The organism is Micromonospora sp. NPDC048909 (assembly GCF_040649635.1).
Lineage (GTDB): Bacteria > Actinomycetota > Actinomycetes > Mycobacteriales > Micromonosporaceae > Micromonospora.
This window is the reverse complement of the sequence record NZ_JBEZFU010000007.1, coordinates 173,015-288,357: the sequence shown is the minus strand read 5'-3', so window position 1 is coordinate 288,357 and position 115,343 is coordinate 173,015. Positions and strand designations below refer to the sequence as shown.

The window sequence follows — 115,343 nt, the reverse complement described above, 5'->3', positions numbered from 1 at the left end:
AGTGCGGCGGGACTTCTGGACGCGAAGCGACGAGCTACTGGAGACTGGCGGCAGACTGACCCGAGAGTACGATCAGATCCAGCTTGCCCGCACCCGGCACGCGTCAAGCGGCATAACTGCTACTCAGCCTCTGGTCGCCGCGCGGCCGTCATCCGTCCTAACGGTGGAGGCGCTAGCGCTCACACCTGAGACCGACTACCTGATGGGTGAGTGGAACAGCTTCTCCACCCTCACCAGCATGCTAGCCCAGCAGCGTCAGGCCGTATCACCCAGCGCGCTACTCGGGCTTATCGAGGCGCACCGCGATTGCTTGTCGACGCTCTACCGTAAGGCCGGCCACGCACCCATCCGTGCGGATATCGGAGCCATGCTTGCAGAGGCCTCAATCGTCGCCAGCCGGCTCTGGAGCGCACAGGGCAAGCGCGCCCTCGCACTCGCTCACTGCGCCTCCGCCCGCCACTTGGGCGACCGGCTCGGCAATCGCAGGATTAGCGCGACTGCACGGATCTTTGAGAGCAACCTCCACTCGGAAGCCGCCACACTGATCGAAGCAGACGGTGACATCATGATTGGCCTGCGGCTACTCGACGAGGCCGCCCGCGCTTCCGCACATCTCAACGCCGCAGCACGAGCCCGAATAGCCGCCGAACAAGCCCAAGCCTATGCCGCCCTGCGGCTTCCACGCGAGGCTGCTGCGGCCCTGGAGCGCGCAGAAAATGCGGTCAACGATTTGTCACCAGCCGACTGTGTCGGCCTCTATAGCGACTGGAGCAACGCCCGGCTCCATGTCTACGAGGGCACATGCCACCTACTTCTCGGCCAGCTCCACCAGGCTATAAAGGTGCTCGAAAACGCAGTACAAATGCTGGAACCCGACCAGAGCAACATCAACGTCGCCCTCGCCGCAGCAGTAGACCTGGCCAGCGCCTACGCCGAGGCCGGCGAACTTGAACAAGGCTGCGCCCTGCTCGGCAACACCTACGATCAGCTTAAAGCCGGTGGAAACCATCGAGGCATCGCTCGAGCTCAAAGAGCCCGAGAGCGACTGGCCCGATGGCGCGCCGAGCCGGCTGTCCTCGAACTTGAGGAGCAGATGGCCGCCTAACAGGTGGCCGGCGAGCTGCCCGAGCTCAACAGAGAACTGACGGCGGCAACCACCATCGTTGGGTCGAGACTGTCGAGTACCAGGTCAGGTTCGTACGAGGCCAACTCCTGACGCCCAATCCGGTGAGCGACGACGGCGACACGAAAGTCGGCGTGACGTGCGCAAGCGATGTCGTTGGGCGCATCCCCTATGACGACGACTCGATCAGGTTCCAGCTGGTGACCGTAGATCGCGGAGTAGCGCTGAGCAACGATTACCGGAAGCTGAAACCGGTCTCGAGCGTCCGACCCGAATCCGCCGATGCGAAGGTCGAGAAACTCATTCAAGCCCGCCACGTGCAGCTTCACCTCGGCGGCCGAACGTAGATTGCCGGTCAGCACGGTCTGGGTGAAACCACGATCGTGCAACTCCGCGATGCTCGCCACCGCACCTGGATACGGCGCTTGGATCTCAGCCAACTCCCGCTGACCCTCTTGCATGACTGTGACGATGGCCCGACGGAAGGCGGGTATGCCCGCCTCCGCAGCTGACGGGTCGACGCCCGAGGCGATCGCCGTGTCGACGGCAATCGACTCGTCCGTATACCCATGCACTCTCTTCTCAGGAAACACAACCTCGGACTCCGCGATGCCGTAGGCACGAGCGACCGCTCGCGTCAGCCAGCGCAAGTCCGCAGGGATGAGCGTCCCGTCAACGTCCCAGATAACCAAGCCTGCGCTGCCGTGGTTCATAGCAGCATCGTCGCACGCGTACGGGCAGTTGACTCTGTCGAGCGTCGCGGGGGTTCGCGGCCGGGCTGAATGGCCAGACACCGGAGCGTCCCCTCTGAAACGCCACCTCAGCCACGCTTCGGAAGAAGGAGTTCACGGCTGCCGCTGGTACAGACCATCGCGGATCCGCGCTTGCTGATGGTGCGGGGACTTGTCCATGCCGTGTCGGTGGATTGTCAAAGCTCGAGGGCGTGTCTGTCCGACAACGTCCGACGGCGGCGATCGTAGTGGAGCCTGCTTCGAACGGCCGAAGAACTCCGCACCGTCCGAAAGGTCACACCCAAGGGCGCCCCCCTTTGTTGCCCTACCTGGCGGCGGTCATCGCGCTAGCAATAGCTGTCGACGGCGTGCTGTGCCAACGTCACCGGGCGGCGCCAGCAGACACCCCCGTCCCCGGCCGCCGGCTCATCCTGGACCCGATAGCACTGCTGGCCGCACCGTCGATGCTGGCTCGCCCGTTGCGAGCGAGAACAGTGTCCCGAGCCGACTGAGGAAGAGGAAGTAGCGAGTGAGCCAGACAACGGACATAGAATCCGCTTCCGATCGCGCCGTCGAGCTGCGTGCCGCTCTCGTCAGCGACTTGCGCGCCCAGCAAAAGATCACCTCGGAGGTGGTGGAGGCGGCGGTGCGTCGGGTGCCGCGCGAGCGGTTCATGCCCGACGGCACCGACCTGGGCGTCGCCTACGGCTTCGACAACTCGGTGGTGACCAAGCGCGACGAGCACGGTGCGCCGATCTCGTCGGTGTCTGCGGCTTACATCCAGGCGCGGATGTTGGAGCAGGCCGAGCTCGCGCCGGGCATGACGGTGTTGGAGGTCGGCTCGGGTGGTCTGAACGCCGCGTACCTTGCGGAGATCGTCGGCCCGGAGGGTCGGGTTGTCAGTGTGGACATCGACCCGGAGGTCGTCGACCGGGCCGCGACGTTGCTCGAAGAGAACGGTTACGGCAGCCGTGTCCGCGTTCTCGTCGCCGACGCAGAGAACGGTGTGCCCGACGAGGGGCCGTTCGACGCGATTATCGTCACCGTTGGCGCGTGGGATATCGCTCCCGCCCTGCTCGATCAGCTGCGCGAGGGCGGCGTGATCGTTCTGCCGCTGATCATGAATGCGGTCACGAGGACGATCGGCTTCCGTCGCGTCGGCGATCACCTGGTCAGCAGGTCGGTGGAGGTCGCTGGATTCGTACCGATGCAGGGCGACGGCGCGCACCCCGATCGGGTGTTCCTGCTGCCTGACGCGAATGGCCGGCACGTACGGCTCCTGTTCGACTCCGGCGTGCCTGATCGCCTGGACCGTCTCGACGGTGTCCTTACCGCCAAGCGGACCGAGCTGTGGTCTGGCGTGACCATCGGCAATGGGGTGTCGTTCGCCGACCTGCAGCTGTGGTTCGCGTGGTTCCTGCCTGGCTTCTGCCGCGTCGCTGCCGACGAGGGCACCGACCTGGATGCCGAGCGCCTCTGGTTCCCCTTCGGTGTCGTCGACGGCGCGGGCTTCGCCTACCTGGCGTTGCGATCCGCGTCCCGGGGGGAGGGGTTCGAGTTCGGGGCCCGCGCCTTCGGTCCCGACGGCGAGCAGGCCGCCGCCGCGATGGTCGAGCAGATTCGGGCCTGGGATCGCGACGGGCGCGACGTCCAGCCCCGCTTCGGCTACTGGCCCACCGACAGCGACCACACCCCCATCCCCGCTGACGCTGCCGTCATAGACAAGACCCACGGCGTGGTCTCGATCTCCTGGTCCTGACGACCAGGTGGCACCACCCCACAACCCCTCTAGGAAAGGAGAGTGATGTCGATGGCTTCGCCGACCGCGATCCTCGACGACCCGCCGAGCGATGCCGAGGTCGTCACCGACGACGACTTCGTGCTCGACATGCGGGTGGTCGAGGCCACCACGCCGCTGGTGACCATGGCGTGCAGCACGAGCGACGGCTGCGGAAGCAGCTGCGGCACCAGCGCCTGCGCCACGTCGTCTTACGACCCGGCCTGACCCCTCAGGCTCCGCAAAGCAGTAGTGCCGTCGGAGCCCGCGCCGCGCGGGCTCCGACGGGCCCTTACCCCTTCTTCGCGGCAGGAGGCGAAAGATGCCGCCCCAGCGCAATTTTCAGCCGATCGGCCCGGTGCTGGTCCGGGCCAACACCGACCCGGGCGACCTCGCCCCCGAGCCGGCAGGAAACCTGGTCGGCACCGCGGCCAGCGCCGAGGCTGGCCTCGCATGGCTGGCCAAGCAGTGGGGTCGGCCAGAAGTCCGGGACGCCATCTCACTGGCGAGCGCGGACCTGGCTCGTAAGGTCGATCAGCTCATCTCGTGCGACGCGACACGCGTAACGGCCGGTGCTGTCCGCCGCGCCGTGCTCGCGACGTGCGGCTACCTGCTGCGGTGGAGGCGGCGGACCACTCCCTTCGGGGTCTTCGCCGGGATCACGACCGCTGCCGTCGGTCCGGCCGCCGCGACATTCGGAGAGCGGCATCGTGCGATGGCCCGCGTAGATGGCGATTGGCTCAACCGGGTCGTTGACCGCCTGGAGGCGCATCGCGCTCTGCGGCGACGGCTGATCGTCGTGGCCGACAGCGCCGCTGTCGTGCGTGACGGCCGCGTCGTCGTCGCCGCCCAGTCATCGCTGGGGCAGCGGACGCCCGGAATGCTGCGGGAGACGTCCACCAAAAACACGGCAGCTGTCGGGCTGGTCCTCCGGCTCGCGGCGTGGCCGATTCTTCTCGATCGGCTCCTCGCACGGGTCGCGCACGAGGTGCCTCAGGTGCCGGTTTCCACCGTCGAGGCGATGCTGCACGGCCTGATCGACGGTGGTTTCCTCATCACCAACCTTCGCCCGCCGATGACCGCCGTGGACGGCTTGACTCACGTCATCGACGTCCTCAGTAGCGCCTGTGCGGCCGAATTGCCCGAGGTGGCGAGCAGCTTCGAGCAGCTCCGCGCGATCCGGCAACTGCTGACGCGCCACAACGTGCAGGTAGACGGCTCGAAGGCGATGCTCGTCCGGGCTGAGGTGGTTGAGCCGATGAGTGTTCTGGCGCCCGACGCAGAGCATCAACTCGCGGTCGACATGCGCCTTGATGCCCAGATCAATATCCCGCCGCCGGTACTAAACGAGGCGGCGCGCGCCGCCGACGTGCTGATGCGCTTGAGCACACAGCCGTTCGGGACGGTGGCGTGGCTGGACTACCACGCCCGCTTCCGCGACCGCTACGGCCCCGGTGCACTGGTGCCCGTCCGGGAGCTGCTCGCTGACTCCGGCCTCGGCTACCCGACCGGGTTCCTCGGTGCGCCCCGCGCCCGTCCCGCCTGGCGTGTCATCACGGAACGTGACAACCACCTGCAGGCCCTCATCCAGCAAGCGATCCTGGACGGCGCCGACGAGATCCATCTCACCGAGTCTGACGTCGAGGCGCTCACCGTTGGCGATCACCGCACCGCCGTCCCGCCGCCCCGGGTCGAGGTTGCCTTCGCCGTTCACGCCGCCACCGCCGACGCCGTCGACCGAGGTGAGTTCAGGGTGCAGATCACCGGCGCGCCCCGTACTCCGTCGAGCATGGCCGGCCGATTCGCCTACCTCCTCCACCCATCTGAGCAGAAGCAGATCGCCGCCTCCTTCACCACCGAATCTGACAAGGCGCTAACGGTGCAGCTGTCGTTCCCGCCCCGCCTGCCGCGAAACCAGAACGTCACCCGCGTCGGCCGCATCCTGCCCTTCGTGCTCCCGCTGTCCGAGCAGCCCGACTGGCCGGACATCAGCGTGGACGAGGTAGCCGTGACGGCCGACGGCGAGCAGATGTACCTCGTCCACCGGCCCACCGGCCGGCGGATCGTTGCGTACATCCCGCACGCCCTGGACACCATCGTGCAGAGCCCACCGCTAGCCAGGTTCCTCGCCGAGGTCGCCGACGCCCGCAGCATCGCCTTCGGCCCGTTCGATCACGGCGCCGCCGCCCGCAACCTGCCCTACGTGCCGCGCATCCGCTATGGCCGGATCATCCTCGCCCCGGCGCGCTGGCTACTGACCTCTCTTGACCTGCCGCCCCGCACCGCAGGGGACACCGAGGACCCGTGGGATGTGGCCCTCGCCGAGTGGCGGCGGCGGTGGCGCGTTCCCGCCCGCGTGGTGGCCTGCCACAGCGAGCTCCGGCTTCCTCTCAACCTCGACCACGCGCTGGACCGCACCCTCCTACGAACCCGGCTGAGCGGCGCGGACAGACTCGAACTCCGCGAAGACGCCCCTGTCGAGGGCCACGGTTGGACCGCGGGTCGACGCGTCGAATTCCTTACCGCGATGGCACCAACCGCGCCGCGGGTCCGTCGCCTCCCCGTCACTGCACCCCCAGGTGAGACGCTGCGGCCCGGTACTTCCACCGTCCTGCACGCCCAGCTCATCGGCACGCCGGCCCGATTCGACGAACTACTTACCACCCACCTACCACGATTGGCTGACCAGCTCGCCGGCCTCGGCCTCCAGCGTTGGTGGATCAGACGACACCGCGACACCATCCGCGTCGAAGCCGACCAGCACCTGTCCCTGTACCTCCGGCTCACCGAACCCGCCGTACACGCCGCCGCCTACGCAGCCCTGGCTGAGTTCGCCGCCGACCTCGCCGCCCGCGCCCTGCCCGCCCAACTCATTCTCGCCCCGTACCACCAACACCCTGCCCGCTACGGTCACGGCCCCGCCCTGCAAGCCGCCGAGCAGGTCTTCGCTGCCGACACCACCGCCGCCATCGCACAACTCCGCACCGCCGAGAAGACCGGCATACCCGCTCAGGCGCTCGCCGCAGCCTCCATGGCGCGACTCGCCGCCGCCTTCGCTCCCGACCCTCGCACCGGCTACCGCAACCTGCTGTCCTGCCTCCAGCAGGCCACGGCACCAGCCGAGCGCGCCATCACCGACCTGGCCCGCCGGCTAGCCGACCCCACCAGCGATTACCACGACCTACGGGCGCTGCCCAGCGGGGACACCACCGCAGCCGCCTGGCAGGCCCACGACCGCGCCCTGTCGGCCTACTACGCGTGCCTGATGCCGCAGCGCGGTCCCACCAGCGTGCTGCGGACTCTCTTGCATGAGCACCACATGCGCGCGGTCGGCGTGGACCCCGACTTCGAGCGCGCCACTAACCATGCCGCGCGAGCCGCAGCGATGCGTTGCCTAGCGGCGGCAGGCACTCGATGACCGCCACCAGCGAGCAGCCCAATTCCGCGACGGGCGAAGCCGACGGGCAGTCGCTTGCTACCGGCAGCGTCGGGCCTGCCCTGCTGGCGATCGAACAGGCTCTTCGCGGGACCGGAACTTGGGCGACGGCGCACCTCCTCGTCACGCAGGCCACGAGCGGCCCCGTCGATGCCGGACGTCATGCGGGCCTGTACTACGGCGGACCCGCCATCCTGTTCACCCTCAACGCCGCCACCGCCGACGGCCACGAGCGGTACGCCGCCGCCCGGCAACACCTCACCCTGCACGTCCGGCGGCTCGTCCGGGAACGCCTCACCGACGCGGACAACCGCCTGCGACGCGGCCAGGCCGCCGCATTTGGCGAGTACGACCTGTTTTACGGACTCAATGGGCTCGGCGCACTCCTGCTCCGGGACCTACCCGACAGCGACGAACTCGCCGACCTACTGACCTACGTCACGCGACTCACCGAACCTCACACCGACGACGCGCAGCAACTGCCCGGCTGGTGGGTCGACCACGACCCCGACCCCACGCTGCCTACCCCTGGCGGCCACGCCAACCTCGGAATGGCCCACGGCGCCGCTGGCCTGCTCGCCCTACTCGCCCTCGCCCTACGCGGCGGCAGGCAAGTCGACCGGCAGACAGAGGCGATCGAGCGCCTGTGCGCCTGGTTCGAACGGTGGCAGCAGTACAGCGCCCACGGACCGTGGTGGCCACAGTGGCTCACCCGCGACGATTTCCGAACCGGCCGCCCAACACAGGAACGCCCCGGCAGGCCCTCGTGGTGCTACGGCACGCCCGGCATCGCCCGAGCCCTCCAACTCGCCGCCATCGCCACCAACCAACCCGCCCGCCAGGCAGCAGCCGAAACGGCGCTCGCGGCTAGCCTGACCAGCACTCAACTCGACCAGCTGACCGACCCCGGCATCTGCCACGGCCTCGCCGGGCTCCACGCGACCACCTATCGGGCGTCCCAAGACGCCCTCACATCGGACATCGCCGCGCAGCTTCCCGCGCTGACTCAACGCCTCCGACGCGTCCCCCGCACCGACCACACCGGATTCCTCACGGGCGGCTCCGGCTGCCTCCTCGCGTCGGAAACCGCGCGCACGAGCACACCTCCTCTTACCAGGTGGGACGCATGCCTACTGATCGCCTGACCCTCAACCCATATCGGATGACCGCTGCCGTGGAGGCGGTCCTCGCGGGCGCTCCGATGGTCACCGCGGCTGCCGAGGCCGACATGGACGCCGACGACCTTGACCTCGCCGTGCAGGCCTACCGCGCTGCCGGACTCACCGCTCTGCAACGCCGCCACGATGCCGCCTGGCTACATGCTCTAATCAGGCCGGTCGACTGGAACACCGCCGAGACCGCAATCCGGACGCAAGTCGCTTCGCACCTCAACCAACTCGACGGGCAGACCGGCTGGTGGTTCCTGCGCAAACACCCGGACTGGCGGATCCGAATCCGCGGTGTCCATTCCGAGGCCGTACGCGCACTGCTCGATGACTTCACCAAGAGCGGCGTCATCGCCGGCTGGAAACCAGGGATTTACGAACCCGAGACGGGAGCGTTCGGCGGAGACACCGCCATGGCCATCGTGCACGAGCTGTTCTGCGCCGACAGCCGGGGCGTCCTCGACTACAGCGGGAATCCCGCACCCCCGATCGGCCGCCGCGAGCTGTCACTGCTGCTCATCCGAACCCTGCAGCACCACGCGGGACTCGACTGGTTCGAGACAGCGGACGTTTTCGACCAGGTAGCCCAGATGCGCCCCGCCCCCGCAGCCGCCGACACCAACCGCGTCGACCAGCTTGCCGCCCAGATGCGGCCCCTCCTCGCGCTCCCGGCCGCCGCGATGTTCGCCCCCGGTGAACCCTGTGGCGACGCCAACACCTGGCACGCAGCCTTCGCCACCGCCGGCCGCCAGCTCGCCGACGCCGGGCACACCGGACGACTTCGCCGAGGCATCCGCGCCGTTCTCGCCCAGATCGTGATTTTCCACTGGAACCGGCTCGACCTACCGGCCCACGCACAAGGAATCCTCGCCCACGCCGCGACCGCCGCCATCCTGTCCAGGAGCTGACCATGTACCACGCCAGCGTCGCCGCCGCCCTGCGCTACTTCCCGCTCCTCGGTCGCCCCCGCCCCGCCTGCCCAGCCCTACCGCTGCGTCTCCAAGAGATCGCCGACTCCGCCGAAACCGCGATCCAGAAGCGTGAGCACGGGATGCCCGACGCGGCACACACCCTGAACAAGGCGGCGCTCATCGCCAGTGACGCCGGCATGACTGACCTCGCCCGAAAGCTGTGCTGGCGACACATCAACGCCTACCGCCGCAAGGGCCGGCCGCTGTCGATCATCGAAGCCCGCTACATGCTCGAACCCGTCCTCAACCTGGCCCGTCTCCAGATCCGCGCCGATCACGGCGCGCCAGCACTGCGCCTCCTGGAGTCCATGTACGACGCCGTCACCCACCGCACCGACCTGATCGTGGATGACCACGCCCTGCCCACCGCCACCCTCGACGGCGAAGCCGGCGAACGTCGCAAGCTGCGCGAGTGGGTTTGGTTGCAACTGCTTGGAGAAGGCGTCCGCATTCTCGCCCTCAGTAACCGCTGGGCCGACGCCGCTGCCTTGGCCCAGAAGCACAACGGCATCGGCCGTCATCTGATGGAAGGACGGCAGGCGGCCATTATCGCCGCCTGCATCCAGGACAAGCCCGCACAGGGACGGAAGATCCTCGCCGACAGCACGCTAACCGAGCCATGGGAGCAGCAGGTAGCCTCCCGTCTCAACGTCATCTGCGCAGGACCGACGAGCCCGGGCGTCAGCCACCACCACGCGACCGCCACCGAGCAGCTCGCAGGGCCGATTTCCGCGCCCAACTACGCGTCTTACCGGGCGCGACTGGGACTCACTACCGCGATCCTCGCCAGCCCTACTCGCCTCGAACTCGCGGAACGCCTCTTGCACCGGACTGCCCAACAGGCCATCGACACTACCGATGGCTACGCCGCTCGGGACATCCTCAGCTTCCGCGAGCCCTTGGCCGGCATCACGGCTGACCAGTACGCCGATCTGCGCCGTGCCACCGCCGAAGCGGGCCTCACGCCGGGCGGGCTGACGGGACCGGCCTTAGAGGCAATCTGTCAAGTATCAGAGCTGGCGGAAAAAGCCTTAAGAGCCGCCCTCTCAATGAGTGAGCCCTTTCCAACCTGATCTTGCAGGTCAGGGTGGTAGGCCGGGGCCGCGGGTCGATGAGGGCGACGCTCCAGCTAAGACAGCAGACCGACCAAAACCCACGAGGACGAGGACGAGTGAAGAACTGCACGCCGGCTCTGCCGTGCGCCGGCCCTCCAAATCATCGGGACGAGTGGTGACCGGTGTGAAGAAACGCCTCGCGCCGACCGACGTGGCCGCGCTCGCTCTCGCCGCAAGCAAGGCGGCGGCGCGCAAGATAGCCAGTCGGGGGCAAGCTCACCCGACACGGCAGGAAGCAGCGGGCCCGGTACGACCTCGACGAGCTGCTGAATCTGGTCGATCGGCGCGCCGAAGCGCAGCCCGCTTGACGATCACCGTCATGTCGTGCCCCGCTTGATCACGGTGGGGCATCGTCACCGCTAGATAAGCCCGCCAGTGCGCGGGCCTTCTGTGAACCCGGGGTTCAAGCTACCGCCGCTTGAACCTATCCAGCTCCGCCTGCGCCTTGAGCCTCCGCCGTTGACGGTCGTTGCCCTTACGGATGTCGTGATCGGTCCACATGAACAACAGCCAGATGGCAACGCCGAAGCACGCAAGGAATTGCAGGTAGGGGTTGGTCTTCAGGTAGCCGCCAAATGTGGCCAGGAGGTAGAGCACTGCGGCGGCGACGAGATTCGCGAGCACGTTCACCCCGCCGTCACGTATGAACTTTCGGCGCCGAGCCCGCGCTTCCTCGACAGCGTTGGTTCCACGACCAGCAGGGTATGGCCATCGGTCAATAGGCACTGAGCAACGGAGCGAAAGGCCACCGCTACTTCGACTGGGCATTCGTCACCCTGCCCCTGGCCGCCGACCACCATCACGGTCACCACTGGCTGCTGCTTCGCCGTAACCGCACCACTGGTGAACTCGCGTTCTACCACTGCTGGTCACGCCAACTCGTCCCGCCGCACCACCTGGTCGCCGTCGCCGGCCGACGCTGGAGCATCGAGGAATCGTTCCAGGCAGCAAAAACGGGCCTCGGCCTGGACCAGCACCGCCGCTGGCGAGCCTGGCATCGCTGCCGGACCGCACGATCCGTCGCCTGCTGCGCCATGGGCCGAGCCCGGTCTCGGCGAGCAGGGCCACGAACTGGCTCTCGGGGTGGATGGCCAGATGAGCGGCCTACTCGGCCGATGACAGCGCCGACGGTGCGATCACCAAGGCCGCGCCGGTGGTGAGTGGGCGGGCCGGTTTTGGCAAGGTTGTCAGGTGAGGGGCGTAAATGTCACGAACTGGACTCTTCTACACGTATAAGGAAAATCTGGCTGACTGTGCGGCTGCGGGAAGTGTCGCACACCCCTGGTAAGCCGATGTCCGGGCGTGGCTGGGCACCCTGATCTGGCTCGCGCCTAGGATTCGGGCACGATGGGGTGCTGCAGCGCCCCGAGGACGTGACGCGGCACGTGGAACGAGAGGGCTGAGCGTAGAACGATGACGGACGACACGGACGTGGGTACCGAGCTGACTGCCGCCGATATCGATGAGGTTGACGAGGTGGAGGCCAATTCAACAGCCACGGGCGGGTCGCTGGCCGAAGACGAGATTATCGACTACATCACCGACCGGCCGGTCAAGCTGCGCGGCAACGAGGATGTCCGGCAACGGATCGCCCGCGCGCTGTTCCTGGAGTACGGAATCTCTGTCGACGACATGGAGCGGGACTTTCCCATCCCGGTGTCGATCGACGGCCGCCGTCGGGGTACCAAGCGGGCGGATATCGCGGTGTTCGCTCCTGGACGCGAGCACACCCTGGGCAACCTGCAGCGGGTGGTGGTGTGCAAGCCGGAACCGAAGGGCGGCCGAGCGGTCACCAAGATCCGGACCCACGACCAGGCGCAGAAAGACCTCGAAGCGCTGCAGGACCTGCTCGGGCAGGACCAGACCCCGCAGGCTCAGTACGGCATGTGGACCAATGGGCTGGACTTCTTCTTCCTGTACCGTGAGTCCACCCGGTTCGGAGTGAGCTTCGAGCCGCGCGCCGACTGGCCGATCGCCACCGACAGCGTCAGCGGCACGTTCGGCACGGCGGTACGCCTACGGCGTGGCGAGGCCGCCATGCTCAAGACGGTATTCCGGCGCTGCCACAACTACGTGCACGGCAACGAGGGGCTCCCTAAGGACGCCGCCTTCTGGCAGTTCCTCTACGTCATCTTTGCCAAGGTGCACGACGAGCGGGAGAGCCGTCGCCTGGGTATCCCGAGGCGCTTCTACGCGCTGCCGCAGGAGCCGTTCAGTAACGAAGGACGGCAGGCGATTCACGATCGCATACTCGCCTTATTCGCGGACGTGAAGCGCCGGTACGAGACCTTCACCGAGCGAGACGAGATCACGCTCTCACCCCGGGCGCTTGCGTTCATCGTGGGTGAGCTTTCGTCCTACGACCTCGGCGGCACGGACATTGACGTCAAGGGCATCGCTTACCAGGAGTTGGTGGGCACCAACCTGCGGGGCGACCGCGGCCAGTACTTCACGCCCCGAGGCGCGGTCGAGCTCATGGTGGAGATCCTCGACCCACAGGAGGGCGACACCGTGTTCGACCCTGCCTGCGGGACCGGCGGGTTCCTGCGGGCTACCCTGCGGCACTTGCTCAAGAAGTGGCAGGCCGAGGAGGGCACTGCCGGGCTGCCCGACACCGAGGAGCAGTTGGAGACCCACCAGGAGCGGCTGGCGGCGTACGTCGCGGGCCACCTGTACGGGGCAGACTTCGATCCGTTCCTGGTACGTGCCACGAGCATGAGCATCATGCTGCTCACCGGGGTGACGGGCAACGTGTTCCACATGGACTCACTGGCCTTCCCCAAGGGGCACCTGCCCGGTCTGGCCGAGGCCCGCAGGCGCCTGCCGCTCGACGAGCCTGTCGTCGACATCCTGATGACCAACCCGCCTTTCGGGACCGATATCAAGATCGAGGACGGGGATATCCTCGACCAGTACCGCGGCGGTGTGGCCCAGCCGTGGTCGCGCAACCGTGAGACTGGCGCGGTCGAGGCGGCTCCTGGCAGTCGGGTCTCGGCGATGTCGCCGGAGCAGCTGTTCATCCAGCGGGCCGTCGAGTGGGTCCGACCCGGTGGCAAGGTTGGCATCGTCCTCCCCAACGGGATCCTGTCCAACCCCGGCCCGTCCGACGAGGGCATCCGGCGCTGGATCCTTGACAACTGCTGGGTGCTTGCCAGCGTCGAGCTGCCCGTAGAGACGTTCGTGGTCGACGCGAACGTCAACATCCTCACCTCGCTGCTGTTCCTGAAAAGGAAGACCGATCGCGAGCGGCTGGCCGCCGACCTGGGCCAGCAGGTGGACTATCCGGTCTTCATGGCTGTAGCCGAGAAGGTCGGCTTCGACCGGCGAGGTAACGCGGTGTACAAGCGCCGCCCCGATGGCGAGGTCGTCACCGAGCCGACGGAGGAGGTTGAGAACGTTCGCCGCAACGGGGTCGAGACGATCCGGCGGATCGTCCGCCGACGCAAGGCCGTCGACAACGATCTTCCGGAGATCGCGAAGGCGTACCGGCGGTTCCGCGAGCGTCATCCCGAGCCCGGGGCGCTGCGATGAACGGCCGGATCGACTGGTTCCCCGAGGAGACTCCGTGAAGCTCGCCGAAATCGAGAATCCGGTCCGTGCCGCCTGGCTCGCGGACCAGGGCTTCCGCCTCGACCCCGGCCCATACGTCTCCGAGGGGTACGCGGCACGAACGCTGCTCCAGCGTTTCCCTCGGACTGAGCCGCTCCAAGATGTCACCACCCGCATCTTCCATGCCGGCCGTTTCCGCCGACAATGGACCACCCATCAGCAGCACGGAGTTCCCTTTCTCGGAAGTGCCGACATCTTTCAGGCGGATCTGTCCAATCTGCAGATGATCACGAAGAGATCCTTCGCCGAAACCCCGAATCTCCCGCTGGAGCCGGGGTGGACGCTGATCACCTGTTCCGGCATGACATCTGGACGTGTCACCTACGCCAGGCTCAGCATGAACGGGTCCGCATGTAGCCAAGATGTGATGCGAGCCGTTCCTGACCAAACGAGAATTTCGCCGGGATACCTCTACACGTTCCTTGCTGGGCCGCTTGGCGCTTCAATGATCAAGGGAGGTATCTATGGCACCAGTGTACGTCATATCGAACCAAGCCATATCGCCGACATTCCGGTCCCTCGGCTCGACGAGGAGACAGAACTGAAGATCGACGGCCTCATCCAGGAGGCTATGCAACTTCGGCAGCGGTTCGAAGACGGCATTCAGGCTGCTACACAAGATCTATTCAAATCCGCTGGACTTCCTGAGCTTCTCGACCTTCTCTGGCACGATCAGTCTCGCGACCTCGAATTTAGTGCCGAGCCAACGTCGACGACCATCAGGGCATTGAATCATTCCCCCCGAGCGCAGCGCCTCCTTTCAACTCTGAGGAGCGTTCCTTACCGGACCCTCGGAAGTATTTGCGGCGGCGGGCAACTCAGCTCGGGAGTTCGCTTTAAGAGAGTTGATAGCAATCCCGATTTTGGCGCAAGGCTAATCGGTCAGCGACAAGGCTTTTGGCTCCGCCCGGAAGGGCGATGGATTGATCCTGGACAGGCGCCTCCCGGCATCTACGCTAAAGATGAGACTGTCCTCATTGCGGCACAAGGGACGCTGGGTGAGAGTGAGGTCTATTGCCGCCCTGTCTTCGTAACTGGAACTTGGCTGGAGCATGTGTACAGCCAGCACTTTCTTCGCGTGGTGTCTGGCGATCCGGAGTTCCCTGGCGCGTACTTGTTCGCTTTCCTCCGGTCGGAGGCGGCGTTCAGAATGTTGCGCTCCATGAGCGTCGGCGGTAAGCAGCAAGACATCCATCCAGAGCTACGGGTTGAGTTGCCCGTGCCGGTGTGTACAGCATCCGACAGGGAGCGTATCGCTGAGACGGTCCGGCAGGCCTACCAAGATCGCGACCAGGCTGATAGGAAAGAGGATCTAGCGTTTGCCCTGTTGGACGAGGCGGTGCGAGAGGCGGCGCGGTAGGCATGGCGGAGATCGTCGACGGGGGTCCTCCGGCCAACGATGCGGAACGCTTGGTCCTCAAGCACCTGGCCGAGCACGGTCCCGCCGACTGGGTCATTCTGCACAACGTCGAGGTCCCGGTGCGTGGGGACTGCTACGAGATCGACCTGGTCGTGATCAATGGTCGGGGCGTCTGCCTGGTCGACGTCAAGGGGACCCGGGGGCGTATCGATGTCGCCGGGACCCGGTGGTATCCGGCGAGGCGGGCGCCGTTCTACTCGCCGGTGCGTAAGTTGCGCGGGCACACCCGGGCGGTCAAGAGCCTGCTGACCAGTCATCAGCCCGGGCTGTCGCGGGTATATGTCGACCAGTTGGTGGTGCTGCCCTGGCCGGACGCCCGGCTGGTCGACCCGAACGACCGTGAGGACGCCGATGCGCTGCACGTAACCGATCTGGATGGGCTGATTCCGGCGCTGGGGGATGTCTCCCGGGTCCGCTCCGGGATGCTGCGTGACGTCCGGCAGCATCGAAACGCCATCCTCACGGCGCTGCGTCGCAAGGTACGCCAACCAACCGGTCCCAAAAAGTTTGGCGACTGGGTGGTGCGCGAGCGGCTCGGCGGGGACGACGAGGTCACCGAGTACCGGGCGCGGAACGCGATGGCTGGCACGTCCGAGACGGTTCTGCTGCGGGTATACCGCGCGGACCCGTTCCTGCCGGAGCTCGAACGCGCCACTCAGCGGCACATGATCGCCAACGCGTACGAGGTGCTGGCAAAGTTGCCGCCGAGCCCGTTCATCGTCGGGCGGCGGACCTTCTTCGCAATCGAGGACGAGAGCCAGTTCGTGCTGGTTCTCGACGACACCCGTGGCCAGGCGTTGACCGTGCACCTGACAGATCCGCGGCAGGCGTTGGGCGCCGACGCGAAGCTGCGGGTCTTCGGTGACCTCCTGCGCGGGTTGGCGCACGCGCACGCCTACGGGGTGCTGCACCGGGCGTTGACGCCGGCCGCCGTACTCGTCTCGGACGTCAACGGCCGGGCGCTGCTCACTGGGTTCGACTACGCCCGTCCCGAGGGGCCGCGGGATTACACGGTGGCCGGCCGGCTCGTCGAGGTGCTTGACCCGGTGTACGTGGCGCCGGAGTGTCAGGGGCACGCCCCGGCGATGAGCCAGGCATCGGACGTCTATGCGGCAGGTGTGGTCGGCTTCCAGCTGCTGACCGGTGAGGTGCCGTTCGCGTCGTCGGCCGAGCAGTTCCAGAAGGGCAGCGAGCTGCCGTCGGCGGTGTTGGCCGCCGCTGGTGTCGGTACGGCTCTGCAGGCGCTGCTGCGGCGGATGTGTGCCCGGGCGCCGTCCGGGCGGCCGTCGGCTACTCAGGCGTTGCGGGAGCTGCAGCGCCTGGCCCGCACCGGTGCCGTCGGCTCCGAGGACAGCGGGCCCAAGCCGAAGCCGACGGTCGGCGTCGACTACGCGAGCCTGCCTGCCGGCTACCAGCTGACCCCCAAGTACCAGGTCCGGGACAAGCTCGGGTCGGGGCACTTCGGCACGGTCTACCGGGTGTATGACAATCTGGCCGATGAGGATCGGGTCGTTAAGATTGTCCACAAAGGCTCTGACTCGGTAGTCGAGCGGCTGAAGCGGGAGTTCCAGCTCCTGCTCAACCTGCCACGGCACCGCTGTGTCGTTGAGGTACGCGACGCTGACTATCTCGATTTGGGCCGGGTGCCCTATCTGGTGTTCGAGTTCATTGACGGCCGCGACGCGAAGGTGCTGGTGGCCGAGCGGGCGTTGGGGCCGGCCGACGTCGTACGGTTCGGTATCGACGTCGCCGAGGGACTCGTCCACTTGCATGGTGAAGGGATCTCGCACTGCGACATCAAGCCCGCAAACCTGCTGCGGACGGATGCTGGCTGCAAGATCCTGGACTTCAACGTGGCGACCAGGGCAGACGACAGCCTGTCCCAGGTGGGCGGGACTCCGCAGTACGCCCCGCCCGACTTCGCCAGCGGCCCGCTGACCCGGGCGGATCTGGCTGACCGGGACCTGTACGGGCTTGGGCTGACGCTCTACGAGTTGCTTACCGGGGGGTGGCCCTTCCAGGGCAAGCACCAGGCCACGGGTGAGAGGGCGGCCGATCCGCGGACCTACACCGGCCTGGGAAGTCTGTCCGATGGGCTGGTGGATGTCGTGCTGCGGGCCGTCGCGCCGTTCCGAAGCGAGCGATATGCCGACGCGGCCGAGTTCCTGGCCGCCCTGCGGTCGATCAGTGGCCGGGTCCACCAAGCGGTGGATGTCCCAGCAGAGTTGGCGGTGCCGGCCCCGGCAGCGCAGGCCGATCGCAACCTGTTCGTCGAGCACCTGCGGTCGCTCTATAGCCAGAGTGCAGGCAGCAACGCTGGTACCCGCAGCGGTAGCACGGGCGGCACCGGCGAGCGGATCGACCTCTATGTGGCGACGGCGCTCGACGCGAAGCTGACGCCGGCGGTCCTCGCAGGGCGGTACCGGTTGGTCATCATCACGGGCAATGCTGGCGACGGGAAGACGGCCTACCTTGACCGGCTGCTGCACGCCGCTCGCGCCGACGGCCCGCGCGCGCCGGTATATCGCGACAATGGCGCGGACTTCCAGTTGCTGGATGGGCGCTGGCTGCGAACCAACCACGACGGCAGCCAGGACGAGGGCGACCGGGCCAACGACGATGTCCTGCTGGACTTCTTCGCCCCGTTCGCCGGGGCCAAGCCGACCGGTGACCCGCAGGAGACCAGGCTGATCGCGATCAACGAGGGCCGGCTGGTCGACTTCGTAAGCACCCACGAGCAGCGGTTCCCGACGCTTGCCAAGCGGGTCCGGACCGGGCTGGCCGGCACCGCCGAGGACGGCCCGATCGCGGTGATCAACCTCAACCGGCGAAGCTTGCTGACCGAGGTGGACGACCTCGATGCACCGGTCTTCGACCGCCTGCTGGCGCGGATGACCGATCCCCGCCGCTGGGAGGACTGCGCGGGATGCTCGCTCGCGGCGACCTGCTACGCCCGGCACAACGCCCAGACACTCGCCAACGACGGGGTCGGACCGAAGATCGTGACGCGGCTACGGACGATGTTCACCATGACAGCGCTACGGGGCGTGCAGCACCTGACCATGCGGGACATCGGATCGGCGCTGGCCTACCTGCTGACCAGTGGACGCAGCTGCGAAGAGATCCACCAGCTGTACGCCGACGACGACAGCGCTTCGGTCCTCGACGGGTTCTATTTCAACAGCTGGGCCGGGCCGGCCGGCGGCCGTGACCGGCTGCTGTCCCTACTGTCGCAGGTGGACGTCGCGGCCGTCGCTGACCCGGCACTCGACCGACGGCTGGACTACGTCGGCCCCGACGCCGGCCGGGCACTCATGGTCGTCGACCAGCGTGGCGACTACGACCTGCAGCTACTCGCCGGGCTATTCGCGCGGCTGCCGCGTGGCGGTGCCGGCACTGCCGCCGACGCTGACCTGCACCGCCGCTACCTGGCTGCGGCCCGCCGCCGGTTCTACTTCGAATGCGTCGACGAGGAGCGCTCGGCCGTGATGCTGCCCTACCGGTCGGCTCGGGCATTTATGGATCTGCTTGCCTCCCCCGACCGGGTGCCTCGTTACTTGACCACGCTCATCGCTGGGATCAACCGCGGGGAAGGGTTGCCAGGCGCGGCGGTCCCCGATGGAGCGCTGGCGCTGCAGGTCAGGGCAGTGCCGGGCGGCACAATCCGCAGCTACCGGTTGTTTCCCGCCAGCAGCCTCCGGCTTTGGCCCGCTGGCGACGCCGCCTCGACGTACCTGGAGGGCGGGTACCAGGAGTTGGTGCTCAGCCACCGGGGGGTCGCCGGTCACGAGGCGCAGCTGCGGATCCGGCTGGACCTATTCGAGCTGCTGTCGCGGCTCGGCGACGGGTACCTGCCCAGCGCCGCCGAGCAGCAGGGCCTGTACTTAGGATTGAGCATCTTCAAGCACGAGCTGTCGGCAACGCCGTACCGGGAATTGCTGCTCACCGTGACGGGCAGGGACGTGCACCGGATCCACATCGCCGACGGCGGTGTGTTGGTGATGGATGGCGGCGTGACGGTCACGGACGGCGGGGAGGCGTGATGGGGCTGCACCGCGACGACCGTGAGTTCCGCCATCCCGGGGTGAGCTTCCTCGACTACAAGCAGCTCGACATGGATCGAGTGCTGACCGGGCTGCTGCCGCGGCTGTGGTGGCGGGGTTCGTCGAGCGTCGTGATCGGCTCGCCCAACGACGTACCGGTCGGTGAGTACGCGGCCACCATCCTGGAGAGCACGGCCTGGTTCCAGGGGTTCGATCCGGAGATCACCCACCGCTGGGTCGAAACATGCCTGCTTGACCTGATCAACCGGGGCAGGCAGGGGCAGGCGGTCGCCGGGCTGCGCCCCCTGCACGGCTTCGCCTACAGGTATCGGGTGGCCAAGCGTTCCCGCCCGTACGGCGCGGACGAGCAGCTTTATTGGATGATCTACCACGAGCCGGGCGGGCGGGGACCACGAATCCTGGGCAGCCTCAAGCAGTTCTTCTTCGCCGGCATCGACGCCCGCACAGGGACGCCCACGCCGACGGCCGGTAACGGGGTCGACGTGGAGACTCAGGCGCTGATCAACCTTTCCCAGGTAATCCACCGCAAGGTCACTGACCGGGAGGCCAAGGCGGCCCAGGGGTATCCGCCGATGGACCCGGAATCGGCGCGGCTGCTTGTCGACGACGTGATCCGGCTGCTGTACCACCAGGAGCTCATCCCGCGGTCGGTGCTCGTCGACCACCTGAAGATCCTGTTCGCGTTCCACCTCGCCCGCTACCACCTGAGGCTGATGCGGCTGCTGCCGGTGCGGATCGCCGGTGGGGCCGCCGCCGACCCGCCGTGCGGATTCTTCCTCGACGTTGCCGGGGTGCCCGGCACTCCGCCGGCCGCCCTGGCCGAACGCAGCGCGCGGCACTGGTACGCGCGGATGCCCGAGTTCATCCAGGCCACCTTCACGGTCAAGAAACTCGACGACCTAGCCTCGCACCTGGTGAAGATCGGCAAGCTGCACCGGCCACCCACAGGCGTGTTCGCGGTGCCCGAGCTACTGCGCCTGATCGGCCCGTCTTACCGGGCCGACCGAGACCGGTTTGCCGAGTCCCGGCTGCCGAGGGTCCTCGAAGCGCTCCAGGAACCTGGACAGGATCTGGATCCGGCGATCGCCGATCTACTCGACCTGGGCCTGGACCCGTTCACCACCTACATCGAGATCATCGCAAGTTGTCGGGTGGCGTTCCACCGCAAGTACCTCACCGGTTGCCTGGACGCGCTACTCCTGAAGAACCGCCCAGGGGCAATGATCGCCCAGCCGCGGCGCGGCGAACGCCGGTTCGTTCTCGACAGCCGCCTGCTGGAGGTCCTTCTGCAGCTGGCGTTGCTGCGCCCGGACGCCGCTGGCGGGCTACACACCGAGCCCATCCGGGTCGACGAGTTCCTCGCCCTGCTCCGCGAACGTTATGGCCTGTACATAGACCAGCTGCCGCCCGGTGACGGGTTCAGCGTGACCAACCTTGCTGACCAGTCCGCGCTGCGTGCTAATCGGGAAGCGTTCGTCGCGAAGCTGCGCCAGATCGGCTTCTACAACGATCTTTCCGACGCGTACCTCACCCAGACCATCACGCCCCGGTACCGCCTCACCTCGGCTGGAACATCGCGATGAGTACAAGCACAGGGCTGCGGGAGATCACCGACGCGGACTTCGACGAGGCCCTGGAACGGATTCTCGTGCCCCGGTTGTCCGGCCTGATCTCGGGCCGCGGGCCGGGCCACTGTGCCCGGATCACCGACATCCCAGCCCCGCTGGCCGAGCGCCTGTGCCGGCGGCTGCGCGACGCCTCGGGCAGCCGCGCCCAGATCCACGTCCTCGGCCAGCCGCCAGTGGTGGCCGAGGACGTGGCCGTGACGAGTACCAAGCTGGTAGAGCTGCGCAACCCGGACGCCCAGGGCCGGCAGCGTCCGGTCCTGCTGGTGTTCATCCTGCCGGGCGTGCAGGTCAGTGCCGAGGACTCCTTCGACGTGGCCACCTTCGAAGACGTTGCTCTTGGTTCCGTCTACCCGGAGCTCGTCGAGCGGCTGCTTGCCAGCGTGCCGGTCGAGCTGCGCCACGACATCGACGAGGTGTTCGCCGTCCTCGACGACGGCACGGCCGTGGGGCGGCCGGGCGTCGGCGCAGCAAGGCCGGCCGGGGCTGCCGAGCGGGCACGGTACCTGCTGACCGTGACCGCCAACGACCACGACCGGCAGGCGGCCGGCGCGGCGTTGTTCGAGCTCGGTCTGGTCCCCGACTTCGAAGTCTTCACCGATCCGGCCAACCTCCGAAACAAGGTAGAGCGCAACGCCAGCCGGGTCCGCACCCTGAGCACACCGGACCGCTCGGTTCGGCAACGAGTGCTCGCCCTGCGGCTAACCGACCGGGCCTTCCGAGCAAGGCTTGCGGACTTCCTCGTCCATACTGGCCTAGAGGATCCAAGGACGTGGACTCGACGAATCGTCGTTGACCACGCGAACTGGCCGCTGGCCTTCCACCGCTGGCCCCTGCCCGACGAGCAGCCCGCACCCACCGTCACGATTGAAGTCGGCGAACTGAATTTGCCGCTGGCCGGCAGCAGCCAGGAGCACGCCAAACACCCGGTGCTCGACAACATCACCGGGCAGCCGTACCTCCTCGCCGGCCCAACCGGACCAGCACAGCTCCCCGTTGCCTTCCGGGTCGAACCCGACCCGCGAGGGGTCACCGGCCTGGCCAGGTTCGCCGTGCGTCTGGTCTCGGAGGATGCCGGACCGACCGGCATTCAGTCCACCGTCAAGGTCTCCACCGCGGCCCGGGACCCGTACAAGGCCGTCCTGAAGAAGCTCCGGGCCGCTCACCTGGAACCCGGCTGGCACTACCTGCACGTCCAGGCGCTCGACGCGGCCGGCGTCCCACTGCCCACCGCCACCGACCAGGGCCGCGCGCCGATTAGCACCGCACCAGGCAGCACGGCGTCAATCGGCCACCCGCCCGAGGAGAGCGACCGCTTCTACGTCGTCGCCGACGGCGACCTCGATGAGCCTCCGCCGCACCAGCGGGTGAGCAGGGGGCACGGCGTCACCCAGGTGCTGAGACAGCTGCAGTTCGCCGCCCTCGCTGAGGGGCGCGACTGGCGCGCGATCACCTGCCGTTCGGCAGCCTGGAAGGACCCGGACCGCACGACGGTGGCGGCGGGGTTCGGCGCGCGAGGCAGCACCGACATCGTGCTCGGCCCGGTCCTTGGCACCCTGGAGCGGGAAATCCTGGCCGCACCACGACAGCTGCGCCCCTGGCGGATCAGGGTGGCGGCCGGCACCCAGCCGCAGCTCGATCCCCCCATGGCACACGACACCGATTCAGCGGGTGGCCAGCTGACCGACGCAGACGAGCCGACCAGCGTGCTTCTGCAGGCACGTGCCGCGGTGTTCCAAGCCATAAGCGGCACCGACGGCATGGTTCTGGCCGGCCGGGACCTGTCCGAGCTCCGCGAGCCGATCATCGCCTACGCCCAGGCGTACGCCACCGCCCTCACCTCGTATCTGCGCCGCGTGGAGCAGCCGGCCGTCGGGCCCGGACTGCTGCGTGACCTCGCCGGGCTACTGCGTATCGACACCGTGACGGTCGACCACCGTGACGCCGGCGGTGCCCACCGCGAGCTCATCCTGGTCGCCCCCACCCATCCGGTCCGGATGCTATGGCTGCTGACCTGGGCCGAGCTGGGTCGCAAGTGGCTGGACGACGCGACCGCCGCCTCCGCCAACACGATCGCCGCCGCCGGCCACACGCTCCTAGGACTCGACCCGAACGGGTTTCCCTTGACCGTGGTGACCGATGACGGGCGGCTGACTATGGCTGCCGCAAATCTCACCCCGTACTGGGGCGTCTGCCTGCCTTCCGAGACCCAGGACCCGCAGACAGTCCTCATGGACCTAGCCACAGCGCTAAAGGTCGCCGGTGGGCCCGCGGCGGGAAGCGCGGTGTCAGCTACCGCACTGGCCGACCGGCTCGAACGGTACCTGCGCATGCACCCGTACGTCCGCACGCTGGTGGTATGCGTGATCAACCCGGGCCGCGGCGAAACCCTCGCCGACACTCTGGTCGAACTCGAACGCCGACCGGCGATGCGGCACCTCACCTACGACCTGCGTCTGTTCACCACCGACCCGCAAGCTCTCGACGTCGGCGAAGCGCTCGCCGAGCTCCTGCGCGGGACCTGGAGCGCCACAGCCGAGGCGGAAGCCTTCTGCACGCCGAGCCACAGCACACCGATGCCGAAACTGTCGGTCGCTGTCCGACCACTCGACGAGTACCGTTCCGCCACGAGCAAGCACAGCGCCCACGTGACCTTCCTGTTCGATGCATTCGCTGGCGAGCAGTTCGACGTGGGCGACGACCTCGATCCCGTCCCCGTCCCCGTCCCGGTCCACGGCCTCGTCCAGCCGATGAATCTGAAGTTCAACGACACCGGCACGGTGGTGGCCTGGCACAAGCAGCCCCGTCATGGCAGAGCGCGCGAACTGCCCGACGCCGAGGAATGCTCGGACCTGCTCGCCGCACTACCGGCAACCATCGCCGCAGCCACCGCCACCGTAACCACCGGAGAACCCGGACTGGGACGGGTTCCCCGGATCACCCTTAGCCTTGACGCCGATGACACCGCTCTGCTGCACCAGGCCCACCGGTATAGCGACTGGGTCATCACCATCGACCGCACTCTCGGCGTCGAGTACTTCGATAGCCCCGGCAGCACCCGCCGGACCAGCTACGTCATCGACTACGCACCAGACGGCGACGCCGGACTCAGCCATCACATCGTCGTCAGCTCTCGATCGATCGACGAGCTGCGCGCCATGCTCACCCCGATGGTCGACCAACACGGCGTGCAAATCGGCCGGCGTCACGCCGGTACGTTCTTCGACCAGCTACGGCTCCTGTCCGGACGGCTCGCCTTCAAGATCGCATCGGCCGCGCCTAACCAGCGCACCGAAGTCTTAGGTCTCGCCATGGCGCGGCTGTACCTGGACTACCAGGGCGCCCTGCAGGATCAGATCCTGGTCCCGCTCGACGCGCACCTAGAGCTCTACCGCGAGGCCCGCCGCCGCGCCGACGAGGTCGCCGAAAGCGTGACCCTGCGCCGTACTGACCTTGCTCTTTTCAGCCTCGACGCACGTCGGCGTACGATCACCTGCCGCCTCGTCGAAGTCAAATGCCACACCGCCTTGACCACCATTACCGACCTGCAACACCTAAGAGACACCATCGTCGAGCAGCTCGACCGCAGCGCAAACGTCCTCGCCGACAGCTTCGACCCCCACCGACACCAGCCCGACCGCCCCGACCGCCCAGTCCGCAACACGGAGCTGGCCGCACTGCTGCGCCACTACCTTGGGCGGGCAGTACGGCACGGGATCATGAATCTCGAAGCCGCAACCGAGGCGCACTGGCTGCTCGACCACCTCGACTGGACCTACCGCCTCGACTTCACCCGGACCGGTCTGATCTTCGACCTCTCCGGCTCGGGAACCAGCGTCGACTCCGAAGCGGGCGTCGAGTTCCACCGAATCGGCCGAGACATCGTCGAAGACCTCCTCGGGGCGATCGAGACCGATCCCGTGCTCGCGGCCCGCGGGTCCGCTGACAGCCAGACCTCGCCGACGATCACCCGCCGCGATCTTGCCGTCCCACGGCTCGCCGAGGCGGCGTTTCAGTCGCCCGCTAGGTCACATGAGGTCCCAGGCTACGAGCCTGCGCAATCTGACCAATCCCTGGCTGCCAAAGACGATGTCGTCGACGATCAGCCCGCCTACGACGGCAGCACCGGTGGTACTGCCGAGTCGGCGGTGCGTGAACCGAATGAGCCGCAACACCCAAGTCGACCGGCCGAGCAACCGGCCCTCCGAGGGGGCGAGCAGAACCCGGCCGTGATTCCGGACATCGTCGTGGGCGCAAACCGTCAGTCGCCGCAGTACGGCGTCCTCGGTGAAATCTCAGGTAAGCGGATCGCGCTCGACCTCAACGAGACCCATACCATCAGCCTCTTCGGGGTCCAAGGTGGCGGGAAGAGCTACACCCTCGGCTCCATCATCGAGGCCGTGTCACTACCCCTTCCGCCTCTCAACCAGCTGCCCAGGCCGCTGGCCACCATTGTGTTCCACTACAGTCCGACGCTCGACTACCCGCCCGAGTTCGCCAGCATGGTGGCGCCCAACGACGACGCTGAGCAGGTCGCGCGACTCCGCGAGCACTACGGGGCCGAACCAGCGGCGCTGACCGACGTGGTCATGCTGGTGCCGGCCGACCAGGTCGAGCAGCGACGCAAGGAGTACCCGGCCATCGAGGTTCGCCCACTCAGGTTCGGGTCGGGTGAACTGCGCGCCAGCCACTGGCGTTTCCTCATGGGGGCTGTCGGCAACCAGTCGACCTACATCCGTCAACTCGGCCGCATCATGCGTGCCAACCGCAGTGCGCTCTCACTCGATGCGCTCCGCACCGGCATCGACCAGTCCACGCTGTCCGACCAAATCAAGCAGCTCGCCCACCAGCGCCTTGACCTCGCCGCCGACTACATCGACGACAACACTTGCATCCAGGACCTGATCCGTCCCGGCCGGCTTGTCATTGTCGACCTGCGGGACGAACTCATCGAGAAGGACGAGGCACTCGGCCTGTTCGTCGTGCTCATGGAGCTGTTCGCGGAGGCCACGAGCGCAGGTGAGCGTTTCAACAAGCTCGTCGTCTTCGACGAGGCGCACAAGTACATCGAAAGCCCCGATCTCGTATCTGGCCTCATCGAAAGCGTCCGCGAGATGCGCCACAAAGGCATGAGCATCCTTGTCGCGAGCCAGGACCCACCCTCCGTCCCGATCCCGCTCATTGAGCTGTCTAACCACGTGATCCTGCACCGGTTTACTTCACCGGCCTGGCTCAAGCACCTGCAGAAGGCCAACGCCGCGCTAGCCGACCTGACACCGGCGAAACTGGCCGCGCTCGGGGTCGGTGAGGCGTACCTGTGGTCGAACAAGTCCACCGATCCCGCCCTGACTCGCACCGCAGTCAAGATCTCGCTGCGCCCACGGGTGACCCGGCACGGCGGCGGCACGCGAACGGCAGTCGAATGAGCCATCGGAGCTGCCTGGCGCAAACTGGGCAACGCTCGTTGCCCTTCAAGAGAGGAGAGGTAAGTGACTTCAGATAAGGTTGATCTCTCGAACAACTGCCCAGGTACCGGGCGGCAAGGAAGGATTGAGTATCAACAAGGCGGAGACGATTGGTACGTCAAGTGTCCCGTTTGTGGAATGACCTGGGCGGGTGGTAATCACACCGTAGAGCCACACGAGGACTGGCGTGCGCGATAGCCGCGCGATGTGCTAGCGCAGTCACCGGTCTGCCGTCGGACGGCCGGTTCGGCTATCGCCAGCGACCCGGCCCGGCTGGCAGGGTGTAGCGGCGTGACCGGGGACAGCGGCGCGTGCCCCGGCCGTCGACCCACCGCTTTTCGAAGTTAGCCCTTTTTGGCTGAGAGGGAATTAGGTGACCGTGACCGCACTTGATAATCCCCTCGCGATTCAGATATTCGGTGAAGTTCCAGGTATCCTTTCATATTTCTCGGACAATCGGCCAGTTCTTGATCTTCTGCAAAACCACGGGCTTGATCGCATAGGTCTTGAATCAATTGAATCTGATCTGAAAATTGCGCTTATGCGCCCCTCCTTCGTGCACGAGCAAGCCCTTGAGCTCCCAGGAATGACCAGTGGTTTACTGCAGGCCCTGGCCGCCCTCGGTCGAGCCTTTGTTCGGCGGGAAGCCGCAGTTCATGCACTGCTGACCCTAAAAGTCAGTAACCAGGCTGACTTGCATAACCGCGTGAGTGAAATGCTCAGCAGTATTCCGCAGCTCACTTCGAAAATTTCGTGGATTCGCAAGTCGTCGTTAGTGGCAAGATCCGAAGATCGGGAAAGCTTCTCGCCTGCGGTCTGCGCCGAAATTTACCATCAACTCTTGGGTTTTCTATGCGTTGCCGGACAAGCCCCCGTTGCTGCAAGCCTCGCTCGCTCTCTATTCGGGGCTAGCAGTACCATCGTCCCTGCGGAAGTCGTCGACGGGACTATACTTGGTAAGCGGTCCCATAGAACCCCTCGAGAGCATCTGGATGTGGTAAGCCAGGTGATGCGTCTGTTCAAATTGTCTGAGCGTGCATCCATCTTGGTGTCGTCTGCGTTGACTCATAGGTCTTGGACGTACGGCATGAACCAAGCGTCTAGATCGGCTTCTCCAAATTCGAGTCCAGTGCTAGCTGCTTTTGGATCCGCCGTACTCTCCTACGAGTACGCGTTATCTGCTGTGACTCAGGCTTGTCGACAGCCTCCTGCCGCTTTCAGGTTTCAAGACCTGACACAGACCCACTTCGCGAAATCATTTGAACTTGCGAAGCTTGAGCCCGGAGTGCTGCTGTCGCCGAGCGAAGAGCGGCTTGGTATGCGAGAGAAGATGGCCGCCGAATTTTTTAAGGCGGTGGTTGGTGCTGTCTACTTGGCAAAGGACTGCCCAAATACGCTCGTTGCCGACTGGCCCGCCGAGTGGGCGTCGATTTTAAGGTACATCGCACCCGGTGTTCTTCGGGCACTTAGTCCTATCGACGCGTTGACTAAGACGCTTAAGACGACCCAGATTGAGATCGAGGCATGGCGGGTTGAGGTCCAAGGTCCGAAGCATGCGGAGCAATTCCGGGCTTACTTAACGATTAATAGCCCCGCTCTCGGAAAGTCCTGCATAATTGACGGCCCGTTAACTTCCGGGCGTGACGTCCTCGCTAAGAGTAGCGCAGCAAAAATTGTGCTCGATGCTCTGGTCGCCGACTACGAGGATTTTGCTGCGGGCGCCGCATCCCCCCTCGCTAGCTTCATCCACGACCACTTCCGCACACTAACCGAGGAATATGGGAACCGCCTCACCGATGATCGCAGCGCAGGCACCAGCGATTCTGGTCGCCGTTGTTATCGATATGTTGCTGTAGAGGCCTACATCCCAACCGGAGCGCGGTATTCTGAATCTGGTAGTCGCGTAGTGGTTCGTCCAGAAGCAGGGTTGGTCAGCCGATACCTTGACTGGCTTGTTGGATCAGGTAGGCGGCTCGTTCCTCGTCACCGCATATCGGTGCCTGGCGCTAAGGGCTATCTCTTCACCGATATTTTTGATGCCCTTACCTTCGAGCTCGTGGAGGCAAAATCTTCTGCGCGTCGTGATTCCGTGCGGTTGGCTATAGGTCAATTGCTCGACTATGCGAGATTTGTGAGTTACCGCAGGCTTGCTGTCCTGCTGCCATCCCGGCCTGAGGACGACTTATGTAACCTGTTAATCTCTCTCGGTATCTCCTGCATTTATGAGGCTGGGCCAGGCGAATTTTGCCGAATCGACGCCGATGCGGGTAGCAATGGCCTATATCCTTACGGTTCCGAGCCGCCTGCGCGCTGACCCGTATCGGACCGCTGCTGTGACGCCGGCGCTGCACTACGGGTTGTCGGGTCGGTGGAGATAAGGAATCCGGCGAACTTGCTGCGCAAAGCGATCCGGCACGTGGACCCACCTGCGCTGCGGAAAGCTGTCCGGGATCTTGGCGTCGTGAGCGGAGCCCGGATTTGAGTGAAGCTGGATGCGCGAGTTGGCACCAGAACCAGGTTGGAGCATCCATTGACCGCGCCGGTGGACGCTCCACCGCTCGGTTAGGACGAGGTAGTCCAGGTCATTGAGCGCAGGCGAGCTTGCCCTATCCCCAGTGCTCCTCCTGGTACTTGACGAGGTCGTCGCCGTGAAGCTGTTTGGTCGCGTTGCCGACGCGCACCCAGAAATCCGACGCGTCGGCGCCGCCCTTGGCCGGTTTGGCGAAGATGGGCCGGCCGGACGCCGCAACGCTGACCTGGCAGATCATCTTTCCTTCGACCTGGGGGAACCGGATGCGCACGGTGGGGGCGGTAGAGGCGGACAGGTTGTGGTCGAGCAACTGCCGAAGGAACAGCTCGTAGCCGTCGGCGTTCTGCTTTGTGCCGAGCGTGGTGAAGTCGCTCTCGATGCCCAGCACCTTGCCGTCGTCCTCGACGCCGATGAGCAGGACGCCGCCCTCGGCGTTGAGGAAGCCGCACACCGCTTTGACGAGGATCTGCCCGAGTTTCGGGTCGTGCTGCTGGGTGTGGACGTTCCATCGGCCGCTGGACTTGAACTCCGTTGTCTGCGACTCGCCCGCCGCGATCAGATCCTCCGCGGTCGTCGGCACGTACCTCTTGCGCTCGCCGGCGAGCGTGTTGAAGGCGTCCCGGACGACCCGTGCGATGAGTTGGCGGCGGCGCTCAAGGAAGGTTGGGTAGTCCAGTTGCTCCCAGCCAACCGGAAGCGCGTGCCAGCGGAACTGCCGGGCGAGGGTCTCCGGGTCGATCGTCTCCGCGATGCGGGGCAGATAGTCGCGCGGGGCGTCGGCGTTGGTGCGCTCGGCTGGTGGCCAGTCGACGTACGCCATGTTCGCAATCGCGTTGGTTTGTCGGGTGCCGGAGATGCCAAGGGATTCGAGGTGCCTGCGATGGAACAGCCGGTCGCGTTCGATGGAGCGGGGCGCGGCACCCGAGGGATCCAGTAGGTCCTTCACGCGCAGGTTGCTGAAGAGCACTTCGGCATCGAGGATGTTTAGCGCGGCGAGGTAGGCAAAGAGCGCGGGGAGCGCGATGAGGACGTGTCGAGCCGGTTCGGCAGCGAGATGTCCCAGTAGTCACCGGTGAAGTTCGCGGCGACGATGCGGTCCAGTTCGGCGACGAAGGCAGTACCGTCACCAGCGGAAAGGCCCGCGATCCGACCGAGATCCGACTCGAGCTGAGACTCCGGCGAGCCGGTATAACGACCGGTGGTGTGCGCCATGAAGAACCACCGCCCGATGACCGGGCGTAGGGCTGGCACTTCGAGGCCGAAGTCGTGTCGGCCGATGAGCCAGAGTGTGTAGCTGAACAGTAGGGCGTTGTCGGACGTGATCATCTTTCGGCTGCGGAAGCCGGCGGTGGCCAGGCACTTGAGGAACTCGTGCCAGCTGGTCAGGTCGAGCGCCTTCTCCTGTGCTGCGGCCAGCCGCTCGAACTGTTGCTGACGGCGCTCCGCGCTGACCCGGCCAGTCTCGAGGTCCTTGCCGCGCAGGATGTTGTAGACGTGCTGCAGGCGGGCGCGCCGGAAGGCGACCGCAACGGCGACCCGCAACAGCTGGTCCGGACTCGGGTCCAGGAACGGGTTTCGGGGGCTTGGCCCGGTCACCGTGGGGTCGACGGCGGCGCGGCTGAAGTCCTCGAGTTGCCGTCGGCCCTTTTCCGCGTGAACGGACATGAGGGTGAGGATGAAGTCCGACTGGTTGAGCTGGACGCCCTCAGAGTTGATCCTGACGAAGATCTCGGCCACCTGCTCCTCGTCGGCGGCCGCCCCCAGCTCGACCACCTGGAACCGGAAGTCACGTAGGTCGCGGACGCGGTCGATGCGCTCTTCAAGCTCATCCTTTGCGGCGTCCGGCATGTCCTCGGCGGTCACCTGGCCCAGCCGGTCAAAGAACTGGCGCACCGTGGTCTTGTAGCCGCTCGACCACAACGCGGTGATGTCCGGGATGAAGTGTGCATCTCGCTCGATGGCCGCGTCGGCCACCTCGAAGGTCTGGTCATCGGGACGGAAGGCGATCCGGATGCGGCGCTGCTCGAACGACTTGGTCAATACCGGTCGACCGGTGAGCACGGCGAACAGAGAGGTCAGGCGCTGCTGACCGTCGACGATGAGCAACTGCGGCGACCGGCTGGCGGACTCCATGCCGATCTGGCGGGTGCCGACCTCCGCGCCCGTCTCCCAGAACATCAACGTGCCGATGGGGTAGCCGCGGTACATCGAGTCGAACAGGTCCCGCGTCTTAGCGGCTGACCAGACGAACGGGCGCTGGATGTCCGGGAGGCCGATGCGCCCGACCTTGATGTCCTCGATCAGGTGATTCAGGGAATACCCGGTATCGCGATACAGAGTGGGCGGCACGGCCGGTGCTCCTTGGGCGGACTGTCTCAGGTGGACGTGAGGTACGTCGCGGTGGTCACTACTTCTACCACGCGTCATCCAGCATCGAGGTCCCTGAACCCTCCGAGGACCGATAACCGGGTACCCAACTGTCGCGGCACCCCCGCCGGGGTTTCGTCGTCGGCCGCCACACGTGAGTTTGGGATCTCTCGCCGGGATGGCAGTCGTCTTCTCAGGCCGTGTCAGTAACTTCTCGCTCGATGTCAGTGCGTGTCGCAGGTGCTGGGTAGATTGATCGCCGCGAGCGCTGGATGGCCCGAAGGAGAATGATGACTGCGTCCGACGAGCAGCCCTGGGTGCCAGTCGACAACGACCCGAACACCATCTTCTTGCTCAACCCCCAGGGCACAAGGCACCTGTCGTTCGACCAGCGCACTGGCACCTGGTGGCGGTTGTGGCAGCACCGCCCTGCGGAGCACCTGGGCGCTGATGGCGCGGTGATGCTGCGGCCAAGCGACATCGACAAGATCATCCAGCTGAGCATCATCTGGATCGCGCGGAATCCCCAGCATCAGGGTGTTCACCGGCTCGCCGACCAGTTGGCGGGATCGTTGACCCGTATCGCATCCAACAACGCCAACAGCTGGGGGTTGTCGCCGGCCTGGCCCGGGGTGAGCAGGATCGACAACGGCTGTCCACGACCGTCGACGGCGAGGTGAATCTTCGTACTCAGTCCGCCGCGGGATCGGCCGATGGCCTCACCATCTTGCGCACCAGGCGTCGCCGGACTTGCTGGGGAGCCCCCCTTTTTCGGGCGCCAGCGGCATGCTGGTGCGCCCGCACGATCGACGAGTCGACGCTGATTGTCCACTGCACCGGTGTGCCATCGACAGGTCCGGACGGAATCGGACCGCGCTCCCTTTATGCATGGTCCCTGACCATCCACGAGCACGAATCTAGGGCCAGACCTGCGGGGACGCTGCCGGACAGGGCTGGTGTGAGCCGGACGCCGCCAGACTTCGTGACTTCTCTTCAAGATCATCTGACTGCAGATCAGATGCTCCAGGTTGGCCGATCTGGGGATGCTCCGCCCGTATCGCTCCGGTCGTCCCGGGCTGCACCGCTTCAACGCCCTGACCACGACCGTGTCGTGGGTGGCGAGGTCTCCATGAGCTGGGGGCGATCAGGCGTGGGGTGCGAGGTGAGGGTCCGTCGATAGACCCTCATTGATCTTGCTGATGTGTACGCCGTGTGCTCTCTAGCGGAGGTTACCCCGGGTCAATCCGTGTCATTTCAGGTCAACCGGAGTCAAACGATCGTGGTCGCAGACCCGTGCAGTGTGATCGACGTGTGGTCGTCGGTCGGGCGTTTCACCGGGTCAACCCAGGTCAACGCGGGTCACTCCCTGCCAACGCGGGTCAACCCGCAGGTCGTCACACTGACCACTCGCGCCCTCGTAGCTCAGGGGATAGAGCAACGGTTTCCTAAACTGATGTCGCTCGCAGGCCCGAACTCCGCCGGGGCCGAGCTCGGACCCATAATTGGCCTTATGTGAGGCCTGAGCTACTGCAGTAGATCGGCGAGGTCGACCGCACTGATGAGTTCGGCGAGCGCCGGCTCGGCGGCGAGGTTGAGCGGTTGCAGCTCTCCGGTGCGTGGTCGGGGGTCCAGGAGCAACTCGCTGTTGGTGTCGTTGATGATCGCGAGTGCGTCGGCCGTCTCCCACCGCACGCCGTGCAGTGGCTGCCGGTCGAGCTTGACCGCCAATAGGCAGGACACCCGGGGTTGGCCGTAGCTGTCCACTCCGTCGTGTCGCAGGACGGCAACTCGTGCGGAGCCGATGGCGGGCGCGACGGCGAAGGCTTCGCGGATGGTGACCAGGACCTGTCCGCAGATGAACTGCTTGTAGTAGTCAGCGCGGTCCCGTTGGGGCAGCTTCCGCAACGACAGGTTGCCGGCCTGGGTGGTGGTGGGCATGCGCTCGGGCACGACCTGGTCGATGGTGGGCACGAGCACCACGAGCGATATTTCCTTGCCGTTGACTCCGACGGCCGCGCTCGGCGCTTCGTTGTCCTCGAACGCCTCCTCGAGGGTCTCTAGGACCACTTCAGGGACGTTGGTGCATAGCTGCTGCCAGCGTTGGTCCAGGTGCTGTTGCCAGGCTGCCTGCTGTTCGAGTCGGGTGGCCCACTGCCGCTGCATCTCTGCTTCGGTCCACTGCGCTGCTTTCTGTTTGGCGGTGGCTCGTTTGCTGCGCTCGAAGATGCCGATACCGGCGAGGGCGTGCTGCTCGTAGTGCTTGTAGATGGTGGCTTTGTCCGGCGGGGCGGGTTGCGGCGCGATCGGGCGGGTCGCGGTGGGGAAGTCGACGCGGTGTAGCTGCAGGATGCGCAGGAAGGCCTGGGCCAGACGTTGAGCTTCCTCGGCCCGTTGGGCCTGTGCTACTTGACGCTGTTGCGCGGCGAGCTGCCGTTGGTAGGCGGCCGGCGACGGGGTTCTGCTGCGGGAAGGGCTCGTTCGGCGGGTGGTGCCACCGAGGGAGGAGTAGAAGCTGACCGGACCAATGCCGCTGGAGATGCCAGTGCGTCCACCGCCAATGTGCACCCGAGCTGCCCGCGGGCCGACGCTCGTACGGATGCCACGTGAGGAGGCCCGGATACGCACGCCCGGCGCCAGCTTGATCGAGAACCCCATCAGTTGACCGTAGGCCTGTGGCGCGGGATCCTGCTCAGCCCGACATCCCGTGCCGAACCGCGCGATGGCCAGCGGATCTGGCCGGACGCCCGACGCCTCCTGGCCAGGCGGGCGGGGCCACCACTACTTGCTGGCAGCCCGGTCCGTCCGTCGATGGAGCTGCCCTCCACCGTGCTTCCAGTGCGGTGGTGCGATCAGTGGCTGATTGGGCAGGTCGGCTTTAGATGGCTGGTCGGACCAGACGGGAGAACGGGTGACCGACGGTCGGTAGGCCTGTACGGATCGTGCCCGTCCGGCCAGTGACGCTTGTCGACGCGGGTTAGCACACTCCGAGGGTGACGTACCAGCCTCCGCAGGACCCCTGGCAGGAACCGGCGCCCCCGCCCCCGCCCCCTCCGCCTCACCAGCCGCCGGCCGCCTACGGCGCTGTTCCGCCCTATCCGACAGCGCAGTTTCCCGTAGCAGCGGGGAGCGCGAATCAGCAGCTCCAGCTGGCGAGGCCGCGCAGCAAGACGAAGCTTGCGCTGCTGGCCGGGGCCGTGCTCCTGCTTCTGTGCTGCGGAGGCGTCACCGTCGCGGCGATCGTGTCGCCGCCCAACCCGGACAGCAAGAACGCGGCTGGGACAAGCCCTAGCCCCACGGGCGAAGGCAGTTCGGTCGCCGCGGCGGCCGACGACATCGCTGCCACTGAGCCGTCGACCGCCGTGCCGCCGACCAGCGTGGTGGCGACGCCGAGTGCCGCCGCTGCGCCGGACGTGCAGACCCGCACGGTCACCCAAACCCAGAAGATCGACTACAAGACGAAGACGATCAACGACGCGTCGCTGCCCAAGGGCACCAAGAAGATCACCACCCGCGGGGTGCCCGGGGTTCGTACCCTCACCTACGAAGTCACGATCACCGACGGCGTGCAGACGGCCAAGAAGCTGACACGCTCGGAAGTCACCAAGGCGCCTGTGACCCAGGTCGTGAGGATCGGCACCAAGCGAGCCCCAGCTGCGACCCGAACTACAGCGGCGTCTGCGTGCCCATCGCCAGTGACGTCGACTGCGCCGGCGGCAGCGGTGACGGTCCTGCCTACGTCGATGGGCCTCTTCGGGTAGTGGGCCGTGATATCTACGATCTCGACCGCGACGGTGACGGCATCGCCTGCGATAAGTAACACCGTTTCCGCGGCCACCTAGTTAACGCCCAGCTCGGGGGGTAGTGCCGGCCGAGCGCGGACCACGCTGCCGCGAGCACTGGTTGCGGCAGGTGTCGGCGCCACGTCACCGCGGCTACCTTGACCCAGCTCTGTCCGAGCAGATAGCGCTGTGTCACGCGCCAGGCCAACACGAAGCCGTAGTCGTAGGGTGCCAGGGCGACACCGGCGCTCTACCGGCCGCATTCGTTGTCGCGGATCTTCGCCCCTGCCGGGTGGCTTCTCCCTCACGCTGGCGTGGGGGGCATGAGATGAGGAGCGTTCACGGCCGGCGCGGGCGGTGAGCCCCGCCCGGCGCCGGGCAGAACCGGCGGCTGAGCGGGTGCTGCGGTGGCCGGTCGCGCCGATGCTCGCCGCGCCGGTCGACGAGGTGCCCGAGGGCCCCGACGTGGTGCACGAGCCGAAGTGGGACGGGTGGCGCGCGATCGCCTTCCGTGACAGTGACGGGGTGTACCTCCAGTCCCGGGCCGGCCGGAACTTGAGCACCTACTTCCCGGACATCACACGGGCGATCCGAGAGAGCATCCCGGCTGGGGCGGTCCTCGACGGAGAGCTGGTGGTGTGGGAGCGCGGTAGGACGAACTTCGCGCAGCTTCAGCGGCGGGTGACCGCCGGTCGCGCGTTGCTGCGCCTGGCCCGCGATTCCCCCGCTCACCTGGTGGCGTTCGACCTGTTGGCGGATGCCGGCGGCGAGGTCACCCTGGAGCTGCCGCTGTCGCAGCGGCGGGCCCGGCTGGGCCGGCTGCTCGCCGGCGCGCCGACGCAGCTCACCTTGACTCCCCAGACGGCCGACATGCGGCAGGTGTCGGAGTGGCTGACGCACTGGACCGTCGCGGCGGGCATCGAGGGGGTGGTGAGTAAGCGGCTGAGCGGCCGTTACGAGCCCGGCCGAAGGGGCTGGTGGAAGTACCGGACCCAGATCACCACCGAGGCGATCGCCGGCGGAGTCACCGGCAATCTCCGCAGCCCCGACACGGTGCTGCTCGGCCGGTTCGATCGCCGAGGAAAGCTGCGGTACACGGGCCGCACGCACCCGCTGAATGCAGGCCAGCGGGAGGAACTCGGCACGATGCTGTCCCCGCTGCGAGCTGCCCGGCGCCGGGGTGCGCCTGCGGCGCACCCGTGGCCGCAGCCGCTGCCCCCAGCCTGGTCAGGGCAGCTCGACCGGCCGGAGCCGCTGCCGTACGTGCAGGTGGAGCCGACGGTGGTCGTCGAGATTGAGGCGGACGTTGCGTTCGAGCACCAGCGATGGAGGCACCGGGTGCGGTACGCCCGGCTAAGGCCCGACATGCCGGTGTACGACGTGCCGCTGCTGCTCGGCGAGGAAGAGGGCTACTTCGGCGAAACCTAGCGCGGCGGATCGCCGACCGGACCGCTCGGGTGAGCAACGGTCTGCCAAACGAAGGGGCGATCTGGGGATCACGTGCCCTCGGGAAACCGCTGCGGCCGTCGCCCACTGGTATGCACGGGAACCCGATCTGCATCCAGCGGAGATCGCCGCGCGAATCGGCCGGTCCGAACGCACCCGTACGCGGACACTCGCGGCCGCCCACAGATGCTTCCACGCGAGTCGTCAAAGGCTCGCACCCTCGCCACGACACCGACACCGACACCGACACCCTACGCCGTGGCCCCCATTTCCGCCGCCTCGTCGGCACCCCGAGCTAAAGATTAACTGCCAGGCTTCGGCTGTCCGGCCTTGCGGCCACCAGTCCCGTCGCATTTCGTTTCCTTCTGTCACCCGTACGGCCGCTAGTCCCTGCTCTGGTGCTGTTTTAGATTGCTGTCCTCATGCCCAGCTCAAGAGGTGGGAAGGGCATCGACATCAGAGGGACTGAAATGGCACAGCCTTCCACCCCGCCCGTACCGCCGCCGCCCAACCAACCGCCGCCGGATAACCAACCCGTCGAAGTTGCGGCTGTGGCCGTGCCCGCCGCCGCACGACCCGTCCGGGAATGGATCGTGGTGGGCGCCGGCATTGCCGCCGTCGTCGGCTCGTTCCTGCCTTGGGCCAAGGTCAGTGCGCCAATTTTGGGCACGGTCACCGTGTCTGGCGTGGACGGATCGGACGGTTGGATCACGGCCGGCCTCGGGCTTCTGCTGGTTCTCTACGGAGGCCTGAGCCTGCGTGGTCAGAAGACGCCCGTCCCCCAGCCGGTCCTCGCCGTCCTCGCCGTCCTCGGCGCCATCGGGCTGCTCGGTGTGGGTGTGTGGAAGGTCGTGGACCTACAGGCAACTGAAACGAGCATGCGGGAGCAATTGTCGGGCGAGGACGACGTCCTCGGTTTCGGGAAGGCGATGAGCGCGGCCACACAGGTCAGTGTCGGCACCGGACTCTGGTTGCTCACGTTCGCTGGACTCGTGGGATCCATCGCCATGGTCCTCACCCTGATCAGTCGGTATCGCCGTAGCGACAGCTAAGTGACCTGGGTGTGACCTCGCGAGCGAATGCGCGTTCACTTGTGCGACACGGCCCCGGGCCGGAGCAATAGCCCCGGCACGGGGCCGCCTCTTGTTGAAGCTGCGGCGGGGTTGTCACGGCTGTGCTTCCAACCCCGAGGCGGCCTTATTGGCGGCTCGCCCACCGAGCCACCATCGCGTGGGCGTCGGCCGACACGCACCGTTACGCAACCAACTGACCCCCGGTGTGAGACAGGGCGTCCCAACCGGGGCAAGGCGACAATCGGCGATCGGGATCGCGGAACGAGGCCCGGGCGGCCCGTCCTATCCGCAGCCACTGCATCGTGGCCGGCGAGCTCGAATCTTCGTGACACCGTCTCGGCCTCTTCCCAAAGATGCACCTCGATAGACATGATCCTTGGAGACGGTCGCTGTCCACCGCGGTTGCAAGGAGGCCTACCATGCGCATGACCCGACGAATCACCCAAGCCTCGACCCGACGCCATGCTGCCGCGACGGTCGCTGCGGCTGTCACTGGCGCTTGCCTCGCTCTGGTCGCCGCCGGACCCGCCTCGGCTTCGCCGCCCGGCATCCCGTCGAAGGCGACCGCACAGTCGCAGCTCAACGCGCTGACCGTCGCCTCGCAGGGCTCGACGAGTGGCTACTCGCGGGACCTGTTCCCACACTGGATCACCGTCAGCGGCAGCTGCAACACCCGCGAGCAGGTCCTCAAGCGCGACGGCACCTCGGTCGTGGTCGACAGCTCCTGCGCGGCGACCTCCGGCCGCTGGTACAGCCCCTACGACGGCGCCACCTGGACCGCCGCCTCCGACGTCGACATCGACCACGTCGTGCCCCTGGCCGAGGCCTGGCGCTCGGGCGCCAACTCCTGGACCACCAGCCGCCGGCAGAGCTTCGCCAACGACCTCACCCGCCCGCAGCTGATCGCGGTGACCGACAACGTGAACCAGTCCAAGGGGGACCAGGACCCGTCGACGTGGCAGCCATCGCTGTCGTCGTACCGGTGCACCTACAGCAAGATGTGGATCACCGTGAAGTACAACTGGAGCCTGACCCTGCAGTCCTCGGAGAAGTCCGCCCTACAGAGCATGCTCAACACCTGCAGCTCCTGACCGCCACCGTTCCCGCCCGACCGGCGTTCGCCTTCCGGTGGACCGCTCCATCGGCTCCGGAACGTCAGTTGGGCGGGACCGGCAGCGTCACTGTTCTGCCTCGGCCGGGGCGTCGCCGTCGTCCGCTGCGTGCAGACGCTGGAGTCGTGGCGGTGTCTCAGCTTCCCTCTCGCGCTCCTACCGCAGCGCCAGGCCCGCGTCGCTTTCCCTCGCGGCTGACGATCGCCTTCCTCGCCGCGGGTGCCAGCCGGCGCCGGGCGACAGTGTCTCGCGCATCCTCCCGACGCTGCGCGGCACGGCACCACGGGCGGCGCGGTCAGGGGCACGGGTGCTCACCGTGCTCAAGGACTCCGGCATAGTGGTAGGTCGGCAACTCGTCGGTGGAGGCGAGAATGTACCGATGCTGCACGTCCGGGCTCGGGCGATCATCGGCACCGATGTAGACGCCGGTCTGCGGCATCACCAGTATCGCGGGCAGCTGCCCTGAGGCGTCGAGTTCGATTGGTGTGATGCGGCCGTCGGCGGGGCCGCCCAGGATCCACGACTCGATGGCGGGCATTAGCGAGCACGCACTACGGTGAGCGCTGTCAGTAACCCGGCCGTGGCGGTAATCAGGCTTGCCATGGCGGCGACCGCGCCGGTTAGGCCAGCCAGGTATTCCAGGCGCGTCGGCCGATGCTGCTGCCGCGGTCTCCGACCCTGCCTGACCATCTCGAGCCCCCTCCTAGCCGTCCGCCGGTACCCGCATACCTCAGCAGACTCCATGTACGGTCGGCCATCCCGCGGGCCGCGCCTGTGGATAAGGGTGACCCCTGTGGACATCCCTACGATCATGATCCGGCTGAGGTAGGGCGGGATTCCGGTCGTCCCTGCCCTCGATCAGTGCGGCGGGACCGAGCTGGGTCACCCGAGATTGCGTCGATCAATGACAGGAACTGCTGGGCTTAGCTGGTTTGCCGACGGCGCAGCGTACGAATCCAGCCTTGGGCGGTGTGCCGGGGCACGTCGTAATGATCGGCAACGCCCGCGACGCTGCCCGCCTGCTGGTAGACCGACTCCAAGTCACTCGGTGAGCGCCGGTAACTACGTCCCTTGCCGGTGGACGCCTCGTCCTTCGCGGTTTGCTTGGATTTCCGGGTCGTGTTGGTGGCCTTGGCGACCGCTGTGGCTTTCCGCGTGCCCGTGCGGGTCGCGCGGGTGGCTGGCGCTTTCGCCCGTGACGTCTGCCTCGGGACGGCGACTTCAGTCGTGTCGTTCTTCGCGGGGATGGGCGTTGCCAGCTCATCAGCGACGGAGGTGGCGGTGTGGGCAGCCTCCGCAGGTTGAGAGTCGGGGACGGACTTCTCATCGCCCTTCGGATCGGTCGCGTCGTCGGCGGCGGGGGAAGGCGACACGGTTATCGCCTGCTGCCCGCCAACGGCAGGCGTGACAGCCTTCAGCAGGAGATCCAGGTCGACCGTGGGAATCTGGCCCGGGGTCAGCCCGTCCCCGTCACCGGCGCGTACCAGCAGTTCGCTGATGCGTGCGGTCGTTCCGTTCAGCTCGACGGTCAGTGTGGTGGTCGCTCGGCTGGGATCGTCTGAGGCGATGGTGATGGTGTACGAACTCATGGCTAAAACCTCCAGGGTGAACCAGGGCCTCTGTCGTCTTTCACGCCTAAGGTGCGCGACGAGGACTCGGGCCTTAATTTAAGGCATTCCCGATCGGGACGAGAAGCTATCGGATATCCGTGCGCAGACCGCTAGGCGCATCTGCCCGGACTGTTCGCCGGGCTGGCCCGCAGTAGGGGGTGCCGATCGCATTCGAGGGCCAGCCGCCGTGAGTGTCAGCAAAGCCCGGCGCCGTTCGACGACCCAGTCCGCACCCGTATCGTGCCGGAACCGCGCTGGCCGCGCGGCGCGCCTCACGTTGACACAGGTTGATCAGCTGTTCTTGTAAGCCTCGACGACCGACAGCGGGATGCGACCTCTGTCGGAGATCTCGTAGCCGTTCTTCGCCGCCCATTCTCGGATGGCCTGGTTCTGGCCTCGGTCCGAGCGGGTAGCCGTTGAACGTCCACCCCGCCGGTCGGCGCTGCGGCTGTCCGTGCCGTCGCGCCCTATACGACGGCCCGCGCTGATGTACACATCCAAGGCCTTACGCAGCTCCCCAGCATGCTGATCGGACAAGTCGATGGCGTATCGCACGCCGTCGAGGCTGAACTCAACGGTTCGGTCGGCCGCGCCGCCATCCAAATCGTCCGTCAATACAATGATTACTTTGCGAGCCACGGTAGTTACTCCTTGGATTGGTGTCAGCGGACGTTTGCCCTGTCGCTGGACTAAGAGTAGTCAGACGAACTTGTCGACACGAGATCGGTCTCGCCCAAGACGTCCGGATGGACCGGCGACGGCGGCGACAACGGGGCCGCCGCGTGCCAGGCGTGGTCCGACGCTGCGGTGTATTTCCACCACTTAGCCTTGTCGACGCCCCATGGCCCAGCTGAAATGCACACTTCGCGAGTTGGCCCAGGACGCCGTGAAGGTCATGCGTCGCGTCCGGCAACAAACCTGATCGCCGTTAGGACCACGAGAAAACAGCAGCCAAAAGAACAGCCACCAGTCAGTAGGGCCTCACCGAGGTTGCGCTCGGTGGCCCAAACGATCCAACCTGTGATGGTTGCAGCCAGACCGCCCGACAGGGTAGCGATGGCCAGGCACAACAGCCGGGTCAGCGCGCTAGTCTCCATAACTCACCTCCACTCCGAACTGGACGTCCGCCCACCACGCTTGAAGCCCGCGCGGGAACTTCTCGGGCGGCGTCGGTTGCCGGTCAGCGCGTCGAGCAACATCGGTGCAAGGGTCAGATCATTGAGCGCGAGATACTGCCATCGCTTGTGCATCTGACCCTTGTCGTCAATGGGCCGCTCCATGAACATCTTCGGCTTTGCTTAGAGCCGTGTCGTTGACTACGCCTGCCAGGGAGTTGACTCTGCGTGCCACGGCACGGGGCGCGCGATGAGGACGTGCGGAGAGAACTCGCCTGACGCCGATCCACGGATCGGCGGCTGGCAACGCAGGCCAGCAGAGTCTCATCGTGTGCCTGGGCCGGTTGACGGTGCTTCGGCGTCCGCCTATGGGCCTATTCGCAGCGGTCCTCTGAACCGCGTCCGTACGGCTCGCAACAGTCGGGCCGGTGTTGGTACACACGCAGGTCTCGGCCGCGGGAGCGCCCGATGCCGGATGTGCGTTCATACAGGCACGCGCCCCAGACCACGGTTTCACCGCCGCCCTCGACGATCTGCCCGTCGCCTGGCCCGCCGCGCAACAACACCTCCACTCGCCAAGGCGTATCACGCGGACCTGGTTCGTGTCCGCGAGGCAGCGGAAGTAGGGCCCGAAGGCGCGACGGCAAAGCCCTCTGCAGGCGGGGGTCGCCCGCTTCCTCTTCGCCGCTCCTGTCCGTAGTGGTGAGATGACGTGAACGTGATCCTCATGTTTGACTATGCGTATGCAGGCGGGGGAGGCGCGGCTGGCGATCGACTGCGGCAATGCCAGCACCATCGGTGTCCTCGCCTGGCCCGACGGCAACTCGTCAACGCTGTCCTTCGACGGGGCGCCGCACCTGCCCAGCGCTGTCCACCTCTCCGCGGATGGTGAGGTGCGGACGGGACAGCGGGCCTGGCAGGCCGCGGCAGAACACCCGGAGCGGTTCATCCCGCACCCGCGCCGGCCAGCCGATGACCAGCTCACCATCGACGGAACGTCCGTCGACGGGGTTGACCTGGTGGCCGCGACGCTGCGCCGCGTCGGGACCGAGGCCGAGCGTGTAGCTGGTGGTCCGGTACGGGATGTGCGGCTGGTGGTGCCGGCGGGGTGGGGACCGCGGCGGCGCACCTGGTTGCGGCAGGTCGCGCACCGGGCCGGGTTGTCGCAGCCGCGTCTGGTGGAGGCCCCGGTCGCTGTCGCCGAGCATCTCTTGGCCACTGGCCTGCAGCTACAGGTCGGGTCGTTCATCGCCGTCTGCGACGTCGGCGCGGGCGCCGAAGTCACCGTGCTGCGCCGCGGGCCCGCCGGGTTCGAGGTCCTCGCGACCCTCGCCGATCCGGACGTCGGCGGCATCGCGATCGATCACGCGCTAGCTGCTTCCCTCACCGGTGATGTCGGCCTGGCCGATGACGACGACGCCGGGCGGTGGATGGTGGCGGCCAGCGTCCAGGCCGCCAAGGAGGCCCTGGCCCAGCATCCGGCGGTCACCGTGCCACTGGCCGACCGCCCGCCGGTGATCATGAACGGTGCGATGCTCGACGAGGCCGCCCGCCCGGTACTGCAGCGCGTGGCCCAGTTGACCAGCGAGGCCATCGCCGCGGCCGAGATCAGCACCAACGACCTCGCCGGCGTCTACTGCGTGGGCGGCACCGCCCACCTACCGCAGCTCCAAACGCTCATCACCGAGCACATCGGCCTCACGCCGACAGCGGTCACTGAGCCCGCGCTTGCCGCCGCGCGCGGCGCCGCGGACGCCGGAGCCGCCAACCCTGCGGCCGCCCATGTCGAAGTGCCGGTGCCGCCGGTGCGGCGGGCTGTCGCCATCGCCGTGCCCGGCTTCGCGTCCCTGGCCCTGATCTGGCAGTGCCTCATGACTGCGGAGCAGCACAGCGCCATGAGCGTGCACTACTGGGTGACCCTGAACTGGGGTGAGCTCACCATGGCCGCCGTGTTTGCCCTCCTGGCATGCCTCGGTGCGGGCACTATCCTCGGCTCGCTCGTCGCCGCCCATAGCCCCACCCCCGACACCCGCTCCGAGGGCGGAAAGGTCAGCGTCGGCATCCTCACCGCCGTCTCCCTCGGCCTCGCGATCGCGGGCCTCTACGCGGTGGTCGCCAGCCAATACCTGGGCCAGCCGGTGGGCGCGTACCTCAGATGGGCCCTCTGGCCGATCACCCCGACCGTGCTGATGGCCGCCGCCATCGCGGTCGTTGCCGCCCGACAATGGCGCGCACCCCACGGCGGCTGGTCGGCGCTGCTGGCCCCGCCGACCGGCTCCATCACCGCCGCGGCCCTCGGCATGGCGATGATCCAGTACTCCCTGACCGCCGACCGGTGGCCGCATCTGGTGCTGTGGATCGACATCGCCGGCCGCGTCGGCGGTCTGCTCTTGGGCGTGGGGGTGGTTATGGCGCTGGTGACACCGCTGGTGTTCCGCCTCATCCTCGCCGCACCCCTCGCCGTGATCACCGCCGCGATCGTCAGTCGGCAGTCGGCCGGCACCCTCGGCGTCATCTACGCCCTCGCTATCGCCGTGTGGTGGGCCGCTCGGCTGTGGACGCGCGTCGTCCGCCCTGCCCAGACCCGGCCTGCGGGGGAGCCCTCTACAGCACGGTGGGGTGTTGCCGCCCCGCCGGGCGGGGGAGGCTGAGGTGCGCTGGCCGCGGCAGGCGATGTGGCTGCTGTTCGTCCTCCTGCTTCTGGTCGGCCCGCCGGCGATTCTGGTGTCCCTGGTGGGCTCGCCTGTATCCGGGTGGCCGAGTGGGGAGCAGGTTCGGGCGTGGGTGCAGCAGCCCTTGACCGAGCAGACCCTGGCTGTCGCACTGACCGCCGGGGCTTGGCTGGTGTGGCTGGTGCTGGCCTACACGGTCACCGTTCGGGTCCTGGCCCGCCTGCGCGCGAGCGTGGCCTGGTTGCGGCGCCTGCCGCTACCCACGCCGATGCAGGCCACGGCCAGCGGGATGGCCGGCGCTGCCGTGTTCGGGGTCAGCGCCAACACCGCCACCACAGCGCCGCCGCAACCGCCTTTGCCCGTGACCGTCGCGCCCCTCGACAACTCCCTGTCCGCCGCGTCTTTCGACAACGACGGCGGGATCCTGAGCGGCGACGGAGTCACCGTGAACGGTGGCTGGCTGCCCCGCGACACCGCCGAGCAGGTCGCCGCCGCCGCGGCCCTGGTCTGGCTGCGCCGCCGCCGCGCCTACCAACCTCGTTCATCTGGCCCGCTCGGACGCGACGATCAGGACCTGACACCGCTGCCCACGACCGCCGCCGCGGTGCAGGCAGCCCTCGCTGATCACCCGTCGCCACCGGAAGCCGCCGGCGCCACCCCCTCTCCGGCGTCGCCAGCCGCGGGCTGGTTGCCCGCCAGCCTCGCCGTGCTTCCCGCCGCGGGGCTGGGGCTCACCGGCCCCGGCGCCCTGGCCGCGGGCAGGGGCCTGCTGGTCACCGGGCTGCTGGCCGGGCAACACCATCCGACGGTGCCGCTGGTCATCACCAGGACAGCCCTGACCAGCCTGCTCGGCTCCGCCGAGACGCTCGGCCGGCGCCTGCCTCGGCTGACCGTCGTGGGCAGCATCGACGAGGCGGTCCAGTCCCTCCAGATGCGGCCCGACGACGGTGCGGACGCCGCAGCGGATGAGCCACAGCGGCAGACCGACGAGACGACCGTTGCCGCTCATCCCGCTCCTGTCGTGATCGTCGAGCACTGCGCCGAGCTTGGCCGCGTGGAACGCCTGACGGGCGTGACGGCTGCCGGAGCAGGCACCGTGGTGGTGCTGGGAGGATGGGCGGCCGGTCCGACGTGGCAGGTTGACCCCGCTGGGTACACCCACGACCCGCGTCGACCCGGTTGGGCCGGACCGCGGCTGTGTGTCCTCGACGTCGTGGCGGCCACCGATCTGCTCACCGTGATCGCCTACACCAATCCGCCACTCGACAGCCCCGCCGCAGATTCGCTATCGGACGCCGTCGCGCCGGCGGGGCGGCGGGTGCCGCGGCAATCGACCCGACGAAACCACCCGCCGGCCAGGGGGCCGGGCCGGCGGCTGGAGTTGCGGGTCCTGGGCGAGCCGACCCTGCTCGTCGACGGTGAGCCGCTGGCCATCCGCCGAAGCGCGGCCGTGCAGGTCCTGGTCTTCCTCGCCGCCCACCCCGACGGGGCAGGCGCCGCGGACCTGATCACCGCCATCTGGCCGGGTCTGCCCCCACACTCGGTGACGGGCCGGCTCTACACCACATTGAGCGAGCTGCGCCGCCACGTCCAGGCGGCCTGCGGCCTGAGCCTCCTCGAGCACACCGACGAGCGCTATCGCCTCAACCCCGCCCAGGTGGACGTTGACCTGTGGCGACTCCACGCCGCTGTCCGGCACGCCGCTACCGCCGTCACCAGCACCGCCGTCGCCTGGGAGGCCGTCATCGACGCCTACCCCGACACTCTCGCCGCCGGCCGCACCTGGGCCTGGCTCGACCCCATGCGAGAGACCGTGCGCCGGCACGTCATCGACGCGCACGTCGCCGCCGCTGCCGCTGAACCCGATCCCTGCCGCGCCTTGGACCTGCTGCAAGGTGGCATCCGCGTCGACCCGTACAACGCCGACCTGCAGGCTCGCGTGGTGAGCGCCCTCGCGGCCCTCGGCGATCACGACGCGGCCGGAAACCTGCACGACAGCTACACCCGCCGTCTCGCCGAGGCGGGCCTCGACGTCGACGAGAAAGCGCGCCACAAGATGGGCAGGACCAGCGCCATTGGCCGGTAACCGCACCGTCTACCACCGGTCCGGTAGATGACCGGCCGCCCGAGTGCGGACGCTCTCACCGCTTGACACTCCGCCGCGGAGCGGGTGCCCTGCTCTGGCGGTGTCAGGATCCAGCGGCGATGAAGTATCCGGCTTGGTCGACGATGACGTGGGTGCTACCCGAGCTGTTGTTGTGCAGCGCGATCCTGGCGCCGGTGGTCTTGACGACGGTGAGGTTCGACGCGGTCTCTCCGGCGAGGAAGTTGACGTTCGAGGCTGTCGGCCGGGGCTCACGGTCCGGGTAAGCGGTTAGCACCCCAGCCGCGGTGGGTCCGGTGATCGTCAGGTTCGCGACCAGTGCGCTGGGCAACGGGCAGTTGGTGTTGCAACGGATGCCAGACACGATGTAGTTGGCGCTGACGGCGGCTGCTTCTTGCTTCGCGAGGGGGCCGGCGGTGCGGCCGATCAGCCCGGTGCCCGTCCGACTGTCCGCGAGGCGGAACGGACCGAATGGCACGTAACTTTGGGTGGCGCCGGAGGCGGCCGCGCCGAAGTAGCCGGCCAGGTCGACGACCACGTCTGTGGTGCCCGCGCTGGCGTTGCGGATGAGCAACTTGCCCCCGACCACCGGAACGATCACCAGGTTGGGCACCGTCTGGCCGGCGACGAAGTTCAGGTTGGAGGCGACCGGCAGCGCGGTGCCATCCGGGTAGAGCTTGAGAACTCCGCTGGTTGTCGGGCGGGTGACGGTGACGTTGAGGATCGCCGCGGTCGCGTCGGCGGGCAGGGTGCTCGACAGGTCGAGGCGATGGTCGGCGTTGGCGGTGATCGCGCCCGCGGCGACGGCACGGGTGTCCAGAACCCGGGTCGGAGACAGGGATTTCAGGCCGGAGCCCAGCCGGCTGTAGAAGCCTTGCAGGTCCGCGATCAGATGAACGGTCCCGCTGCCGCTGTTGCTGAATCGGATCTTGCCGTTGGTCATCGGCACGGTGACCAGATTCGGCACAGTCTCCTTCGCCACGAAGTTGACGTTCGACGCGATCGGTTGCACCCGATCCTCGGGGAACACGGTGATGAAGCCGGCGGCGCTGGGCTGGGTGACGGTCACGTTGAGCACGACAGCGCTGATGTCGGCGGCGGGCACCTGTCCGATGCTCGGGATCGGCAGCACAATCTCGGAGTTCGGGGCGACCGGGGTGGTGGTGGCGGTGCCGATCGCGGCGCGGGTATCCAGTAGCCGGGTCGGTGCCAGCGGCGTGTAGAGGGAACCCACGATGGTGCAGCTGCCGTACAAGCCGTATCCGGCCCGTGACCGGAAGCCGTCGAAGTTTGCCCAGATGTCCACGCACGCGGATCCGGCTCTGCGGTAGGAGTGCTGGGCCGTGGGGGTGTTGGTGACCCGCCAGAAACGCTCGTCGCTGAACCTGTACGCGAACGTGCCCACGTTCTGCTCGCGCGCCCAGGTGTGTTGGGGAGCGGCGATCGCCTCAACCGAGCTGCCACCAGGTGCGCGTCGGACGCTGTAGGTGCCAGCGGTGACCGGACCCTGCAGCTCCACCGCGCCCCGGTCGCGGTAGCCGCTGCCGGTGTTGGCGACGGTCGGGCTGTCAGTGGAGGGATTGCCGAGCATGTCGGTCGGTGGCAGCCCGGGCGCCGTCGCGTCCGCGGAGTCGATCGCAGGCGAGGCCGGGTTGGGCACATATCCGCCGCGTTCCGCGCCCGGGCCGGCCGGAATGAGTGGGTCGGCGGCGATGTCGTGGACGCCATGTCCGGTTGCCTGGCTGAACGACGACAGCGCCCAGAAACCAGTGCCGCCCCACGAGTAGAGCGCGCCGCCGGTGATCGGGTCGATGAGGTTGTAGTCGGCCGTCGTCTGCGCGGTTGACTCCGCCGACACGGACACAGCTGTCGCGTTCTCCGGCGTCGCGCAGGGGCGGCGTCCGATGTTGGTCCGAACGATGTTGTTCCGAATCGACGCGCCCGCCGAGGCGCCGACGAGGTCGATGCCACGGCTGCAGTAGCTCAGGATGGTGTTGCCCGACACGACGGCGCCCGGCGCGTCGCGGACGAGGACACCACCAAACAAAATCTGGTTCGCGGTCACCACGGCGTTGCTGACGCCGGCGTCGATGATGACAGTCGGCCCGGTAATACTGGCGAGGTAGCTGCGGCTGATCGTGACGGCGGTGGAGCCCCCGGTGACCCGGACCTCGCTGGAGCCCTCCGAGCGGATGGCGGCGAGGCTATCCGCGGTGATCCGGTCCGATCCGTCGATCAGCACGGTTTCATGCCCGGGCGCGGCACCCGCGGTGAAGCCCTCGATGACCACGTCATGGACGTGCGAGAGCGAGAAGATGTTCCCGGAAACGGTAGGCACGCTGGTGTAGTTGCCGACGCGGACAATCCCGTCCGGGCTGTTCACAGCCCGGAAGGTGATCGGCGCGGACTCCGTGCCTGAGCGGGTGATCGACACGGTCTCGGGGTAATCGCCGGGCTGCACCAGCACCGTCTGGCCGGCCACGGCCACGGCCGCAGCGGCGGAGATGGTGCAGTACGGCGAATCAGGGGACCCATCTGCGTTGGCCGTGCAGTGGTCCTTGCTGACGTATACCTCGGCCCCCGCAGTGGCGGCCACGGCGGTGGCGTCCGAGGTCGGCGCCGCCGCCACCGGGGCTGCCTGCACCAGACCTGCCGCAGCAAGCAGAGGCACGATCGCGAGCAGTGACCACCAACGCTTGTTCATCCCGGCCCCCGTGCCAGATCGATCATGCTTCGGCCGGAGCGTACAGCAGCCCACGTCGGCACCGGCAGCGTCGAGTCGGCCAAATCAGCAACGAGGGCGGAACGGCTGAACCACTGCGACCGCGAGTGCGGCGGACTCGACGGCCGGCACATAGCCGCCGCCGAGGCAGTCACCTCTCGAGCTCATCAATCAATTGATCATCATGGACGGCGCGGCCGTTCGTCATCTGCCTGCCGTGATGCCGCGGCTGGCATTGCGCATGAGCCCACACGCTCTGGCTGTGGTCGGCCGGGCCCCACAGCGCGACCCGTAGCCAGCCCCTGTCAGACACCGCACCCCCGCTGATCTGCCGGTGTGAGGTCATGTGAGGCGGTGTGAGGTGCTGTAAGACCTCACCGCGCTCCGCAGCCGCATCAACGGCCGTAGCGTCACGGCACTACCCGCCCAGTGCCCTGCAGGCGTCCGCTCGCCCGGGCAGCGGGCTACGCCAGCTGCGGGCGAAGGAGGCCAGATGACATCCCGAGCAGCTCTCGTCGCCGCGATCGCCACATCCGTACTGTGCACGGCCGCCGGGCCCGTCGTCATCGCCGCCACTGGAGCGTGGACGCCCGAGCTCCCCTCACCGGCCGCCAGCGTCCGGCAATGGATAGCCCAACCGATGAGCACCGGCTTCGTCATCGCCTTGGCCGGCGCGGGCGCGGTGACGCTGTGGCTGCTGCTGATCACGACCGTCCTCGGGCGCGCCTACACCGCGCTGGCCCGCCGGCTGCGCTTCGCGCCCACATTCCGGCTTCCCGGCCCTGTCCAGGGCCTCACCGCGGCGCTGCTCGGCGCGACCGCCGTCGCGACCGTCACGGGCGCCACCGTGCACGCCAACCCAGCCACCACCACCGGCGGCAGCGATCAGCCGCCCGACACCGAGCCAGCTGCCGTACCCGCACCGCTGCGCGACCAGGCGCAGCGGGATACGCGATCAGCAGACGAAGCCCCCACCTACACCGTCGAACGCGGCGACAGCCTGTCGGAGATCGCCGAGCGGCGGCTCGGTGACGCCAACCGATGGCCGGAAATCTTCGACCTCAACCGCGGCACCCGCTTCGTCGACGTCGGTGGCACGCTGCGCAACCCGAACGTCATCCACCCCGGCTGGACACTCGACCTACCCGCCGACGCCGCCACACCGTCCAGGCAACGACCCCGACCGCCCACCGCGACGGCGCCGCCGAGCAGCAGCGGGTCCCACGCGGACCCATCGCCACGCATTCCCGACGCGACCACGTCCCGCCCGGCGCCACCGGCCACGTCGTCCGGCCCGCAGCACGCTTCGACCCCAGCCACGGACAACAGCCCCACCACCGTCGCCACCCCCACCACGACTACCGGCCGGGCCAGCCCCGCAGCAACAGACACCCGCCGCCTGAACGAACGGGCCTGCCGCGGTGTGTCGCTGCCCAGCGGCAGCTGGGTGGACCTTGGCCTGGCCCTGGCAGTCGCCGCCGCGGTCGCGCTGCTGTGGGCACACCGGCAACGCCGCTACATCCCCCGCGCACCGTCCACCCGACCTCGCCTCGACGAGGCAACCCTGGCCCCGATGCCACGCGTGGTCGATCAGATCCGACGCGGCCTACGCACCACCGCCGGCGTCCCCGAACCACAAGAACCCGCGCCACCGCAGCACGACACGAACCAGGATGACCTCGACGACGAGTATCAGTTCGCCAGCGGCGACAGGGAACTCGACGGCCAACAGCCGGACGACGACAATCCGCCGAACCTCGCCGGCAGCGGTGCGGCGGGCGACCCCCTGCCCGTGTCAGCGCTGGATGATCCGCTGTCGGTGCTCTGGCCCGCCGCGGGGTTGGGCCTCACCGGGCCCGGCGCGCACGCCGCCGCCCGGGGAGTCCTCACCGCCGCGCTCGCCACCGGCAATGTGGAGCAGCCGCAGGCACGCACCGGGGTGGTCATTTCCGCGACGACCGCAGCCACGCTGCTCGGCGCCGCGGCAGCGACCCTGCCCCGGACACCCCGGTTAACCATCACCACTAGCCTCGACGAGGCGCTGGACATCCTGGAAGCACAGACAATGCGGCGCACCCGCCTGCTCTACCGCCACGAAGTCGACAGCGTCGCCGACCTGCGCCGCACGGACCCGCACGGCGAACCCCTCCCGCCGCTCATCCTGATCGCCGAGACCGCCAGCCGCCACGAACGCGCCCGCGTTGCCGCCCTGCTCGCCCAGGGGCAACGTCTCGACATCCGCGGGGTGCTGCTAGGCGACTGGCCCGTCGGCAGGACCGTCACCGTCGCCGTCGACGGCGCCACCACCCGGGCCGGCGGTGAAGAAACCAGCGACAGCAGTTATCCCGTCAACATCGGCCGCGTCTCCGTCCTCGACCCCGCCGAAACCGCCGACCTGCTCGTCACGCTCGCCGAGGCCCACGCCGGGCAGCCACAAGTCGCCGGATCTTCCGAACGCGCGCCTCAAGCACCGGCCGAGGCGTCCGTCTCACCCGCCGGCACCGCCGACAGCCCACCCTCTTCCGGCGTCCCCACCGACCGGGACACGACAGCGGAGAACGACAGTCAGACCGACGACCCGAGGGGCGCCACCGCGACGACAGCGGACGACGTCGGCAGCACCGCCGCCGGTGCCCCGCCAGCCCCAGTCGCCGAGCCGCGCCACAGGTCAGGGAAGTCAGCTACAGCCAGCGGTGAAGCCGACGCGACAGCACGGCCAATGGGCAACGCGCACGACCGCGAGCCCGCGCCGCGCCCGCTGCGGGTGCGGGTGTTGGGCACACCCGGCGTCGTCGACGGCGACCCTCAGCGCACCCCGCGCGCCAAGTCCCTGGAACTGTTGGTGTACCTGGCGGCGCACGGCGGGGCGGCCTCGACGGAGGCGATCCTCGATGACCTGCTGCCCGACGCCCCCTCCAGCAAAGCCCCAGGCCGGCTCTACACCTACGTCTCCGGGCTACGCGCGTACTTGCGCCACAACGGCGGACCCGGCACCTACGTCAGCCACCCCGACCACCGCTACCTACTCCACCCTGACACCCTCGACATCGACCTGTGGCGCATGCGGACCGCGATCCGGGAAGCCGAACAAGCAACCGACCCGCAAACCCGCGCCGCCGCGCTGCGCCGCGCCGTCAACGCCTACACCGGTCCCCTAGCCGACGGCTGCGACTACGAATGGATCGAGCCCTACCGCGAAGCCGTCCGCCGGGACGCCCTCGACGCGCACCTCGCCCTCGCCGACGCCCTGGCCGACGAACCGGCGCAGCAGGTCGCCGTGCTCGACGCAGCCATCGCCCACCACCCGCACCACGAGGCCCCCTACCAGGCGGCGATGCGCGCCCGCGCAGAGCTGGGGCAATCCGACGCGATCCGCGCGCTGCGCCGCACCCTGGCCCGCCGCCTCAACGAGATCGACGCCGAACCCGCCGACGACACCCTCACCCTGGCCGACCGCCTCATCACCGAGCTGCAACAACGCCGCGGCCGGCACCCTTCGGGCGACGGGAGCGCCGCATGAACTCGGACCCCCACACCACCAAGCCGGCCAGCGCGAAACCTCCGGCCATCACACTGACCGACACGCAACTGCGCCGGCTGCGATGGGCCGTGCGCGCCACCCTCACCCTCGGCGTCGCCGCGTCCGTGGCCGCGAACGTCCTGCACGCACGCCCGAACCCCATCAGCCAAATCATCGCCGCCTGGCCGCCCCTGGCGCTGATGCTCACCGTCGAGCTGATTTCTCGCGTTCCCCACCACCGCTGGTTCCTCGGTGCCATCCGCATCACCGCAGCCGCCATCATCGCCATCATCGCCGGCTGGGTGTCGTACTGGCATCTCGTCGGCGTCGCCGCCCGCTACGGCGAAACCGGCTACGGCGCTGCCTACCTCCTGCCCATCTCCGTCGACGGGCTCGTCATCGTTGCCAGCGTCAGCCTCGTCGAGATCACCGCCCGAATTCGAAGCGCCACACCCGCGACGGATTCGCCCTCCGCTGACCCGATCCCGACGCCCGATCCTCACCACGACGACCGAAAGAATCCGTGCGCCCCGGGCAGCCTGGCCACGAAAGCTACCGCTCCGGAAACGACCGCCACGCCAGAACGCACTACTCGGGCACGAACGCACGGCACCGATGACGTGGCGCGAGTAACGACGCCGGCGCGGAAAGCTGACGCCGTTCAGCCGCCAGCCGCGGACAAACAAGGCCCCGACCGGAACGAGCCGCCAGACGCGGCCGCGGCAGACGATGTGCCGACGGAGACCGCCGGTGCGGTGGCCCACTGGCGCCGTCGCGACCCCACCCTGCACCCGGCGGACATCGCCGCGCGGATCGGCAAGTCCGAGCGCACCGTCCGCCGCCACTGGTTGCCGCGGACCAAGAACGGAACACCGCACGCCAATGGGCACCTCGCCGGCAGTCCACCCCGCTGACACCTCTGCAGACCGGCGCCCGTCAGCGGCAGCCTCACACCCATCCAACCGGCCGCTCCGTCAGTCGGCCGAGGGCTGGCCGAGGACGCGATCCGTGATCAGTAGTGAGCGATGACCTGCGTGACAGGATGGCCGAGAATAGCGCCCACCTCAGCGAGCTCCTGCCAAGCTTCAGCTTCACGACTACGGCGGCCAGGACTGCGGCCACTCCACGCCGTGATGACGCGCACCGTTCTCGGCACGACAAGACGACACCGAACGCGCGGAATGCGGCAATTCCGGAAGGAGAACGTGTCGTCAGGATGGGGGGCCGTCAGCGGTCAGGCGGTCTGCCACACTTCCCCGGTGCGCGCTCTCATCATCATTGCCGCGAGCCTCGTGGTGCTCGCTGGATGTTCCACGGCGGACAAGCCACAGGCGTCCTCAGCATCTCCCAACCGTGAGCCGGAAATGTCCGCTCCCACCGCCTCGGCGAACGAGGGGCCAGGGTCCGATCTCTGTGAATTACTAAAGCCCGGAGAAGTAGAGCGGCTGCTCGGGGAGCCCGTCGGTGACGCGAAGCCCGGGATGGTGGGTGGCCTGCCAAACTGCCAGTGGGCGGCCTCCGATGGCCGCTTTGTCCAACTATCCGCAGCGGATGCGTCGTACTGGGCGCAATCGCTTCCGGAGGTACTCCGAGTACTCGAAGCATCGGGAGCACCCTTAGACTCCGAGAACGTCAGCAAGCTGCGCGCGGGTGCAGCCCTCATCGAAGCCGGACAGGACATCGACCCCGGCCAAGCTTGCTCCCTGTTCTCCCAGATGGTCGAGCTTCAGGGTCGGCCGCCGGGGACGTCGTGGATCGTGACCGTGTTGCCGACCCGGGACAACCCGCAAGCGGTCTCCGGCCAGATGTGCTCCGCCGGGCGCTTCACCTCGTTAATGGTCGCCGACACGTCCGGGCTGGACGAGCCACTACCCCTCGACTCAGTGACCGAGGCAACCAAGCTGGTCCATCGCCGAGGCCTTGGCTGACCCGCGCCGGTGCAGCTTGTTGAGATGGCCCCGCCGCCTGCGTCGCGCTGAGCTACTACCGATCGGACGCGCTGTCCTTCGAGGTCCACGGGGCCACTGAGGACGAGCGCGCCGCCCTGGCGGCGATCGACGCCCAGGCAGCATGGTCGCCGGCCGACTTCGAGGCCAGTATCGACGTTGACCTCGACGACGCAGGATCGGTGCGGCTGGTACGAAAGGAGCTCGCCCTGCTCGACGCCGACGCCCTCGATGCCGCCGCCGGATCCGAGGTGGGCCGGCGACTGTTGTGCGCGGTGGCGGCTCGGCTCAACCTCCGCGACTGGTCGGACACGCTGCCAGTCGCCGACGACTTCGTGGTGTACCCGGTCGACCTTGAGCTGGTCGACCTAGAGCGCAACCTGGCCGACTGCCTGCCGCCGGACCGGCTCGCCCGGCTACGCGAGCGCGGCCTGCTGTGACTGACCTCGGCCAGGCCCGACCTCCGCATCCGCACATCGGCTAGATCCGCTCGTGGTCGCGACCGCTCGGCGGCATGAGAGTTCGGGTCGAGTGGGCCGTTCTGGCACCATCGGGACCGTGGCGGACGCCAGCGCATCACCTCTCCCCGGTTACCGGCAGCCGGCCATTGCGTGGTTGTCGAGTACACGGACGAGCCTGAGCCCGGATCGCGCTTCCAGGCGGGGGCCGGCCTTCACGACCGAGACGGAGGCACAAAGCTGCTGGACCAGTTGGGTGGATCCCGGTTCTACGGAGAGATGTGGATCAACATGGTCCCTGTACATCAAACCGTCCAGGACTGGGAGTCGGATCGCTGAGTGCTGAGCGGCCGTACTCACGTCGACCGGGACGTCTATTCGGAGTCGGACATTGCTGGCCATGAACGAACGCCCGACCAGCGGCAGTGAGCGAACGTCTGCCCGGCCGGACCTTGCGATTGGCCTGAGGGGCTCTGCGATCATCGTCGTGCGGAGCATCGGAGGAAGATCGTGCTTACGGGTGCTGTAGAGATCTATGGCAACCATGCGGTGTTGCTCGTGGGGTCGACGGCCTGGCCGGAGGTCGATTGGAGCGATGGGCCTGTGGGTGCCGACCGCCGGCATGTGGCGATTCGCACCCGCGGTCAGATAGCTCATACGCGGGTGTCGATATGGCAGGACGCCATGCCGCTCGTGGGACATCTCGTCTTCGACGGGGAACTGGACCTCGACGACTACACGATCTTCGTGGGTGATATCGAACGGCTCGGGCGCTGGACCCAGCGGATCGGACAGACCGGTGTCCAGAGGGTGGTCGTTCGAGTCGACGATCCTGGAACGCGTCTCGCGTGAACGTGGGCCTCGCCATGAGCGAGGAGGCCTATGTCCAGGCGCTTCCGGCGCCGGGTGAAGCGGCTCTCTTCGAGGTACTCACATCGGAGCCGGACGGTATGTCACTGCCGAATGCCCGGGGCCTTGTGCTTGACGGCCACGAAGCACCGCATGCCCGTCTCTCCGCAGCCATCATGTTGCTCTCCCACCCGGATCCGGCGAAGCCGTGGCTTGAGCGCCACGAGACCCAAGGCACTGTCGAGTGGCTGAGGTGGCTCGGTATCGACTTGAGCCGGGCTAGAGCGGAAGAGATCGGCCTGGAGGTCCTGCGACTGGTGCGAGCTGCCCGCGAGGCGGATGCCAGCGGCAGCCCTATCCCGCCAGACATCGCGGACCATATCGCCAGTGGAGCCCTACGCGAGATCGACTGAGACCCGCACGTAGGCCAGCGAGAAACGTCCGCACATCGGCACGAGCGGACGGCAACCGGGCCAGCTCGGCGTGACGCTGCCTAGCGCGCGGATCGCGGCATGAGCGAACGTCCAGGGGGCGGCGATGGACTTGTCCTGCCTGTTCACCGATCATGAACCTTATGGAGGACCAGCAGGCGCCGCGGTCGGCCGAGGGTGAGGCGAAGGTCATCACGCTCTGCGGCTCGGCCAAGTTTGAGGCTGAGTTCGCGGAGGTCAACCAGCGGCTCACGATGGAAGGTTGCGTCGTGATCAGCCTCGGAATGTTCAGCCTCCCCGATCTGCCGGGCTACGACTGGACAGTCGACAGCTCGGATCTGAAGGGGCGGCTTGGCGGCGTGCACTTCCAAAAGATTCGCATGGCTGACGAGGTGTACATCGTGGATCCGTGCGGCTACTTAGGTGAGTCAACTCGACGGGAGATTGCCTACGCGGAGTCGCTCGGCAAGCCGGTTCGGTATCTGAGTCGCGAGCGCTTGGCGGGAACGGGAGACGGCCTCCAAGAGTGAGTCCGACCGGGCGGTCCGCTCATCGACAGTTCAGGATGTCGAGCTTCTCCAATCCCTGGATCGAGCGGCCATGGGAACGTTCAGCCAGGTGACCACCGACGGCACTCTTCGGCAGGACGCAGCTCTGCGCGTCGCGGGGTCGAGCCGGCGATGGGGACTTCGGGTAGTCATGGGCGGTCCGGCCGAAGGACCGCGTCGGCGGGGTCGCCGTGGATGAGAGTGGCCGACCAGCCGAGGCGTTCGATTATCTCGCTCTGACGGCCCGTGGAAGTTTTCCTTGACGCCTTCGGCCGGCGGGTACGGCATGCCAGTCACGGGTCACCTTCCTGGCACGGTCGGGCGTCGGGCTGGGGTGGCTGCGGCGGGTCGACCTCGATGAAGCCGAAGAGCCGTTCGATGAGTTGCAGGGCTTGGGTGTGGTAGCGGTCGGCGAAGCCGCGGCAGATCGCCGGTTTGGCGTTGGGGTGCTTGTAGTGCGGCAGTGTGTCGTGGCAGATGACGAAGGACTCTCGCTCGCGGGTTTCGGTGACGAGCTCACGGAGCCGTCCGGCGGTGAGGTGCATGCGATTGCCTGGGGCGAAGATGCAGGTGTCGCACTGCCGCGACAGCAGCCGTGACTTGCCGAGGAGCGGGTCACCGACGCTGAGGGGTTCGCGGGCGTCGGTCTCGTCAGGCTCGTCGGGTGGGTGTACAGGTTGCATGGTGTTGTCCTCTCGCGAAGCAGCGAGGGCCGTCATCGTTTGGCGGCGACCCTCGCTGGTGTTTCTGGATTGCGGTGGTGCGGTGGTGCACAGGCGTCCGAGGTGGGTGGTGACCCGGGAGGCAGTGTTCGGGTTGGGTTCTTTGGCGTCGCCAGTGGCGGCCTCGGGGGCGCCCCGAATGTTCGTCTGCTGCGAGCGGTCACACGGGCGGGGTGGGGGTGTGAACCGGGAGTAGGAGCCGGTCGACCGGTGGCCATCCGTCACCGGCGGGCTGCCAGACGTCGGCAGCGTCGATGCTCGGGAAGGGGCCGACGACGGCGAGGTGGGCGCGGTCACGGTCCAGCAAAGCCAGCGCGACACGGGTCGTATCGAGGGTGGCGGTGCGGGCTGCCGCCGCGATGTCGGAGGGAACAGCTATCCACTCGTCGCCGCTGATGTGCGCCTCGCCGGGGTCGTGAAGGGCCACGGGGGTGGTGGCGGCGATGTTGGCGTCGCGCATGGCCAGATGGGGGGCGTAGTCGGCGGTGGCGGCGCGGCCGGGTATCGGCCCGTGCAAGGTCAGGGCGGCCGTGGTGGTGACGGCGAGCAGCGCGTGAGGCCGACGGTCCTCAGCGCTGTCGAGCAGGGCGAAGGTGAACGCGTCGCGGCTGCCGATATCGATCAAAGTGATCATTGCTGGTCGGCCGGTGATGGCGCTGTCCCAGCTGACGACTTCGAAGTGCTCGCCGGCGAAGGTGAGGAACCGCTGGTAGGCGCGGTTACGGGTGTCGAAGGGGTATCCGGAGTCCGGCATGGCAGATTCTCCTGAGTAGCGTGCGCGCCTGTGGCCGCGCTTTCCGGTTGAAGGGGTCATCGGGCGAGGACGGACACGGTTTCGCCGAGCAGCAGGGGAGCCCCGTCGGGGCCTTTGATGTGGGAGTGGATCCAGATGCGGTAGGGCTGACCGTCGGCGTTGACGAGGCGCCGCCAGTGCCCGCGCACGATGAACCTCACCCGGTAGTGCCACTTCGCCTCGCCGGCGGGTTCGGCGACGGGTTTGGTGCGTCGCAGCATGACCACGCGGGTGTCGTGGCGCAGGCCGGCGCGCAGGGCACGTCGGCGGGCAGGTCGGTCCAGGGGCGGGTTGGCGACGGTGGCGATGGGTTGTTCCTGGATGCGCCAGAACGCGTAACAGATGGCCGCGACGGCCCGCATCCGCACGGTGGACTCGTCGACGCAGAACCGGCCGTCCGGCGCGGACTCCCAGTCCTCGTTGGCGGTGTCGGGTAGGTCCTCGCGGGTCGCGATCGGGACGCCGATGGGGATGTCGGCGAAGGTCGTCAGCACGTAGGGGCCGAACTGGGCGGCGAGATGCGGCGCTTCGGCTACCTGGTCGCGACGGCGGGCGGCGGCGGGGTCGAGGGGGTCGTCGCGGTCGGCCCAGCCGGTGATCCACCAGCCGGTGCGTCCGCTGTCGCGGTTGTGGACCTTGGCCCAGGTGATCGCGCCGATGGAGGTCACCCTGTCCGTGGACACCGCGTTCGTAGATCGGTTCGGGTAGGAACAGCACACCGGCGTCGCTGGGTGCTATGTCGTTGCCGATGGTGTCGCCGGTCAGGTCGAGGGCTTGAGCGGCGGCGGCGATGATCGCGGTCATGGCCGGGGCGAGGACGTACGGTTGGCCGTCGCGCCATGGCTGGTGCGCGATGCGGCTGAACGCGTCGAGCACGGTGGCGTTGTTGCCGGCGTCGTCGGTGATGTGGGATTGCAGCCACGCCCGTAGGTACTGTCCGGCGAACGGGCCGCGGCAGTATTCGGTCATGTGCAGGCGCAGGTCGACCGCGGCGCGGGCGTAGCCGGCGAGGGTTTTCTCGGCCCGGAAGCTCATGCTTTCTCCAGCGTGATCGGGGATCCGGCGGCCGATCGGGCGCCGGTGAGGTAGGGAGGCAGGGGCTGGCGTTACGCGGCGCGCGGCGACCGGGTCGTCCGCTGTCGCCGTGGGGCCGGCCGTGGCGTGCTGGGCTGGAACCAGCCGACGAATCGGGTGGCCGCGGCGGCGATCGGCACTGCCGGCCGGGCTCGGCCGCGGGCCAGCAGGACGGGCCTGCTGGCAGCCTCGCGGGCGCGCTGGGCGTCGCGGGCGGGCCGGCACGGGTATGCCTCGCCGCCGCATCGCAGGTTCGCGCAGCGGCCCGGTCGTTCGGGGTGGGGTGGGTGGGCGTCGGTCACGTCGGCGGCGAGCAGCCATAGCGGGACGTCGGTGACGGTGCGGGGTACGACACGGCGGTGCGGCTGGCCCATTCGCGTTGCCCTTTCGTCGGCGCGGGGTGGCCGCCGCCCCGGCCAGCGGTGTGGGGAGCCGCTGTCGGGTTCGCCGGGGCGGCGACCGGGTGCAGTGACGCTCGACTTTCCGAACCGATCAAGTCGCCGTGCACGGGGTGGGGTGGCCGTGAGCCGGCGGGCCTGGGCCGGTCAGCGGACGGCGCCGGGGGCTGTGTCGCCGAGGCCGAGGCGCGCGCCGATGGCGGGTCCGCGGTGCACGGCGGCGATGGCGGCGGGTAGGTGGCGGCGTTGCCATCCGTGCAGGGCGGCGTCGAGGTCGGCGCGGTACTTGCGGTGTTGGGTGAGGGCGGCGATGAGTCCGGCGGCTTGTTCGATGCCGTTGTTCGCGCCGCGGGCGGTGTGAGGGCGTACCGGGGCGAGGGCGTCGCCGAGGAGCACGGCGTGCCCGCCGCCGAGGGGCCACACCATGCGGGTGGGCGGGTCGATGTCCATGACGGGAACGGCCATGCGCGTGGTGGTGGTGTGCACGGTGACGGCGTGCTCGGCCGGCAGCAGCTGCTCGGCCCGGGCGTCAACGTGGGCGCGGGCGGCGGGGCTGACGTGCTGCGGCAGGGCGAACAGGCGGCGGGTGGGCGGGGCGCCGAACCGGTCGGCGTATTCGGCGGGGCTGGCGTTGAGGTAGAGGGTCCAGTCCAGGCCGCCGAGGACGGGGGCGACGTTGTACTGGCAGCCGGGGCCCGGTTCGAGGCGCAGGAAGTCGCGCAGCGCTGGGGCGGGGGTGTGGGCGTGGCCGCGGTGGGCGACGTAGCCGGCGTAGCGCAGGGCGCGGTCTGGGTCGAGTAGCCGCCGGCCGGTGGAGGACCGTCCGTCGGCGAACACCACCAGGTCGTGGGCGGCGACGTGGCCGTTCGTGAAGTGCAGCGTCGGCTGGCCGGTGGTGGCATCGAGGCCGGTGAGGCGGTGCGAGGTGTGCAGTAGCCCGGCGGGTAGGCGGCGGGCAAGGGCGGTGTGCAGCAGGGTCCAGGTGGTGTTGCGGCCCGGGTAGACCTGCCGCCGCCCGGCGGCTTCACGTCGGTCGCGGATGGGGATTTGCCAGATGGTTTCCGAGTCGTGGGCGACGAACTCGTCCTGGCTGATGCCGAGGCGGTCCAGCACGTCCAGGGCGGCGTGTTCGAGACCGATCAGGCCGCCGCCGAGGTTGGCGGTGGCGGGCGCGGCGTCGTAGACGGCGACGTGATCGAAGCCGGCGTGCAGCAGTAGGAGCGCGGCGACGGGTCCGGTGAGGGAGCCGCCGATGACGGCGATCCTTGGCTGGCGGCTACTGCCCGGCGCGCTGGTGGCGGGGCGGGCGTTGACGGTGTTGGTCACGGGGGTTCCCTTCAGTGGCGGGAACCCGGGCACGGCCTTCTCGGCCGTGCCCGGGGTGCGCAGGGGTGCGCGGTGGCCGGGCAACGGCCGATGGCGGGTGCGAGCAGGACAAGCGCGGGAGAGGCGGGGCCGCTCACCGCGCGGCGAGGGTGGCGATCGAAGCGGTTGTGGCACCGCCGGTTGGGAGGCCAGCGGTGAAGGCTGGCGGCCTGGTCAGGCTTGTTCGAGGGCGGCGGTGGCGGCGTCGGCGATGTGGCCGATGGCCTGCACCGGGTCGGCGACCAGCAGCGTGGTGGTGTCGGTGAAGGTGTGCCCGTCGAGGTCGGCGGGGCGCAGCCACAGCACCGGACACCCGGCCTGGTGCAGGGTCGTGATGAGCCGCTGCGCGGGGTCGATGTCGGGCAGGTCGCCGTCGGAGACGACGGCGAGCATCCGCAACCTGCCGGGCTGGCGCAGCTGCAGCAGCTGATCGGCGAGTTTCACCGCGTCGGTGAATCCGCTGCTGCCGCCGTACGCGGCAAGCTCAAGTACGTGTTGGGGCTGCTGCCGAGCTCCGACGAGCAGGGTGACATCGCTGCCAAAGGCGATCGTGGCGGTGACGGCGCGATTGCGGTGGGCGGCGTGGGCGAGGATCCACCCGGCCGAGGACATCGGCGCCGCCCAGGGGTGCATGGAGAACGAGGCGTCGACGATGACTCCGAGGTGCAGGGTCGGCTTGGGTGGCGGCACCTGGGTGCGGCGCTGCCACGGGGTGGCGGTGGGCATCGCCCCGGCGGCCATCTGCGCCTGCGCGGTGATGGCGTGGCGGGTGCGCAGCCGTCCGGGCGGAACCGCGCTGGGCCGGGTATCGGGTTCGGGGGAGTGGGTGCGGGCGCGGGCCAGCCGCGCGGCGAGGGCGCGGGCGGCGGCGCGCTCGGCGTCGGTGGGTTCGCGGCGGGTCCACGTCGGGGGCGCCGAGAAGCGGGCGGTGATCTGCTGGTTGCGGTACTGGGCCGGGGTCAGGCCGGCGGTGTGAGCCAGGTAGTCCGCGAGGGCTTGGGCGAGCATGCCGGCGAACACCCCGGGGTCCGCGGCCGGTGTGTTCGGCTGCCGGTGCGGGTCGATGCCGAGGATCCGGCACCACCGCCACGCCAGGTCGAGCATCTGCTCGGCGTCGGTGTCCGCGGTCAGGTGCGCCTGCCGCCACACGTCACGAAGCTGAAGCAGCCGCTTGCGGCCGAGGATCGTGGTGACGGCGGCGCGAACACCCTTGATGTCCTTCGCGGTGATGATCCGGGCGTCGACCCGCGCGAGGAGCAGCGCGGCGAGGGTGCCGGCGTGCCAGGCGTCGTCCACGCCGGCGTCGCCGGGGTCGAGCAGGGTGGTGACGGTGTGGCGCAGCCACCGGCGGTCACCGCGTCGTCTGCCGCGCTGCCGGTGCTCCGCGCGGGACTCCTCGAGCAGGTCGGCGACGTGGGCGACGATCGGCGGGGTGCCGGGCGGTGCCGCCCACAGGCTGTGCGCGGCGTGCGCGGCTTCGTGCACGAGCAGCCCGTACGCGGTCGGCACGAGCCGCTTGTGGCCGGGCCGGCGGGGGTTGGTGATGTCGGGTGCGCCGATGTGGGTGGCGTCGACTTCGATGCGGCGGGCGTCGGGGTAGAAGCAGGCCGGTGCGCCGCCGCCCGCGCCGGGGGCGACGGTGACGGTCAGGTCGCCGCGGCCGGTCAGGACCGCGATGTGTCGGGTCCAGGCGTCGCTCCAGTCCCGCCAGGCGGGGTCGTTCGCGGCTTGGCCGGCTGTCCCCGGTTGCAGATGATGAGGGTGAGGCATTGATGCTCCTTTCAGAGGGGTTAGCGCTGCTTGCCGAGGGCGAGCGCGGTGATCTCGGTGCCGAAGTGCTGTCGCAGGGCGGCGGTGACCTGCTCGCGGTCCTCCTCTGGGGCGCGGCCGGCCAGGTTCGCGACCGCGGCGGGCAGTCCGAGGGTCTTGCGGACGCGGGTGAAGCCGAGCAGTTCCCGCAGCTGCGGCGCCCACGAGATCCGCCCTGCCGCCAGGTCCTGGTTGAGGTCGACGGCCGCTTGGACGGCGGCGGTGGGGACGCCGAGGTGGCGGGCGAGGTCCCAGTCGGTGGTGACCTCGATGTGCACGTCGAACCGCGACGCGAGGGCCTCGGTCAAGATGGCGCCGTGTACGCCGGGGTTGTGTCCGGCGATGACGTAGAACCCGTCGACGGCTTCGACGCGTTCGTTGCGGTAGCCGGGGATGGTGATGACCCGTCGCCCGTCCATAGCCGGGTAGAGCACGGCGAGGACCTTCGGTGGGATGAGGGTGGCGTCGTCGACCAGCAACGCCCGGCCTTCCCGCATGGCGGCGACGAGGGGCCCGTAGACGAACTCGAAGCCACCGTCGGGCAGGGGGATGAAGCTGCCGAGGAAGTCCTCCACCACGGTGTCGCCGGTGCCGGCGACGGTGAGCAGGTCCGGGAATGCGGCTTCGACGAGGGCGGTCTTGCCGGTGCCGGGCGGGCCGTAGAGCAGCGCCGGGATGCGCTTGTCGCGCAGCCGGCGCAGCACGTCCACGTCGGTGGCCCCGGCGAGTTTGCGCGGGAAGTACAGGTCCCCGTTGGGTCGGGCCACCGGCTGCCGCCGCGCTGACCGCGGGCTGCTGCTGCCGGGGGAGCGCGGGGCGGGTGGCGGCATGGTGCCGGCGGCGTCGATGCCCGCCTGGGTGATCTGGAAGCGGTGCGGTTTGGTGTGGTGGGTGGCGTAGCCAGCCGCGGCCATCTTCTTCAACGCGTCGAACACGGCGCCGGTGGAGGGCACGGAGAGTGCGGTGGTGATCTCGCCGACCTTGAGGACCTGGTCGGGGTGGGCGGCCAGGTGGGCGGCGACCAGGCGGTAGAGGTAGCCGGGGCGGCGCCCGCCGCCCGCGTTGGCGGGATCGGTGCTGGTGGGTGAGGGTGCAGGGTCCACGGAATCTCCTGTCATCAGGGTTGGGCCCGCGCACCGTCTCCGGGTGCGCGGGCAGGCGTGGTGTGGTGTCCGCGCGGCGGAGACGGCGGTGGCGGGCGCGGCCCTGTGACAAGGGCGGCCAGCGACCTCCGTGGAATGTGTGCAGCAAGCAAGACCGGCGCTAGGGCGGCTGGTCAGGTGTCGCCGTCACCGGCCGGTGGGCGACGACAAGGAACGCACCCGGCACCGGATTGATCAAGCCGTTGCGGTGCTCCCGGGCTACTGGGCTACGGGCGGTGGAGGGTGACCTCGCCGCGGGGACGGCGGGATACCTGCACGGTCAGGGCCGAAGACGCTGCCGTCGGACAGTCCCAGCCAGACGTCCCGGTCGAGGGTCAGGACGCCGGCGTCGCGGTAGGCGCGGGCGGACGTGATCACCACGGGCACGCCGTCGTCTTCGACGAGATGAGGCAGGTCGGCGTCGTCGCAGAGCTGGTCCAGATCGCCGCTGCTGAGCCGCCGCGCCACGAGGGCTTGCAGCAGCTCTTCGTGGACGTAATCACCGAACTCGTCGCCGCCATCGAGCAGGGTCGTAGGTCCTTTCGCAGTCGGGGATGGTGATGCACGAGGGGTTAGGCCTCGGCGGTGGGCGGGTCGGGGATGACGCCGGCGATGCGGTCGCAGTCGTAGGGGTGCACAGCCGTCCAGGTCCAAGCGCGGCCCATCACGGTGTACCGGCCGTCCGCGTCAGGGGTGATCCGTTCGATGGCGTCGGAGTCGCCGTGCACCCGCGTCTCGTCGACGACGATCGCGGTGCCGTCGAACCACAGCCGGGCCGTGGACTCGTCGACCGCCTGCTCCAGGCGTTCGCCGGTGACACCGTCGGCGGTGAGGTGCTGCCGGTAGCGGTCGCGGGCCTCCTGCTGCTCGGCGACGATCGCCTCGGCGACCTCGCGGGTGCAGGTGAACACCGCCCACCCGTTCCACGTGTCGACCAGGGTGCCGGCGAACCCGACCGGGATGCGCAGCTCACCGTTCGGGTTGGGTGTCCACGCCCAGTCCCCGGCGAACACGCGCGGTCCACCCAGACGCACCTGGTCGGGGTGCACGTGGCTGAGGTCCCGGTCGTCGCCGGCGGGATGCAGGATCATGCGGCACCGGCGGGCCGCCTCGGCATGCGCGGCGTCGTCGTACCCGTCGCACCACGCCCACCGCGCCTGGTCGCACTGCCGCGCCGTCAGCTGCTCCCACGCAGGGGCTCCGGGTGGGGCGTGCTCGGCGTATCGGTCGGAGTCCTCGGCCAGGCGGTACCGGTCAGCGGTGGGAAGCCCGTCGAGGACGGGCGGGTCGACGTCGCTGACACCGGCCAGCGCCTGCCGCGCCGCTGCGGTGACGTCGCCGCCCCGCTGGACGCCGAGGACGTGCTGTGCCCACCGGGCGGCGGCGTCCCGCCCGCCCGCGGCCCCGGCGGCGCGCAGCGCGGCGAGCACCCGCTCCCAACTTGCGTCGGTGACCGAGGTGGGGACAGGGCGGACGCGGTCTCCCTCGCCGAGCAGCAGCGACAGGCGGGAGCCGCCGTCCCAGGCCACCTCAAGGACCTGCGTCTGCGGGTCGTAGCGGCGCACCGTGCCCTCGTCACCAGGCCGAAGCCGGGTGTGAGAGTCAGTGGTGTACTCCAGTGCGACCCGGTTCCCCTTCCGGTAGTTGTCCTGCACCGAGCAGGGATCCTGACGGCAGTGGTCCGACCACAGTCGCGTCGCGTCGTTGTTTGATCTGGTCACGGTCCTCGTCCTTCTTTCCCATTCCTGGGGGGTCTAGGTCTGGATTCCGCTTCGGGTTAGTGGTGGGCGTCGGCGGCGGCGCGCCCGCGCGCCGAGTCGACGGGATCGCTTCGGTTGGTGCCGTCCGCCTGGTGACGTCCGGACCGCAGCTCAGTGAGCACCCGCCGCCGCCACGGCGGGAGCGTCGGTGTCGGTGACCCAGGGGTGCACCGCGTCAGTTGGGACGCCGAGCCACCGCACACCGGCGGGAAACACTCACGCCCGCGCAGTGCGACACGCCGCTTTCCTTGGCGGCGAGCGCATCGGGGTGAGGAGGGCAGGTTGCGGCGGTCCGACGCTGAACAGCTCGTGCGCTGCTGGCTGGCCCGGGCAGCGCCGGGGCCTGGCACGTGGGGCCGGCGGAGCGTGGTGAGCAGGGCGGCAACGCCCGGTTTGTGCCATCCGGCGTAGTCGAGGTGCCGCAGCGGATCAGCCGCAGTCGACGTCGTGTCGTACTCCCTCGGCATGATTCCGTCTATGGAGGACGGATCCCGAAGCACGGGCCAGGACGTCGACGGTCTCGCAGAGCAAGTCGTAGCGTCGGCGCGAGCCACGCTCGGCGACCCCGCGGAGTGGGTCGATCCCGCTGGCTACCCCGAGGGCTTGGCTCTGTGCATCATCGATTCGATCCAGTCGATCGGGGTGAAGTACGGCGGCGTTATCGCAGTCCTCAACCGGTACCGGGCCCTTCGCCGCCAGCACGGGTCCGACCCTGCGGCCGATGGCACGCCCGAGCTGTTGACCACCTTCGCCGATCTCGGCAGTGCTCAATCGTGGGCGGAGAGCGTGGGCAATGCGAACAAAACCTCCACCCACGCCGACGCGCCGCTGAAGGCACTGGCCATCGAGCAGGCGGCGCAAGCCCTGTCAGCCCTCGGAATCCTCACCTGCCAAGACCTGAGAGACGCCGGAGCCGATCGCCTGCAACGAGCGAAGCAAGCGTGGCTACGTGTGCCCGGTCAAGGCTCAGGCACCTCCTGGAGATATCTGCTCATGCTGTCGGGTGCACCGGGCGTCAAACCGGATCGCATGATCCTCCGCTTCGTTGCCGCCGCCGTCGACCGTCCAGAACGCACCATGAGCACTGACTTGGCGGTGAAGATCGTCATCGAGGCGGCCAAGAAACTCGGGGTCACACCGACCAGACTTGATCACGCGATATGGCGATGGCAGTCCGGTCGCGATCGCTGAACAGACCGACATCGGTGAGCACCAAGTTCGTCACTCAGAACATCCTCTGCAAAGGATTTCCCCTATGACCACGCCGGCTGAGCCGATCCCTCAGACCGTCACCGACGGACTGAACGACACGCCAATAAAGCCCACTGATGCCGTGCCACTCCTGCCGAGCACCTCCGGCCTATACGCATGGTGGGCGGAACCCCAGATATTCCCGAACCTTCCCGGCCCAGCCAACAGCACGGATCCGAGCGTCCGCCTCCTGTACCTCGGCATCGCGACCAGCTTGCGCAGCAGGATCGCAAGCAACCACCTGGCGCGCTCGGGCAGCTCCACACTGCGCCGGACACTCGCCGGTCTCCTCCTGCCCACCGAGCGCTACCAGACGACCTGGACCGATCGCGTGGTCCTCCTGGCTGAAGACGAGCGGCGTCTCACCGCATGGATGCAGGCTCACTTGCGTCTCACCTGGTCCGCCTGCGAGGAACCCCGACAACACGAGACCAGGCTGATCACGGACCTTCGACCACCACTCAACGTCGAAGGTGCGGAGCCCGGCGACCTGCGTAACCGTGTGAAGGCCGCGAAGGCGGCCTACGCGGCAAGTGCGGGTCCACGGCCACCAGGTCCATAGGCGACCCACGACAGTTCTCGTCGACCTGCCGGCCCCGACGGGGAGAGGCTAGAGCGGCGTAGCTTCTCACGCCTCTTATCGCCGTTATGGAGCTCTGGGCTGGGCGATAGGTTCGATTTCTCAGCCTGCTGTCGCGGTCCCGTTCTCAAGATCGTGTCGATTTCCTGAGGCGCTTGTCGGCGTACGGGCTCCGGCATTGAGTTACGTATTGCTGACGTACGGAGATCCACATGTCCCCGAGAGGACACGCTCCCGCTTTGTTCAGTCCGCGCCTGCTTCGATGGGCACCATCGGCTCGGCGGCGGTTCGCGCCGCCGGCTACGCGCGGTTTCTGATGAGCAGTCAGCCGATGAGCGGATCGCGGCAGTTGCGGGCGTCCGCCCCTGGTGCTGGCGATACCCGGCCGATCGTGTTGCGGCGTCAGTCCCTCCACACCAGGATCGGCTCGCGATCGGCTGCGGCTGCACAGAACAGCGCTACGAGCCGGGTGTAGTAGTCCTCCAGATACGACAGCGCCCAGTGCTGATCCCAGATGGCCGGGTACACCTCGGCCGAGATCATCTCGGCCGGGTCGTAGTGCTGGGCGAGCAATGCGAACGAAGTGGCGTCAAGGAACCGGGCCGCATCAGCCGCATCGTCCGCGGACAGCAGGCGAGGAGAGTCGTAGCCCCACTCGTCATCGGTCATTGGCTCGCCGCCGCCGATGACGTCGACCGGCGGACCCAACTTGGTCAGCAGATGTTGCAGGCCGGCCCATGCCTTGTCGGTGTCCATGCCTCGCGACGCCACCTCCTCATCGAGATCACCCATGCGCAGGTCGCCCGCGTACTCGCATGCGTTATCCGGGTCCTCGAGCAAGAGTCGGCGAAGCTCGGTGAGCTCGTGCGGCCGCAACCGCACGTACTCAGTGATCATGCTCATGGATCAACATCCTGCACCTCGGATTGCCGAGCAACATCGTCGGGCCGGCGGGTGACCCAAGGCCCACGCCACCCGGCCACACGTACTCATCTCGGCAAATTCGGATGCCACGAGGTCACATGCCGTCACGCCATGTAGCTGCGCCGAGCCGCGTCGTCCTCGGGCACGAGGTAGATCGCGCAACGTTGCGTATCGAGTCGGTCTGACGCGTGACGGCGGGCGCGTCGACGTCTTCTCACATTCAGGTCGCAAGCGATATGGGCGGTGACATGGTCTTGAGAGTGCGTCATCGAGGTTGAGAACGTACAAGCGGGTCCTCGACGATCCGACGCACGGCGGCGAGTTGGCCGGCCCACGCGGACAGCCGGCTGATCTTGACGACGTCGCCGCTGTGCGGGGCTTGCACGATGAGCCCGCGGCCGAGGTAGAGGCCGACGTGGCCGGGGCGGGTGGCGCTGCCGCGGCTACCGGGGATGAACAGCAGGTCTCCCGGACGCAGGTCCCGGTATTCGGTGACCGGCTGGCCGGCGTGGACCTGGTCGCGGGTGACCCGGGGCAGGGAGATCCCGGCGGCACGGTAGGCCTGCTGGATGAGGGAGGAGCAGTCGCACTGGTGGGCGGGGACTCCGGAGTGGGGTGCGGTGCAGTCCCCGCCGAAGGTGTACGGGGTGCCGAGCTGGCCGAGGGCCCATCCGATGGCGGTCACGACCTGCGGTGGGGTACCGAGGGGGAGAGTGAATCCGTCCGGCAGAGGCACCTGTTCGGCGCCGGGTTGCCCGTCGCCGCCGTCGAACAGGCACAGCGGGTTGCTCATCGCCTGCTCCAGATCAGCCGCGACGGGCCCGGCAGGGGTGCCCCCGGTCAGGACGCGAACCAGGGCGATCGCATCGTCCTCCCACTTCGCATAGGCGCCCGGGTAGGCCGAGCGCTGCACCGCCTGGGCGGCGTCGGTCAGCGCCATCGCCCGCCACCCGTCGATGGCCAGCAACGCTTGGTAGAACTTCCCGGCCGCGTAGCGGGGGTCCCGCAGCTGGACAGGTAGGCCCCAGCCTTGAGAGGGGCGTTGCTGGAACAGGCCGACGGAATCGCGGTCCCCGCCGGGCAGGTTGCGCAGCGTGGATTCCTGCATGGCGGTGGCCAGGGCTATCACCCAACCCCGAGGCGGCACGTTCAGTTCCGCGCCGACGGCGACGATCGCGGCGGCGTTGGCGATCTGTTCGCTGGTCCACCCGCCGGCGCCAGCGGCGGGTGGGGACACGGTGAGGGCGGGCAGCAGCGGTTGCCCGTCCGGCCCGACCGCGCTGTAGCAGGCGGCCGAAGCGGTACCACCGCCAGTGAACAGGGCGCCGATACCGCCCGCGCACAGCACCAGCACGACGATCACCCCGACGCTGACCCCGGCAAGGGCGCGGGCGCTCACCGCGGCGCTCCCACCGTCGGTCGCGAACCAGTGGGCGGGCGTCGGTTCTCGATGGGCGGGGGCAGGCAGTCGCTGAGCTGGTAGCTGGCGACGCGGCTGCCGTCGCCGGTGTGCACGCCGATCGTGGCGGTGCCGGCCTCGACGAGGTAGATCCACTCGGCGTCGAGGTGCGCGGCGTGGCACAGCGGGAACACGGTGACGGGTTCCTCCCCGTCCACTGTGCCGTCGTTGATGCAGGCCAGGGTCATGCCGACGCCCGGGACCGGGTGCTGCCGGGCGATCCCGGAGCCGGTGGTGGCGGTGATGTCCGGGTCGAGGTACTCCCAGTCGCCGGCGAGAATCGCGGTGATCAGCGCCGGGGTGTCGTACCGGGCGTGGCCGGCCCAGATCGCGGCCAGGGTCGGCAGCACGACGCTCGGCTGGCAGTCGAAGAGCACGAACCGGGCATGCACGAGCCGCGGATTGTCGGGTGTGATGACGCCGATGTAGCAGTGGGTGCTCACGGGAGAGGACTCCTTCAGCGACAGACGGATGGTTGTCATGGCTGCTCGTGCTCCGGGGTGGGCGGCCAGGTGGCGGGTGTGGCGCGCCAACCGAAGATCGGGTCGGTGGTCTCGACCGATCCGCAGCGCTTGCACGTCATCGAGGTGTCCTCGCCGTAGCCGGCCATGGACGGCACCTCGTGGACGGTGACCTCGTCGACCGCGCCGCAGATCCGGCAGCAGATGGACGCGCCGTCGGGCCCGCACACGCCGAAGATCGGCTCGTCGGGATCGGTCGAGGGTGTCTGCGCTCTGGTCATGCCGTGCCCACACCCGTGCTGGCCTGGGTGTAGCGGGCGGTGGCGATCAGCAGTGAGCGCAGGCCGGGCCTGGTGTAGGGGGTGTCGCTCGGGTCGGGGGTGTCGTCGACACCGAGCAGCGGGTGGTCCTCGCCATGTAGGTGGGTGAGCTGGTAGACGCGGCCGTCGGTGTCGACGGCGTCGATGCGGCGGGCCTGCCGGGGCTGGCCATCGAGGGTGTGGATGGTGTCGTAGCAGACGGCCCAGGCCAGCACCCGCGCGTCCGGCGTGCCCGCGCGGATCAGCCGGAGGATGGTGTCGAAGGTGGCCTGGTAGGGCGTAGGCGTGTCCGGGTCGTGCAGGTCGGCGGCGAGGCGGTGCAGCAACGCGGGCAGCCCCGCCGGGTCGGTGAGCAGGTCGTCGCGGTGCAGCGGGAACTGCACACTGCGCATCGCGCACATCCGCGCCCTGCCCCCGATGGAGGGCAGGTCGTGCAGGAACAGCAGCGTCGCGGGCTGGCCCCAGCCCAGCATCTCGGCGTCAGCGTCGGCGGCCAGGAGGCAACCGGCGAGACCGTGCACGTCGGTGAAGGACAACACAGGGTCTCCCTTGTCAGGGGCGGGAAAGGGGAAGGACCCCGCAGCCGGCGGCTGCGGGGTCCTTCAGGCATCGGAAGGTCAGTGGCGGTCGCGGCTGCGTCCGCCGGACGGGGCCAGCGGGTGATGGCCGTGCACCCCGGTCCGGTCGCGCTTGGCCTGGTACATGGCCGCGTCTGCCTCGGCGAGCAGCTGGCGGGGTGGGGCGGGCACGCGGGTGTGGGTGTAGCCGACGGACGCGCGGACACCGATCTCGTGGGTCCGGCTGCGCAGGGGAGCACCGCCGATCACCTGGCAGGCAGCCCGGGCCACGGCGGCCACCTCGTCGCGGTCGCCGCGCACCAGCAGCGCGAACTCGTCGCCGGAGAGTCGGGCGACGATCTCGACGGGTGCGTCGAGGCCGGCGAGGAGCCGCCCGACGTGGTGCAGCAACAGGTTGCCGGTGTCGTGGCCGAAGGTGTCGTTCACGGTCTTGAACCGGTCGAGGTCCAGCAGCACCACCCCGCACGGCGCGCCCTCGCTGAGCGCGGCGCGGAGCCGGGTGAGCAGCAGCCGCCGGTTGGGCAAGCCGGTGACATCGTCGTGGCTGGCCTGGTAGCGGGCCACCTGGAGGGCTTGCTGCTGCCGCCACAGCAAGGCTGCGGCGAGGGCGAGGCCGGCGAGGATCCCGCCGACGGCAGTGACGGTGGCGTGCACGATGGGAGACACTGAGATCGCTCCTTTCGATGGAAGGAGCACCGGGGGCGGACGTGAAGCCGCCAAACTTGAACGTCCGCCCCTGGGCTACCTGACAGATGGCGGCTATCGGCCGTCGGCGGCGGGGGCGAGTTGGAAGGTGGCCGGGCGCTCCACGGTCTGCACCGCCGTGCCGGCGGCGACCAGCTTGACCGCCGCGTTGTGCACCGCACCCGCGCTGGCCTTCTTCGCGCTCGTGCCGGCGTTCGCCGCGTCGATCAGCTTGCTCAGCTCACCGGTCTTGTACTGCCGGTCCGGGTGCGCTTCGAGGATGTCCAGCACCGCCGCTCGCAGGGACCCCTTCGCCCGCCGGCCGTCCTCGGAGGGGATCTCGCTGACCGGGCCGGCGTCTGCCGCGGCCTCGGTGCCGCCGGTGGCAGTGTCGGCCTGCCGACCGTCGTGATCCGCCTGCGCTGGCGGCGGTTGTTCGCCGTCGCCGCGCGACGTGGACGGGGCAGCGGAAGCATCGCTGGTGGGGCCCGGAATCTCGTCGTCTGCGGGCTCGACCGGCGGCACCGACCGCTCGCCGTCCTGATCGAGGGCTGGGCCGGCGTCGACCGGCACGCCTGGGTCCGACGTGCTCGGCGCGGGCTCGCCCGCGGCTGCGTCGTCCACCGCGTCTGGTGAGGGCGGTGGGCCCGAGGTGGCGGTGGTGGTGCGGCCGGTGGCGGTCAGCCGCCACACGGTGCGGTTGCCGTCGGCGGGGAGCTTCTCGGTCTGCCCGGTCTGCTCCCAGGCGCGCAGCTTCGCCGTGGTGGTGGAGTAGCCGAGGCCGGTGCGCTCAGCCACCGCCGACGCGGTGGCCTCACCGAGTTCGCCGAGCGCGGCGAGGACCTTGGTGTGGGCCGGCGCGGGTTCCGGTGTGTCGGTCATGGACATGTTCCTTTCCGGATGTGGAGGTCAGCACTGATCCACGCTTCGAACGGGGCGCTGATCAAGTCGAGCGGCCGGTTCTAGAGCGGAGACACGGCGGGGGCGGCCTGCGCGCGCTGCCGGCCGCTGGCGGTTACCGCGCGGGTACGCGCGGCCAAGGCGGCCAGGTGCAGGCGCAGCCGGGCGCGCAGAGGGAGCGCCGAGGTGTTGTCCGTGTGCCAGAGCCACCGGTAGGCACCGATGCTGTAGTAGCCGTCCCGGTCGGGGTAGCAGCGGTCGTCGACGTCGAGGCGGGTCTCGCCGCCGGTGTCGCGTTCCTCGAGCAACACGAGGGTGTCGCCGGTGAAGCGCAGCAGCGGGTACTCCCCGGGCATGGCGCCCAGCCGCCACCCGCCGGCGAGGACCGCGGCGATGAGCCGGGCGGTGTGCGGGTCGAAGCGGCAGATCAGGCCGCCGGCGTCGGTGGTGTAGCCGTCGGCGACCAGCGCGGGATAGGACCGGCCGGCGGCCTGCGGTGAGGTGACCATGGCGGGTCGCCAGCGCACACCGGGCGGGGCGATGTCCGCGCGCCGGTCGAGGACCTGCACGTGCATACCGTCGAGAGGGTCGCCGGGGCTGCTGTCGGGTGTAATGGCCAGCCACGGCCGTTCGAGGTCGCGTCCGGCGCGCAGGACGTCAATAACCCGCCGGCCGGCGGGACCGGCCGGCCCGAGCGGCAGGTACAGGTCCTCCGCCGGCTCCTCGCCTGAGCTGGCGGCGGCGCTGGGGCGCCAGAACGTGCTGACGGTTGCCTGCTCGTCGCCCTGCGGGGTGTGCCAGAGCGGGACCCCGTTGGACCGCAGCACCCCGCGGGCGCCGGTGCGGGTGAGAGTCAACGCCGGGCCGTTGAGCTCGCCTGCGGCGAGTTGTGCCCGGGTGAGGCGGTGGGTGGGGCAGGCGAGGGCGTGTTCTGCCAGGGGCAGCACATCCTCGACGCGGAACCACAGTCGATCGGACATGACAGGTGGGCCTCCCGATCAGTCGAGATAGGGGGTGGAAGAGGGAAAGTGCGGCCTGGTGCCGGCCGGGGCTTGGTGTGGCGCCCCCGGCCCGGGGCGCCCGGCCGCGTAGCCAGCACGCCACGCGGCGGGACGTCGTGGAATGGGTCCGATCGATCACTGGCGTGGGCGCACGCCGACGCGAGCCGAGGCCACGGACGATGGCGGCAGCCGGAGGCTGGCCGGGGCCGGTGGCGTGAAGCAGGTGCCATGCAGAACAGTGCGGCGGGCTTCCCGCCGACGCGGGCGCCGCAGAGCGCAGGCGACCATTGGCCGAGCGGCGGATCAGCCTCGACCGCGGGGGCGCCTGTTGGCGCCCCTCGCGGTCGACTGGCGGTCAGGCGCGTGCGGCGGTGAGCAGGCGGTGCAGGCAGGCCGGGATGACGGTGGCTCGCACCCGGGCCGGCGGGTCGTCCAGGACGACAGTCGTGGTGGTGGTGGCGGCGCTGCGCAGCCGCAGGATCTGGTAGTGCCGGCCGTCGTTGTCGCAGGCGGTCACAGCCCGCACCGGTACTCCGTCGGGGTCGTCGGGAAGACCGTGTGTGGCCGCGGCGCGGCGGCCGGCGTCGCTGGTGTCGAGACCCTCGGCCAGGAACGCCAGCCCGACGAGGCGCCGCTGCCCGGCGTGCGCCCACCGTGCCAGCCGCGGCTGCGCGTCGTCGGCGGTGAGGTGAGCGGTGAGGGTCTTCAGGCCGATCCAGTAGGGCAGCCGCATGCCGGGAACGGTCTGCGCGTGCAGCCACCAGAACGCGGGGTCGACGGCGAGTTCGTCGATCTCGAAGCGGGGCTCATGGTGGTCGGTGGTGGCGTCGAACAGACCGAGCAGGGCGGGCGAGGCGTCCCAGCCTCGACTGTCGGCGTCGTGTTCGACGGCGGTGAGCGCCGCGAGGATGACGCCGGCGCGGTGTCGTGACCTCATCAGTGAATACCTCCTGGTGTCTCTGAGGGGTGCGTGGGGGCGGACAAGCAGCGCCCGGGCGATACGCCTGACTCCCGGGCGCGGGGATCAGGGCCTCGTCCGTCCGGCTTGCCGCGTCGGGGTTTAAAGGGCGACCGCGAGCAGCCGCTGGTCCGCGTCGACGGTGTCGAGGTGAGCCAGGGCCTGCTCCAGGTAGGTCACCCGGTGGGTGAGGGCGTCACTGGCCGGGGCAAACTCGCGGCCGTCGACGGTGAGCAGGGCGTCCCCGGCGATGGCGCTGGCCGCCTTGTAGTGCTGGTAGGCCATCTGGCCTGCCTGGTACATCTCCAGCTCACCCACCGCGGGCTGCCCGGGGCCGGGGGTGGCGGCGGCATGCATCCGCATGGCGTTGACGCGGGGCTGCGCGTGGAAGTCGGCCACGGCGCTGTCGTAGGGGTAGCGGCCGGGGTCGGTGAGGTGCCGGGTGGCGAACACCGGCCAGGGGACGGCCGCTCGGGTGCCCTGCACGACTTGCTGCCAGATCTGGTATCGGATGCCGGCGCCGACCGCGGCGGCGTGGCGCATGCCGTGCAGGTCGAGCAGCCGCACCGGCCCACCCGCACACGGAGCGGGGCGGCCCTTACGCAGGCCGATCATCCGCCGGCGATCCCACAGCCGCAGCCCCGGCGTCGCCCAGAACAGCGACGTCAGGGTGCCGGTGACCCCGAAGTGGGTGGTGAGATGCTGGCTGGTGAGCGCCGCCGCGGGTAGCTCGTCGGGCAGGCACACGATCATCGTGTAGATGCTCGGCGCCGGCGCGACCGTCGGCCGGGACACTTCGGTGGCCCGGGTGCGGGTCGGCTGCGGCGCCGACGCCGGTGTGGCCTTCGTCGGGGCGGGTCGTGGCGGGATGGCGGGCACGCGGCTGCCGTGGCGAGTCAGCGGGGTGCCGTTGACAGTGGACATAAGCAGCGTCCTCCTTCGAACTGGGTGCGCGTGGGCGCGCAGGACTGACCGGCCCACCGGGTGCATGGGTCGGGTCAGGGGCGCAGATGACAGGACGTGGTGCGGTGGTTGGTGCGACCGTCAGGGATGTCGCCGCGCGGGCGTGTGCCGACCGGCCGAAGCGGGTGGGCGTCGCGTACCGCCGGGGTGCGGCGAGGGATCCCTTGCAGTGGGACCGAACCGGGGTGAAGAGATATATGTGGGGTGGTGTTGCCGGAAACGGTAGCGGCCTGCTCTGTCAGCGCCTGTCGCCCGCGTCGTGGTCGGGAACCGGCGCCCACCAGCACTGTCAGCCGTTCGGCTCGGCAGCACGCGGTGTGGGGATCCCCGTATGTCAGACCCGGCGGACCTGTCAGGCGAGGCGTGGTTCGACAACCGCACATCGACAGCCACTCGCCGCGTACCAGGAGACGGTCGTGGCCTGCGCTGTCAGACGAGCAGGCCGGCGAAGGCGGCGGTGTGGCTTCGACCGATAGTTGAACCAAGGACCGGGCTCCGTCAGCGAGCCTCCGAGGCGTGGCAGCCAGTAGTGGGTCCGGACTTTGCAAGATTCCTGGCACTTTGACGGCGTCTGCCTGTCGTTCGGGCACTATGTAGTCGATTGTTTGCCGCCGAGGACGCACGCACATCGATGACGACGGGTGTGATGGCGATGGAATTTCCGAGTTCCTCCGACCGTCCCGAAACGCAGGAACCAACGCCGCCGACCCATTCGTGGTCCGAAGGCCACTGGGAATACCCGGAGGCCGTGGTGGGCGACGATCTCATATACATAGCCAACGACACCGGTCACGACGTGCCGGATGGCCCCGAGGTGCCCGACGAGGACCTCGACTCGGGGTACCTCTTCCGCGGCGGCGACGTGATCACCGCCGACGATGGGCCGCCAGACGTGGACGCCACTATCCCCGGTGATGTTCCGGAGGAGTTCGGAGGCAGCGAACCGGAGGTCTTGGAGGCGGCGATCACCAGGCCGGACGACGCGTCGGACCGCAGCCGCGGGCCCCACCAAGCGGACCCGGTCCTACAGGACCGGGTTGAGCAGGCGAGGGAGGAGCCTGCAGAGGTAGCCGGCGGGCGCCCGGGGGGCGACCAGCGGCCGGATGAAGTACTGGGGCCGGATATGGATCGGCCACGCGATGCCATACCGCGTCCTCATGCAGGTGGGGAACTGGGCGAGTTGCCCCGCGCGCGACCACCCGTAGTCGTCGTGGAGCCTGCGCTGTGGAAGACCCAGGCCGACGCCATCGCCGAACTGGACCTCGTCACCCGGTGGCACCGACTCGTGGACCAGCGGATGCCGCGGGTCGAGCGTCTGGTCGACCGCGTCCGCAAACTGCCGGCGGTGCGCGCTACTCCTGACCTGCTCGAGGAGTTGAACGAGCTACGGCTGGCCGCCCCGGACGCATGCATGCGCACGGTCGGCTGCGTGCTGGCCGAGCTAATCGGGCTGAACTCGGCGCCGGACGACAAGGACGGCTTCGACGAGTGGATGGCGTCCCTTGACGCGCTCGCCGACGAGGCTGACCGACTGCGGCCCATAGCTGTGGTATCGCCTGACGCGCGCGGTGAGATCGACGGACAAATACCGACAGATTCGGTTTCGGAAGTGGAGATCCGGGACTCGGTGGGTGTGATGTGGGGCGCCCACAATCAGCTGCACGTCGAGCACCTATGCGTGGTGGAAAGCCCGGTCATCGAGGTGGCCGAACTCATCGATTTGGACGGTGAGGTGCCGGTCTTCGGCTTGTCGGCCTGGCGGTACAGCCCGGCCCGTAGGTCCGAGCGGGGGCAAACCGGCGGGACGGTCGAGACATCAGCGACCCTCCACGAGGGCTACTGGGCCAACATATGGAACTGCGCCGGAATCACCATCGGCGACCGCAATAGCCTGGACCTGACGTACATCTACCGGATGACATCCTGCCGGGTGAACCTGGTGCCGTTGCTGCGTGATCCAGAGGTGCGCGCCGATCTGGCGCGCTGCCGCGATAGCTCGCCTGAGAACGCCGCGCAGGCGCAGCAGGCTCGTCAGCGGCTGCCGGTAACCGTCTCCAACGCGGTGAATGCGATTGACGTGAGCAGTCTGGTTGCCGAGGAAGAGATTGCCGCGCTAGCGGCCCAGATCCGCCAGCCACGCGTGCGGGGGCGCTCCGGCGGTATCGTCATCACACACGGTGTCGGGGTGGCGCTAGGTATCGATCCGGCGGTGTCCTGGCGCCGCGCCACCCGGATCGATGCGTTCCAGGTCAGGTGACCGGTCAGCCATTGAAGGTGAAGTGGTTCCTGTTGCCGTCGCCCACCACAATCCCCTTGCTATGCGTGATGTTCACGCGGCGGTGGCCGTGCGACTGGGCCGCCTCCAACAGCGCCCGCGCCGCAGCAAGGACGTCTGCGTCCTGGTCGGCACCGACCTCGGCCAGATCGCTGCCGATGGCGGCGACCCACCGGTCGGGGTTCTGCTCGGTTGAGTCGAGCGCTTGCCGCGCCGCGGGCCGGCCGACGAGCCGCGTACGTAGTAGCTCGCACAGCTTGGCGTGCGCGTCCCGGACCGTGTCGCTGGCCACCCCCGCGGCGCCGGCGAGCGCCCCGGTCGCCAAAGCCGCCGAGATGAGCTCGATCTCGGACATTCCGGCCTCCAACAGGTCAGGCTGATGGGCAACCCACGGTAGTTCACGCCTGCCAGTGCACACCCGACCCCGTCGGATTGCGCCGCGCCCAGTGACAACTCCTATTGGGAGGTGTTACCTATCGCTGGTAGTCGAAGACGGGATCAGTCGTCGGTGTCGGGGTCGGTGAAGCGGTGCGGGTTGGTGGCGGGGTTGTCGGGGCCGTTGTCGCTGGGCAGCTCGTGCAGCCAGCGGCGCAGCCCGGGGTCGGTGGTCAGGGTCCAGGCCGGGCCGGCGGGGTGCTCGTCGTGGATGCCGGTGGCGACGGGCATGGCGGTGGGCAGGCCGGCCAGGGCGCGTAGGAGGTTCGCCTCTCGGCGGCGACCGCGCACGCGCAGCAGCACGGGGTAGCGGGGTCCGAATTCGGTGAGGCGTTCGTAGGCGCGCAGCTTGCGCAGCACCCTGCCCAGGTTTTCGGTGTTGTTGTCGTGTTCGAGGAAGAACCCGACGGTGCGGCCGCCGGCGGACCAGACGCCGTGGGCGTCGGGGCGGATGTCGGCGGCGGCGTAGGCGGCGGTGGCGTGCTGCTCGGACCACCAGCGCAGCAGGCGGGTGTTCGGGTCGGTGCGGGTGTAGGCGTGCAGGTCGACGAAGAGTTGGTTGACGCCGAGCAGGTGGCGCAGTTTCGAGCTGCCGACGATGCGTTCGGTGCGCTCGACGCTGCTGCGCGGTGGGCGTGCGGCGGGTCGGTCGGGGTCGGTGTAGGCGGTGGGGTGCAGGACGGCGCCGAGGGGTCCGAGGGCGTAGAGGTGCTGGCTGGTGCCGGTGGTGACGTCGACGAACCGGGTGAGCGCCTCGATGGAGCGCAGCGTGGCCAGGCGCAGCAGCGCCGCTCGCCGGGACGGAAACAGGGCTTGGGCGATCTGATCGGTGGACAGCAGGTAATGCTCGGCGAGCCAGGCGAGCAGCTCACGGTCGCGCAGGGTCAGCCGCCGCAGGAGCTCGAGGCGTTCCTGGCGGGACAGGCGGCGAGATGACGCCGAGCGCACGGCTGGGACGGGAGTAGGCGGGGGTTCGGTGGGGTCGGGAGGCTGCGGGTCGGGGAGTGTCGAGGACATGCGGGTTCCCTTCCGGGGAAACAGGAGGGTCCCCTCTGAGGGAGGGGTGTCTGGAATCGGTGGCCGCCGTAGCCGTGGCCGGTCACGGCAGGTGTGCAGCATTGACAGGCCCGCCCGCGCCGTCCTCTCAGCGGCATCGGCTGACCGGTGGTGAAGAGGCGGTGAAGAGCTGACCGAAGGCGCAGATCGGGTCCGACCTGGTGGCGCTGACAGACGCTGAGGCGCCCATGTCGCGTTCTTGGCTTGGCTTTCCGGGTTGTCAGGAGCGGTCCTTGCCGCCCCGGGCCCTCCCGTCTCGCTCGTCGCGGGCGTGGGACCACCGGTCGACGAGAGCGTCGATGGCGCTGCTGTTCTGGGCCTCGACGCCGCGTGCGACCGTCTCCCGGATCGTGGTGGCCTCACCCACGACCGGCTGGGGTGGGCGGGTGCGCAGCGTGAACGCAGGTGTCTGCCGGCCGCCGACGACGAGGCGGGCGGCGGCGGTGTAGGCGTCGAGGTGGGTCAGGTCGTGCTCGTCGAGCTCCGGCAGGGTGTGCCGGGCCAGGACGCGGGCGTCCTCGGGCGCGCACGAGAAGTAGATCTTGTTGCGGGCGTTCGCCGACGCGGCGGCGAGGAGGTCCTTGGGGAACTGCGCGAGGTCCTGGTGCGACAGCACCAGGGAAAGCCGGTACTTGCGGGCTTCGGCGAGCATCGTGTCCAGGCTGTTGGCCAGGGTCAGGAAGTTCTGCGCCTCGTCGATGATCAGGGTGGCGTCGCGGCGCTTGTCGGGGGCGATGCGGGCGCGGGCGGTGGCGGCCTGCCACACCTGCGCCAGGACCAAGGAGCCGAGCAGTTTGCTGGTGTCCTCGCCCAGCTGGCCCTTGGGGATCCGGACCAGCAGGGCGCCGCCGTCGAGGACCTTGCCCATGTCGAAGCTGGATGTCGGGTAGCGCATGGTGCGTTTGACGAAGTCGCGCAGCAGGAACGCGCGCAGCCGGGCCAGGACGGGGCCGATGACCTGGGAGCGCAGGGCGGGGCTGAGTTCGTCGTACCACTGCCAGAAGCCGGACAGTCCGGCCGGGTCGTCGAGGTTGACGGTCATCGCCGAGCGGAACTGCGCCGAGTTCAGCAGGGGCGGGATGTGCTGCAGGGTGACGTTGGCGTGACGCAGCAGGGTCAGGCAGGCCACCCGCATCACGTCGTCCATCCGGGGCCCCCACGCCTTGGCGAAGATGTTCCCGAAGATCGACACGAGGTTGTCCACGACAAGGTCGGGGTCGTCACCGGCGAGCGGATTGATGTTCGGCGGGTTCGGCTGGTCCGGGTCGAAGATGACGAGTCGGTCAGCGACGGACGCGGGGAGCCGGTCGAGGATGTCGAGGACCATGTCGCCGTGGGGATCGATGACGACGGTGCCGCGGCCGGCCCTGATGTCGTCGACGGCCATGTTGACCAGCAGCGTGGTCTTCCCGCTGCCGGTGGAGCCGACCACGTGCAGGTGGTAGCGGGCGTCGGGAACGGACAGGGCGACGCCGTGGCCGCCGACCTGCGCGTCGCCGATCATCTTCGTGCCGCGCCCACCGGTGGGCACGGCGACGGGAGTGGGCATGGACTTGGCTCGGGCCCGGTCAAGGCCGGGCACGGCCAGGTCCCGCGGCAGTGCGGCGAGCGCCGCCAGCTCGGGCGTGGAGGTGAGGAACCCGGCGCCGAGGCACCGGGACGCCAGCACCGCGGCGGGTGCCGACATGCGGGCCCGGTGGGTGAGGCGGTTACGGCCGGAGTACACGGCGAAGGATGAGGCGATGGTGTCGGCGATGCCCCGCAGGCGGGGCCGCTGGTCGGTGGTGGCGCGCTGGCTGTCCTTGGCGACGGCGTAGCGGATCGCGGTTTCCCACAGCGGGTGGGCGCTCTTGTCGAGGATCGCGCGCACGTCGCGTTCCACTCCTGGGTCTCGTCGGCTTGCGGCGGCGGGTCGGGCACTGCCTGGGGTGCGTGCGGGCAGGAACAGTTCGATGAGCCAGAGCAGCGGCGCGGCAGGGTTGATGGTGGGGATGGCGGTCTTGCCGTCGCGCAGCCGCGCGGCGGCCCGCCGGGCGCGGAGGGCGCGGCGGGGTGTGGCGGGGCGGGCGAAGACCTGCACGCAGGCGTGCTCGTCCGCCCGGAGCCCGGAGCCGGCGGACATCAGCGCCCGCAGCGGGTCGTTGTCGTGGTCGGTGTGCAGGGGCAGCCATTCGGCGGCGGTGGGCAGCAGATGCCCGCCCACCGCCGCCGCCTCGAGTGGGATCGGCGCGCCGGGAGCGTGGTCTGTCGTGCATATCGCGCCGGGCCACGCGGCGCAGACGGCTGCCTCGACCGAGCCGGGTGGCACCGTGCCGGGCACCCACACGGAGATCAACAATCGCCGGCCGGTCCAGGCGTACTGCCACACCACGTGAGGGCTGCCGCAGAGCCAACGGCGGCGGCGTGATGGGGTGAGGGTGCCGGTGAGGTTCGCCCACAGGGCTTCTGCGCTGTGCGGGTCGACCTCCGGCGGCGGGGCGATCGTTACGAGGCGGGCGCCGTCGGCGTGCCTGCGGTGCCGCCACAGGGCGAGAAGGTTACGCCCGGCGGCCACGGTGACCAGGACGGCGGCGGCCACGGCCAGCAGCCACGGCCGCTGGCCAGCCCAGGCGGCGGTGTCGAGGACCCAGCGGGTCGGGCCGGTCGGCGGTACGACAAAGCCGGTGCCCGGCCCGGATGGGCCGGGCACCGGCGGGGACGGTGGGAGAGCCGCGATGGCGATGGCGACGGCATGCGGGCTCACAGGTCGTCTCCCTCGTCCTCGAGGTCGGCGAGGTCGCTGGGGCGTGTCGTGCAGAGCAGGTGCTCGGCGTCGGAGGCGATGGCCTCGAAACTGCTCCGGTTGGTGCCGGAGATCAGCAGGCCGGTGCCGACCCGCGCCGTAAGCAGCAGCCGCCGCTCGCCCGCGGTGAGGCCGAACGCGGCGCCGACGGCGTCGATGGCCTGCGGGGCCTGCTTGAGCAGCACCTGCGTGGCGGCGTTCGCGACGACGGCCTGCCCGAGGTCGGTGCCGAGGACGTCGGCGACGTCCTGGGTGATCACGGTCAGGCCGGCGTTGCGCTTGCGGGCGGCCTTGGACATGCGAAACAGAAACCGAGCGCCCTCGCCGTCGCGCATCAGCAGCCACGCCTCGTCCACGACCACAAGCCGTCGCACGGCCAGCCCGGCTCGGCTGGGGGCGTCGACCTGCCGCCAGATCGCATCCAGCGCGAGCAGCGTGCCGACGGTGCGTAGTTCGTCGGGTAGGTGCCGCAGCGACCACACCACCAGGTGCCCGTCGGCGCGGGTGGTGCTGGGCCCGTCGAACAGGTCTGAGAAGGACCCGTGTACCCAGGGGGCGAGGCGGGCGGCCAGCTGTGCGGCGGGCGGATCGCTGTCGCCGTGCAGGCAGGCGGCGAGATCCCGTAGGAGTGGTGCGGGGCGGTGGTGGGTGGCCGGGTCCGCGGTGATACCCGCGCTGCGGTACGCGGCGAGGATCGCCCGGTCCAGCGCAGCCCGTTCCGCCGGGGACGGCTGCTGGCCCAGCAGCACGCTGATGAGGGTGTGCAGGAACAGCCCGCGTCGGGTGAGCACGTCGGGGCGGGTGTCTCCGGCGGGCAGGTCGAACGGGTTGACCTTCACCCCGGCCACGCCGAGCCGGATCACTGATCCGCCGACCGCGTCGGCGAGGCGCAGGTACTCGTCTTCGGGGTCGATGACGGAGATCTGCACCTGCTGGTAGAGGTTGCGCAGGATCTCCAGCTTGACGAAGTACGACTTGCCGGCGCCCGATCGGGCCAGCACCACAGAGTTGTGGTTCTCCTGCGCCCATCGGTCCCACCACACGATGCCCTGCGAGTCGGGGTTGACCCCGTACAGCACGCCGCCTTCAGCGGGCGGGTCGCCGGGCAGCGGCGCGGGCAGGTCGGCGGAGGCGAGGGGGAACGCCGCGGCGAGCGCGGCGGTGTCCATGGTGCGGCGCATCTGCAGCGAGTCCGTGGCGAGGGGCAGGGTGGTGGTCCACCCGGCGAGGTGGCGCCAGGTGGCCGGCTGCACCTCGATCAGCGTGGACGCGGCAGCGGCTTTCACCTGCGCGCATGCGTCGAGCAGTTCGTCTTCGCTGCGGGCGTGCACGGTCAGGTAGAGGCCGACGCGGAACAGCTTCGCGACGCCACGGGCGAGGCGCTGCGCGAGGTCGGCGGCGTCCTCGGCGGCCGCCTCCACATAGGGGTCGGCCAGCTTCCCCGCGTCGGCGTCCGCGCGTCGCGACGACTCGAAGCGGGCACGCTGGTTGCGTAACCGGGACGCGGCGAGCGGGGCCGGCAGCGGGTCGATGTGCAGGGCCAGGTCGAGGCGGCCCGGCAAGGACAGCAGCGGTTCCAGCCAGGCGGGGCCGACCTCGGCCGGGTAACCGGTCACCACGAGAGTGGCGGCGTAGCCATCGCCGACGCGCAGCATCCGCGGGGTCACCTCCACCGCGGCCGGGGCGACGCTCGCCGCCACCCCGCTCGTCTGACGCCGCTGCTCGATGGGGCGGGATCGGTAGGGCAGTCTCATCTCTGTCGGCTCCTTCCGGGCTGCCGGGTCTCGCGGGGTGTTGAGGCGGTGATGACGGTGTCGGGGGCGGCCAGCCCACCCGGGCGGGCTGGCCGGTACGGGTCGGCGGCGGCGGCGAGCGCCGCAGTGACCGCCGCCCCATCGAGGGCGCGGGTGGTGACACCGAGAGCGGACAAGGCCCGGACGGTGTCGTCAGCGCGGCGCCGCGCCGCGTGCTCACCCCGCTCACCGGTGGTGCGGGTGACGATGAGGACCTGCCGGCGCAGCGGATCCCGGCGGGTGGCGAGGTCCTCGAGGAACCGGGCGTGATCGGCGGCCGCGTCGCCCAAAGCTGGATGCCCCAGTCCGCCCGCCGCCGCGGCGAGCGTCCGGGCGTGGGAGTGCAGGTCCACCGGCTGCGCAGACACCACGATCTGCGTCGGTGCCGACAGGCTGTTGAGCCAGCGGCCGAACGTGTCGACCAGGGCCGCCTGCTCGTCGGCGGTGCGCAGGGCGAGGTTGACGCTCGTCGCGGCGACCATCGCCGCCCTCGCCCCACCGAGGCAGATCTCCCCGCCGTCGTCGATCGCGTCAGCGGGCAGCGTCAACGGCGCCGGCAGCATCACCGTCGACGGTGGGGCCTGCACCCAGTCAGGGGTCTTCGACGTGGTGTCCGTGGTCGACAACGCGTGCGGTGCCCGCGCGTGGCGCACGGCGGCGAGCAGCCACACGTCCAAGGGCAGGCCGTCGCGCCGGCCGACCGCGATGCCGAAGACGAGCCCGCCGAGGATCACGGCGGCGCCGACGAGAACCGGCGCCGGCACGACCCGGTGCAGGGCCTGCCAGGCGCCGTAGAAGGCGAGGGCGGCGACGGCGAGGACGGCCAGCTGCCGAAACGTCAGCCCGTAGGCGACCTTGTCGGGGGCATCGACGTCGGCGGGCATCCGCGCCCGCCCCACCTCCATCCGATCGCGGGCGGTCATCGGCCCACCGCCTTCAGGCCGCGGCCGAGCCCGGGCACCGAGCGGGTGACCTGCTGCACGACGATCACTCGTGCCGCGGCGCCGATCATGTTCGTACCGCCGCTAGTGCCGGCGGAGACGAAGCGGCGCATCAGGGTGGGCACCCGCAGGGTGGTCCAGAGCATGACCATCACCACGAACAGGTTGATCACCCCGCCCGGCTCCACCGGCAGACCCAGCACGGGCAGCAGATGGTGCGGGTCGGTGAGCATCCACTGCCCGGCGTAGAGGGTGAAGCCCTGCATCACCGGAACCGCCAGCACCCCGGCGTACGACTTCCACCACAGGCGAGCGAGCGCGTCGGTGTGCGGCAGCGCGTGACACGCCAATGCCAGGGGGGCGAAGGCGGTCAGGACGAGCACGCCGGCGAAGCGGACGATCACGCTGAACGCCGTACCGGCGAGAAGCACCGCGATGATCGCTACGCACACTACGAACAGCAGGACCGCGGTCTTGTCCTGCCCCGCAGCGACGTGGGTCTTGATCGCCCGCAGAGCTGCCGCGCTGTCCCCGTCGTCGGTGGTGAGGGCGGTGGTGAGGGCGTTGGCGAGGTCTATCAGCATGCCGCACCACAGCTGGGAGAAGTGCGCGGCGACGAACCCGACGATCAGCCTGGGGATGAGGTCCTTGACGGTGTAGCGGGAACGCTCGTCACCGCCGGAGGTCATGGTGAGCACCCCGGCGGCAACGAAAGCCAGGACGAAGACGGTGTCGACGACGAGGACGGAACGGCCGGTCAGCGCCTGCACCTGCGGCAGGGCGGTGACATTCGGGGTGACCAGCAGCGCACTGCTGATCACCCCGATCAGCGCGTCCAGGGTCGCCAGGATCGCCGCCGCCAGCCAGTCAAGGATCTGATCGAACAGCCAACCCATGATCAGCCTCCGACGATGCCGCGGACGACCTGCAGCAAGACAGGTGCGAGGACGGCGAGGCCGTAGCCGACCAGGGCGTTGCGCAGCGCGGCCTTGGCCCGCTCGACCTGAGCGGGGTCACCGCCGGCGGTCGCCCAGTAGACCCCGGCCAGGACGAGGAACAGGGTGGCCAGGGCGGCGAGGATGCCGATCAGCCACGTCTGCAGGTTGTTGAGGACGACCGGCAGGGAGTTCGCTGCCACCACCTCCGACGAAGCGGGGTCAGCGTGCGCGGCGGCCGGCGCCCCCACCACCAGGACCGCCGTGGCGGTCAGCGTGGCGGCGCGGCGGACGCCGGGGGAGCGAGTGAGGGCACGAAGACGTGCGGGGATGCGGGACATGGGCGGGTTCACCTCCGGCCCCCACCCCTCGCCCTTGCGAGGGGTGGGGGTGTCGAAACGGCGGTCACGGGCACCGCCGCCGGGCACCGCAGGCAGGGCTTCAGCGAGCCGCGACAGGCCCTCGGGAGGAGCCCATCCTCCCTGTCGGGTGTGGCGGGTATCGGTGAGTGTCAGCGCACCAGAAACAGCGCGGCACCCGAGGCGCCCAACTCGCGTCAGCCCCAACCTCGGGACCCGGCGGCGGAACGGAAGCCGCAGCGCCTTCGGCAGCGCACCACGGGAACTTCCGCACCCTCAAACCGGCGTCTGTCAGCTCGGGCGGACACCCCAGTACCTGACCCGGGTCTGACAGCAGCACCACCATGTCTGACACCCTCGACCGCAGTACAGCGGCGAAGGTCTGCCGGCCGTCGGGCGGGCACGACCCAACTCGCCTGTCAGGTAGCGGTCAAGCAACTACTCCCCGCGAGTCTCGTTCGTGATCCTGTCCGTATGAATCCAGCCGAAGCTTGCGCAAGTCATGGTTGGAGCATCATCACCTCGGCCTCCACCAACTCCCAGTTCGCAGGCGTCCTCGCCGGTTTCGTCTTCACCGGCATCGTGATGCTGTTCGCCATGCGGGGCGGTCGATACACCCAGGCGTTGGCGGTGCTGAGCCCGACATTCATCGTGCTCGGCTTCGACAGCTACCTCTTCAGCCACGTCACCGGCAGCGGAAACGACGGCGAATGCGCCCGAGTCTGGACCGACGGGATGTTCGCCAGCGGCATGCTCGGCGTCGGCGCCGCCGGCGTCGTGTCCAGCATCTGCTGGCTGCTGGCAGCCCATCTCGACGCCCACGCCGAGCAACTACCGCCAATGGATGCGAGCGCAGACGAGACAACCCAACAGTCACGCGAGGACGCGCAGGCGCGGACGGCCACGGACCAGCGGACCCAAGCGGCGCGGCGGGACCCAGCGATCGTCAACCTGCCGCGCATCGCAGCCGGGATGGTCTATGGCGTGACAGTGGGGATCAGCCTGCTGCTGGCGATGACGGCAGACCGGTACCTGCGACTTGTCTCAGCGGACGCGCCAAGCGCCATCTGGATTTGGGCGGTATGGGCCGTGCCAGTGGCGGTCTTGATGGGGATCGCTGTCCTGGTCTTCGTCCGGTGGCGGCGACGCAAGCGGCATCCGCATGCGGTAGAGAGCAAGACCCGAAACTCGCGCGTCAGGTCGTTGACGTTCGTGGTGTACGGGATGCTCACCTATGGCCTGCTGACCCCGGTGCTTGCCGGCGTCATCGCCAGCGTGGGCGATCACTGGTGGCGAGAACCCGGCCCACTGATCGTGGCCTCGGCGGTCATCGTCGAACTCGTGCTCGCGACCCTGCTGCTCGTCGCCCTTGTCCTCGCGGCACCGCCGATGCCCTCGGCCACTGCGCTGAGCCAGACGGAGGATGGCTCGCCCGGCGGTCAAAATCGTGACGTACCGCATCAACCAGGCCCCGCCACGCTGGTGCGCCATGACGGTGGCGGCTCCGCGGAAGAGCAGTCACACGACCAGCTGGCCCGGCGCGCAGAGACGGAAACCGCGTAGGACAGGCACGCGATAGGCACCCTGCCGGGCAGTCGGGAAAGCACTACCTGTTCCCGGCACGTGACGCGGAGAAGATCGCACGGTTGCCGTGCTGGCCGTGGGGATGCGGTCAACACCAGCCCGTCCGGTGCCGCCCTGTTCCGCGGACATGCACGTCGGCGGAGACCAGTGACGGGGCCCGGCCGACACGGCCGGACCCCGCGGCGGGACCCGAACACGGGTCAGGCGACGGCGGACGCCGAAGACGACGGTCGGCCCGCACCGCTGGTAGCACGGCCACTACGTGTGCGCGTGCGGTGTGCGGACTGGACCTGCAGGTACGCGCGGGCCTTCGGGGACACAACGCTGCTGAGCAGCCCCTTGGCGAGGGCATCGGCGAGGCGCACGTCAATGCCGTTCATGCGCTTGCGCAGCGCGTCGACGGTGATGCCCAAACCGGCGGCGATGGGTTCGATCGCGCGACGGCCCAATCGCAGGTCGATGTAGGGGTCGAGGTCGGTGTGCTCGAGCAGACCGAGACGCGCGGCGCGGCGAACGAGCAGGTCGGGGTGGCCGTAGGGAACATGCGGGGTGCGGGGGCCGGTGACGTGGTCGACGTCCTGCACCGGCACCGTGGTGCCAGCGCCCTGACGCAGCTGATATCCAGCCCGCCAGGCGGCCATGCACAATGCCGCGTACGGTGCGGGCTTGGCCAGGTCGACGCGGTCACGCAGCGCGGTGAGGAAACCGGTGAGGATCTCGGCGTCGAGGTCGACGGCGTCACCGGACCAGCCGGTGTGCAGCCTGCCGGCGTGGCGGCGCAGCGCGGGCATCGCCATCGCCACTGCCGCGATGACCCAGGACGGGCCGTCGAGGCGGGCGCGGCGGATCAGTTGCCGCCACACCGCGTCCCGCGCCGTGTAGGCGCGCGGGTGACGCAGCAGCCAGTCCCGCAGCGCCGGGAGCGCCATGACACCGTCCGGCAGGCCGGTGTCAGGTCCGAGGGTGTCCAAATCGAGTGTCATCGGGTCGGGGCCGCATGTCAGCGCCGCGAAGGCGGCGTCAACGGCGTCCAGCGGCGAATCAGGCCAGTCCGGGCGGGACCCAATCATGTCCACACACTCCATCTCGGAAAGGTCGTCGATGACACGCCGAGGCGGTGTCACACCTGGCGCGATGGACACCGATTGCGCCACGGCGACCTCACAGACCTCTGACAGCCCAGGCCAGGTCCGCGATGACACCGCGCCCGCGTCGGCGCGCCGGCTCACAACACGCGACGACAACAGACACCGACCCCTGACAGCGGTCTGACAAGCGCATCGTGACCTGCGCGTTGACACTGGAACGTCGCCCACGACGACGCCGTGCCGCCGTATCTGACAGCCTGTCCGAGCTCCCGCAGGCGTCTGACAACCCGCCGTGCCGTTACACCGGTGTCTGGCATGGGGCCGCTGTCAGGCGCCGCTTCTGAAAGCGTCGCCGTGGCATCCTGCCGGCCACGAGTACTCCGGCGGCGGCGGACGACGATCTGACAGCGACACCGACCGGATGACAAGGCCGTCGCGGCGCCGTCACCGCCGCCCGCTGGGGCGGACACGCGAGCCCTGTCACAGCGCGGTGCCGGTCTGGCAGTGCCGGCCACACGCTGATGTCATTGACAGCCGCCGACGACATGGCCACGAGTCTTCGTCACCCGGTGCCGGCAGCGACGGCCACGGCGGGCGGCGCCGCTCTGACAGCGCCAGGGCGGCCTGCCTCCCGGACCGCTGACGGTGCTCAGCGGACAGCGCTGTCAGAGCGCTGCCAGACCAGGGGGTGTCCGCCGTAGCTGACAGACGCCGGTTTGAGGGCGTCAGCGCACCACGGCGCGGCGCGGAGCCGACACCACATGAGTGAGCACACGCCGCAGCACCACCAAGACCCTGCCCGCCCCGTCGACCCGCACAGCGTCGACCCGACGCTGATCGACCTGGTCGCCGGCGACCCGCCGGTGCCGGTCACTGTGTGGCGCACCGCCCGCATTCCCACGGACGCCGGTCGCAGCGTCGGTGGGCGACTGGCCTACCGGCTCGTCGCCGCCTACAGCCGTCCCGGTGAGGTCGTCGTCGACCTCACCGGCGACCATGCCCTGGCCGCCGTCTGCGCCGCAGGCGGCCGCCGGCATCACCCGGGCTGGTTCACCGACGCCTCCAGCCTGATCATCGCAGCGTCCACCCCGTCGCCCCGCCCCGACCCGACCGCACTGCCCGACGATGACAGCGACCTGCCGGACATGCGTGTCTGGTTCGGCGACGACCTCACCGACCCCGACCCGGACCTGCCGGCCGACTCGGCCACCCCGGCCCGCGAGGGCACGCCACCGCAGCCGCCGACCAGCCTTGTCGTGGCCTGCTGGCCCCTCGACCTCGCTGACGCGACCAATAGGGTCCGCCTGGCGTGGCTGCTGAGCGCGTGCGCGCGGGTGCTGCGCCCCGGCGGCTGCCTCGTGCTCATCGTCATCGCCGCCAGTGCGGTCGAACCGGAGGACTTCACCCCCATCGCCACCGCTGCCGCAGCAGTCGGTCTGGGCTACCTGCAGCACATCGTCGCTGTCGCCGCCGACACCGACGCCGACACGTTCGTCTATCACGTCAGCGACGAGGAACTGCTCACTCTCGCTCAGCAGGCCAGCGAGCAGCAGTGGGCGGTGGCGCACCTGCGGGTGCACGCGGACGTCCTCGTATTCAGCGCAGCCCCGCCACCGTCCACCGCTCGACGACAGCGCGAGGGCGGTGACCATCGTGGCTGACTTCGCCAGCTCGCGGCGGCCTGACGAGCCGGCCAGCGCGCAAAGCGGCCGGGGCCGGCAAAGCGCCGACGAGGGACACCCCCACGACACCACACGCTATGAGGCGTCGGACGGGCCGCAGGGGCTGTCGGTGTGGGCGACCGCCCAGCGGACCGGGCCGGTGCAGCGCCGCGGACGGTATGTGGCCGAGTCAGTCAAGCACCCGGCGCGGATGCTTCCGGCGATCGCCGCGCACGCCGTCGCCGCCTACACCCAGCCCGGCGACCTGGTTCTGGACCCGATGTGCGGGGTCGGCACCACCCTTGTCGAGGCCATCCACGCCGGCCGCGACGCCATCGGCGTCGAGTACGAGTCCCGCTGGGCCGACATCGCCGATGCCAACGTCACCCACGCCCACACCCAAGGCGCCACCGGCCGGGCGTCCGTGGTCCGCGGCGACGCCACCCGGCTGCGCGCGCTGCTGCCCGCCGCCCTCGCCGGGCAGGTGGCCCTCGTGGTCACCTCGCCGCCCTACGGACCGACCGTGCACGGGCTGGTCCGCCCGGGCGCGGACGGGGTGGCGAAGTTCGACAACGCCTACAACGACGGCACCGACCGCGGCAACCTCGCCTATCGCGACCTGACCGGCCTCGCCGACGGCTTCGCGCAGATCCTCGCGGGCTGCGCGATGCTGCTGCGCCCCGGCGGCATCGTTGTGGTCACTGCACGACCGTGGCGCAAGAACGGCCAGCTCGTCGACCTGCCCTCGGCAGTCATCGCCGCCGGCATCCGCGCCGGACTCACCCCGACCGAACGGTGCGTCGCCCTGCTCGCTGCCGTCCGCGACGGACAGCTCATCGCCCGCCCGTCGTTCTTTCAACTCCAGGCGGTGCGCAAGGCCCGCGCTGCCAGTACCCCGCTGCACCTGATCATCCACGAAGACGTGTTGATCTTCCGGCGGCCCCGGGCGGGCAGCGCGGACGGGCCCAGCCGCCGATGAGCGGGCCTACCAGACATCACCGGCGCGGTGCGGGCCGTGCCACCGACCCGAAAGCTGCTCGGCAAACCGGGACGCATGGCGATGGCCAACCTGACCGACGTAAGCCGACATCCTGTCTGCTCGCAACATCCGTGAAGGTTCGAAACGCTCCGAGGCTTGGGGCACCCGGTCTGACCGGGCGGCCGGGTCAGCTATGGAACTCACGTCAGGGCATGCCCGCGTATCGGAGTGGGAGTGGCGTTCGGGGTCGACGCCACGCCAGGTAGGTCATGATGGCGAACATGATCAAGAGTGCTGCCTCAACGAGGATGACCAACCATCCAGATTGGTCGTCGGCCTCGCGCACTCTCAGGCAGGGGTCACTCTTGGCGAGACGGACGCGGATGCGATCACCGGTGTTCACAGCCCGGTTCGCGTCGGCGGTAACGCGCAGCCGTGATTCGCACATCTCGCCCTGATTTGTAGTGAACTGAACTGTCAGGAAGGTTCTCGCTCCGCGGTGCTCGACATCCATCACCTCAGCGGCTGCCTCTGATCCTTGACGCTCGTCTACGACCGACCATGTGGCTAGCGCTGTGAGCACAAGCGCAAGAGCCAGGCCGAACGTCGAAAAAACCTGCAGGAAGGTTCGGCTTGGCCGTCGGCGCCGCATGATCGGACTCTAGAAGGGGGCCGCAAGGGGTAAGCAACGCCACTAGTGCGGCCAACAGATCGACCACCGTGGCGGGGCGAGTGGCTGTCGACAGTAATGCTGACAGACATACCATGAGCTTTGGGAGTCGAGCAGTGGTCTTCTGATCGTGCTGTTCGCGGTGTTGCAGGCGGTGGTCTCGTCGTAGAGGGTGCCAGTTCTGAGGCGACGACAGCTGGTCGGCGCAGCCACGGAACGCTGCATTTCGCTGGGCGGGTTGCCATCCCTTGGTCGGTGCCCTCCGGAGGATCGCCGCGATCGTCGAGGAGCCTCCTCGTCGCGCGGGACAGCCGCGCATGTCCTGATCTGCTGATGAGCGGATGGGCTGGCGGCAGTAGGGCACAGCGACGATCTCATCGCATCGTATGGACTGCGCGGGCGATCTCCTGCCGCAACAGCGCCGCCTCGTCGTCGTGGTCGCACAGCAGCAGCACCTTGAACTCTGGCTGGCCGGACGGGCTCGCCCAGTGATGAACGGCTTGCGAGAGGATCCGTAACAGCGCGTGCCGATCTTCGGCGCTGCTCAGCAGCAACCGGGGGGCGTTCTCGACAACGATCAGATATCCGTCCGCGGGCAACCAGTTCAGATCACGGAGGCAGTCGGACAGTGCGTCCCAGTTCCAGCCGAAGTAGCCGGGAAAGAGCAGCGCGTCGGAGAACTCGTAGAAGGCGTGGTTCGCATCCGTCATCCGTGTTGCGTCAAGCCGGGCAACGACGAACCTGCCCGTTGCCGGTAACACTGCCGCCAGCTCGACCAGGGCACTGCGTAAGCAGACCGCGAGCTGATCAGCGGAGCCGTTCCACCAGCTGCTTATCATTCAGCCCCACAAGGTCGACGTAGTTCCATGAGCTCAGCGGCCTCGGGCACGCTGTGTCTTCCGCGGTCTTGAGTTGCCCGAAGCCAGCACTGTACGACGGGCAGGCGTCGACCGAATGACCGGATCTTCCGCTGATAGGGGCGCGGCATCGGTGAGCGCGTCCGGTCCGCCGCAGGGCCGGGGGAGCAAATCGGGAGCGTCTGGGGCCACCAGTCACTGGCCGGGCGTCTATGCCAGCGGACGGCTGTTCCCGCTCAGGTACGACGGGATGGCGAACGACCCGCGGCAGAATCCATCCTCGCCCGGCCGGCACCAGGCCGGTCATGAGCGTCGGATCGCGGGAGCAGGTTGGGAGCAACGGGTTGCACTGAACGGCCTTGAACTGCGCCGAACGCCATCAAAGGACGCTCAACTGCACCCGCCCCTGCCTGCGGCTTCTTGTTTGCACAGGTCAGAGTCGGTGCAGCCTCCTGTTTCACAAGCAGTGCTCAACGACTCTGAACGGACACCAACCGCTCGCTATACCGGCTGGTGGGGGAGTGTGAGCAGGTCAGGGCGGTAACGACCGAGTGCGGCGGCTCGGCCTTGCGTTGGGAGCAGATTGGGTGCAGGCCGGCGAAGTGGTCACGTGGCGAAGAGCTCACCCGGCTGTGTCCCGGCCAGGTCGCTGAGCAGCAGCGATGTCGCGCTCCGGAGCGGTTGACCTCCCAGTGGAGATCGGAGTGGTCAGGTCTCGCTGCTCCCAGGGTTGCTGGCGCCGGCCGGCGTGTCAGGTCACCTGGCGCCGCGGTGGCAGGCATGGTGCGGATCGATGTCTGGCACTGCGAGTGACCGTGCTTAAGTCGGCGGCCGTTCCGTCATCTAAGACTCCGATCCCACTGGCATTGCCTTGACCAGGCCCTCTTGGCTGGAGACTCCTTCGGCGGACCCGAAGTAGTCGGCTTGCGACCATGAGAGCAGGCCCTGCGACGTCCGTCGACGGACGGTGCTCGGATCAGGCGGTGGACCGAGCCCGCAGGCCCGACCCACCGCCCTGGGAGTTACCAGCCGGTGGCGATCTGGCTCCGTGCGCCGAGTAGGCCGTCCGTAATGCCTGGGTAAATCCAGAGAATGCCGGTGGAGTTCTCACGGGCCAGGATGTCGGGCTTGCCGTCGCGGTTGAAGTCAGTCAGGCCGAAGGAGGTGTAGCCGCCCCAGCCGAGACCGACCTGGGCGACGGTGGCTGCTGCGAAGTCGTAGCGGCGAAGTTCACCGGTGCTGTCTACTCTGGCGTAGACGTCTGGTGTCTTGTCGCCGATCACATTGGCGACGCCGTATGAGCTGAAGCTGCTTGACCAGCCGTCGCCGACGTCGTAGCGGGGAAGCTTGCCGCCCTTGAGGTCTCCGGGGTAGATCCACATGTCGTTGTTCCCGCCCGCGGCGATCACGTCGTGGAAGGTGTCTTGGTTCCAGTCGGCTACGCCGAAGGGGCGGTAGCCGCACCATCCGTTGCCGAGGGTCGTGGGTTTGGGGTCAACGTCGTCGCTTGTGCCGAGGAACACCTGGAGGTTGCAGGAGGTGTTGTCCCTGGCTACGAGGTCTTGGTAGCCGTCGTGATTCATGTCGGCGATGCCGAACGGCGTGAATTGGTTCCATCCCGTCGATACCAGACGCGGGGCAGACAGCTGCTTTGCCGGATCCGGCGGGGAAAGCTGCTTGCGGTATTTCCACAGGTTGCCGTTGGTGTCGGTGGTGTAGATGTCCGTCTGCGCCGTGCCGGTGCCCGGTGGTGTCCAGGTCGTCGAACCGAACGGGTTGCGGGCGCCGGTCGGGGGCGCATTGGTCGCCCCGACTTGGGTCGGGGTGAGTGCCCGCTTCCACACCTGGAGGTTGCTCAGCATTCCGGCGTAGTAAGCGGTCTTCTGGGCCTGGTAGAGGTAGCGGCCCACGACGAACTTGCCGCTGCCCGGCCAGGTGACTGTCGCGTTGTACTGGGCGTTGCCCTTGAGGACGCCATTGATGTAGAGCGAGATCGTCCGGGTTTCGGCGTTATAGGTCGCGACCAGGTGGGTCCACACACCGAGTGCGGTTCCGGCGGGCGTCACGACCTGTGTGTAGGACCAGCCGCTGTCGCTGTTGCCCAGGCCGAAGCGCCAGGTGTTGTCGCTTGCGTTGTTCCAGAGCAGGAAGCGTGAGGCGTTGGCGCCGTCCTCGCTGGCGATGACGCCGCCGGCGGCGGTCGGCTTCGCCCATACCGAGATGCTGAACGACTTGGTGGTGTCGATCAGTGGTTCGGTGCGGTAAAGCGCGCTGTTGCCGGAGGTTTTCACGAGCGTGCCGGTGTCATCGACGTTCAAGAACAGGGCGGGACTGAAGAGTTCGTCGCTACGCCACCTGGCGTCGATCTTCTCGCTGTCCTGGTCGCTGTCCTCGACGTTGAGCGCCTTGCCTCCCGTCATGTCTTCCGCGGTGGTGACCGCGCCGTCGCCGTGATCGTCAAACTGCCACGTGTGATCTGAGGTGATGAGTGTCTGCGGCAGTTGTGCGGTGATGGTGGCTGTACCCGCCTGCAGGTTGCTCACCGTCCACACGGTCGTGGTCGCACCCGCAGTGATGGTCGCCAGGTCGGGCACGCCATTCAGGTCGAAGTCACCCGCCCGTAGGACGGCGGCGGCGTCGGTGTCCCAGCCGGAGTCGACGAGGACTCGAGACGACGCGTACGAGAGTTGCCCTGTCTCCTCGCTGAATGCGATGTCGGACCAGAGATACAGGGCCCCCGTGATTCGGTTCCACAGGAACATTGCGGTACCGGTGCTCGTCTGCGTGGTAGCGATTGTCCAGTTGTTCCAGCCGGTTTCGCCGGTCGGCGTCCGGGCGTCGGCTGGGCGTGCGCCGAAGATGGCGGGGACTTCGAAGCTGGGGTAGTACATCAGCTGGTGTTCGTTGGTGGCGTCGCCGCTGGTGCCGATCAGGTCGGGGAACGAGTAACCCGATCCTCGGCTATATCCCGCGTTAGCGAGTTGGGTAGGCAACTGACCGTGTTCGTCGCGCATCAGGTCGGTCATCACATTGAACTGGCTTACCTCGAGCTCCGGAGTCAGGGCTGACCCGTCGCCGTTGCCCGCGATGATGCTGCCGGTGCCGGTGGTCGGGTAGTAGGCCAGCACGTCCTGGAAGCCGGTTCCGGTGAAGTGACCAGAGATCACCTGCGATCCGTCAAAGTCGGCGGGGGAGTAGGTACCGCTGGAGCCGTTACCGCGGGTACCGATGTTGGTGACGCTCGGATTGACACCGATGGCGCCGTTGTTCTCCGCCAGCCACAGACCAGGCTTGAGGTTGTTGGCGGATCCGACCGCGAGGAGGTCAGACATGCCGTCGCCGGTCATGTCACCGTCCACCGCAGGTTCGATCGGACGGGCCGAGTTGAAGACCTTGGCCGTGGTGTCGCCGAAGTTGTTGCCGCCAGCGGTGATACTGGTGACGCTCAGGGTGTTGGTGAAACGGGTTGGGGTGATGGTGATGCTGGCGTTGCCGTTGGCGTCGGCACCGACGGTCAGCGGCGGCGCCGCGTTCAGCTGGTAGGCGTAGCTGGTCGGTTTGGTGCCGGTCGAAGGGGCCGTAACCTGGAATGTCACTGGTTTACCAACGGTGCTCGTATCCGGCACTGTCACCTCCGGCGGCGCCGCTCGAGTTGCGTCGAAGGTGAATCGGCAGGTTGCCGACCAGTTGCTGGGCTTGCGGAAGTCGGTAACCTGCACCGCCCATGCGAAGGTCGTGGGCACAGGTTTGTCGGCAGCGTCGCGCGCGTTCTTCGACAGCAATTCACGCGGCACGATCCTCACCGCCGTGCTGCCGGAGGAGTAGGTGAGCAAGTTGGGGTCAGTTAGGTCGATCGGCTTCTGGGTGGTGTCGCTGGCCTTCCACAGCTTGAAGGTCACACCGAGGGTGCCCTTGTTGGGGTCAGAGACAGGAGCGTAGAGCGTGACCGCGGTATCACCGACGACCGTGGGAGTGGTGGCGGTGCACGACGTGGTGGGGTCCGTCTTCATCCCGGTGGGGGTGCTGGGCGTGTGGTTGTAGCGGATGGTGAGGGTAGGGCTGGTATCGAGGAATTCCTTCCAGCTCTCGGTGTCGCTGGCCTCATTCGCGGCGACCATCCACAGCGTGCGGGTTGACTTTTTGTTGGTGACATCGGATCTGATCTGGCCGGTGATGTCGAAGGACACCCCCGCGGCCGCGCAGCCGCTGTAGCCGTAGGCGAAGCTCTTCGAGGCGATGGCGCTGCCCTTGCTGACGCCTTCCCAGTAGTTCCAGGTGGCGTTCGACTGCGCAAGGGTATTGCCGGGACCGTAGATGTTGACCGTCTTGTCAGTGCAGCTCCACGAACGCGTATTGGTGATTTTGAAAATCGCGTCGAAGATTTCCGCTCCGCCCAAGGTTCCATAGGGGACCGGAAAGTTGATCAACGTGTTGGAGCGTTGGCTGCCGGAGTTGCCGACCTGCATCCGCCCGATCAGGTCGGGGGTGTTCTTCCAGTAGTTGGTCGACTGGTGCTGGTAGGAAATCGTCGCCCAGCCGGTCTTGCTCTGCCCCACCGGGGTCCACGTGAACGTCGGGTCGATGTAGACCGGGTAAACGGTCTTCGGGTCCGTCAGCAGTTCGCCGTCCGGGGTCAGGTTCAGCTTCCCCGGCGTGATCTTCACATCGACGGCGGCGGTCTTAGCGGCCCGACCGGGGGCGACAGTGGTCGACAGGGCGCCGCGGGCGGCCGGCGCGGTGGCGGCGGTGGAGTCCCACATGATCGGGGCGGGCGCGGTGAGGACTGGCTTGCTGGCGCGGTCCCGGCCGGTGATGTTTCCGGCCTCGTCTGCGGTGAGGGTGACACCTTTGGTGGTGGTGTTCAGCTCGATACTGGCGAGCGCGGGGTTGGCCGCAGCCGCCGGAGATTTGACGATGAAGACGTGGGAGAAGGAACCGTCGCCGGTGACCCGGACGGTGAGGTCCACGTCGGGAAGCACATCGGTGTAGGTCGCGGTCGGCCCGGACAGCGTCGGTGCCGGTAGCGCCAGTGGGATGGCCATGGCAAAGCTTCGGTCACCGCTGGTCATCTCCGCGAAGGGGCCGGTGCCACCGGCGGACAAGCGGATCGGGGTGCTCGTGACGGCGGCGGTGACGCTGCCGTCGGCCCGCCGGACCAGGGTCGGGTCGAGTTCCTTCCACTGGCCGTCGACCCTCGTCCGGGTCGGCACGGCGGTCTGGGTCAACTCGACCAACCCGTCCGGGCTGGCAGTGAACGTGGAGGTGGACGTGCCGGCGGCAGTGGCCTCAACCGGCTTGCCGGTTCGCTTGGCCTGCGCCATGGCCTGTTCGACACTGAGCGAGGTGGCGGCGGCGGGCTTCGAAGGCGCCGCCGAAGCCGCTGACGGAATGGACAGCGCGGTAGCCGTACTGGCCACGAGGTAGCCGACGGCTATGCCTGCCGTGGCTGCTTTCCGCCGTGTCGTCCAATGGGTATGCCTGTTTTCGGGCATGAAGAGGTGCCTCCCCCGTGACTGTTGTCCGCGGAGCGCGTGGACCCGCGTCCGATGGCGGCCCCAGTGAAGCAGCCCGCACGGGCTCCAAGGAACGCTGACCTCACACGCAGTCGTCCCTTTCGAACTCACTGCGACCGGTTTGATCATCCGCGGATGATCAATCGTTACGCCCTCGTGACCTTCGGCAGAGTGGGACGTGAAAGATTGTTTCGCGCCACGGGAGTGTGCGTGCGAACACTCTGCGTGGCCTTCCTGTATCTCGCAGAGGTGAGGTTCCGAATGGTCGGGCACGGGGGTACGCGCTTGCTGACTCGTCGCAGACGGCTGGTCACGATGGCGGTGGCGGCATCGCTGGTGGCGGGGCTGATGTCGGGTTCACCGGCGTCAGCGAAACCTCGGGACGGTGGGTTGGCGAAGCCGCCGACGACGTCACCCGGGCCGTCGGTCAAGGGCGTCAAACCCCTGCCAACAAAGTTTGTGACGCCGCCGGACGACGCAAAGTCGGCCTACAAGCCGACTCGGACGGCTTGGCCGAAGGCGTCGTCGGCGCGGCTGGAGTTGACCACGCCGCGGACGCCATCGGCGGCAGCGGCGAAGGCACGCTCCGCTGACACACCCGTCTGGGCGCAGCCAATTCTCAAGGCCGGGCGCTACACGGGCCCGCAGAACATCGACGTCCAGGTCGCCGAGCCCGCCGCCGCCGAGGCGGCGGGTGTCGACGGCGTGCTGCTGTCGATGAACCCGAACGGCGCATCCGAGTCTGGCCCCGTACGCATCGGCCTGGACTATGCCGAGTTCGCCGAGGCCTCCGGCGGCAACTACGGCTCGCGGTTGAAACTGGTCCGACTACCCGCCTGCGCGTTGACAACACCGAAGGTGGCGCAGTGCCGAACCGCAACCCCGTTGCCGTCGACCAACGATTTCGCCGCTCAGGCGGTGTCGGCGGAGGTCCCGCTGACCGCCGCCGGCACCGAAGCGCGGATAGTCAACGGACCGACCGTGTTGGCCGCAGTAGCGACCGCCGGCGAGGAAGGCGGCAACGGCGGCACCTACGCAGCCACCGACCTCAAGCCCTCCGGTTCCTGGACCGGTGGTGGCAGCACGGGCTCCTTCACCTACTCATACCCGATCACGGTGCCTCCAGCCGCGTCAGACCTGGTGCCGACCGTGGCCCTGTCCTACGACTCTGCCAGCGTCGACGGGCAAACGGCGTCCACGAACGCCCAGTCATCATGGGTGGGCGACGGCTGGTCCACGCCGCGATCGTATGTCGAGCAGACCTTCGCCTCCTGCATGGACGACCCGGGTGGCAAGCCATCGCCAGTGAAGACCTTCGACCGGTGCTATGACGGGCCGATCCTCACCCTGTCGCTGAATGGGTCCTCGACGGCGCTGGTGTGGGACTCGACAAAACGAGTGTGGAAGCCCGAGTCGGACAACGGCGAAGTCATCACCCACGTCGAAAACTCGGGCAACGGCACCGGCACCTACAACACCGACTACTGGCGGGTGACGCTGCGCGACGGCACCACCTACGATTTCGGCCGTAACCGGCTGCCAGGCTGGACTTCAGAGAAGCCGGCTACGAACTCGGTGGATCACACGCCGGTGTACTCACCGCACGCCGACGGTCCGTGTTACAAGCCTGAAGGCTTTTCGGCATCGGTGTGCACCATGGCGTACCGGTGGAACCTGGACTACGTCACCGACGTGCACGGCAACGCAATGGCCTACTACTACAACCAGGCCACCAACTACTACGGCCGTAACAAGGGCACCACCGACGTGTCCTACATCCGCGACAGCCACCTCGCGCGGATCGACTACGGCTTCACCGACGGCGGCGCCTACAGCACCGTGCCGAACCGGGTCGTGTTCAACACCGGCGACCGCTGTATGTCGGGCACCTGCCAGCCGCTGAACGCAACGACGAAGGCTAACTGGCCGGACCTGCCGTACGACTTAATATGCAACTCCGGCACCGACTGTGACGGCTGGAGCCCGTCGTTTTTTTCCACCGTGCGCCTGACCTCCATCGAGACGCAGCAGTACGACACGGTGACGTCGAAGCACGAGAAGATCGACTCCTACGCTCTGAGCCATACCATGCCGCTGACCGGCGATGGCACCTCCCCAACGCTATGGCTTACCTCGATCGCCCGCACCGGGCACGACACCAGCGCGGGTGGATCGACTGCGCCGATCAGCCTGCCGTCGGTCTCGTTCACGAGCGTCAAGCTGCCCAACCGGGTGGACGTCACCGGCGGACTTCCGTCGTTCTACCGGCAGCGTATCGCCACCATCACCACCGAAACCGGCTCTGTCATCAGCCCCAGCTACGAACTGCCCGTGCCCTGCACGGCACCGGTAAGCACCGACCCGGCGGCGAACACCAAATCGTGTTACCCGGTGTACTGGACTCCTGACGGCTACACCGCTCCGAAGAAGGACTGGTTCCACAAATACGCCGTTACCCGGATCACCTCCACTGACCCGACCGGCGGCGCTGCGGCTTTGTCGACCAACTACAAGTACCTGGGCGGCGCCGCGTGGCACTATGACGAGAACGAGGTCGTCAAAGCCAAGTACCGCAGCTACGGCCAGTTCCGAGGCTATGACAGGGTACAGACGCTTACCGGTGACGGGGTCAACGACCGGCGCACCCTCTCTGAGGTCGCCTACTACCGCGGCATGTCTAGAAACAACAACACCACCGTGGTCAATCTGACCGACTCCGCAGGCGGAACCCACGAGGACATCGACGAACTCGCTGGCAAAGAGCTGGAATCGACCCAGTACGTCGGCGAAGGCGGCCGCATCGACTCGTCGACGATCGCGTCCTACTGGGTTTCCGGGGCGACCGCGACCCGCAGCCGGACGGGCCTTTCGGCGTTGACGGCGCAGTGGGTGCAGCACCTTAAGAACCACAGCCGGCAGGCAATCACCAGCGGCGCGTCACCGACCTGGCGGTACACCGCCACCGACAACAGCTACGACGCGAACGCCAGCAGCCCTACCTTCGGCGAGCTCAAGCACACCTACACCCACACCGTGCCCACCGATCCGGTCTACGACCAATGCACCACCTACACCTACGCCCCGGTCAACACCGGCAAAAACCTGGTAGGCCTCGTCAGCCAAACCGAAACCGTCGCTGTCGCCTGCGACGGATTCAGCCAAGGCAACCCCACCTCGGAGCCCGGAAGCGTCAACACCCTGTCCGCCCCGGCAACGGTCAGCCGACCTGGTCAGGTCGTCAAGGCCGAACGCACCTTCTACGACGACAAGGACTTCGCCGCCACTTTTCCCCAGACGATCGCCCCCACCAAGGGCAATGTCACCATGACCCAACTCGCCGCGGATTGGACCTCCAACGCCTACACCTGGCAAACCAGCCAGAAGTCGACCTACGACTCGTATGGTCGGGTCGCCGAGTCCTATGACGGTCGGGGTAATAAGACGACCAGCGGTTACACCATGAACCCGGTGAAGCTGGTCACCGGCATGTCGGCCACCAACGCGTTGAGCCAGACCGTCTCCACCACCGTCAACCCTCGACGTGGCAGCGTTCTGACCAGCACGGACGTTAACCTGATCACCACCCGGCAGCAGTACGATGCGCTGGGCCGAAGCACGGCAGTCTGGTTGAACTCCCGTGCCACCAGCAGCGCGGCCAACCACAAGTTCAGCTACACCATCTCCAAAACCGGCGTGACCGCGGTGACCACCCAAAAGCTGAACAACTCTAACGGCTACCAAACCTCTGTCGCCATCTACGACGCACTGCTCCGTAGTCGCCAGAGCCAGACCATCACTCCGCAGGGCGGTCGGATGATCACCGATACGTTCTACGACACACGCGGCTGGGTTCGCGCCTCGTACAACGGCTGGTGGGATGACGGCAACTTACCGGCGGTCACGACTCCGGTGTCGGCCGCCGGCCTGAAAAAGGAGGTACCGAACCAGACCTTCATCACCTATGACGGTCTGGGCCGGCCGGTGAACGCTGTCGCCGCCAAGAACGGGGTGACCGTGTCTACGACTACTACGGTCTACGGCGGTGACCGGACCACAGTGGTCCCGCCCGCCGGCGGGGTGGTAGCGGCCACCATTACCGACCCTTTGGGCAGGAAGAACGAGCTGCACGAATACAGCAGCAAGCCAGCGGTGACTACGCCAGCGGACACGTTCACCGGCACCTTTACCGTCACCGGTGGCGTGGCGACCGTCACCAAGTACGGCTACGACAGTCACGGAAACCAGGCCACGCTCACCGATGCCAAGAACAACATCTGGGCCTCCACCTACAACCTGCTCGGTCAGGTTGTAGCCAAGTCTGACCCTGACGCCGGTGACAGCAGGTTGCGCTACGACGCCAGCGGCAACCTTATTCAGTCCACCGACGGCCGAGACGAAACGCTGTCCTACACATACGACGCACTGAACCGAAAGACCGGAGAGTACGCGGCTCCCAGCGATAACCAATCGGCGGCGAACAAGCGGGCCGCATGGGTCTATGACAACAGCAACACCGTCGCCGGGGTCACCAACGCGATCGGGCAGTTGACTACGACGGTCGCCTACCGGGACGCCCAGGCGTACACCACCCAGCAGAAGGGCTTCGACGTCTTCGGCAACAGCCTGGGTGTCATCGTCACCATCCCCGGTAGCGAGGGCGCTCTCGCCGGGTCCTACATCTTCGGGCGCAGCTACACCTCAGTGCTGGGCTTGCCTTTGACCGACACCTACCCTTCAAAGGGGAGCTTGGCATCCGAGACAGTGGTGCACGGCTACTCCGGCGTGCTCGACCTTCCCACCACCCTCGGCGGTCTCGCCGGATACAGCCAGGGCGTCAGCTATGACGCTTGGGGCCGCGTCAACCAGCAAAAAATTGGCTCGGCCACCAGCCACGCCTTCGTCACCAACATCTATGACACACACACCGGTCGACCGACCAATCAGATCGTCACCCGCTCCACCGCCACCCCAACCAATGTTGACGAGCAGGAATACCGCTACGACCAGGCTGGCAATATCACCCGCAGGATCAGCAAGCGCTACGGCGCCAGCACCCCCGCCGAAACCCAGTGCTACGGCTACGACGGCCTCGCCCGCCTCACCGAAGCCTGGACCGCAACCGACAACTGCGCCACCACCCCCACGAACACCAACAAAACCATGGTCGGCAACACCATCGGCGGCGACACCGCGTACTGGACCAGCTGGACCATCGACCCGATCGGCAACCGCACCAAACAAGTCGAGCACGATCTCGGCGCTAGCGCCGACACCATCACCGACTACACCTTTAACGGCAACAACCAGAACAAGCCTCACACGCTGACCGCTGCGACCACCAGCGGTGGAGCGACCGGCACGACCTCGTACACCTACGATGCGGTCGGCAACACCGTCGGACGCAACGCCAGCCAAGGCGACCAAATCCTCACCTGGGACAGCGCCGGGAAACTCGCCGAAGTCACCGGCGGCACCAGCGGCGACAGCACCTTCATCTACGACGCCGACGGCAGCCTGCTGCTGCAGAAGGAACCAGGGAAGAACACCCTTTATCTGCCTGGACAACAGCTTGCCCTGGACACCAGCACTGGCGTCATTGACGGCGACCGCTACTACCAACTTCCGGGCGGTAGCGCTTGTATTCGCTCGGGCAGCGGAACCGCGTACACCTTCGCCGTTAACGACTATCAGGGCACACCTTCGCTCTACCTCGACAACACCGCCCAAAACCCCAACTGGCGGCAGTACACCCCCTACGGCGGGCCTCGCGGCGCGGCGGTCAACACGCCCGACAACCGGGGATTCCTCAACAAGCCCATGAGTTCGACTGGACTGACTATCGTAGGTGCCCGCGCCTACGATCCGAAGATCGGCCGATTTGCCTCAATCGACCCAGTTCAGGATCCCAATCACCCCCAGCAGTGGAACGGCTATTCGTACGCCAACAACACGCCTGTTACCTCCAGCGACCCTAGCGGGATGATCCCGACCGACTGTCTGACCGTCGCGAGCTGCCCCGACTATCGTCCAGGCGACGAGAATGGCAATCGGAAAAACAAAGAGAAAGATCCGAAATGTTGGCCCCGCTGCTCTCAATCCAAGGATTTGACTCCGAAGCCAGGCGGTGGAACAGATGTCGGAGGTGAAAAATACTGCTCTCTTCCGGGTGCCTGGAGCAGCCCCGGATGCCCCGGTTGGGCTACGCGGGATCACCCGATTGCTCCCGACTTCACGGGCACAGGAGCAGGATCCGTCTCAGCCGGCTGGGATTCGCCCGCGCACGGCTGCGTCCAAGTGGCGCCGACCTGGCACTGCCTACTCGTTGCCGACATAGTCGCTGTCGTGCTTGCCAAATTGGGACTAGTGAACCCCGCGGCCCGGGGAGCGGTCCTTCTTAGAGGAGAAGCGGCCCAACTCGCCGCTGCGCGTGAGACGGGTGCTACGCTTGGAAATACCGCCAACCTCGGCGGCTGGATACCCAGCACGATTCCCGCCGAGTCTCAACTTGTCATCCGCGGCATTCGCCGAGATGGAGTTATCGGTGAGTCGGTTGGCTCCAAGGGGGGGCCGCCGGTTCCAGAGGGATTCCGCAACGACGGCGGCGGCGGTGCATACGTGCTTCCAAGATACCGGTCCTCCGGCGAGCCCATCGAGTACAGAGAATGGGGAACCGTGCAGTCGCCCAGTAATCCCAATCCGGGGGGTGAGCGGATCATTACCGGCTCAGACGGCTCAATCTATTACACCCCGACCCATTATCAGACCTATATTGTGGCGGTTCCTGGATCATGAGTATGTGGGATCGTGATCACGGTCGGGTGCGAGTAGTCGACAGCGAAACGCGCTACCGCACAGCCGATCTCCTGCCGCCGGCCGGAACGGTGGTCGTTGCACATGTTGACGGAGCGGACATGGGCGACGAGGACGAGGTTTTCACTCAGTTTTATCATGCATTCGAGCTGCCGAACTATTTCGGTTGGAACTGGCCGGCGCTGTCCGACTGTCTTCGTGACCTGGATTGGCTGCCCGCCAATCGCTACATCCTTTCCATCTCCAATGCCGATCTTGCATTGTCGCAGAACCCGGGCTTGAGAGGAATTTTCTTGCAACTCCTGAATACCGTGTCTACGCACTGGGCGGGACCCGGCAATTACAGGGGCGGACAGCCGGTCGTCTTTGATGTACTGCTGATTTGTGCTGGCGCTGCAGTATCCCGTCTAGAGTCGGAACTGCAGAGCTTGAATCGTCAGGGCTAAGGCAAGGATGGCGTGGCACGTCGGCCTGACCTTAGCGCTGGGCGGAATTTTCGTCCGGGATCAGTCGCGGTGGCGGTGGCTGGGGCCAGGGTCAAGGCTCGACGCGAGGCGGTTGCAGGCGGTGGGCGATGTTCGCGAAGGTAACAGTCGCGGAGATCGCCGACAGCTTTGGTGTCGCACACGCGCGGTGGAGCTGTATCTTGTTCGCCTCGGCCGGGGCCCCTCGGTCGAGGCGAACAAGGCCAGTCAGGCAGAGCCTGGTAATTGAGGGGCTTGTCGCCGGCGTCGCCGCGCCACCCCGGCCACCGTTGACGCCTACCCGTCGGACACCGCGAACGCCGACAAGCCGCGATGAGGTCGTGGACGCCCTGCTCGCCGAGGAACTACTAATCATCGCCGGTGGCCTGCGGGTGGCTGAGCCCAGCACCGGAAGAGCCGTGGTGCCGGGCTGTTGTGCCGGATTGGAGGACTGGCGGGATTGGGCGCAGGCACTCACTGGCGGCTCGCCGTGGCTGGGTCACGACCCGGGCCCTGAGATCCAGGCGGTTGGTGAGGACCTGCGGGTGTGGCAGGACGGCGGCCCGGACCGTCATCACGGCCGCCAGGTCGGGCTTCATATCGACCTCCCGCGTCATGCGCTGCCGCAGTTGCTGATGGGCGTGCAGCGTGACCCGGTCGGCTTCCTGGACGCCTTGGCCGGATGGGCTGATCGGGCCGACCTGGGCCGGCAAGGGATCGCCTTGGTGAGGGCGATCGACTACAGCTTCACGATCACTGCATTGTGGGACTTGCCGGAGGGTTAGCGGACCGTCCACGGGTTGCGCGCCTTCCTCGCCACCGAGCGCGGGCTAATCTCGGATGCGCCGCGTTCGGGCGGCCCTTGGCCCGGAGCCAGATGGCGCTGTAGCCCCTAGGGCGTGCCCTGCCGATCATGTAGTGGTTGATCGTTGACGATGTGCCGGTGGTGCGTCGTGGTGAACTGACCGATGAGGCGTGGGCGGTGATCGCGCCGCTGCTACCGGAGCCGGGCAGCAGTCGGGGCCGGTGGCGGGATCACCGTCAGGTCATCAACGGGATCTTGTGGAAGCTGCGCACGGGTGCGCCGTGGCGGGACCTGCCGGAACGGTATGGCCCGTGGAAGACCTGCCACGAACGTCTGCGTCGCTGGACGGCGGATGGAACGTGGGATCGGATCCTGGTCGCGGCGCAGGTCCATGACGATGGCACACCGGTGAAGTGGACGATCAGCGTCGACTCGTCGATCGTGCGGGCGCACCAGCATGCCGCTGGCGCCCGCAAAAAGGGGGCTCCCCAGCAAGTCCGGCGACGCCTGGTGCGCAAGATGGTGAGGCCATCGGCCGATCCCGCGGCGGACTGAGTACGAAGATTCACCTCGCCGTCGACGGTCGTGGACGGCCGTTGTCGATCCTGCTCACCCCGGGCCAGGCCGGCGACAACCCCCAGCTGTTGGCGTTGCTGGACGCGATCCGGGTCAACGATCCCGGGCCCGGTCGGCCCCGCAAGCGACCGGATGTGCTGATCGCGGACAAGGGCTACGCGCATGACTCGACTCGTCGAACCCTGGGGCAACGCGGGATCCGGCACGTCATCCCTGAACGATCCGACCAGGTCGCCCGCAGGGCCGCCAAGGGCAGCGCCGGCGGCAGGCACCAGCCTTCGACAAGGTGATCTATAAGAAGCGCAACGTCGTGGAACGTTGCTTCAACTGGCTCAAGCAATGGCGTGACCTGGCCACCCGTTACGCCAAACGTGCGTCCCTCTACCGCGCCAGCCTCGTCCTGATCGCCGCCACCATGTGGCTCCCGTGATCGACACCGACTGCCCTATGCGGCCACCTGACCAGAGCTGACGAACCAGGTATCCGATCCCACATCAATCGGCTCATCGACCCAAGGCTGCACGATCGCGGCGATCTCTGCCGTCATCGGCCACATGTCCATGACCCAACCCTCAGCCGTCACGTCGACGTGCGCGCGCAGTGGCCCTACGACGTCCGATGGCAAATCCCAGGACCGCTGCAGGAAGCCGTCCGCACCGAACTTCTCCACCATGTTGACCACAACCACGGCCGAACCCTAGCTGCAGCCTCCCGCCACATGCCCCAAGATCGACAGGACAGGGCCCAGGCCCTCTCGGCAGGTACCGCACCGTTGCCGCTCGTGGCGCGGCTGTAGTTCCGCCTGAGCTCTGATTCCTGCAGGTCAATCAGAGCACGGGGTGAATCGGCTCGACCATCCCTCGTCAAGCAGCCCGTCGAGGGCGAACAGCTCGAACCCGTTGCCGTCGTGGCTGACCAGCAGCGCGTCTCTGAATCGGTATCGCTGTGGGGATTCATGGTCGCGCGTGGGCGCGGCCGTGCCTTCCCCGAAGTCAAGTCGTACCCATCGTTCGTCATCGTCGTCGCGGTTGTCGTCGTCCTTGTATTCACTGAGCAACCATGTGCCCTGGGCGGATGCGGGCCGGCGGCCGTCGAAGTAGGTGCGCCAGATGTATTGGTCGCTGTACGTCTGTCGGAGGTCCTGAAGGAGGTGCGAGAGGTAGCCGTCCGAAAGCGAGTCCAGCCGTGACGGCCCATCCTGGCGCATGTCGATCCGGTCGCCGTAGGATCCGCACCAGGCCCCAATCAGGTCATCGCTCGCGGGCTGCGGTGGCGGGATCGAGGGCGCGCAGCCAACCGCATGGCTGACTGGAGCATTTTGGGAACGCGTGGCGCTAGTTCCCACGCCAGCGACACACTGGAGCCTTGGGACCTGCTTACGGGCCGTGGGCGCCGGCCCACCCGGACCTGGCCCGCTCACTAGCGTGACCCGGCATCTCGGGCGCCGAGCTTCGCCGCGATACCCAGGACAGGCATCGACGATCGGCGTTCCGGACTGTCCTCCATGGGCGGGCCGACCCGCCATTATTTGGGATGCCGATCCCACGGTCAACGCCCTGACGAGGCACTTGTGGTTGGGACCTCTTCGGCGGTCCCGAAGAGGTCCCACCGCAGCTAGACTTGCGCGAGCCTTAGAGTTGCGCTGAGCGTCATCGACGGTGGGGCAATGGGTCGTGTCGCCCCTCGGACACACATTAAGCACACGGCCGAGATCGCTTGCGACGATCTCGGCCTTCAGTGTCTTGGTGCCCGGTTGGTAGATCATCCGCAGGCCGATGCGGCTGTACAGCTCGGCCTTGTCCCGTGGGTCCGCCTGGCGCAGGCAGCGCGGACTCGATGCCATCCTGGCCGAGGCCCAAGCGCGGCGGACTCATCGACTACCAGCTCCTTCGGGGGCTGCACCGGACCTTGCCGAGAAGCGGCGAGTTGTCGGACGCCGCCTCGTCGCTCACCCACGCCATCGCCGCCACGGCGCGGTGCCGCAGGCGTTCGGGAGATGGCGGGGTCCGCGATCGTGCTGCGGACGTCCCGAGGCGCTGGCGCTGGAGAACGGCGTTGCCACGCCCACCGTGCCCGGTCCCGATGGCGAAGATGGCGAAACGTCGGCATTGGCGCGTGGTGAACGACGGGTATCCCGGAGGGCGGCCCTGCGCCGATCATTGCCCGGAGATAGATATGAGTCACTCTCACCTCCGGGTGGAACGCCCGGGCGCGGAGGGCGAGGCGTCGGCACCGGAAGCCGGGCGTAACCGAACGGCCCGACTCCGCGTCCCCGGAGGATCGCCATGCCCCGTCCCGCTCTCCGTACCCGGCTCGCGGCGCTCACCGCCGCCGCCCTGACCGCAAGCGTCCTGACGGTGACCCCGCCGTCACCGGCGCTGGCCGCCAGCACGTTCGCCGCCAACGACTACTGCCTCGGCCAGTGCGCCGACATCCTGCCCCCCGGGCAGAACGGCAACGCCACGCTGGTTGCCATCCTGGCGCACCAGGCGCTCGGCACCCGCCCGGCGCACTCCAGCGACCAGCTCGACGAGTACGCGAACCTGGTCTACAACTACGCCGGGCTGACCGACGAGCAGATCGCCCACTTCTACAACGACGCCTCGTTCGGCGTCCCGGCCGCGCAGGTCGAGAGCACCGTCTCGCCGCGCGCGGACGTCACCATCGTGAGGGACAAGGCCACCGGCGTCCCGCACGTCACCGGCACCACCCGCGCCGGCACGATGTTCGGCGCCGGTTACGCCGGGGCCCAGGACCGGCTCTGGGTGATGGACCTGCTGCGGCACGCCGGTCGAGGCACGCTCACCTCGTTCGCCGGCGGCGCGCCGGGCAACCGCGAGCTGGAGCAGAGCATCTGGGCCAACTCGCCCTACTCGGAGGCGGACCTCCAGGCCCAGGTGGACGCGCTGCGCCTCAAGGGCCCGCGGGGCCAGCAGCTCTACACCGACGTGGTCGACTACATCGCCGGCATCAACGCCTACATCGACAAGTCGATCGCCGAGGACAACTACCCGGGTGAGTACGTGCTCGCGGGCGCCGGCAAGCCGAAGCACTTCACCATGACCGACCTCATCGCCACCGCCGGCGTCATCGGCGGGCTCTTCGGCGGGGGCGGCGGCAGCGAGATCCAGTCCGCGCTGGTCCGGGTGGCGGCCCGGGCCAAGTACGGCGCCACCGAGGGCGACCGGGTGTGGGCGGCGTTCCGGTCACAGAACGACCCGGAGACCGTGCTCACCCTGCACGACGGGCAGAGCTTCCCGTACGGGGCGACGCCGCCGGGCGCGACCAGCGGCGTGCTCCCCGACGCCGGCTCGGTGGTCGCCGAGCCCCTCGCCTACGACGCCAGCGGCGGGGCCGCCGCCCGCACCGGCACCAGCACCGCCACCCAGGGGCTGCTCGGCGGCCTGTCCAACCTGCGCGCGCACGGCATGTCCAACGCGGTCGTGGTCTCCGGACGGCACACCACCACCGGCAACCCGGTTGCCGTGTTCGGGCCGCAGACCGGCTACTTCGCGCCGCAGTTGCTGATGCTCCAGGAGCTGCAGGGGCCGGGCATCAGCGCTCGCGGCGCCGCGTTCGCCGGGCTCAACCTCTACGTGCTGCTCGGCCGCGGCCAGGACTACGCGTGGAGCGCGACCTCCGCCTCCCAGGACCTCACCGACACGTACGCGGTGCCGCTGTGCACCACCGACGGCAGCGTCCCGACGCTGCGCACCAACCGCTACCTCTACCACGGGCAGTGCCTCGCCATGGAGGCGCTGGAGCAGCGCAACTCCTGGTCGCCGACACTGGCCGACTCCACCCCGGCCGGCTCGTACACGCTGCGCGCGCTGCGCACCAAGTACGGGCTGGTGGCCTACCGGGGCCTGGTGAACGGGCAGCCGACCGCGTTCACCAAGCTGCGCTCGACCTACCGGCACGAGGCTGACTCGGCGATCGGCTTCCAGGCCTACAACGACCCGTCGGCGATGGGCAGCGCGGCGGCCTTCCAGGCGTCCGCGGCCAACGTCGGGTACGCGTTCAACTGGTTCTACGTCAACTCGACCGAGGCGGCGTACTTCAACTCCGGCTCGAACCCCGTCCGTCCGGCCACCGCCGACCCGAACCTGCCTGTGAAGGCCGAGCCGGCGTACGAGTGGGCCGGCTGGAACCCGGATACCAACGACGCCACCTACACCCCGACGTCGGCGCATCCGCAGTCGGTCAACCAGGACTACTACGTCAGCTGGAACAACAAGCAGGCGCGGGACTTCGGGGCGGCGGACGGCAACTTCAGCTTCGGCTCCGTACACCGGGGTCAGCTGCTCGACGGCCCGGTGCGCGCCGCGATCGCCCAGCGCAAGCTCGGCCGCGCCGACGCCGTCAAGATCATGGCGGACGCGGCGGTGACCGACCTGCGCGGCCAGCAGGTTCTCGGCGACCTGCTGCGGGTGCTGGACAGCACGCCCGTCACGGATCCGGCGCTGGCCGACGCGGTGGGCAAGCTGCGGGCCTGGCAGCAGGCCGGGGCCCGCCGGGTGGAGACTTCCCCCGGCTCCAAGGTCTATCAGCACGCCGACGCGATCCGGATCTTCGACGCCTGGTGGCCGCTGCTGGCCTCGGCGCAGTTCCGCCCCGGCCTCGGGCCGGACCTCTACGCCGCGCTGGTCGACGCCCTCGAGGTGAACGAGGCGCCGTCGGGCGGCCAGAACGGCGGACGCGACGGTGCCGCGAGCTGGGCGTTGCAAGGTCAGGCGCACAAGGGCTCGTCGTTCCAGTACGGCTGGTGGGGCTACGTCGACAAGGACCTGCGCACCGTGCTCGGCGACCCCGTCGCCGGCGGGCTGGGCCGCGCGTACTGCGGCAACGGCAACCTCGGCGTGTGCCGGCAGTCCCTGCTCGACACGCTCGGCCAGGCCGCCGCGGTGCCGGCCACCACGGTCTACCCGGGCGACAAGTCCTGCGGGGCTGGCGACCAGTGGTGCGCCGACTCGATCGCCCAGTCCGGGCTGGGCGGCATCACCCACCCGCTGATCGCCTGGCAGAACCGCCCCACCTACCAGCAGGTCGTCTCGTTCCCGGCGCGTCGGGGTGACGACATCACCAACCTTGCGCAGGGTCGTCCGACCACCGCGTCGAGCACCCAGTTCCTGACCAGCCACACCCCGGACAAGGCGGTCGACGGCAGTCTCGGCAGCCGGTGGGCCAGCAGCTACAACGACAACCAGTGGATCCGGGTCGACCTCGGCGCGGCCCGCAGTGTCAGTCGGGTGGTGCTGCGCTGGGAGGCGGCCTACGGCACCTCGTACCGGGTCGAGGTCTCCGGCGACGGCGGCTCCTGGACACCGGTGTTCACCACCACCATCGGCAACGGCGGCGTCGACAACGTGACCTTCGCCCCGGTCACCGCCCGCTACGTGCGGGTGTACGGGGTCAAGCGGGCCACCTCGTACGGGTTCTCGCTCTACGAGTTCGAGGTGTACGGACGGTGAGCTCGCCCGGAGGGGGCGGCGGGAACCACTCGCCGGCCCCTCCGGGCGATCGGTAGTCGTGGTCAGAGCCTCCCGGCGATCCTTTCCGAGGAGGCTCTGACCACTGCTGGCGGTTCGGCTATCTCATAGGCGCGGGTCCTGCTGGACCTCCAGGGCGTTGAGGATCGGGTCGTTCTCGCCCTTCTCGCGGCTGAACTCGATCTTCAGATCGCCACCGGCGTGCTCGACGGTGACCGTGTTCATGTCCGCGGTCAGCGCGCCCACCTTCGCCTGCACGTCGTGGTCGTGGAGCACGACCTTGCCGTCGGCCAGAACATCGAAGGCACGCTTGCCGGCCTTGACCTTCTCGATCTCCGCGAAGTCGAGGCCGATCCGGTACGTCCCGGCGGGGGCGTTCTTGAACACGTAGCTGAACGTCTCGCCGGTCCGCTGGGTGCGGAACAGCGCGTCGTCCTCGGTGCCGGCGATGTCGGCCTTGGTGGTACGCGCCTTGCCGCCGACGTAGCCCCACGACCGCTTGCCGAGCTCCTGGTCGGGCGACCAGACGAAGCCGTCGGCACCGACGTGCCCGGACCCGCCCACGTCGACGCCCTTCCAGTAGGCCGAGGTCGCCAGGCGGACCGGCTTGAGCTGGGTCTCGCCCTTGCCGGCGTTCGACGCCACGAGCACGTCCCCGACGAGCACACCGGGCTCGACGCCGGCGTTGTCGGCCGTCGCCGTGACCGTGGTGGACGCGCCGGCCGCGACCGTGACCGTGCCGGTTGCGGCCGCGCCCTTGAGGGTCAGCCACGGAAGGTCGGCGGCCTCGTGCCCGCCGTCGCTGGTGCGCTTCTGCTCGCTGATCCGCACCTCGAGCGGGGCGGAGCCGGTGTTGGTCACGGTCACGTCGGCCGTCGCCTTCTGGTCCCTGTCGAGGAGCCAGTCGAGGTCAGCTCCGGTGACGGTGGCGATGCCCGTGGTCAACGCCGTGTCGACCACCTCGGCCTGATCCTTCTTGGCGATGGTCACGGGGTGGCTGGCGGTGACGTAGTTCGGCGCCGACACCTCGACGGTGTTCTCGCCGACCAGCGCCTGAGCCTTCCACCGGCCCTTCACGTCGGTCGTGATGACCCGCTCACCGTTCGGCCCCTTGAGCGTGACGATCGCGCCCTCGAGCGGCTTGCCGTCGTTCTTGTCGGTGACCGTGCCCTCGATCGTGCCCGCGGCCGGGAGGGTGTACTCCAGCCCCAGGCCGGCCTTCAGGACGGGCTGGTTGAAGGAGTGCTGGCCCGCCGGGTTGCGCGTCAGGCTCTCCACACCGACCGTCGCCGACGACCCCCGGGTGAGGGGGTTGTCGCCGCCGACGCCGTCGCCGTACCCGATCTGGATCCGGCCGTCCGCGATCAGGGTGACCGAGAAGCTCACGCGAGCCGTCTGGTCGGTGTAGAAGGTGACGTTGCGCCACTCGATGACCTGCGCCGCCAACCCGTCCACCTCGGTGGTGCCGAAGTAGATGCCCGCCTCGTCGTCGACGACCAGGTCGTCCCAGAGCGGATAGATCGCGTCGAACGCGTATGGCGACGGCAGCTCCGTGTTGTTCCCCACGGCGCTGGCCTGGTCGAAGATCAACTGGCCGTTCGTCGTCACGCACACGCCGTCCCAGGCCGTGTCGTAGAACGGGAACAGGAAGCGGGAGTCGAACCACAGCACGCCGCAGACGTCATCGCCGTGCCACCCGGACTCCTCCGTACCCTGGCGGTAGAGCCCGTCGGTCACCTTCATCGAGTACGAGCGACCGGCGGGGGCCACCGGCACGGGGCCCGGCTCCGGCTGCTCGGGCTGGGGCTCCGGCTCCGCCGTGTCTGCGCGCGGGTCGAGCGTCACACGCAGCGCGGCAATGGTGGGGGCCTTCAGGCCCTTCGAGCCCCGCAGCTCCACGGTCAGCGGACCGCTCTCGTGCTTCACGACGGCGGTGCGCCAGTCGGCGGCGTTCGGCCCGACGGCCGCGGCCGGGTCGTACGCGTACTCCGTCAGCGTTCCGTCCACGAGGACGTCGAACACCCGCTTGCCCTTGGCCGCCTTCTCGATCTCGGCGAACCCGACGTCGATCGCGTAGGTGCCCTTGGGCGCGTCGGGGAAGCGGTAGAACAGCTGCTTGTCCGGCGTGGTGCGCTGCGACTGGAACAGGGCGTCGTCCGTCGTACCTGCGATGTCGGCCCGCGTGGAGGTGACCTTCGTCTTCCCCTCGTAGCCCCACGCCCCCTTGCCGGCGGCCTGGTCGCCGGACCAGGTGTAGCCGGAGCCGTCGGTGAACTTCGGGCCGCCGGCGTTGAGGCCGACCTGGTACTTCGTGGTCGTGAGCGTCACGGGGACGTAGGTCTTGG

Annotated in this window: 78 protein-coding genes and 5 pseudogenes (2 of these 83 running past the window's edge); 39 read left to right on the top strand and 44 right to left on the bottom strand. The window is 68.4% G+C overall.

Features of this window, described 5'->3' with window-relative positions; genetic code table 11:
- A protein-coding gene (locus tag AB0C04_RS21150; RefSeq protein ID WP_357057293.1) for a helix-turn-helix transcriptional regulator crosses the window boundary here: on the top strand, positions 1-1,105 show its 3' portion. Its footprint begins 161 nt before the window's first position; the window shows 1,105 of its 1,266 coding nt (coding positions 162-1,266); its start codon lies off the left edge, out of view; the stop codon is at positions 1,103-1,105.
- On the opposite strand, the gene AB0C04_RS21145 is transcribed toward AB0C04_RS21150, so the two are convergent.
- Positions 1,102-1,836, bottom strand: a complete 735-nt coding sequence (locus tag AB0C04_RS21145) for a haloacid dehalogenase-like hydrolase (protein WP_357057133.1) — start codon at positions 1,834-1,836, stop codon at positions 1,102-1,104. The two genes, AB0C04_RS21150 and AB0C04_RS21145, sit on opposite strands and share 4 nt — an antisense overlap.
- Positions 1,837-2,383: 547 nt before the next feature.
- Between AB0C04_RS21145 and fxlM the strand changes: the two genes are divergently transcribed.
- The 6 genes from fxlM to AB0C04_RS21115 all read left to right on the top strand — a co-directional run bounded on the left by fxlM (position 2,384) and on the right by AB0C04_RS21115 (position 10,277).
- The gene (gene fxlM / locus AB0C04_RS21140; RefSeq protein ID WP_357057131.1) at positions 2,384-3,613 is read left to right on the top strand and encodes a methyltransferase, FxLD system; all 1,230 of its coding nucleotides are present in this window, start codon (positions 2,384-2,386) and stop codon (positions 3,611-3,613) included.
- Between the two features lie 51 nt (positions 3,614-3,664).
- Positions 3,665-3,859: an FxLD family lanthipeptide gene (locus AB0C04_RS21135; RefSeq protein WP_357057129.1), complete on the top strand. Its 195-nt coding sequence runs from the start codon at positions 3,665-3,667 to the stop codon at positions 3,857-3,859.
- Positions 3,860-3,953: 94 nt separating this feature from the next.
- Positions 3,954-7,049, top strand: a complete 3,096-nt coding sequence (locus tag AB0C04_RS21130) for a lantibiotic dehydratase (RefSeq protein ID WP_357057127.1) — start codon at positions 3,954-3,956, stop codon at positions 7,047-7,049.
- Positions 7,046-8,212 (top strand): lanthionine synthetase C family protein, encoded by a 1,167-nt coding sequence (locus AB0C04_RS21125; protein WP_357057125.1) that lies wholly within the window; start codon positions 7,046-7,048, stop codon positions 8,210-8,212. Before AB0C04_RS21130 ends, AB0C04_RS21125 begins: the two co-directional genes overlap by 4 nt.
- A gap of 17 nt (positions 8,213-8,229) precedes the next feature.
- Complete coding sequence (locus AB0C04_RS21120) at positions 8,230-9,141, top strand: thiopeptide-type bacteriocin biosynthesis protein (protein ID WP_357057123.1); 912 nt, start codon at positions 8,230-8,232, stop codon at positions 9,139-9,141.
- 2 nt (positions 9,142-9,143) lie between these two features.
- Positions 9,144-10,277, top strand: coding sequence for a hypothetical protein (locus AB0C04_RS21115; protein WP_357057121.1), 1,134 nt, complete (start codon positions 9,144-9,146; stop codon positions 10,275-10,277).
- A 450-nt stretch (positions 10,278-10,727) separates the two neighbouring features.
- Here the strand turns inward: AB0C04_RS21115 and AB0C04_RS21110 are convergent, their stop codons facing one another.
- Together AB0C04_RS21110 and AB0C04_RS21105 are read right to left on the bottom strand one after the other, a co-directional pair.
- Positions 10,728-10,949: a hypothetical protein gene (locus tag AB0C04_RS21110; RefSeq protein WP_357057119.1), complete on the bottom strand. Its 222-nt coding sequence runs from the start codon at positions 10,947-10,949 to the stop codon at positions 10,728-10,730.
- Positions 10,946-11,128, bottom strand: coding sequence for a hypothetical protein (locus AB0C04_RS21105; protein WP_357057117.1), 183 nt, complete (start codon positions 11,126-11,128; stop codon positions 10,946-10,948). The genes AB0C04_RS21110 and AB0C04_RS21105 overlap by 4 nt, the downstream gene beginning before the upstream one ends.
- Between AB0C04_RS21105 and AB0C04_RS21100 the strand changes: the two are divergent.
- From AB0C04_RS21100 to AB0C04_RS21070, 7 genes and pseudogenes are all read left to right on the top strand, one after another.
- Positions 11,054-11,320: pseudogene (locus tag AB0C04_RS21100) on the top strand (IS701 family transposase); the annotation flags it as partial. The gene AB0C04_RS21105 and the pseudogene AB0C04_RS21100 sit on opposite strands and share 75 nt — an antisense overlap.
- Positions 11,321-11,732: 412 nt before the next feature.
- The gene (locus tag AB0C04_RS21095) at positions 11,733-13,850 is read left to right on the top strand and encodes an N-6 DNA methylase (protein WP_357057115.1); all 2,118 of its coding nucleotides are present in this window, start codon (positions 11,733-11,735) and stop codon (positions 13,848-13,850) included.
- Between the two features lie 34 nt (positions 13,851-13,884).
- Positions 13,885-15,288 carry a hypothetical protein gene (locus AB0C04_RS21090; RefSeq protein WP_357057113.1) on the top strand — a complete coding sequence of 468 codons (1,404 nt, stop codon included), beginning with the start codon at positions 13,885-13,887 and terminating at the stop codon, positions 15,286-15,288.
- Positions 15,289-15,290: 2 nt separating this feature from the next.
- On the top strand, positions 15,291-19,391 hold the full coding sequence (locus AB0C04_RS21085; RefSeq protein WP_357057111.1) for a protein kinase: 4,101 nt from the start codon (positions 15,291-15,293) through the stop codon (positions 19,389-19,391).
- A complete protein-coding gene (locus AB0C04_RS21080; protein WP_357057109.1) occupies positions 19,391-20,995 on the top strand; it encodes a hypothetical protein in 1,605 nt (534 codons plus the stop codon). The genes AB0C04_RS21085 and AB0C04_RS21080 overlap by 1 nt, the downstream gene beginning before the upstream one ends.
- Positions 20,992-26,463: a hypothetical protein gene (locus AB0C04_RS21075; RefSeq protein WP_357057107.1), complete on the top strand. Its 5,472-nt coding sequence runs from the start codon at positions 20,992-20,994 to the stop codon at positions 26,461-26,463. Before AB0C04_RS21080 ends, AB0C04_RS21075 begins: the two co-directional genes overlap by 4 nt.
- A gap of 412 nt (positions 26,464-26,875) precedes the next feature.
- Positions 26,876-28,816 carry a hypothetical protein gene (locus AB0C04_RS21070; protein WP_357057105.1) on the top strand — a complete coding sequence of 647 codons (1,941 nt, stop codon included), beginning with the start codon at positions 26,876-26,878 and terminating at the stop codon, positions 28,814-28,816.
- A gap of 292 nt (positions 28,817-29,108) precedes the next feature.
- Here the strand turns inward: AB0C04_RS21070 and AB0C04_RS21065 are convergent.
- The 4 genes and pseudogenes from AB0C04_RS21065 to AB0C04_RS21050 all read right to left on the bottom strand — a co-directional run bounded on the left by AB0C04_RS21065 (position 29,109) and on the right by AB0C04_RS21050 (position 34,054).
- Positions 29,109-31,381: pseudogene (locus tag AB0C04_RS21065) on the bottom strand (DUF262 domain-containing protein).
- A gap of 242 nt (positions 31,382-31,623) precedes the next feature.
- A complete protein-coding gene (locus tag AB0C04_RS21060; RefSeq protein ID WP_357057103.1) occupies positions 31,624-31,944 on the bottom strand; it encodes a hypothetical protein in 321 nt (106 codons plus the stop codon).
- A gap of 35 nt (positions 31,945-31,979) precedes the next feature.
- Positions 31,980-32,117 (bottom strand): annotated as a pseudogene (locus AB0C04_RS21055) (transposase); the annotation flags it as partial.
- Between the two features lie 806 nt (positions 32,118-32,923).
- Complete coding sequence (locus tag AB0C04_RS21050) at positions 32,924-34,054, bottom strand: DUF4236 domain-containing protein (RefSeq protein WP_357057101.1); 1,131 nt, start codon at positions 34,052-34,054, stop codon at positions 32,924-32,926.
- Between the two features lie 335 nt (positions 34,055-34,389).
- Here AB0C04_RS21050 and AB0C04_RS21045 point away from each other — a divergent pair, with 335 nt between their 5' ends.
- From AB0C04_RS21045 to AB0C04_RS21030, 4 genes are all read left to right on the top strand, one after another.
- On the top strand, positions 34,390-35,157 hold the full coding sequence (locus AB0C04_RS21045) for a G5 domain-containing protein (protein ID WP_357057099.1): 768 nt from the start codon (positions 34,390-34,392) through the stop codon (positions 35,155-35,157).
- Between the two features lie 420 nt (positions 35,158-35,577).
- Positions 35,578-36,606 (top strand): ATP-dependent DNA ligase, encoded by a 1,029-nt coding sequence (locus tag AB0C04_RS21040; RefSeq protein ID WP_357057097.1) that lies wholly within the window; start codon positions 35,578-35,580, stop codon positions 36,604-36,606.
- A 569-nt stretch (positions 36,607-37,175) separates the two neighbouring features.
- Positions 37,176-37,676 (top strand): hypothetical protein, encoded by a 501-nt coding sequence (locus AB0C04_RS21035; protein WP_357057095.1) that lies wholly within the window; start codon positions 37,176-37,178, stop codon positions 37,674-37,676.
- Between the two features lie 440 nt (positions 37,677-38,116).
- Positions 38,117-38,788, top strand: coding sequence for a DUF1524 domain-containing protein (locus AB0C04_RS21030; RefSeq protein ID WP_357057093.1), 672 nt, complete (start codon positions 38,117-38,119; stop codon positions 38,786-38,788).
- 316 nt (positions 38,789-39,104) lie between these two features.
- On the opposite strand, the gene AB0C04_RS21025 is transcribed toward AB0C04_RS21030, so the two are convergent.
- From AB0C04_RS21025 to AB0C04_RS21010, 4 genes are all read right to left on the bottom strand, one after another.
- Positions 39,105-39,347, bottom strand: coding sequence for a hypothetical protein (locus AB0C04_RS21025; RefSeq protein WP_357057091.1), 243 nt, complete (start codon positions 39,345-39,347; stop codon positions 39,105-39,107).
- A gap of 385 nt (positions 39,348-39,732) precedes the next feature.
- Complete coding sequence (locus AB0C04_RS21020) at positions 39,733-40,398, bottom strand: hypothetical protein (RefSeq protein ID WP_357057089.1); 666 nt, start codon at positions 40,396-40,398, stop codon at positions 39,733-39,735.
- A gap of 312 nt (positions 40,399-40,710) precedes the next feature.
- Positions 40,711-41,058 (bottom strand): Lsr2 family protein, encoded by a 348-nt coding sequence (locus AB0C04_RS21015; protein ID WP_357057087.1) that lies wholly within the window; start codon positions 41,056-41,058, stop codon positions 40,711-40,713.
- 850 nt (positions 41,059-41,908) lie between these two features.
- Positions 41,909-42,106, bottom strand: a complete 198-nt coding sequence (locus tag AB0C04_RS21010) for a hypothetical protein (protein ID WP_357057085.1) — start codon at positions 42,104-42,106, stop codon at positions 41,909-41,911.
- Positions 42,107-42,277: 171 nt separating this feature from the next.
- Here AB0C04_RS21010 and AB0C04_RS21005 point away from each other — a divergent pair, with 171 nt between their 5' ends.
- A complete protein-coding gene (locus AB0C04_RS21005; RefSeq protein WP_357057083.1) occupies positions 42,278-44,185 on the top strand; it encodes an Hsp70 family protein in 1,908 nt (635 codons plus the stop codon).
- 1 nt (position 44,186) lies between these two features.
- Positions 44,187-46,292, top strand: a complete 2,106-nt coding sequence (locus AB0C04_RS21000; RefSeq protein WP_357057081.1) for a hypothetical protein — start codon at positions 44,187-44,189, stop codon at positions 46,290-46,292.
- A gap of 103 nt (positions 46,293-46,395) precedes the next feature.
- On the opposite strand, the gene AB0C04_RS20995 is transcribed toward AB0C04_RS21000, so the two are convergent.
- Positions 46,396-49,014 (bottom strand): right-handed parallel beta-helix repeat-containing protein, encoded by a 2,619-nt coding sequence (locus AB0C04_RS20995; RefSeq protein ID WP_357057080.1) that lies wholly within the window; start codon positions 49,012-49,014, stop codon positions 46,396-46,398.
- A 658-nt stretch (positions 49,015-49,672) separates the two neighbouring features.
- Between AB0C04_RS20995 and AB0C04_RS20990 the strand changes: the two genes are divergently transcribed.
- From AB0C04_RS20990 to AB0C04_RS20965, 6 genes are all read left to right on the top strand, one after another.
- Complete coding sequence (locus AB0C04_RS20990; protein ID WP_357057078.1) at positions 49,673-52,552, top strand: BTAD domain-containing putative transcriptional regulator; 2,880 nt, start codon at positions 49,673-49,675, stop codon at positions 52,550-52,552.
- A 53-nt stretch (positions 52,553-52,605) separates the two neighbouring features.
- A complete protein-coding gene (locus AB0C04_RS20985; RefSeq protein ID WP_357057291.1) occupies positions 52,606-53,466 on the top strand; it encodes a DUF2637 domain-containing protein in 861 nt (286 codons plus the stop codon).
- 345 nt (positions 53,467-53,811) lie between these two features.
- Positions 53,812-54,480 carry a DUF3558 family protein gene (locus AB0C04_RS20980; RefSeq protein ID WP_357057076.1) on the top strand — a complete coding sequence of 223 codons (669 nt, stop codon included), beginning with the start codon at positions 53,812-53,814 and terminating at the stop codon, positions 54,478-54,480.
- A gap of 200 nt (positions 54,481-54,680) precedes the next feature.
- The gene (locus tag AB0C04_RS20975) at positions 54,681-54,938 is read left to right on the top strand and encodes a hypothetical protein (RefSeq protein WP_357057074.1); all 258 of its coding nucleotides are present in this window, start codon (positions 54,681-54,683) and stop codon (positions 54,936-54,938) included.
- Positions 54,939-55,466: 528 nt separating this feature from the next.
- Complete coding sequence (locus AB0C04_RS20970; RefSeq protein ID WP_357057072.1) at positions 55,467-55,808, top strand: hypothetical protein; 342 nt, start codon at positions 55,467-55,469, stop codon at positions 55,806-55,808.
- 14 nt (positions 55,809-55,822) lie between these two features.
- Positions 55,823-56,218 carry a hypothetical protein gene (locus AB0C04_RS20965; RefSeq protein WP_357057070.1) on the top strand — a complete coding sequence of 132 codons (396 nt, stop codon included), beginning with the start codon at positions 55,823-55,825 and terminating at the stop codon, positions 56,216-56,218.
- On the opposite strand, the gene AB0C04_RS20960 is transcribed toward AB0C04_RS20965, so the two are convergent.
- A complete protein-coding gene (locus AB0C04_RS20960; protein WP_357057068.1) occupies positions 56,201-56,365 on the bottom strand; it encodes a hypothetical protein in 165 nt (54 codons plus the stop codon). The genes AB0C04_RS20965 and AB0C04_RS20960 overlap by 18 nt on opposite strands.
- Positions 56,366-56,379: 14 nt before the next feature.
- On the opposite strand from AB0C04_RS20960, the gene AB0C04_RS20955 reads away from it, so the two are divergent.
- Positions 56,380-56,766, top strand: coding sequence for a hypothetical protein (locus AB0C04_RS20955; protein WP_357057066.1), 387 nt, complete (start codon positions 56,380-56,382; stop codon positions 56,764-56,766).
- A gap of 311 nt (positions 56,767-57,077) precedes the next feature.
- On the opposite strand, the gene AB0C04_RS20950 is transcribed toward AB0C04_RS20955, so the two are convergent.
- From AB0C04_RS20950 to AB0C04_RS20925, 6 genes are all read right to left on the bottom strand, one after another.
- On the bottom strand, positions 57,078-57,467 hold the full coding sequence (locus AB0C04_RS20950) for a hypothetical protein (RefSeq protein WP_357057062.1): 390 nt from the start codon (positions 57,465-57,467) through the stop codon (positions 57,078-57,080).
- A 199-nt stretch (positions 57,468-57,666) separates the two neighbouring features.
- Positions 57,667-58,260, bottom strand: a complete 594-nt coding sequence (locus AB0C04_RS20945; RefSeq protein ID WP_357057060.1) for a hypothetical protein — start codon at positions 58,258-58,260, stop codon at positions 57,667-57,669.
- 56 nt (positions 58,261-58,316) lie between these two features.
- A complete protein-coding gene (locus tag AB0C04_RS20940) occupies positions 58,317-58,982 on the bottom strand; it encodes a hypothetical protein (RefSeq protein ID WP_357057058.1) in 666 nt (221 codons plus the stop codon).
- Between the two features lie 936 nt (positions 58,983-59,918).
- Positions 59,919-61,097, bottom strand: coding sequence for a monooxygenase (locus AB0C04_RS20935; protein ID WP_357057056.1), 1,179 nt, complete (start codon positions 61,095-61,097; stop codon positions 59,919-59,921).
- A 213-nt stretch (positions 61,098-61,310) separates the two neighbouring features.
- Positions 61,311-62,906, bottom strand: a complete 1,596-nt coding sequence (locus AB0C04_RS20930) for a VWA domain-containing protein (RefSeq protein ID WP_357057054.1) — start codon at positions 62,904-62,906, stop codon at positions 61,311-61,313.
- A gap of 20 nt (positions 62,907-62,926) precedes the next feature.
- Positions 62,927-64,048: an AAA family ATPase gene (locus AB0C04_RS20925; RefSeq protein ID WP_357057052.1), complete on the bottom strand. Its 1,122-nt coding sequence runs from the start codon at positions 64,046-64,048 to the stop codon at positions 62,927-62,929.
- Between the two features lie 282 nt (positions 64,049-64,330).
- On the opposite strand from AB0C04_RS20925, the gene AB0C04_RS20920 reads away from it, so the two are divergent.
- Positions 64,331-64,648 carry a hypothetical protein gene (locus tag AB0C04_RS20920; protein ID WP_357057050.1) on the top strand — a complete coding sequence of 106 codons (318 nt, stop codon included), beginning with the start codon at positions 64,331-64,333 and terminating at the stop codon, positions 64,646-64,648.
- Between the two features lie 11 nt (positions 64,649-64,659).
- Here the strand turns inward: AB0C04_RS20920 and AB0C04_RS20915 are convergent, their stop codons facing one another.
- Entirely contained in the window at positions 64,660-65,808 is a 1,149-nt protein-coding gene (locus AB0C04_RS20915) for a DUF4314 domain-containing protein (protein WP_357057048.1), read from the bottom strand.
- 516 nt (positions 65,809-66,324) lie between these two features.
- Here AB0C04_RS20915 and AB0C04_RS20910 point away from each other — a divergent pair.
- Together AB0C04_RS20910 and AB0C04_RS20905 are read left to right on the top strand one after the other, a co-directional pair.
- Positions 66,325-67,038: a hypothetical protein gene (locus AB0C04_RS20910; RefSeq protein WP_357057046.1), complete on the top strand. Its 714-nt coding sequence runs from the start codon at positions 66,325-66,327 to the stop codon at positions 67,036-67,038.
- A gap of 64 nt (positions 67,039-67,102) precedes the next feature.
- Complete coding sequence (locus AB0C04_RS20905) at positions 67,103-67,660, top strand: GIY-YIG nuclease family protein (protein WP_357057044.1); 558 nt, start codon at positions 67,103-67,105, stop codon at positions 67,658-67,660.
- A 420-nt stretch (positions 67,661-68,080) separates the two neighbouring features.
- Here AB0C04_RS20905 and AB0C04_RS20900 read toward each other — a convergent pair whose 3' ends face one another.
- The 10 genes from AB0C04_RS20900 to AB0C04_RS20855 all read right to left on the bottom strand — a co-directional run bounded on the left by AB0C04_RS20900 (position 68,081) and on the right by AB0C04_RS20855 (position 75,887).
- Positions 68,081-68,581: a DUF1877 family protein gene (locus AB0C04_RS20900; protein ID WP_357057042.1), complete on the bottom strand. Its 501-nt coding sequence runs from the start codon at positions 68,579-68,581 to the stop codon at positions 68,081-68,083.
- A 286-nt stretch (positions 68,582-68,867) separates the two neighbouring features.
- The gene (locus AB0C04_RS20895; RefSeq protein ID WP_357057040.1) at positions 68,868-70,001 is read right to left on the bottom strand and encodes a C40 family peptidase; all 1,134 of its coding nucleotides are present in this window, start codon (positions 69,999-70,001) and stop codon (positions 68,868-68,870) included.
- A complete protein-coding gene (locus AB0C04_RS20890) occupies positions 69,998-70,543 on the bottom strand; it encodes a hypothetical protein (RefSeq protein ID WP_357057037.1) in 546 nt (181 codons plus the stop codon). The genes AB0C04_RS20895 and AB0C04_RS20890 overlap by 4 nt, the downstream gene beginning before the upstream one ends.
- Positions 70,540-70,803: a hypothetical protein gene (locus AB0C04_RS20885; protein WP_357057035.1), complete on the bottom strand. Its 264-nt coding sequence runs from the start codon at positions 70,801-70,803 to the stop codon at positions 70,540-70,542. The genes AB0C04_RS20890 and AB0C04_RS20885 overlap by 4 nt, the downstream gene beginning before the upstream one ends.
- Positions 70,800-71,381, bottom strand: coding sequence for a hypothetical protein (locus AB0C04_RS20880; RefSeq protein ID WP_357057033.1), 582 nt, complete (start codon positions 71,379-71,381; stop codon positions 70,800-70,802). The genes AB0C04_RS20885 and AB0C04_RS20880 overlap by 4 nt, the downstream gene beginning before the upstream one ends.
- Positions 71,382-71,459: 78 nt before the next feature.
- A complete protein-coding gene (locus AB0C04_RS20875; RefSeq protein ID WP_357057031.1) occupies positions 71,460-72,086 on the bottom strand; it encodes a GGDEF domain-containing protein in 627 nt (208 codons plus the stop codon).
- 93 nt (positions 72,087-72,179) lie between these two features.
- A complete protein-coding gene (locus AB0C04_RS20870) occupies positions 72,180-72,986 on the bottom strand; it encodes a MarR family transcriptional regulator (protein WP_357057029.1) in 807 nt (268 codons plus the stop codon).
- An 80-nt stretch (positions 72,987-73,066) separates the two neighbouring features.
- Positions 73,067-73,984: a hypothetical protein gene (locus AB0C04_RS20865; RefSeq protein ID WP_357057026.1), complete on the bottom strand. Its 918-nt coding sequence runs from the start codon at positions 73,982-73,984 to the stop codon at positions 73,067-73,069.
- 376 nt (positions 73,985-74,360) lie between these two features.
- Positions 74,361-74,942, bottom strand: a complete 582-nt coding sequence (locus tag AB0C04_RS20860) for a hypothetical protein (protein ID WP_357057023.1) — start codon at positions 74,940-74,942, stop codon at positions 74,361-74,363.
- A 123-nt stretch (positions 74,943-75,065) separates the two neighbouring features.
- A complete protein-coding gene (locus tag AB0C04_RS20855) occupies positions 75,066-75,887 on the bottom strand; it encodes a hypothetical protein (protein WP_357057020.1) in 822 nt (273 codons plus the stop codon).
- A 640-nt stretch (positions 75,888-76,527) separates the two neighbouring features.
- On the opposite strand from AB0C04_RS20855, the gene AB0C04_RS20850 reads away from it, so the two are divergent.
- Positions 76,528-78,183, top strand: a complete 1,656-nt coding sequence (locus tag AB0C04_RS20850; RefSeq protein WP_357057017.1) for a hypothetical protein — start codon at positions 76,528-76,530, stop codon at positions 78,181-78,183.
- A 4-nt stretch (positions 78,184-78,187) separates the two neighbouring features.
- Here AB0C04_RS20850 and AB0C04_RS20845 read toward each other — a convergent pair whose 3' ends face one another.
- The 7 genes from AB0C04_RS20845 to AB0C04_RS20815 form a co-directional block, all read right to left on the bottom strand.
- Positions 78,188-78,556 carry a hypothetical protein gene (locus AB0C04_RS20845; RefSeq protein WP_357057014.1) on the bottom strand — a complete coding sequence of 123 codons (369 nt, stop codon included), beginning with the start codon at positions 78,554-78,556 and terminating at the stop codon, positions 78,188-78,190.
- Positions 78,557-78,699: 143 nt separating this feature from the next.
- Entirely contained in the window at positions 78,700-79,653 is a 954-nt protein-coding gene (locus AB0C04_RS20840; RefSeq protein ID WP_357057012.1) for a replication-relaxation family protein, read from the bottom strand.
- Positions 79,654-79,912: 259 nt separating this feature from the next.
- Positions 79,913-82,381: a DUF87 domain-containing protein gene (locus tag AB0C04_RS20835; protein ID WP_357057289.1), complete on the bottom strand. Its 2,469-nt coding sequence runs from the start codon at positions 82,379-82,381 to the stop codon at positions 79,913-79,915.
- A gap of 50 nt (positions 82,382-82,431) precedes the next feature.
- On the bottom strand, positions 82,432-84,228 hold the full coding sequence (locus AB0C04_RS20830) for a DUF87 domain-containing protein (RefSeq protein ID WP_357057009.1): 1,797 nt from the start codon (positions 84,226-84,228) through the stop codon (positions 82,432-82,434).
- On the bottom strand, positions 84,225-85,151 hold the full coding sequence (locus tag AB0C04_RS20825) for a PrgI family protein (RefSeq protein WP_357057287.1): 927 nt from the start codon (positions 85,149-85,151) through the stop codon (positions 84,225-84,227). The genes AB0C04_RS20830 and AB0C04_RS20825 overlap by 4 nt, the downstream gene beginning before the upstream one ends.
- 35 nt (positions 85,152-85,186) lie before the next feature.
- A complete protein-coding gene (locus AB0C04_RS20820) occupies positions 85,187-86,104 on the bottom strand; it encodes a hypothetical protein (RefSeq protein WP_357057006.1) in 918 nt (305 codons plus the stop codon).
- A gap of 2 nt (positions 86,105-86,106) precedes the next feature.
- Complete coding sequence (locus AB0C04_RS20815; RefSeq protein WP_357057003.1) at positions 86,107-86,484, bottom strand: pilin; 378 nt, start codon at positions 86,482-86,484, stop codon at positions 86,107-86,109.
- A 492-nt stretch (positions 86,485-86,976) separates the two neighbouring features.
- Here AB0C04_RS20815 and AB0C04_RS20810 point away from each other — a divergent pair, with 492 nt between their 5' ends.
- Entirely contained in the window at positions 86,977-88,065 is a 1,089-nt protein-coding gene (locus AB0C04_RS20810) for a hypothetical protein (protein WP_357057001.1), read from the top strand.
- A gap of 221 nt (positions 88,066-88,286) precedes the next feature.
- On the opposite strand, the gene AB0C04_RS20805 is transcribed toward AB0C04_RS20810, so the two are convergent.
- A complete protein-coding gene (locus tag AB0C04_RS20805) occupies positions 88,287-89,156 on the bottom strand; it encodes a hypothetical protein (RefSeq protein WP_357057285.1) in 870 nt (289 codons plus the stop codon).
- A gap of 779 nt (positions 89,157-89,935) precedes the next feature.
- Between AB0C04_RS20805 and AB0C04_RS20800 the strand changes: the two genes are divergently transcribed.
- Together AB0C04_RS20800 and AB0C04_RS20795 are read left to right on the top strand one after the other, a co-directional pair.
- Positions 89,936-90,835: a hypothetical protein gene (locus AB0C04_RS20800; protein WP_357056998.1), complete on the top strand. Its 900-nt coding sequence runs from the start codon at positions 89,936-89,938 to the stop codon at positions 90,833-90,835.
- Between the two features lie 115 nt (positions 90,836-90,950).
- Positions 90,951-91,814: pseudogene (locus AB0C04_RS20795) on the top strand (DNA methyltransferase); the annotation flags it as partial.
- 205 nt (positions 91,815-92,019) lie between these two features.
- Here the strand turns inward: AB0C04_RS20795 and AB0C04_RS20790 are convergent.
- From AB0C04_RS20790 to AB0C04_RS20780, 3 genes are all read right to left on the bottom strand, one after another.
- Entirely contained in the window at positions 92,020-92,466 is a 447-nt protein-coding gene (locus tag AB0C04_RS20790; protein ID WP_357056995.1) for a DUF3592 domain-containing protein, read from the bottom strand.
- Positions 92,467-92,858: 392 nt separating this feature from the next.
- Positions 92,859-93,323 carry a barstar family protein gene (locus AB0C04_RS20785; RefSeq protein ID WP_357056992.1) on the bottom strand — a complete coding sequence of 155 codons (465 nt, stop codon included), beginning with the start codon at positions 93,321-93,323 and terminating at the stop codon, positions 92,859-92,861.
- Between the two features lie 1,040 nt (positions 93,324-94,363).
- Positions 94,364-98,833, bottom strand: coding sequence for a LamG-like jellyroll fold domain-containing protein (locus AB0C04_RS20780; protein ID WP_357056989.1), 4,470 nt, complete (start codon positions 98,831-98,833; stop codon positions 94,364-94,366).
- 156 nt (positions 98,834-98,989) lie between these two features.
- Between AB0C04_RS20780 and AB0C04_RS20775 the strand changes: the two genes are divergently transcribed.
- The 4 genes and pseudogenes from AB0C04_RS20775 to AB0C04_RS20760 all read left to right on the top strand — a co-directional run bounded on the left by AB0C04_RS20775 (position 98,990) and on the right by AB0C04_RS20760 (position 107,939).
- On the top strand, positions 98,990-105,646 hold the full coding sequence (locus AB0C04_RS20775) for an RHS repeat-associated core domain-containing protein (protein WP_357056986.1): 6,657 nt from the start codon (positions 98,990-98,992) through the stop codon (positions 105,644-105,646).
- The gene (locus tag AB0C04_RS20770; protein ID WP_357056983.1) at positions 105,643-106,110 is read left to right on the top strand and encodes a barstar family protein; all 468 of its coding nucleotides are present in this window, start codon (positions 105,643-105,645) and stop codon (positions 106,108-106,110) included. The genes AB0C04_RS20775 and AB0C04_RS20770 overlap by 4 nt, the downstream gene beginning before the upstream one ends.
- Before the next feature lie 359 nt (positions 106,111-106,469).
- Positions 106,470-106,913, top strand: a complete 444-nt coding sequence (locus AB0C04_RS20765; RefSeq protein ID WP_357056980.1) for a hypothetical protein — start codon at positions 106,470-106,472, stop codon at positions 106,911-106,913.
- Between the two features lie 161 nt (positions 106,914-107,074).
- Positions 107,075-107,939: pseudogene (locus tag AB0C04_RS20760) on the top strand (IS5 family transposase).
- 15 nt (positions 107,940-107,954) lie between these two features.
- Here the strand turns inward: AB0C04_RS20760 and AB0C04_RS20755 are convergent.
- Both AB0C04_RS20755 and AB0C04_RS20750 read right to left on the bottom strand, forming a co-directional pair.
- Positions 107,955-108,197 carry a hypothetical protein gene (locus tag AB0C04_RS20755; RefSeq protein WP_357056977.1) on the bottom strand — a complete coding sequence of 81 codons (243 nt, stop codon included), beginning with the start codon at positions 108,195-108,197 and terminating at the stop codon, positions 107,955-107,957.
- 135 nt (positions 108,198-108,332) lie between these two features.
- Complete coding sequence (locus tag AB0C04_RS20750; RefSeq protein WP_357056975.1) at positions 108,333-108,854, bottom strand: hypothetical protein; 522 nt, start codon at positions 108,852-108,854, stop codon at positions 108,333-108,335.
- Positions 108,855-109,794: 940 nt separating this feature from the next.
- Here AB0C04_RS20750 and AB0C04_RS20745 point away from each other — a divergent pair.
- Positions 109,795-112,980, top strand: coding sequence for a penicillin acylase family protein (locus AB0C04_RS20745; RefSeq protein ID WP_357056972.1), 3,186 nt, complete (start codon positions 109,795-109,797; stop codon positions 112,978-112,980).
- A gap of 123 nt (positions 112,981-113,103) precedes the next feature.
- Here the strand turns inward: AB0C04_RS20745 and AB0C04_RS20740 are convergent, their stop codons facing one another.
- On the bottom strand, positions 113,104-115,343 hold the 3' end of the coding sequence (locus AB0C04_RS20740) for a S8 family serine peptidase (RefSeq protein WP_357056970.1). It continues 3,949 nt past the right edge of the window; only the last 2,240 of its 6,189 coding nucleotides appear in the window; its start codon lies off the right edge, out of view — the gene reads right to left on this strand; it ends in the stop codon at positions 113,104-113,106.

Excerpts from the sequence above, each read along its gene's own strand:
- AB0C04_RS21145 (WP_357057133.1), bottom strand. The coding sequence starts at position 1,836 with ATGAACCACGGCAGCGCAGGCTTGGTTATCTGGGACGTTGACGGGACG.
- AB0C04_RS21135 (WP_357057129.1), top strand. The coding sequence starts at position 3,665 with ATGGCTTCGCCGACCGCGATCCTCGACGACCCGCCGAGCGATGCCGAG.
- AB0C04_RS21130 (WP_357057127.1), top strand. The coding sequence starts at position 3,954 with ATGCCGCCCCAGCGCAATTTTCAGCCGATCGGCCCGGTGCTGGTCCGG.
- AB0C04_RS21125 (WP_357057125.1), top strand. The coding sequence starts at position 7,046 with ATGACCGCCACCAGCGAGCAGCCCAATTCCGCGACGGGCGAAGCCGAC.
- AB0C04_RS21120 (WP_357057123.1), top strand. The coding sequence starts at position 8,230 with ATGACCGCTGCCGTGGAGGCGGTCCTCGCGGGCGCTCCGATGGTCACC.
- AB0C04_RS21115 (WP_357057121.1), top strand. The coding sequence starts at position 9,144 with ATGTACCACGCCAGCGTCGCCGCCGCCCTGCGCTACTTCCCGCTCCTC.
- AB0C04_RS21095 (WP_357057115.1), top strand. The coding sequence starts at position 11,733 with ATGACGGACGACACGGACGTGGGTACCGAGCTGACTGCCGCCGATATC.
- AB0C04_RS21085 (WP_357057111.1), top strand. The coding sequence starts at position 15,291 with ATGGCGGAGATCGTCGACGGGGGTCCTCCGGCCAACGATGCGGAACGC.
- AB0C04_RS21080 (WP_357057109.1), top strand. The coding sequence starts at position 19,391 with ATGGGGCTGCACCGCGACGACCGTGAGTTCCGCCATCCCGGGGTGAGC.
- AB0C04_RS21075 (WP_357057107.1), top strand. The coding sequence starts at position 20,992 with ATGAGTACAAGCACAGGGCTGCGGGAGATCACCGACGCGGACTTCGAC.
- AB0C04_RS21050 (WP_357057101.1), bottom strand. The coding sequence starts at position 34,054 with ATGGGGTTCTCGATCAAGCTGGCGCCGGGCGTGCGTATCCGGGCCTCC.
- AB0C04_RS21030 (WP_357057093.1), top strand. The coding sequence starts at position 38,117 with ATGCGCATGACCCGACGAATCACCCAAGCCTCGACCCGACGCCATGCT.
- AB0C04_RS21025 (WP_357057091.1), bottom strand. The coding sequence starts at position 39,347 with ATGCCCGCCATCGAGTCGTGGATCCTGGGCGGCCCCGCCGACGGCCGC.
- AB0C04_RS21020 (WP_357057089.1), bottom strand. The coding sequence starts at position 40,398 with ATGAGTTCGTACACCATCACCATCGCCTCAGACGATCCCAGCCGAGCG.
- AB0C04_RS21005 (WP_357057083.1), top strand. The coding sequence starts at position 42,278 with ATGCAGGCGGGGGAGGCGCGGCTGGCGATCGACTGCGGCAATGCCAGC.
- AB0C04_RS20995 (WP_357057080.1), bottom strand. The coding sequence starts at position 49,014 with ATGAACAAGCGTTGGTGGTCACTGCTCGCGATCGTGCCTCTGCTTGCT.
- AB0C04_RS20990 (WP_357057078.1), top strand. The coding sequence starts at position 49,673 with ATGAGCACCGGCTTCGTCATCGCCTTGGCCGGCGCGGGCGCGGTGACG.
- AB0C04_RS20965 (WP_357057070.1), top strand. The coding sequence starts at position 55,823 with ATGAGCGAGGAGGCCTATGTCCAGGCGCTTCCGGCGCCGGGTGAAGCG.
- AB0C04_RS20955 (WP_357057066.1), top strand. The coding sequence starts at position 56,380 with ATGGAGGACCAGCAGGCGCCGCGGTCGGCCGAGGGTGAGGCGAAGGTC.
- AB0C04_RS20950 (WP_357057062.1), bottom strand. The coding sequence starts at position 57,467 with ATGCAACCTGTACACCCACCCGACGAGCCTGACGAGACCGACGCCCGC.
- AB0C04_RS20945 (WP_357057060.1), bottom strand. The coding sequence starts at position 58,260 with ATGCCGGACTCCGGATACCCCTTCGACACCCGTAACCGCGCCTACCAG.
- AB0C04_RS20930 (WP_357057054.1), bottom strand. The coding sequence starts at position 62,906 with ATGCCTCACCCTCATCATCTGCAACCGGGGACAGCCGGCCAAGCCGCG.
- AB0C04_RS20910 (WP_357057046.1), top strand. The coding sequence starts at position 66,325 with ATGGAGGACGGATCCCGAAGCACGGGCCAGGACGTCGACGGTCTCGCA.
- AB0C04_RS20905 (WP_357057044.1), top strand. The coding sequence starts at position 67,103 with ATGACCACGCCGGCTGAGCCGATCCCTCAGACCGTCACCGACGGACTG.
- AB0C04_RS20900 (WP_357057042.1), bottom strand. The coding sequence starts at position 68,581 with ATGAGCATGATCACTGAGTACGTGCGGTTGCGGCCGCACGAGCTCACC.
- AB0C04_RS20890 (WP_357057037.1), bottom strand. The coding sequence starts at position 70,543 with ATGACAACCATCCGTCTGTCGCTGAAGGAGTCCTCTCCCGTGAGCACC.
- AB0C04_RS20885 (WP_357057035.1), bottom strand. The coding sequence starts at position 70,803 with ATGACCAGAGCGCAGACACCCTCGACCGATCCCGACGAGCCGATCTTC.
- AB0C04_RS20870 (WP_357057029.1), bottom strand. The coding sequence starts at position 72,986 with ATGACCGACACACCGGAACCCGCGCCGGCCCACACCAAGGTCCTCGCC.
- AB0C04_RS20865 (WP_357057026.1), bottom strand. The coding sequence starts at position 73,984 with ATGTCCGATCGACTGTGGTTCCGCGTCGAGGATGTGCTGCCCCTGGCA.
- AB0C04_RS20860 (WP_357057023.1), bottom strand. The coding sequence starts at position 74,942 with ATGAGGTCACGACACCGCGCCGGCGTCATCCTCGCGGCGCTCACCGCC.
- AB0C04_RS20855 (WP_357057020.1), bottom strand. The coding sequence starts at position 75,887 with ATGTCCACTGTCAACGGCACCCCGCTGACTCGCCACGGCAGCCGCGTG.
- AB0C04_RS20845 (WP_357057014.1), bottom strand. The coding sequence starts at position 78,556 with ATGTCCGAGATCGAGCTCATCTCGGCGGCTTTGGCGACCGGGGCGCTC.
- AB0C04_RS20840 (WP_357057012.1), bottom strand. The coding sequence starts at position 79,653 with ATGTCCTCGACACTCCCCGACCCGCAGCCTCCCGACCCCACCGAACCC.
- AB0C04_RS20830 (WP_357057009.1), bottom strand. The coding sequence starts at position 84,228 with ATGAGACTGCCCTACCGATCCCGCCCCATCGAGCAGCGGCGTCAGACG.
- AB0C04_RS20825 (WP_357057287.1), bottom strand. The coding sequence starts at position 85,151 with ATGCCCGCCGACGTCGATGCCCCCGACAAGGTCGCCTACGGGCTGACG.
- AB0C04_RS20820 (WP_357057006.1), bottom strand. The coding sequence starts at position 86,104 with ATGGGTTGGCTGTTCGATCAGATCCTTGACTGGCTGGCGGCGGCGATC.
- AB0C04_RS20815 (WP_357057003.1), bottom strand. The coding sequence starts at position 86,484 with ATGTCCCGCATCCCCGCACGTCTTCGTGCCCTCACTCGCTCCCCCGGC.
- AB0C04_RS20810 (WP_357057001.1), top strand. The coding sequence starts at position 86,977 with ATGAATCCAGCCGAAGCTTGCGCAAGTCATGGTTGGAGCATCATCACC.
- AB0C04_RS20805 (WP_357057285.1), bottom strand. The coding sequence starts at position 89,156 with ATGATTGGGTCCCGCCCGGACTGGCCTGATTCGCCGCTGGACGCCGTT.
- AB0C04_RS20800 (WP_357056998.1), top strand. The coding sequence starts at position 89,936 with ATGAGTGAGCACACGCCGCAGCACCACCAAGACCCTGCCCGCCCCGTC.
- AB0C04_RS20790 (WP_357056995.1), bottom strand. The coding sequence starts at position 92,466 with ATGCGGCGCCGACGGCCAAGCCGAACCTTCCTGCAGGTTTTTTCGACG.
- AB0C04_RS20785 (WP_357056992.1), bottom strand. The coding sequence starts at position 93,323 with ATGATAAGCAGCTGGTGGAACGGCTCCGCTGATCAGCTCGCGGTCTGC.
- AB0C04_RS20780 (WP_357056989.1), bottom strand. The coding sequence starts at position 98,833 with ATGCCCGAAAACAGGCATACCCATTGGACGACACGGCGGAAAGCAGCC.
- AB0C04_RS20775 (WP_357056986.1), top strand. The coding sequence starts at position 98,990 with ATGATCAATCGTTACGCCCTCGTGACCTTCGGCAGAGTGGGACGTGAA.
- AB0C04_RS20770 (WP_357056983.1), top strand. The coding sequence starts at position 105,643 with ATGAGTATGTGGGATCGTGATCACGGTCGGGTGCGAGTAGTCGACAGC.
- AB0C04_RS20745 (WP_357056972.1), top strand. The coding sequence starts at position 109,795 with ATGCCCCGTCCCGCTCTCCGTACCCGGCTCGCGGCGCTCACCGCCGCC.